The organism is Ideonella sp. WA131b, assembly GCA_023657425.1.
GTDB lineage: Bacteria > Pseudomonadota > Gammaproteobacteria > Burkholderiales > Burkholderiaceae_C > Rubrivivax.
In genome coordinates, this window is record JAGTJW010000002.1 from 852,291 (window position 1) to 965,241 (window position 112,951).

The following is a 112,951-nucleotide window of genomic DNA, read 5'->3' on the forward strand; positions in this document are numbered from 1 at the left end:
CGCCGTGGGCGTGGGCCACGTCGGCCACGGCCGCGATGTCCAGCACCACGAGGCTGGGATTGCCCAGGGTCTCGGCGAAGAAGGCGCGCGTGTGGGGCTTCACCGCGGCGGCCCAGGCCTCGGGCCGCGTGGCATCGACGAAGCTGGTCTCGATGCCGAACTTGGCCAGGTTCACCGACAGCATCGTCACGCTGCCGCCGTACAGCGCACCGGCCGCCACCACGTGGTCGCCGGCCTGCAGCAGCGTCATCAGCGCCATCGCTTCCGCCGCCATGCCGCTGGCGCAGGCCACGGCGGCGCGGCCGCCTTCCAGCGCGGCCACACGTTCCTCCAGCGCCGCCACCGTGGGGTTGGACAGGCGCGAGTAGACGTTGCCGAAGGTCTGCAGGTTAAAGAGCGCCGCCGCGTGCTCGGCGCTGTCGAACACGAAGCTGGTGGTCTGGTAGATCGGCAGCGCGCGGGCGCCGGTCTCGCGGTCGGGCACCTGGCCGGCGTGGATGGCCAGGGTCTCGGGGTGGAAGCGGCGCTGGCTCATGCAAGCCTCCTCTTCGATGAGATCACGCCCGTGTTCACGCCCGCCCAGTGCAGGCCACCGTACAGCCGAGCGTGCTCGATCTTCACGCAGCGGTCCATCACCGAATCCAGCCCCGCCGCACGTGCAGTGGCGTCGGCCTCGGCGTTCATCACGCCCAGTTGCTGCCACAGGCACTTGGCGCCGATGGCCACGGCGCTGGCGGCAATCGGCGGCACGTCGGCCGGCTTGCGGAACACGTCGACCATGTCCACCACGAACGGGATGTCCTCCAGCCGCGCGTAGCAGCGCTCACCGAGGATCGACTCGGCCTTGGGGTTGACCGGCACGATGCGGTAGCCCTTGCCCTGCAGGTAGCTGGCGGCGAAGCAGCTGGGCCGGTTCCAATCGGCCGAGAGCCCCACCACGGCGATGGTGCGGCAGTCGCGCAGGATGCGCCTCAGCGTGGCGTCGTCGGGCGCGGCCATGCTCACGCGCCCGGGCTGCGCCGCCAGCCGCGCTCGGCCAGGAGCGCCTCGATGTCGGCCGAGAACTCTGCAAAACGGTCGGGGTCGTACTTGAGCGGGCTCGTGTAGTACTGCGCGAGCGATGTGATGCTGTGCTCCTGCCAGCGCGCCGCCATCTGCGGGCTGAACGACAGGTAGCGCTCGCGGCCGCGCACCTCGCGCAGCGCGAAGTCGGCGTCGATGCGCTCGGGCGTGGGCGGCGTGTAGCGCTCGTCGTGGATCCAGGCGGTGGCCGGCAGGCGGTCGCGCTGGGCGGGCGCCTCGTCGGGCCAGCCCACCACCAGACTGGTGACGGGCAGCACGTTCTCGGGCAGCTCCAGGCAGCTCGGCGATGCCGCGCATCGAGAACAGCGTGGTGCCCATGTAGCAGATGCCCAGGCCGTGGCTCTCGAAGGCCAGCGCCGCGTTCTGCGACAGGATCATCGCGTCGAAAGCGGCGGTGTGCCAGCTCACCAGATCGGCAAAGCCCAGCCGCGCGCTGCGCTGCGCCAGCCAGGCGCGCGTGCGGTGGCTGTCGGCGCAGAAGGTCAGCACCAGCGGGGCCTGCAGGATCATGTCCTGCTCGCCATGCAGCGCCCACAGCGCGCGGCGGCGCTCGGCGTCCTGCGTCTTCACCACCGAGACGAGGTTGAGGTTGCCACTGGAACTGCCGCCCTGCAGAGCCTGTGCCAGCACCGTGTCGACCAGGCCCCCGGGCGGCGGGTCGGGCTTGTAGGCGCGGATGGAACGGTGGCGGTCCATCAGCCTGGCAAAGGCGACGGCGAGGTCGGGTTCGGCGGGGTGATCGGGCGTGTGATCGGGCATGCTCATGCCACGGATGATGCCAGCCGCTGATACACTGACTGGGTCAGGAGAGAGCCAAGGCACCAGCGGGTGAACGAGGCCGCCGAAGGCGCTGCACAACGCTCAGGCAAAAGGACTGGCTCCCACCTCACTGGAGAGAGGTTGCCCCCAGCGGCAGCCCACCGAAGGGGCAAGGCGCACCGGAACCGGCGGTGGCCGAATCTCTCAGGTAAAGCGGACAGCGAGGGCCACGGGTTCATCGATGGGCGTCACGGCCCGGCGGTGAGCACCCCTGCCCTCACCACCCCCTGGCCCGCATGCCCGACACCGCCCTGCTCCAGACCCCGCTGCACACACTGCACCTCGAACTCGGCGCCCGCATGGTGCCCTTTGCGGGCTACGCCATGCCCGTGCAGTACCCCGCCGGCCTGATGGCCGAGCACAAGCAGTGCCGCGAATCGGCGGCGCTGTTCGACGTCTCTCACATGGGCCAGCTGCGCCTGGAAGCTGCCGATGCGGCCGCGGCGCTGGAGACGCTGGTGCCGGTGGACGTGCAGGGCCTGGCGCCCGGCCGCCAGCGCTACGCCTTCTTCACCAACGAGGCCGGCGGCCTGCTCGACGACCTGATGATCGTCAGGCCGCAGCCGGCGGATGCGGCCGCGGGCTTCGGCGACCTCTTCCTCGTCGTCAACGCCGGCTGCAAGGCCGAGGACATCGCGCACCTGCAGCGCCATATCGGCAGCCGCTGCCGCGTCGTCCCCATGCCGGAGCGCGCGCTGCTGGCGCTGCAGGGCCCTATGGCGGTGAACGCGCTGGCGCGGCTCAACCCCGCGGTGGCGGATCTGGTGTTCATGAGCGGCGGGCGCTTCGCGCTGGCCGGCATCGAGTGCTTCGTCACCCGCAGCGGCTACACGGGCGAGGACGGCTTCGAGATCAGCGTGCCCGAGGCGCAGGCCGTGCCGCTGGCGCGCGCGCTGCTGGGCGAGCCCGAGGTCCAGCCCGCCGGCCTGGGCGCGCGCGACACGCTGCGCCTGGAAGCCGGCCTGTGCCTGTACGGCCACGACATCGACACCACCACCAGCCCCATCGAGGCCGGCCTGCAATGGGCCATCCAGAAGGTGCGCCGCGCCGGTGGTGCACGCGCGGGTGGCTACCCGGGTGCCGCGCTCATCGACCGCCATCTCGCCCTTGGCGCACCGCGCCTGCGCGTGGGCCTCGTGGGCTTGGAGCGAGTGCCGGTACGCGAAGGCACGCTGCTGTTCGACACCAACGGCACCCCCGCCGGCACGGTGTGCAGCGGCACGCTGGGCCCCAGCGTCAACCGCTGCATCGCCATGGCCTATGTGCCGGCTGCGCTGGCCGGCCCCGGCACGGCGCTGATGGCCGAGGTGCGCGGCAAGCGCGTGCCGATGGCCGTCGCCCCGATGCCCTTCCACCCGCACCGCTACAAGCGCTGAACCCCCTTCAACTCGCCCCTCAGGAGCCCCGCCATGACCACGATGTACACGCCCGACCACGAGTGGATCAACATCGAAGACCACCTCGCCGCCGTCGTCGGCATCACGCACCACGCGCAGGACGCGCTGGGCGATGTGGTCTTCGTCGACCTGCCCGAGGTCGGCAAGACGCTCCAGAAGGGCGAGGTCGCGGGCGTGGTCGAGAGCGTCAAGGCCGCAGCCGACCTCTACATGCCCGTCAGCGGCGAGGTCGTCGAGGTCAACACCGCACTGAGGGACGACCCGTCGCTGGCCAACGCCGACCCGCTGGGCAAGGGCTGGTTCTTCAAGGTCAAGGTCGCCGACATGGCCGAGTTCGACCAGCTGATGGACCCGCCGGCCTACGACGCGCTGCTGAAAACCCTCTGATCCCAACCCGTTCGAACCGAGCCCATCCCGCTCGGGCTGAGCCTGTCGAAGCCCACCCGCTCGTCCTGAGCCTGTCGAAGGATCGGGCTGAGCCTGTCGAAGCCCACCCGCCCATCCTGAGCCTGTCGAAGGATCGGGCTGAGCCTGTCGAAGTCCGGTCCCGACCCTCGGGCACTTAGGCCAACCCAGTGCGAACGGTGGTCGCCCACCCTCACCCACACAAGCCATGCTGATGTCCGCCCTCAAGCCCCTCGGCGAACTCGAGAACCCCAGCGAGTTCGTCGCCCGCCACATCGGCCCCTTTGAAGACGACGAGCGACACATGCTCAGCGTCATCGGTGCGGCCAGCCGCCGCGCCCTCATCGAGGCCGTCGTGCCGCGCAGCATCGCGCGTGCGCAGCCGATGCAGCTGCCGGCGCCGGTGGGCGAAGCTGCCGCGCTGGCCGAGCTCAAGGCCATCGCCGCCAAGAACCGCGTGCTCAAGAACTTCATCGGTCAGGGCTACCACGGCACGCACACGCCGGGCGTCATCCTGCGCAACATCCTCGAGAACCCGGCCTGGTACACCGCCTACACGCCCTACCAGGCCGAGATCAGCCAGGGCCGCATGGAGGCCCTCGTGAACTTCCAGACCATGGTCTGCGAGCTCACCGGCATGGCGATCGCCAACGCCAGCATGCTGGACGAGGCCACGGCCGCCGCCGAGGCCATGACCCTGGCCAGGCGCTCGGTGAAGAGCAAGAGCGACACGCTCATCGTGGCCGGCGACTGCCACCCGCAGACCATCGAGGTGGTGCAGACGCGTGCCGAGCCGCTGGGCTTGACGGTCAAGATCGCCAATTCGGCTGCTGAGTGGGAGCAACTCATCGCCGGGGGCGACTTCTTCGCCGTCATCGTGGGCTACCCCGCCACGCACGGCACGATCACCGACTGGCGCGCCGACGTGGCGCGCGCGCACGCGGTGGGCGCGGCCTTCATCACCTGCGCCGACCTGCTGGCGCTGACGCTGCTCACGCCGCCCGGTGAATGGGGCGCCGACATCGTGGTGGGCAACACGCAGCGCTTCGGCGTGCCGATGGGCGGTGGCGGCCCGCACGCCGCCTACATGGCCTGCCGCGACGAGTGGAAGCGCAGCCTGCCCGGCCGCCTGGTGGGCGTGAGCATCGACAGCCACGGCGCCCCGGCCTACCGCCTGGCGCTGCAGACGCGCGAGCAACACATCCGCCGCGAAAAGGCCACCAGCAACATCTGCACGGCGCAGGTGCTGCTGGCCGTGATCGCCAGCATGTACGCCGTCTACCACGGCCCCGAGGGCTTGAAGCGCATCGCGCGGCGTGTGGCCAGCTACACGGCCATCCTGGCCGAGGGCCTGGCGCAGCTGGGCTTCAAGCCGCATGGGGATTCGGCCTTCGACACCATCACGCTCAAGACCGAGGGCCGCTCTGGCGAGTTCGTTGACCGTGCGCTGGCCGCCGGCATGAACATCCGCCGCTACCGCGAGTGGGGCGCCGCCTGGCTCAGCATCACGCTCGACGAGACCACCACGCGCGACGACATCGCCGCGCTGTGGCGCGTGTTTGCCGCACCCGGCCAGGCGCTGCCCACCTTCGAGGCCTTCGAGAAGGGCATCGAGCCGCTGATCCCGGCCGCGCTGCGCCGCACCAGCGCCTTCCTCACGCACCCGGTGTTCAACACGCACCACTCCGAGACGCAGATGCTGCGCTACATCCGCAGCCTCTCCGACAAGGACCTGGCGCTCGACCGCAGCATGATTCCGCTGGGCTCGTGCACGATGAAGCTCAACGCCACGAGCGAGATGATCCCCGTGACCTGGCCCGAGTTCGCGAGCGTGCACCCGTTTGCACCGGCTGACCAGCTGGCGGGTTATGCCGAGCTCGACGCACAGCTGCGCGGCTGGCTCACGCAGGCCACGGGCTATGCGGGCATCAGCCTGCAGCCCAACGCCGGGAGTCAGGGTGAGTATGCGGGCCTCTTGGCCATTCGCGGCTGGCAACGCGCGCGAGGCCAGGGCCACCGGCATGTGTGCCTGATCCCCGAAAGCGCCCACGGCACCAACCCGGCCAGCGCGCAGATGGTGGGCATGAGCGTGGTGGTGGTGAAGTGCGACGCCACCGGCAACGTCGACCTCGCCGACCTCACCGCCAAGTGCGAGAAGCACACCAGCGACCTGGCCGCGGTGATGATCACCTACCCCAGCACCTACGGCGTGTTCGATCCGCAGGTGAAGGAGCTCTGCGCCACGGTGCACGCCCACGGCGGGCGTGTGTACGTGGACGGCGCCAACATGAACGCGCTGGTGGGCGTGGCCGCGCCGGGCGAGTTCGGCGGCGACGTGAGCCACCTCAACCTGCACAAGACCTTCTGCATCCCGCACGGCGGTGGCGGGCCGGGCGTGGGGCCGGTGTGCGTGGTCGAGGACCTCGTGCCCTTCCTGCCCGGCCATGCCACGGCCACGGGGGTGCAGACGCCGGTGGGCGCGGTGAGCGCCGCGCCGCTGGGCAACGCCGCGGTGCTGCCCATCAGCTGGATGTACGTGCGCATGATGGGCGCCGAGGGCCTGACCCACGCCACCGAGACGGCCATCCTCTCGGCCAACTACGTGGCCGCGCGCCTGGCCGACCACTACGAGATCCACTTCAGCGGCGGCGTGCCCGGCCTCAAGGGCGGCGGCGTGGCGCACGAGTGCATCCTGGATGTGCGCCCGCTGGCCAAGACCACGGGCGTGGGCGCCGAAGACGTGGCCAAGCGGCTCATCGACTACGGCTTCCACGCACCGACGCTGAGCTTTCCGGTGGCCGGCACGCTGATGGTGGAGCCCACCGAGAGCGAGCCGCTGGCCGAGCTGGACCGCTTCTGCGACGCCATGATCGCCATCCGCGGCGAGATCGCGAAGGTCGAGCAGGGTATCTGGCCGCAGGACGACAACCCGCTGAAGCAGGCGCCGCACACGGCCGCCAGCCTCATCAGCGGCGCGTGGGCACGCCCCTATTCACGCGAAGTGGCCGCCTACCCGGTGCCGGGCCTGAAGCGGCAGAAGTACTGGGCGCCCGTGGGCCGTGTCGACAACGTGCACGGCGACCGCAACCTGTTCTGCAGCTGCGTGCCGATGAGCGAGTACGGCGAGGCCTGAACGGCCGGTGCCCCGGTGAAGGGCCACCGGCTCGCATGATCTGCCCAAGGCGAGGCGCGCGGACTGAGCCATGCCCAGCCCGCGCGCGCGGGCTGCCGTCAGGAATCAGCGGTGAAGCCGATGGTCTTGACCAGCGGGCCCCAGCGATCGGTGTCGCGCTTGAGCAAGGCAGCCAGCTCCGCAGGGGATGATGGCGCAGGCACCAGCCCCATCTGACCCAGGCCGGCGATCACATCGGGCATCGCCAGCGCGGCGCGGACGGCCGCGTTGAGCCGGTTGACGATGTCCATCGGGGTCTTGCCCGGGACAAAAATGCCGAACCACTCATCCAGCACCAGGTCGCGGAAACCCTGTTCTGCAAACGTGGGCACGTTGGGCGTGAAGCGGCTGCGTGAGTTGCCCGATGTGGCCAGGATGCGCACCTTGCCGGTGGCCAGGTGGGGCAGGAACTCGCCCACCGGCCCGCACACCGAAGGCAACTGGCCGCCCAGCATGTCCAGGATGGCGGGCTGTGTGCCGCGGTAGGGGATGTGACGCAGCGGCACGCCACCCGCGCGGCCATAGAGTTCGCCCAGGAAGTGCGGGCCGGAGCCTGCCGCCGGCGAACCAAAGGCCTGCCCAGCAGGATTGGCCTTCGCCCAGGCGACAAACTCGGCCGGGGTCCTCACCGACTCGGGCACGGCGGGGCCCACGGCGATGGCGAAGTCGAACTGCACCGCTTGCGACACGGGCTGGAAGTCAGCCACCGGGTCATAGGGCAGCTTCTTGTAGGTGTGCGGGTAGATGCCCAGCATCGACATCGGGGTGACGATCAGGGTGCTGCCATCGGCCGGCGCGGTCTTCAGGGCCGTGAGCGCGATCTGACCACCTGCTCCGGTGCGGTTTTCCACCTGCACGGACCTTGCATACGGGCCTTGAAGCTTCTCGCCAATACGTCTGGCCGTCACATCCGCGGTGCCGCCGGGCGCGAAGCCGGCGTAGATGACCGCGCGTTCCAGCGGCGCAGCGGCCTGCGCCTGCGCATAGGCGCGGCCAGACAGAAGGGCCGAAACAGGCGCGGCAGCAGCCAGGCCCAGCAGGTGACGACGGTGTTTGAGCATGCGAGTCTCCGTTGGAAAGTGGTGTTGTGGGGTGCGGGTGGCGGTTGCAGTCTATGCCCATGGCCCGCCTGAGTTTGTCTAACGTTGGCCAGTGACTAGCCAGCAGTCAAGGCGACGCTGCACACCGCCACTTCAGTCAAACGCCGCTCACCATACAGCGCTTGGACAGCAGTGTCGCGATACGCCCCGGCGCCCATACGGCCAATGGGACGAATCGAACTCTAGGAGCGTGGGCGGCGCTTGGCGGCAGGGAACTGACCGCCTCCAGGAGCCTTACTTCAAGTGCTCGGCGAGAAACCTCTCCATGCGCCGGGCAAAGTCGGCTCTGGTTTCTGGCAGCCGCCAGGAGTGGCCCTCGTCGGGGTAGACCACCCACAGCGGGTCACGCCCGGCCTTTTGCAGAGCGTCGCGCAGGCGTTTGCCATGGGCCAGGGGCACACGCTGATCGGCTTGGCCAAAGGCCAGCAGCAAGGGGGCGAGGATCCGGTCTGCCTGGGCCACGGGCGACACACTGGTCAGCATGTCCGCATCGGCCCTGGGGTCACCGACCATCTGCGGCAACAAGTAGCGACGACCCGACCTGCTGATGTCGTCGCTGATCCACCAAGACCCTTCAAGGTAGAGAAAGGGATCGGTCACAGCCACCCAGGCGACACCGCAGCGGTACAGCTCCGGGTGGCGTACCAGACCCATCAGCGTGGAGTAGCCGCCATAGCTGGCGCCAGCGATGCACACCCGCTTGTCGGCCAAGCCCTGCGCCTGGGCCCAGAGCACGGCATCGGCCACGTCGTCCTGCATGGCGCGGCCCCACTGCTTCCACCCGGCTTCGAAGTGCGCCTGACCGTAGCCCTGGCTGCCTCTGAATTCCGGACTGATGACCAGATAGCCGCGCGAGGCCAGGAACTGCTCGGTTTCGCTCCACTTCCAGTGGCCCCCGCGAACCCAGGGCCCGCCGTGCACCAACACCACAGCCGGGCCCGGGCGCCCCGCTTGGCGGCCGATGGGCACGGTCAACCACACGGGCAGATCACGCCCATCACGCGCCTTGATGCGCTGAAGGTCGACGGAGGCCATCAGCCGCGGGTCGATGCCTGCATTGACCTGGGCCACGCCGAGCCACCGCTGGTCGGCCGCCGTGTAGACCCAGAGCTGCCCAGGGTGCCGGTCGGAGAACTGGTGCACCAGCGCCACCATGTTCGGTTCACCACAGCGCCGGCAGCTGATGCGGTTGACAGTGCCCGACAAGCGCTCGTCCACCAGCGCCTGGAAGGCCTTCATCTTCGGGTCGAACCACACCGTCTGCTCTGCGTCGGTCACGACGCGCACGCCGGCCGCAGAACCACCTCGCCTGGTGAGGAGAACCGTGCCGCTGTAGTCGAAACCGGGCGTGGATATCCAGGCGGCCTGTGCGGGCTCGTGGCGATCGAAGTCGTACTGGACCAGCTCGCCATAGCCCTCCGGACCCCGGCGCTGCGTCACGTACAGGTTGCCGGCGTCGTCCACATGGTGGGGGCTGAAGGGAGCACGCAACGAGTCCGCCTGGTTCAGCAATTGCCATGCCGTCTGGCCAGGGCCACGCCAATGAATCAATTGCTGTCCTTGCCGCCGCGCGACGGCAACGCGGGCCTCACCGGCACTGTCAAAGAGCCAGCCCACGGTGCCGCGCGGCGCATCCAGGTCCATCAGGCGCGTTCTGCCGTTGCGGGTGTTCAGCCGCAGTGGCAACACCTCGCTGATGTCGTTGTGGACGTCGAAGATCAACCTCCCGACAAGGACCTCGTCGGCTTCAATGCCAGACTCGGGCAGCGGCACCTTCAGCAGCACGTGGTTGTAGGGCAAGACGTCGCGCGTGATGCGTCCTTCCACCACGATCGGCTCCGAACCGCGCGCCACCAGCTGGCGCAGGTTCTTGCCGTCGGCATCGACGCCATACAGACCGGGCGCCGAGCGGCGGTCTTCGCCGCTGCCAGACTCCAGATCGGCCACGCTGAAGATCAGGCGGTTGCACTACTGTCCGGTTAAATGACTTGCACCGAGCCTGAGATCAAGCATTGGTGCGGGCTGTAGGCCGATTTTGTTTGGTGCCGATTTGAACTTCGTTTCTGTAAAACCGCGTACTTTCCCGGGCTTGACTGCCTCTGGGGAAGCGCGTGCATATCGGCAAGACCTTGTTTGCTCAGGTCATGGAGTTCGTTCCATGGACCAGCTTCGCGCGCATCGTGCAGCGCCATGGAGGCAACGCGGGCGTGCGCACGCTGTCGTGCGCCGAGCAGTTCCGCGCCATGGCCTTCGCGCAATTGACTTGGCGCGAAAGCTTGCGCGACATCGAGGCCAGTCTGTCGGCGAATGCCGGCAAGCTGTATGCGATGGGCTTTCGTTCGGCGGTCAAGCGCTCCACGCTGGCCGACGCCAACGAATCGCGCGACTGGCGCATCTGGTCGGACTTGGCCGCCTTGTTGATCCGGCGTGCACGCACGCTGTATGCGAACGATTCGCTCGGCGTCGATCTGGACAACACGGTGTATGCGCTGGACTCCAGCACCATCGATCTGTGCCTGAATTTGTTCGACTGGGCGCCGTTTCGCTCGACCAAGGCCGCCATCAAGCTGCACACGCTGCTGGACCTGCGCGGCGCGATTCCCGCGTTCATCCACATCAGCGACGGCAAGCTGCACGACGTGAACGTGCTGGACATGCTGGCCTTCGAGCCTGGCGCGTTCTACGTGATGGATCGCGGCTATGTCGACTTCGCACGGTTGTATGCGTTGCATCAGGCCGGCGCCTTCTTCGTCACGCGCGCCAAGTCGCCGATGGACGCCAGGCGTGTCTACTCGGCTGCGACCGATCGCAGCACCGGCATCATCAGCGACCAGCAGGTCATGCTCAACGGCCACTACTCGGCCAAAAAGTATCCCGAGCACCTGCGGCGTGTTCGATTCAAGGACCCCGAGACGGGCAAGACGCTGATCTTCCTGACCAACAACACGGCCTTGCCGGCGCTGACGATTGCCTCGTTGTACAAGAGTCGCTGGCAGGTCGAGTTGTTCTTCAAATGGATCAAGCAGCATCTGCGCATCAAGAAGTTTCTCGGCAACAGCGAGAACGCGGTGAAGACGCAGGTGTGGTGCGCCGTGGCCACCTACGTGCTCATCGCCATCGTCAAGAAGGAGCTTCAACTCGATGCCTCGCTCTACACATGTCTACAGATCTTGTCGGTGTCGGTCTTCGAGAAAACCGAGGTTTCATGCGCCTTGCAGGCCGATGCGTCCCAGACCGACATGCCCGACGCCGCTAACCAATTGAATTTGTTCGACTTTTAACCGGACAGTAGTGAGGCGGTTGTTGTTGACCCAACTGAACTCCACCACATCGACGTCGATGAAGTGGGCCACTCGGACCGCCTTGCCGCCAGGCGCCAGTTCGACGACCGCCAACGCCACTCGCTTGACGCCTGCCGCCGTGGTGAGCGCCAGTTGAGTTCCCGAAGGTGACAACTGCGCATCAAGCACGTCCCGGTTCTTGAAGAAGGCCTCGGCGGGCAAGTTCGCGGCGGCTGCTGCTGCAACTGTAGCAGGCGAACGGTCCAACACCGGCGTTTGGGCCCAAGCTGCCGAGCAAAGCAGACCCAAAAACACACCGAGGCCGTTGCGCAAGCGAAGACGTCTCGTCATTGTCGTTAGCCCCTTACTCGTTGGCCGCTGTGTTGTTGGCCCCTTTTTCGGCCGCGTGCTAGCGGAGATTGTGCCCAACACGCCAAAGCCGCACACCGGCCTCGCAGAGCCGCCGCGCGGCCCCTGTGCCGTGTTCAGTCCATGAATGGCGTCAGGTCGATCGCCGAGCGGCCCTGGAACACCCGCTCGGCCAGAGCCTCGCCCAAGGCGGCGGAGTGCTTGAAGCCGTGGCCTGAACAGGCCGACACCCACATCAGGCCGGGAACCGTCTCGCCGATGCGGAAGCGCCCATCTGCTGCCATGGTGTACAGGCAGGCCGAGCCGCGCAGCGCCTGGCTGCTCAGACCGGTCAGGCGCGGTCGCACGAGGCGCTCGACCAGCGCCGCCGTCTCTGCTGCGGACACGTCTCGCGCCACGGTCTCGGGCGTGGTGTCGTGCTCGAACTGCTCGGTGCCCACCTTCACGCCGCCCGAGCCGTCGACAAGTGGCATGCCGTAGAAGGTGTCTTCGTAGCGCTCGCCGCGCGTCACGATGAAGGTGGGGCAACGGGCGGCTTCGAAGTCGGCCTCGCAGCCGGGTTCGGGTTTCAGCCAATGCAGCACCTGCCGCAGCACGCGCAGCTCGCGCGCCCAAGGGAGCCCGTGCGCCGCGGCCAGACCTGGCAGCCAGGCGCCCGCCGTCACCAGCACCTGGGCCGCGTGGTGGGTGCCACGCGCCGCGGTCACGCGCCAGACGCCGCCTTCGCGCACGACGGCCTGCACCGGCTCGTCGGTGAGCAGTTGCGCGCCCGCACGCCGCGCCATCGCCAGTTGTGCGGCGATGCAGCGCTCGGGGTAGACCACACCCCCACCCGGCTCGAAGCAGCCGGCCTCGGCATCGTCGATGTGGAACTGCGGCCAGCGTCGGCGCAGCTCGGCCGCGGTGAGCGCCTCGTGCGGCACGTCGAAGGCCTGCGCGACGGCACGGGTGCGGGCCACGAAGGCGGTGTCGGAGCCGGCCGGGCCGATCACCAGCACGCCTGTGCGCGTCATCAGCGGACCTTCGAACGGCAGCGTCGGGTCGGCAGCCCGTGCGGCTTCGAGCTCGCGCCAGATCGCGTGCGAGCGCCGTACCAGCGGCGCGTAGGCCTCGCCCTCGCCCACCGCCTCTCGGGTGACGCGGGTCAGGCCGTGGCTGGAGCCGCGGTCGTGCGGCGGCGCGAAGCGATCGATGCCCAGCACGTGGGCGCCCCGCCGCGCCAGCTGCCACGCGGCGGCGCTGCCCATAGCGCCCAGGCCCACCACAATCACGTCCACCTGCATAGCGCATTCCTGACTGGAGACTGAGTCATGGCCGTGAGTGTCTTCGACCTCTTCAAGATCGGCATCGGACCGAGCAGCAGCCACACCGTGGGGCCGATGCGCGCGGCGCGCCTGTTCGTCCGCCACCTGCAGCACTCGGGCCTGCTGGCCACGGCGGCGCGCGTGCGCGTGCAGCTCTATGGCAGCTTGGGCCTCACCGGCCGCGGCCATGGCAGCGACAAGGCCGTGCTGCTGGGACTGGAGGGCCACGAGCCCGACACGGTGGAGGTCGATGCCGTGCCGGCGATGCTGCAGGCCATCCGCACGCAGGCGCAGCTGCGGCTGGGCGGCACACACCCCGTGACCTTTGCCGAAAAGGACGACCTGCGCTTCCACCGCCGCGAGACGCTGCCCTTCCACGCCAACGGCATGCGCTTCGAGGCCCTCGATGCCGGCGGGGCCATGCTTGCCGACAAGGTGTACTACTCGGTCGGCGGCGGCTTCGTGATCAGCGAGGAGGTGGCGGTCGACGGCGTGCGGCAGAAGGTGATTGCGCCCGAAGCTACGGTGCTGCCGCTGCCCTTTCGCAGCGGGGCCGAGCTGCTGCAGCGCTGCGCCGAGACCGGCGAGGGCATCGCCGCGGTGATGCGCGCGAACGAGCGCCACTGGCGCAACGACGCCGAGATCGACGCCGGCCTGGACCGCATATGGGCCGTGATGCAAGCCTGCGTGCAGCGCGGCATCGCCACCGAGGGCGTGCTGCCAGGCGGCTTCCAGGTGCGGCGGCGAGCAGCCAAGCTGCACCAGGATCTCACCGCCCACCCCGAGGCCGCGCTGACCGACCCGCTGCAGGTGCTCGACTGGGTCAATCTCTACGCCCTGGCCGTGAACGAGGAGAACGCCGCCGGAGGCCGCGTCGTCACGGCCCCCACCAACGGCGCCGCGGGCATCGTGCCGGCCGTGCTGCACTACTACACGCGTTTCGTGCGCGGCTCATCGGCGGAAGGCGTGCGCGACTTCCTGCTGACCGCCGCCGCCATCGGCATCCTCTACAAGGAAAACGCCAGCATCAGTGGCGCCGAGGTCGGCTGCCAGGGTGAGGTCGGCGTGGCCTGCAGCATGGCCGCCGGCGCGCTGTGCGCGGTGCTTGGCGGCACGCCCGAGCAGGTGGAGAACGCGGCCGAGATCGGCATGGAGCACCACCTCGGCCTCACCTGCGATCCGGTGGGCGGCCTCGTGCAGATTCCCTGCATCGAGCGCAATGCCATCGCCTCGGTGAAGGCGATCAACGCCGCGCGCATGGCTCTGCGCGGCGACGGCACCCACCACGTGAGCCTCGACCAGGTGATCAAGACCATGCGCGAGACCGGCGCCGACATGCTCACCAAGTACAAGGAGACGGCGCGAGGCGGCCTGGCGGTCAACATTGTGGAGTGCTGAGGGGGCCGCGCGCCGGACGAGCGCACGCGCCAGAACACGGCGATGGTGGACGAGTCGCGCTCCAGCGCCATCGCCCTGGTCGACCGCGCCGCCGCGCTGGCGCAGGCCGTCAGCTTGATCAAGCTGCGCCAGGTCAGCGCCGACGAGGCGCGGGCGCTCGTGGGGGGGGGGCGCTCGCGCTCATCCCAGAACGTGGGCGCCCGGGCGCAGCCGAAGAGCTGCACAGCAGCAAGGCCGGGCTCGTCGACCGCGACCTCTGCATCTTCTTCATCGATCGCCAGGGCCGCTATGTGCTGCACGGCGTCAAGCCAGCCATGGAAGGCCGGCGCGTGGACGACGTACCCGGCGTCGACGGCGACCGCTTCGTGCGCGACGCCTTCGCGGGCGCAGCAGCCGGTGGCGCCTGGATCGACTGCGTCATCGTCAACCCGGTCAACGCTCAGGTGCAGGCCAAGGCCTCGTGGGTGCAGGCCCTGGACGACGGGCTCGTCGTGGGCGGCGGCATCTACCGGGACAATACGGCAGGCCCGCTGCGTGGCGGGACAGCCAACGGAGGGGTGCGGGCCGATCAGTCGCGGTCGGCAGGCAGCGGCAAGAGGCCGTCGCCGGCCGGCGGACGTGCGCCTGCCATGGCCTGAGCGTCGCGCCCGCTGCGCCGCTCGCGAGCCAGGTAGCTGTACAGCACCGGCACCACCACCAGCGTGAGGATCGTGGAGGTGATGACGCCGCCGATGATGGCGCGGCCCATCGGCGCCTGGATTTCGCCGCCGTCATTGAGCGCCAGCGCCAGGGGCAGCATGCCGAAGACCATGGCCATGGTCGTCATGATGATCGGCCGCAGGCGCACCAGACCGGCCTGGCGAAGTGCATCGGCCACCGTGGCCCCGGCCTTGCGGGCGTGGTTGGCGAAGTCCACCAGCAGGATCGCGTTCTTCGTCACCAGGCCCATCAGCATCACCAGTCCGATCATGCTGAAGACGTTGAGCGTGCTGTTCCAGAACAGCAGCGCCAGCATCACTCCGATCAGCGCCAACGGCAGACTGGCCATGATGGCAAGAGGCTGCAGGAAGCTGCCGAACTGGCTGGCCAGCACGATGTAGATGAACACCACCGCCAGGCCCATGGCCGCGAGCAGCCCGCTGAAGGCCTCGGCCTGCTCCTGCATCTGGCCGCCGACGTCGAAACTGTAGCCCGGGGGCAGCTTGGTCTGCCCGATGAGCTTCTGCACGTCGGCGGCGACATCGCCCGGGCTGCGGTCCTTGACGCCGGCATACACCGCCTCACGGCGCTGCAGGTTCTGGCGACGGATGTTTTGCGGGTTGAACACCGGCACGATCTCGGCCACGCTGTCCAGTGCGATGGGCGTGCCTGCCGCTGAGCCACTCCCTGCAAAGGCCACCGGCAGCGCACGCAGTTGCTCGATGCGCTCGCGGCTGGCTTCGGGCAGGCGCAAGGTCACGTCAACCTGGTCGCCGTCCGGCGTCGTCCAGGTGGTCGCGGCGTCACCGCTGACGTAGGCGCGCAGGCTGGCCGAGACCTGCGCGGTCGTCAGGCCCAGCTCGCGCACGGCATCGGGCTTCAGGCGTACCGCGTAGGCTGGCATGCCGGCCTGCACGCTGGTCTCGACGTCCACCGCGCCGGGGATCTGCTTGACCTTCTCGGCAAAGTCGGTGGCGATCTTCGCCAGGCCTTCGGGGTCGTTGCCCAGGATGGCCACGTAGATCGGCCGGTTCCAGCCGACGCTGATGTCGGTGCCCGGCACCACGGCCACGGCCGTGCGGATGGCGTCTTCGACCTCCTTCTGCGAGCGCTTGCGATCCTTGCGGTCCACCAGGCGGATGTTGATCCAGGCCTGGTTGCGCTGCCCAGGGCCGCCGACCCAGGTGCTGATGTGCTGCACCTCGGGGAAGGTCCGCACGATGGCCTCGAGCTGCTGCACCTTGGCGTCGGTGCGCTCCAGGCTCGCGCCCACGGGCATCTTCACGGCGAGCTGCGTGTAGCCCTGGTCGGTCTGCGGAACGAACTCGGTGCCCACCAGTGGCGCCAGGCCCAGCGCGATGACGAAGCTGGCCACGCCCCCGGCCATGACTGCGCCGCGGGGGGTGAGGGTGGCGCTGCGCAGGCGGCGCTTGCTGCCCTTGTCGCGCGTGCCGTCGGCCTTGAAGCCACGGCCGTACGTGGGCAGCACCCACAGGCGCCAGCGGCGGGCGCTGAAGATCCAGCAGATGGCGCGCTCGTAGGCGCCGTGGAGTGCGTCCATGCCACGGTCGGTGGCGCGCAGGGCGTGGCCGAGCACCGGCAGCCGCTTCAGCCGCGTGCCGGGCGGGTCGTGCCAGACGCTGGAGAGCATGGGGTCGAGCGTGAAGCTCACGAACAGGCTCACCAGCACGGCGACGACGACCGTGATGCCAAAAGGGTAGAAGAACTTGCCGATGATGCCGCCCATGAAGGCCACCGGCGCGAACACCGCCACGATGGCAAAGGTGGTGGCCATCACCGCCAGACCGATCTCCTCGGTGCCCTCGCGCGCCGCCGTGACGTGGTCCTTGCCCATGTGCACGTGGCGCACGATGTTCTCGCGCACGACGATGGCGTCGTCGATCAAGAGGCCGATGCACAGGCTCAGCGCCATCATCGTCATGAAGTTCAGCGTGAAGCCAAAGAAGTGCACGGCGATGAAGCTGGAGATCACCGCGATCGGCAGCGTGAGCCCGGTGATGATGGTGCTGCGCCAGCTGTGCAGGAACAGGAACACGATGGCGACCGTGAGCAGCGCACCCTCGATGAGCGTGCTGCGCAGGCCGGCGAGGCTGCCCTTGACCCAGTCGGAGCTGGCGTTGATGAGCCGCAGTTCCACGTCGGGCGGCAGCGTCTCCTTCAGCTCGTCCATCGCGGCCTTGACCGCATCGCCGGTGGCCACGATGTTGGCGTCCTGCTGCTTGAAGACGTTGAAGTTGATGGCGCGCTGGCCGTTGACGCGCGCCAGCGAGTCGGGCTCCTTCTCGCGCTCGATCAAGCTGCCAAGATCGGCCAGGCGCAGCGGCAGGCCGTTGCGGTGGGCCACCACCACGTCGGCGAAGCGGCGCGGATCCTTCACGCGGCCTTCCACGCGCAGCAGCGCGTCCTGGGTGCCGTCGGAGACCAGCCCCACCGGCTGGTCGGTGTTGGCCTCGCGCAGCGCCTGCGCGATCTGGCCCGGCGTCACGCCGTAAGCGCGCAGCCGCGCGGGATCGAGATCGATGCGCACCTCGCGCTCGGTCAGGCCGTTGATCTCGACCCGCGCCACACCGGGCACGCGCTGCAGCCGCTTGCCGATCTGGCTCTCGCCGATCAGGCTGAGCTCGCGGTGGCCACGCGCGGTGCCCAGCAGGGCCATCTGCACCACGGGCTCGCTGTTGTCGTTGTTCCAGCGCGCCAGCTGCAGCGCCTTCACGTCGCGCGGGAAGCCCGCCTGCACGGCGGCAACGCGATCGCGAACGTCCTGCAGCGCGCGGCCCATGTCGGCGTCGAGCTTGAACTCGGCCGAGAGGTCTGCCCGGCCCTCGAAAGCCCGCGAGGTGATGCGCTTCACGCCGGCCACGCTGTTGATGGCTTCCTCCAGGGGCTTGAGCACCTCGCGCTCCAGCGCTTCGGGCGTGGCACCCGGGTACTCCACCGAGGCCCAGATGCCGGGCAGCGAGATGTCGGGCATCTGCTCCACGCCGAGCTTGCTGTAGCTGAAGACGCCCATCACGCACAGGGCCACCATGACCATGGCGGCGAAGACGGGGTTGCTGATCGAGATGCGCGTGATCCACATGGCCCGAGCTCCTCGGTGGACGCGCGTTCAGCGCAGGAGCGCGCTCGACGCCGCGGCGCTGGTGACTGGCGCAGTCCGGGGCGCCACGACACTGGCCTTGGCACCCTCGCGCAGATTGTCGAAGCGCGCGGCCAGCACGACGCTGGCGGGCGTCACCCCCTGCAGCACCTCGACAAGGCCCACGCGCTCGTCGCGCCGCCCCACCGTGACGGTGCGGCGCGCCAACTGGCCGTTCTCGATCAGCCAGACATGGTCCTGGCCGCTGGTGCTGCCGACGGCGGCGGTCGGCAGCGTCAGGCGTTCGGTGTCGTCCGCAAGCTCGGCGCTCACCAGCGCGTACTGCCCGGCGCGCAGCCGCTCCTTGGGGTTGGCAAGCTCCACGGTGACGCCGATCGAGCGCGTGCCGGGCTCGGCAGACGGCGCGATGCGGGCCACGCGGCCCGCCACGGGTGTGTCCAGGCCCTCCACGCGCAGCTGCACCGGCAGCCCGGGGCGGATGCGCGAGACCTCATGCGTGCCCACCTGGCCGGCCAGCTCCAGCCGGGCAAGGTCGACAATGGTGAGCACCGGCTGCTCGGGGCTCACCTTCTCGCCCGGCAGCGCGTGGCGCCGGGCCACGATGCCGGCGATCGGTGCCACCAGCGTCGCGTCGCGCAGGCCGACGCGGGTGGTGTCCAGCGCAGCCTGGGCCGCGGCGAGGTTGGCGCGCGCGGTGTCGAGGGCAGCACGCGAGCTCTCCAGCGCGTTGCTGCTGATGAACTGCTGCGCCGCCAGACGTTCGTTGCTGGCGTGCGTGCGCTCGGCTTGAACCAGCGCGGCGCGCGCCGACTCCAGCAGCGCGCCGCGTTCGGCGACTCGGCCACCCAGCTCGGCCAGCTCGATGCGGCCGATCACCTGGCCCGCAGCCACGCGGCTGCCTTCGGCGACGTTCAGCGCCAGCAGCGTGCCGCCAGCCTTGGCGCGCACAATCGCGGTCTGCGGGGCCACCAGCGGGCCGGAGAACTCCACCACTGCGGCCAGGCGCGCCAGCTTGGGCTGAACCACCTCGCGCGACGCAAACTCCAGGGTCGGTTCGGGATTGCGCCCGTCGGTGCCGCCGGACATCGCCTGCGCGATGCCCGATGCGCCCGTCTTGCCGCCCAGCCTGGCGCTCAACACCAGGCCCGTCACGACGGCGACTCCCGCCAGCACGACGAGGCCGGCCCTCCACGTTGTCTTCATCTCGTTTCCCTCGCCTGCGCGCCGTCAGGCTACCCTGAACCGGGCAGCTCGTCGGCTGCGTTTGCGCAGAGTGTGGAGGATCACCCGGCCCCCGGCGAGCGCGGCTGCGATGAAGCGCGGAATCGGGGCGACGAACTGCTGACGCCACCGATGGCCCGGCACGCTCAGGCCCGCCTTCTGGCGGCATTCGGGTTGAGGAGCGCGCGCTCGCAGGCGGCGGCACAGGCCCAGGCCAGCAGCGCACACAGGGCGGCGGCCCAGAACACGGCTGCAAAGCCCAGCCGCTCGATCAGCCAGCCACCACCGAGGCCACCCATGACCCCGGAGATGCCATAGCCCAGGGTCGTGTAAAGCGCCTGGCCGCGCCCGCGCAGGCGCCCGGGGAACAGCCGTTGCACGAGCGCGATGCAGGCGGCGTGATGGGCGGCAAAGGTCACCGCATGCAGCAGCTGCGCCAGCACCAGCACCGGCGCCCAGGCACCACCGCCTGCGGTCAGCGCGAAGCGCAGCGCCGTGGCGCCGGCCACCACCTGCAGCCAACGTTCCGCGACCAGCAGCGGGAACCAGCGGCCCTGAGTCCAGAAAAAGACGATCTCCACCGCCACGCTCACCGCCCACAAGGCGCCGACCGCCGTCTTCCCGTAGCCCAGGCTCACGAGATACAGCGAGAAAAACGCGTACAGGCTGGTGTGGGCCAGCACCGTGAAGAAAATGGACGCGAAGAACCAGGCCACGCAGGGCTTGCGCAGCAGCGGCAGCACGGGCGGCGCAGGCTCGTCGTGTGCCGGCTCTTCGTGCGTGCGCGGCAGCGCCAGCGCCGCGGCCAGCAACAGGCCGTTCATGAGGGCCACGAAGCCGGGAAAGACCGCAATGCCGAAGCGATCGAGCAAGGCTCCGAAGCTGGTGACGGCGGCCAGGAAGCCGACGGAGCCCCACACCCGCACGCGGCCGTAGCGTCGGGCATCGATGCCGCCGTCGGGCGTGGCCAGGGCGCGCGCCAGGATCGCCTCGTACAGCGGCACGACGCCGCTGTTGGCCACGAACAGCAACACCGTCACCAGGGCCACCGGCACGGCCGCCGTCACGCCCAGCAGGCCCAGCGCCGAACACAGTGCGCCTGCGGCGGCGATGCGGATGAGCTTGACGCGCTGGCCGCTGTGGTCGCCGGCCCAGCTCCAGGCGTAGGGCGCCAGCACGCGGGTCCAGCTCTGCAGGCTGACGATGCCGCCGATGACGAGCGTCGACAAGCCCAGGCTCTGGAACCACAAGGGCGCGTACGGGTTGAACAACCCGATCGCCGCGAAGTAGGTGAAGGTGAGCGCGCCGAAAGGCGCCAGGCTGCCGGTGGGCACGGCGCGGGGCTTGCCCGTCAAGCCTGGCCGGGGATCGGCGGTACCGGCAGCGCCACGTCGCCGCACTGCGCGCGATGGCGCAGCACGTGGTCCATCACCACCAACGCGAGCAGTGCCTCGGCGATGGGGGTGGCGCGGATGCCGACGCAGGGGTCGTGGCGGCCGAGTGTCTCGACCACCGTGGGCTCGCCGGTGCGCGTGATGCTGGGCTTGGGCGTGCGGATGCTGCTGGTGGGCTTGATGGCGATGCGCACCACCAGGTCCTGCCCGGTGCTGATGCCGCCCAGCACGCCGCCGGCATGGTTGCTGGCAAAGCCGGCCGGCGTGAGCGCATCGCCGTGATCGCTGCCGCGCTGCGCGACGACGCCGAAGCCATCGCCGATCTCCACGCCCTTGACCGCGTTCAGACCCATGAGGGCCCAGGCGATGTCGGCGTCGAGCTTGTCGAAAAGCGGCTCGCCCAGGCCCACGGGCACGCCGCGCGCCCGCACCTCGATGCGCGCACCGCAGCTGTCGCCTGCCTTGCGCAGCGCGTCCATGTGGGCTTCCAGCCGCGGCACGATGCCGGCGTTGGGCGCATAGAAGGGGTTGAGCGGGATCTGGGACTCGTCGTCGAAGGGGATCTCGATCTCGCCCAGGGCGCTCATCCAGCCCGTGAAGGTGGTGCCGTGGCGCAGGTGCAGCCACTTCTTGGCCACCGCGCCGGCCGCCACCATGGGGGCCGTCAGACGTGCGCTGCTGCGGCCGCCGCCGCGCGGGTCGCGCTCGCCGTACTTGCGCCAATAGGTGTAGTCGGCATGGCCGGGGCGGAAGGTGTCGAGCAGGTTGCCGTAGTCCTTGCTGCGCTGGTCGGTGTTGCGGATGAGCAGCGCGATCGGCGTGCCCGTGGTGCGGCCCTCGAACACGCCGGAGAGAATCTCCACCGCGTCGGGCTCGTTGCGCTGCGTCACGTGGCGGCTGGTGCCGGGGCGGCGGCGGTCTAGCTCGGGCTGGATGTCGGCCTCGGAGAGCTCGAGACCTGGCGGGCAGCCATCGATCACGCAGCCGATGGCGGGGCCGTGGCTTTCGCCGAAGTTCGTGACGCGGAAGAGGTCGCCGAAGGTGGAGCCGGGCATGGAGCCCGGGATTCTAGAAGCTAGGAGTCTGCGCACCGGGCGCGGCCTGCCGCTCGGGCCAGTCGCGGATGTAGGCCTTGAGCATGCGATTCTCGAAGTCCTGCGCGTCGACCACGGTCTTGGCGACGTCGTAGAACGAGATCACGCCCATCAGCGTGCGCTTGTCGAGCACCGGCATGTAGCGCGCATGGCGCAGCAACATCATGCGGCGCACCTCGTCGATCTCGGTCTCGGGCGTGCAGGTCAGTGGCGCGTCGTCCATCACCGAACGCACGAGCCGCGTGCCGACAGCACCCCCGTTGGCCACCACCGCCTGGATGACCTCGCGGAAGGTGAGCATGCCGACGAGATCGCCGTGCTCCATGACGACGAGAGAGCCGATGTCCATCTCGGCCATGGTGCACACTGCCTGCGCCAGGGGCTGGTCGGGCGTCACGGTGTAGAGCGTGTTGCCCTTGACGCGCAGGATGTCGGTGACTTTCATGGCGGTGCGTTCGAGGAGCGGAGGAAGGCGGGGCTCGAACCAATATAGCCCACAATGAGGTGCCCTCACGCTGCACGCGACTGCACAGCCGACGCCATGGCCTCCGTCATCGACCCCGGTTTCGACACCCTGGCGCTGCATGCCGGCGCTGCCCCGGACCCCGCCACCGGCGCGCGCGCCGTGCCGCTGCACCTGAGCACGGGCTTCGTCTTCCAGAACGCCGACCACGCAGCCAGCCTGTTCAACCTGGAACGCTCGGGCCACGTCTACAGCCGCATCAGCAACCCCACGAACGCGGTGCTCGAGGAGCGTATCGCCGCACTCGAAGGTGGCTCGGGCGCAGTGGCCACGGCCAGCGGGCAGGCGGCGCTGACGCTGGCCATCACCACGCTGGCCGGCGCCGGCAGCCACATCGTGGCCAGTTCGGCGCTCTACGGCGGCAGCCACAACCTGCTGCAGTACACGCTGGCGCGCTTCGGCATCGCCACCACCTTCGTGAAGCCGGGCGACATCGACGGCTGGCGCGCCGCCGTGCGCCCCGAGACCAGGCTGCTCTTCGGCGAGACGCTGGGCAACCCGGGCCTGGACGTGCTGGACGTGCCGACGGTGGCGCAGATCGCGCACGAGGCCGGCGTGCCGCTGCTGGTGGACAGCACCTTCACCACGCCCTGGCTGATGAAGCCTTTCGAACACGGCGCCGACCTCGTCTTCCACAGCGCCACCAAGTTCCTGTGTGGCCACGGCACGGTGGTGGGCGGGCTGCTGGTCGATTCGGGCCGCTTCGACTGGAGCCGCGCCGAGCGCTTCCCGGAACTCAACCAGCCCTACGCCGGCTTCCACGGCATGGTGTTCAGCGAGGAGAGCACCGACGGCGCCTTCCTGCTGCGCGCGCGCCGCGAGGGCCTGCGCGACTTCGGCGCCTGCATGAGCCCGCACACGGCCTGGCTCATCCTGCAGGGCATCGAGACGCTGCCGCTGCGCATGGCGAGGCACGTGGCCAACACGCGGCGTGTGGTGGAGTTCCTCAGCCGGCACGGCATGGTCTCGCGCGTGGGCTACCCCGAGCTCGACGGCCACCCCAGCCAGGCCCTGGCGGCCCGGCTGCTGCCGCGCGGCTGCGGCGCGGTGTTCAGCTTCGATCTGGCCGGCAGCCGCCAGCAGGGCCGCGCCTTCATCGAGAGCCTGAAGATCTTCAGCCACCTGGCCAACGTGGGCGACTGCCGCTCGCTGGTGATCCACCCCGCCAGCACCACGCACTTCCGCATGGACGACAAGGCGCTGGCCGCGGCCGGCATCGGGCCCGGCACGATCCGCCTGAGCATCGGCCTGGAAGACGCCGACGACCTGATCGACGACCTGAAGCGCGCCTTCAAGGCCGCCGAGAAGGCGCGCTGAGCATGCGCGCCGGGACCGGCGACACCCCGCACGATGCCGGGGCGCGCTCCGAGGAGGAACGGGCTGCATGAAACTCAGCGTGCAAGGGCGCACGGCCTACGCCTACACCGGCGGCAAGCTTTTCGACCCCACCCTGCCCTGCGTGGTGTTCGTGCACGGCGCCGTGGGCGACCACAGCGTGTGGACGCTGCTGGCGCGCTGGGCCGCGCACCACGGCCACGCCGTGCTGGCCGTCGACCTGCCCGGCCACCTGCGCAGCGATGGGCCCGCGCTGACGAGCGTGGAGGCGATGGCCGACTGGCTGCTGGCGCTGCTCGACGCCGCCGGCGTGCGGCGCGCGGTGCTGGCCGGCCACAGCATGGGCTCGCTGGTGGCGCTGCAGGCCGCGGCGCAGGCGCCGGAGCGCGCGGCCGGGCTGCTGATGTTCGGCAGCTGCGTGCCGATGCCGGTGCCGCAGGCGCTGCTGGACCTGTCGCTCACCGACGTGGGCGCGGCCATCGAGCGCGTGGTCGGCTTCTCGTTCTGTACGCTGGCTGCCAAGCCCTCGTACCCCGGCCCCGGCGTGTGGCTGCGCGGCGCGGCGCGCGGGCTCATGCACCAGGTGATGCGCGCCGGCGGCGACCCGCGCCTCTTCCACACCGACTTCAGCGCCTGCAACGCCTACGCGCAGGGCCTGGAGGCTGCCGCGCGCGTGCGCTGCCCGGCCGCACTGCTGCTGGGGGCATCCGACCAGATGACGCTGCCGCGCGCCGCGCAGCCCGTGGCCAACGCCCTGAACGCCCGCGTGCACACGGTGGCGGCGGGGCATTTCCTGATGCAGGAGGCCCCCGACGAGGTGTTGAATGCGCTGCGCCTGGAACTGGCGCGCTGCGCGACCCCCACCGAGGAAAGCCCCGCATGACGAGCTCCCTGCTCACCGCCGACAAGGTGGACCCGAAGTCCTTCCGCAGCTTCGCCGAGTTCTACCCCTTCTAGCTGGGCGAGCACTCGAACCGCACCTGCCGCCGCCTGCACTTCCTGGGCAGCTCGCTGGCGCTGGCCTGCCTGGCGCTGGTGTTCGCCACCGGCAGCCTGGCCTGGCTGCTGGCGGGCCTCTTGTGCGGCTATGGCTGCGCCTGGCTGGGCCACTTCGGCTTCGAGAAGAACAAGCCCGCCAGCTTCAGCCGCCCGCTGTACAGCTTCATGGGCGACTGGGTGATGTTCAAGGACCTGCTGACCGGGCGCATCCCGCTCTGAACGGGCAGCCCGTGCCGGGTGCCTGTGCCCGTCGCGGACCGGCCCCGACCGCCACCGTGTGGGCGGCCGTGCTGCGTCACGGCGCCAAGGCCTCGGCCAAGGTCATCCTCGCCAACACGCTGCGCCGGAAGAAGCCACCGCTGGCCGCGCCCGGCTGCAGCAGCGTTTCGCGCACCAGCGGCTCCAGCGGGGTCGCCGCAGGATCGACCAGCAACACGTGGCGAGGGGCATCACCCTCGTCCAGGCGTCGCACCCAGTCCAGCCGCGCCAGCAGATCGAGCAGCGGCTCGATCTGCAGCGCATCGGTGCGCAGGGTCTCGGCCAGGGCCGCCAGGCTCAGGCCGTGCCCGGGCCCGTCTCGGGCCGCCTGCAGACGCGCCAGCACGGCCAGGGCGAGCTCGAAGCGCCAGCCCGGCACGGCAGGCCGCAAACCCACCCGCATCGACAAGCTGGGCGCGTACGCCGCGATCACCGCCCCCAGCAGCACGATCACCCACACCAGGTAGACCCACAGCAGCAGGATCGGCACCGCCGCGAAGGTGCCGTACACCGCGCTGTAGCCGGGCACGCTGTCGAGGTACCAGGCGAGCAGCCGCTTGGCAACCTCGAAGGCCAGCGACACAAAGACACCCCCGGCCAGCGCGTGGCGCCAGCGCACCGCGGTGTTGGGCACGTAGTGATACAGCCCGGCCGCGGCCAGAGCCAGCACGCCGAACTGCAGCAGCTCCAGCAGCAGCGACACGCCGCCGGGGAGCGCCGCCACCCAGCCCCGAGAAGCCGAGACGGCCAGCGACGTGGCCGTCAGGCTCATGCCCAGCGCCAGAGGGCCCAGGGTGATGGCCGCCCAGTACACCAGCACGCGCTGCCCCAGCGACCGCGGCTTGCGAACGCGCCAGATGGCATTGAGCGTGCGGTCGATGGTGAGCAGCAGCGCCAGCGCCGTCACCACCAGCAGCGCCAGGCCCAGTGCACCCATGCCGCGGGCTTTGGCGGCGAAGTCGGTCAGGCCGCGCAGAACCGGCCGCGCGATGCCGTCGGGCACGAGGTTCTTGAGGAAGTAGTCCTGCAACGCGCGCTCGAAGCCGGCGAACATCGGGAACACCGTGAAGGCGGCGAGCATCACCGTCACCAGCGGCACCAGCGCGATCAGCGTCGTGAAGGTCAGGCTGCCGGCCGTCAGGCCCAGGCGGTCGTCCTTGAATCGGCGCGCCAGCACGCGCAGCGTCTCCTGCCAGGGCCAGCGGCGGAGGGTGTCGGGCAACTCCAGCGCAAGGTCGGCGGCCGTGGCCGCCACGCTGCCGCTGGGGCTCGGGGGGTTTGCCGGCGGGGGCATGGGCATGCTGACTATGATGCCGCATGACCCGTGCGCACCCCTCCGAAGACGCCGCCGACGGCAGCAGCACCGCGGCGCCGATGCCACCCGACCCGGCCGTCCGGCGGGCGCGCGACATCGCGCTGGCCTCCGTGCTGGGCCTGGTGGCCGTGGGCCTGGCCTGGGAGCTGTGGCTCGCGCCCACCGGCAGCGGCACCTGGGCCATCAAGGTGCTGCCACTCTTGTTCTGCCTGGGCGGGCTGCTGCGCCACCGGCTCTATACCTTTCGCTGGCTCAGCCTGCTCGTCTGGCTCTACGCCTTGGAGGCGATCACCCGCGGCGTCACCGAGAGCGGTGTCTCGCAGGCCCTGGCGCTGGTGCAGCTGGCGCTGTCCCTGGTGCTGTTCACGGCCTGCGCCATGTACGTGCGCTGGCGGCTGCGCAAGGGTCGCCGCCTCGAGCCCACTGCGGCGCCGTGACCCCGGACTCGGCCGCCGACGCCCTGCTGCCGGCGCTGCGCGCCGCCGTCGGCGAGACACAGGTGCTGGCGGCCGGCGATGGCACCGACCTCACCGCCTGGGAGCAGGACTGGCGCCGCCGCTGGCGAGGCCGCGCGCGGGCCGTCGTGCGCCCGGGCAGCACGGCCGAGGTGGCGGCCGTCGTGCGCGCCTGCGCCGCCCACGGCGCGGCCCTCGTGCCGCAGGGCGGCAACACCGGGCTGGTAGGGGGCGGCGTGCCCGACACCAGCGGCACACAGGTGCTGCTCAGCCTGCAGCGCCTGAACCGCCTGCGGGCACTCGACGTGACCAACCTCACGCTCACGGCAGAGGCGGGCTGCGTCTTGCAGGTGCTGCAGCAGGCGGCAGAGGCGCGCGGCCTGCTGCTGCCGCTGAGCCTGGCGGCCGAAGGCAGCTGCACGCTCGGTGGCAACCTCGCCACCAACGCCGGCGGCACGCAGGTGCTGCGCTGGGGCAATGCGCGCGAGCTCTGCCTGGGGCTGGAGGTCGTCACCGCCCAGGGCGAGGTCTGGGACGGGCTGTCGGGGCTGCGCAAGGACAACACCGGCTACGACCTGCGCGACCTCTTCGTGGGCAGCGAAGGCACCTTGGGCGTGATCACCGCCGCCACGGTGAAGCTGGCACCGCAGCCCGCCGCCGTGACCACTGCCCTGGCCGCCTGCGCGACGCTGGACGACTGCGTGGCGCTGCTGAACCTGGCGCGTGCGCGCCTGGGCCCGGGCCTCACGGGCTTCGAGGTGATGAGCCGCTTCGCGCTCGATCTGGTGGCCCGGCACTTTCCGGCCCTGCCGCGCCCGCTGCCGGGCGCCCCGTGGACGGTGCTGCTGGAGCAGAGCGACGTCGAGGGCGAGGCCCCGGCACGGGCGCGCTTCGCGCGGCTGCTGGAGGCCGCACTCGAGGCCGGCGTGGTCTCCAATGCCGCGGTGGCCGAGAGCCTGGCGCAAAGCCGCGCGCTGTGGCATCTGCGCGAGTCGATCCCGCTGGCGCAGGCCGAAGAAGGCCTCAACATCAAGCACGACATCGCCCTGCCGGTGTCGGCCATTCCCCGCTTCTGCGCGCGCACCGACGCGCTCTTGCAAGAGCGCTGGCCGGGGGTGCAGCTGGTCAACTTCGGCCACCTGGGCGACGGCAACCTGCACTACAACGTGCAGGCGCCGTCTGGCGACGACGGCCGGCGCTTCCTCGCCGAACACGAGCACGCCGTCAACCAGGTGGTGTTCGACAGCGTGGCGCGGGAGGGGGGCTCGTTCTCGGCCGAGCACGGCATCGGCGCGCTCAAGCGCGACGAGCTCGCGGTGCGCAAGCACCCCGTGGCCTTGGGCCTGATGCGCGCCATCAAGCAGGCGCTCGACCCGCAGGGGCTGATGAACCCGGGGCGCGTGCTCTGACGCCGCCCCGGCGCTATTGCACCGGCCCCTTCATCGCCGCCGGCACCGGGATCGCGACGGTCTCGATGCCCTCGTCGCGCAAGGCCTCCCGCTCCTCGGGCGTGGCGCGGCCGCGGATGCCGCGCTGGGCTGCTTCGCCGTAGTGGATGCGGCGTGCCTCCTCGGCAAAACGCTCGCCGACGTCCTCGGTGCGGTCAACCAGCTCCCGCACGGCCTGCAACCAGGCGCCCTGCAGGTCGGCCGGGCGCGTGACGGTGGTCTCGGCACTGGCCGCAGCCGGCGCGGGCGGCGCCGTGGCGCCCGACAGGTTCAAGCGTGGCGCCGAAGGCCGCCGGGTGATGGTGGTGTCATCGCACACGGGGCAGGCCACCAGTCCGCGCGCCAGCTGGGTCTGGAATTCGTCGTCGGAGCCGAACCAGCCTTCAAACGCATGGTCGTGGCGGCAGCACAGATCGAGGACCTTCATCGTGCCGTCATGCTACGTCGCGCGCCTCGGCTTCGCTCGCCCAGGACCATGCTCGATGCCCGGTCAATGCCGCCTGCAGCCAATGCAGCCCGACCAGGGTCTTGACGTCGGTGAGTTCGCCTCGCGCATCGAGCGCGGCCAGCGCCGACAGGGGCATCGTCACCGTTTCGACGAATTCGCCGGCATCGGGCTGCGCCGGCCCGGGCACGAGACCGCGGGCAAACCACAGCGCGATGCCCTCGCTGCTGTAGGCGGCGGCATTGTGGATCCAGCCGGCCCAGGCCCACTCACGGGCCGTGAAGCCGGTCTCCTCGAGCAGTTCGCGGCGGGCGCAGGCGATGGTGGCTTCCCCGGCATCGCGTTTGCCTGCCGGCCATTCGAGCAAGACACGGTCTATGGGGTAGCGGTGCTGACGCACCAGCACGACGGCAGGATCGGCGCCGTCGTCCAGCAGGGGAATCACCGCCACGGCGCCCGGATGCCGGATGTACTCCCGCGTGGCGGTGGATCCATCGGGCAGGCGCACGGTGTCTCGGCAAACCCTGAGAAACCCCCCGGACAGCAGCGTTTCGCCCGCGAGCCTGGCTTCGCGCAGATGCGCGTCGGCGGGCGCTGCCATCGGCCGCTCAGGCGTCGGCTGCGGCGCCCCGGTGGCCACGGCGCAGGTAGCGCCAGACGAAGCCCGGCGACGCGAAGGTGAGGAACAGCGCACCCATGGTGACGTAGAACTGCCAGCCCTGAACATGGCGCCGCCCGATGCGGTCCTCGACCAGCCAGCCCAGGCCCAGGACGACGCCGTAGAGCAGGAGCAGTTCGAGCAGCCGCCAGCCCAGCACCTTGGGATTGCGGCGCGGGCCGACGATGAACAGGCGCTCGTTGACGAAGGGCAGGTTCGCCAGGACCAAGGCCCCGAGGACGACGGCCCAGACTTCGGCGGCGTGGTTCACGAGGGCGCGGTCAGCTCAGCGTACGCTGGATGGCGTCGCGGCACAGCGCCATCAGCCCACCCGAAAACAGGCCGAACACCAGCACCGCGGCCCCGTTGAGCGCCAGCAGCGCCGTCACGCCCTGGCCCTGCGGGGGCACGGCGCCCAGGTTGGGGGGGTCAAACCACATGACCTTGACGACGCGCAGGTAGTAGAAGGCGCCGATCAGCGAGAACAGCACCGCCACCACCGCCAGCACGATGTAGAGCATGACGTTGGTGGTGACCAGGGCCTGGATGACGCTGAGCTTGGCGAAGAACCCGATCATCGGCGGCACGCCCGCCAACGAGAACATGAACACCGTCATCACCCCAGCCATCCAGGGCGAGCGCCTGGCCAGACCGGAGAGGTCGGCCACCTGCTCGCTCTCGAAGCCCTGGCGCGACAGCAGCATGATCAGGCCGAAGGTCCCCAGCGTGGTGAGCACGTAGCTCACGAGGTAGAACATGGCCGAGCTGTACGCGTTGGCCGCCGACAGCGTGTTGCCGCTCACCACGCCGGCACTCAGGCCCAGCACGATGAAGCCCATCTGCGCAATCGTGCTGTAGGCCAGCATGCGCTTCAGGTTGCTCTGCGCGATGGCCGCGATGTTGCCCACCGCCAGGCTGGCCACCGCGAGCACGATGAACATCTGCTGCCAGTCCACCGCCAGGCCCAGCATGCCCTCGACGAGCAGCCGGATGGTGATGGCGAAGGCCGCGAACTTGGGCGCGCCGCCGATCAGCAGCGTGACCGCCGTCGGGGCGCCCTGGTAGACGTCGGGCACCCACATGTGGAAGGGCGCGGCGCCCAGCTTGAACGCCAGCCCTGCCACCACGAAGACGGTGCCGAACACCAGCACCTCCTTGTTGATGCCGCCGGCAGCGATGCGCTCGAACACCTTCGGGATCTCGAGCGTGCCGGTGGCACCGTACATCATGCTCAGACCGTAGAGGAGGAAGCCGCTCGCGAGCGCGCCCAGCACGAAGTACTTCATCGCCGCTTCGGTGCTGAGGGCATGGTCGCGCCGCAGCGCCACCAACGCATACAGACTCAGGCTCATCAGCTCCAGGCCCAGGTACACGACGAGGAAGTTGTTCGCCGAGCACATGACGGCAATGCCCAGCAGCGCGAACAGCGTGAGGGTGAAGAACTCGCCCTTGAGCATGTCTCGCGCAGCCAGCGTGGGGCGTGCGTAGGCCAGCGTGATCATCACCGCGATGGCCGCGAAGAAGGCCAGCAGGTGGCCCATGGGATCGACCACCACCATCTGGCCCATGCCGTACTCGGTGCGGCCATCCTGCAGCGCCTCGAGGTGCAGCAGTGCAAAAGCCGCGATCGAGGCCTGAGTCAGCCAGAAGGTGGTGCCGCGGGTGGGATGCCGGGAGAAGAGGTCGACCAGCAGCACAGCGCAGGCGGCCACCAGCAGCACGATCTCGGGCAGGACGACGGTCCAGTTCATCGCGTTCATGTTCTCGTCAGCCCGGGATCTTGGAAACCGCCACGTGGCGCAGCAGCTCGGTGACCGCGGGGTTCATCGCATCGGTCAGGGGCTTGGGGTACAGGCCCATCCACAGCACGGCGACGGCGAGGATGGCGAGCATCAGGAACTCGCGGCCGTTGATGTCCTTCAGCACCTTGACGTCGTCGTTGGCGACGTCGCCGAAGTACACGCGCTTGACCATCCACAGCGTGTAGGCAGCACCGAACACCAGCGTCGTGGCGGCAGCCAGGCCGATCCAGAAGTTGTACTGCACGGCGCCCAGGATCACCATCCACTCTCCGACGAAGCCGGCGGTGCCCGGCAGGCCGCAGTTGGCCATGGCGAACAGCACCGCGAAGGCCGTGAACACGGGCATGGTGTTGGCCACGCCGCCGTAGCTGGCGATCTCGCGGCTGTGCACGCGGTCGTAGAGCACGCCGATGCACAGGAACATGGCGCCCGAGACGAAGCCGTGGCTGATCATCTGCACGATGCCGCCGGCCACGCCGAGCTCGTTGAACATGAAGAAGCCCAGGGTGACGAAGCCCATGTGTGCGATGGAGCTGTAGGCCACGAGCTTCTTCATGTCCTGCTGCACCAGCGCGACCAGCCCGATGTAGAGCACGGCCACGAGGCTGAGCGTGATGATGAACCAGTCCCACTCGCGCGCGGCGTCGGGCGCGATCGGCAGGCTGAAGCGCAGGAAGCCATAGGCGCCAAGCTTGAGCATGATGGCCGCCAGCACCACCGAGCCGCCGGTGGGCGCCTCGACGTGGGCGTCGGGCAGCCAGGTGTGCACCGGCCACATCGGCACCTTCACCGCGAAGGCCGCGAAGAAGGCAAAGAACAGCAGCGTCTGCGCATCCAGCGGCAGCGGCAGCTTGTACCAGCCAAGGATGTCGAAGCTGCCGCCGCTCTTGAAGTAAAGGTACACCAGCGCGATGAGCATCAGCAACGAGCCGAGCAGCGTATACAGGAAGAACTTGAAGGCCGCGTAGACGCGGTTGGGCCCACCCCAGACGCCAATGATGATGTACATCGGGATCAGCGTGGCCTCGAAGAAGACGTAGAACAGAAGGCCGTCGAGCGCCGAGAACACGCCGATCATCAGGCCGCTGAGGATGAGGAAGGCGCCCATGTAGGAGGCCACCCGCTCCTGAATCACTTCCCAGCCAGCGATGATCACGATCACGGTGATGAAGGCCGTGAGCGGCACGAACCACAGGCTCAGGCCGTCGACGCCGAGGTGGTAGTGCGCGTTGAAGCGCTCGATCCAAGGCAGCTTCTCGACGAACTGCATGCCGGCGCCGGTGGTGTCGAAGCCGGCGATCAGCGGCAACGTCACCACGAACGAGGCCACCGCGCCCACCAGCGCGATCGCCCTCACCACCCCCGCGTTCTCGTCGCGGCCGACGGCCAGCAGCAGGGCACCGAAGGCCACCGGCAGCCAGATCGCGATACTCAGCAAACCCATCTCGACGTCCTGTGGTTCTTGTTGTGGCCTGGCGGCTCAGCGCAGGTAGCCGCTGAAGAACGGCCAGAGCTGCCAGGTGAGCAGCGCGAAGATGCCCAGCAGCATCACCAGCGCATAGGTGTACAGGCGCCCCGTCTGCGCCTGGCGCAGCACGCCGGCCAGACCACCGATGCCTCGCGCCGAGCCGTTGATGGCGCCGTCGATCACGGCCTGGTCGCCGCCCTTCCAGAGGCCCGTCCCCAGTGCCCGCGCACCGGCGGCCAGCACGTTCTCGTTGAACCAGTCCATGTAGTACTTGTTCTCGAGCACGGTGCGCACGGGCTTCAGCGCGCGGTCGATGGCGGCCGGGATATGCGGTGCCTTCAGGTAGAAGACCCAGGCCGTGACGACACCGGCCAGCGCCAGCCAGAACGGCACCGTCACCACGCCGTGCAACGCCATGGCCACGGGGCCGTGGAACATCTTGGCCAGCTCGGCGATGGCCGGGTGGGCCTGCGTGTTGACGGTGATCGCGTCCTTGAGGAACTCGCCGAACAGCAGCGGCTGGATCGTCATGTAGCCGATCACCACCGAGGGCACGGCCAGCAGGATCAGCGGTGCCGTCACCACCCAGGGCGACTCGTGCGGCGTGTGGTCTGCGTGGTCGTCGTCGTGGCCGTGGGCGTGGTCGCTGTCCTCGTGTGACGGCGGCGGGAAGGGCTTGTGGTGGAAGCGCTCCTCGCCGTGGAAGACGAGGAAGTACATCCGGAACGAGTAGAAGGCCGTGACGAACACGCCGATGTAGACGGCCCACATCGCGAAGGTGGCTCCTGGCAGCGTGCTGTGGTGCGACGCGATCAGGATGCTGTCCTTGCTGTAGAAGCCAGCGAACAGCGGCGTGCCGATCAGCGCCAGGCTGCCCAGCAGCGCGGTGATCCACGTGATGGGCATGTGCTTGCGCAGGCCGCCCATGTTGCGGATGTCCTGATCGTGGTGCATGCCGATGATCACGCTGCCGGCGGCCAGGAACAGCAGCGCCTTGAAGAAGGCGTGCGTCATCAGGTGGAACACGGCCACGCTGTAGGCACTCAGGCCCAGCGCCACCGTCATGTAGCCCAGCTGGCTGAGCGTGGAGTAGGCGACGACGCGCTTGATGTCGTTCTGGATGATGCCCAGGAAGCCCATGAACAGCGCCGTGATCGCGCCGATGACGAGCACGAGGTTGAGCGCCGTGTCGGACAGCTCGAACAGCGGACTCATGCGCGCGACCATGAAGATGCCGGCCGTCACCATGGTGGCGGCGTGGATCAGCGCCGAGATCGGGGTCGGGCCCTCCATCGAATCGGGCAACCACACGTGCAGCGGAAACTGCGCGCTCTTGCCCATGGCGCCCACGAACAGGCAGATGCAGGCCACGGTGAGCAGCTGCCAATCGGTGCCGGGGAACTGCAGCTTGCTCAGCTCGCCGGCCTTGGCAAAGGCCTCGCCGTAGTTCAGGGTGCCGGCGTAGGCGGCGATCAGGCCGATGCCCAGGATGAAGCCAAAGTCGCCCACGCGGTTGACGAGAAAAGCCTTCATGTTGGCAAAAACCGCCGTGGGCTTCTTGAACCAGAAGCCGATCAGCAGGTAGCTCACCAGGCCCACGGCCTCCCAGCCGAAGAACAGCTGCAGGAAGTTGTTGCTCATCACCAGCATCAACATGCTGAAGGTGAACAGGCTGATGTAGCTGAAGAAGCGCTGGTAGCCCGGGTCGCCGTCCATGTAGCCGATGGTGTAGACATGCACCATCAGGCTCACGAAGGTCACCACCACCATCATCATGGCCGTCAGGCCGTCGACCAGGAAGCCGACCTCCATGACCAGCTTGCCCAACACCATCCACTCATAGAGCGTGGCATTGAAACGCGCGCCGTTCGCCACCTGCGCGAGCACCACGCACGAGCAGACGAAGGCGACGAACACGCCCAGGATGGTGAAGAAGTGGGCGCCTCGGCGGCCCACCCACTTGCCGGCCAGGCCGGAAATGATGGCGCCGGCCAGTGGCGCCAGCGGCACGGTGAGCAGCAGCCCTTGCGAGAGTGTTGAAGCCATCGCGTCAACCCTTCAGTTCGTCGAGTTCCTCGACGTTGATTGACGCGCGGTTGCGGAACAGCACGACCAGGATCGCCAGTCCGATGGCCGACTCGGCTGCGGCCACCGTGAGGATGAAGAAGACCATCACCTGCCCGGCCATGCGGTCGGCCTCCAGGGGCAGGAAGTGCGAGAAGGCGATGAAATTCAGATTGACGGCCAGCAGCATCAGCTCAATGGCCATCAGCAGCACGATCAGGTTGCGGCGATTCAGGAATATGCCCGCCACCGACAGCGCGAACAGGATGCCGCCGAGGCTGAGGAAGTGGCCCAGCGTGAGGCCGCCCAGTGTGGCCGTCATGTCGCGCTTCCTTCCTGCCTGGGCGCAGCATCGGGTGCTGAAGGCTGCTCGACCGTCGGCGCGATCTTGACCAGGCGCACGCGGTCGGCCTTCTTGGCCTTGACTTGTTCGCCCGGGTTCATGTGCTTGCTGTCCTTGCGCTCGCGCAGCGTCAGGGCAATCGCGGCGATGATGGCCACCAGCAGCAGCACAGCGGCCAGCTGCAGCGGATACAGGTAATCGGTGTAGATCTCGATGCCCAGAAGCCGGGTGTTGCCGATCTCGATCTCGCGCGCCGTCGGCGCCGGTGCGCCCCCCTGGAAGCCGCGCATGAGCACCAGCGCCATCTGCAGCGCGATCAGCGCGCCCACAAAGCCGGCCACCGGCAGGTGCTTGTAGAAGCCGTCTCGAAAGGCGTCGGAATTGATGTCGAGCATCATCACCACGAACAGGAAAAGCACCATCACCGCGCCCACGTACACCAGCACCAGGGCGATGGCCAGGAACTCGGCGCGCAACAGCATCCACAGGCAACTCGCGCTGAAGAAGGCCAGCACCAGGTACAGGGCCGCGTGCACGGTGCTGCGCGCGGTGATGACCCGCAAGCCCGCGAACAGCAGGACCGCCGAAAAGACGTAGAAGAGGGCAGTGATGGAGTTCATCGAGTCAGACACCCGTTCGCCCTGAGCCTGTCGAAGGGCTGTGTTCGAAGCGGGGCTTCGACAGGCTCAGCCCGAATGGATTGTTTCTAGTCACCGATTGGGATGGAAATCAACGGAACTTCGCGTCGGCGGCACGGGCGGCAGCGATGTCCTTCTCGTAGCGGTCGCCCACCGCGAGCAGCATGTCCTTCGTGAAGTAAAGGTCGCCGCGCTTTTCGCCGTGGTACTCGAAGTGGTGTGTCTCGACGATGCTGTCGACCGGGCAGCTTTCCTCGCAGAAGCCGCAGAAGATGCACTTCGTGAGGTCGATGTCGTAGCGCTTGGTGCGGCGGGTGCCGTCGGCGCGGACCTCGCTCTCGATGGTGATGGCCATCGCCGGGCACACGGCCTCGCAGAGCTTGCAGGCGATGCAGCGCTCCTCGCCGTTCTCGTAGCGGCGCAGCGCATGCAGGCCGCGGAAGCGCGGGCTTTGAGGCGTCTTTTCTTCGGGAAACTGCACGGTGATCGTCGGCGACAGGAAATGCTTGCCGGTGATCCTGAGGCCCTTGAACAGTTCGACCAGCATGAGGCTGGACAGCACATCCTTGACCGCGGTTAGGGTGCTCATCGCTGGGTCTCCATCAGAGGGGCTTGAACACGCTGAAAGGCGTCTGCATCCACAGGCCCACCACGACCAGCCAGATCAAGGTGATCGGAATGAAGACCTTCCAGCCCAGCCGCATGATCTGGTCGTAGCGGAAGCGCGGGAAGGTGGCGCGCACCCACAGGAACATGGTGACGACGACAAAGACCTTGGCCGCGAACCAGAACCAGCCCCAGGCTCCGGTATCCGGCAGAAAGCCCACCGGCGACGACCAGCCGCCCAGGAACAGCAGCACGGTCATCGTGCTGACGAGGATCATGTTCGCGTACTCGGCCAGGAAGAACATCGCGAAGCTCATGCCCGAGTACTCGATCATGTGGCCGGCGACGATCTCGCTTTCGCCCTCGACCACGTCGAAGGGGTGGCGGTTGGTCTCGGCCAGGCCGGCGATGAAGAAGATCACGAAGATCGGCAGCAGCGGCAGCCAGTTCCAGCTGAGAAAGGTGAGCCCCATGTCGGCAAAGTGGCCGCGCTGCTGCTGCGCCACGATGTCCGACAGGTTCATGCTCGCCGACACCATGAGCACGACGACGAGGCAAAAGCCCATGGCGATCTCGTAGCTCACCATCTGGGCCGACGCGCGCAGCGCGCCCAGGAAGGCGTACTTCGAGTTGCTGGCCCAGCCGGCAATGATGACGCCGTAGACCTCCAGGCTCGTGATGGCCATCAGAAACAGCAGGCCGGCGTTGATGTTGGCCAGCGCGAGATCAGGCCCGAACGGCACCACAGCCCACGCCGCCAGCGCGGGCATGATGGTCATGACGGGGCCGAGGAAGAACAGCGGCTTGTTGGCCGCCGTCGGGCGAACGATCTCCTTGAAGATCAGCTTCACGGCATCGGCGATGGGTGTGAGAAGGCCGTAGGGGCCCACGCGGTTGGGGCCCGGCCGGATCTGGCTCCAGCCGATGGCCTTGCGCTCCCACAGCGTGAGGTAGGCGACGCAGCCCATGAGCGGCAGCACGACGGCGACGATCTTGATGAGCGTCCAGATCACGAGCCACAGCGTGGGGCCCAGGGCCGCGTTGGCGGCGGCGTGCAGCGGCTCGAACATCAGGCCTTCTCCACGGTGAGGGTGCCGAACATGGCACCCAGGGCCGCCGTGACCGCGTGACCGGCAGCCACGCGCACGGCGGTGGCGGCAAGCGTGTCGTCGCAGCGTGCGGCGAGCACCGCCATGCCCTCACCTTGCGTGATGCGCACGCGGTCGCCCTCGACCAGGCCCAACCGGGCCCACAACGCAGGCGGGATGCCCGCCACCAGCTCGCGCGCGTCGGCCGTGAGCTGCAGCGAGCTCGCGCGGCGCACGATCATGTCCGTGGCGTAGATGGGAACGTCGGCGATGCGCTCCAGGCCTTCCGGGGCCGCACGCAGCGCAGCGGGCGAGGGCTCGACCACACTGCCGTTGTCCAGACGCCTGGCGAGCTCGGCCGTGTCGCCCAGCGCCTCGGCGCGCACCGCCTCGGAGCTTTCTTGCCCAAACCCCGACAGGCCCAGCAGGTTGCCCAGCACGCGCAGGATCTTCCACCCCGGGCGCGTTTCGCCCAGCGGCTTGATGACGCCGTGGAAGGCCTGCAGCCTGCCCTCGGCGTTGACGAAGCTGCCACCGGTCTCGGTGAACGGCGCCGTGGGCAGCAGCACGTCGGCTGCCTGGCCCAGGGCGCTTTCGGGTCCGTCGAAGAAGGGCGTCATCGCCACCACGAGGCCCGCCTGCGAGAGCGCGGCCTGCGTGGCGGTGGCGTCGGCGCCGTCGAGCAAGGGTTCGGTGTTCAGCAGCAGCAGCGCCTTCATGGGCTGCGTCAGCATCTGAGCGGCGTTCAGGCCCCCCGGGCCGGGCAGCGCGCCGACGAGTTGCGCGCCGACGGCGTTGGCGCCCTCGCCCAAGTAGCCCACGGTGGCCCCCGTCTGCGCGGCGATCCACTGCGCCACGGCCAGGATCTGCGCAGCCTGAGGGTGCTGCGCAGCGGCGTGGCCCAGGAGCAGCGCCTTGTGCGCGCCGCTGGCCAGCAGCTCGGCCACCGCTTGCGCATGGGGGCCGGGGGTGGCAGGCAGCGGCGCCGGCACGCCGGCCAGCCGCGCGACGGCCGCGGCCACGTCGGCCAACTGCTGCAGCCACTGCGACGGCGCGGCGGTGAGCGTGGCGGTCACCGGCAGCGCCCAGTCGTCATGCACCGCGTTCAGGCTGGCGATGCGCGCGCCGCGTTTCGCGGCCTGGCGCAGGCGTTGTGCGAACAGCGGGTGGTCCTTGCGCAGGAAGCTGCCGATGACGAAGGCACGGTCCAGCGTCGCCAGACTTGCTATCGAACGGCCCAGCCAGCGCGCCTTGCCCGGTGGCGCGGCGTTGCCGAAGTCAGCGTGGCGCAGGCGGTGGTCGATGTTTTCGCTGCCCAGGCTGCGCATCAGCTTGGCCAGCAGGTGCAGTTCTTCCACGGTGGCCATCGGGTGCGCCAGCGCGCCCATGTGCGCGCTGCCGAACTCGGACTTCACCCGCTTGAGGCCCTGGGCCACGTAGCGCAGCGCGGTGGTCCAGTCGACGGCCTGCCACTGCCCGCCCTGCTTGATCATCGGCTGCTGCAGCCGAGCGGGCCCGTTCAGCGCCTCGTAGCTGAAGCGATCGCGGTCGGCGATCCAGCACTCGTTGACGTCCTCGTTCTCCAGCGGCACCACGCGCATCACGGTGCCGGCCTTGACCTGCACAACGAGGTTGGCGCCGGTGCTGTCGTGCGGCGAGACCGACTTGCGACGGCTGAGCTCCCAGGTGCGCGCGCTGTAGCGGAAGGGCTTGCTCGTGAGGGCGCCGACCGGGCAGATGTCGATCATGTTGCCCGACAGCTCGCTGTCGACCGTGCGGTCTTCGACCGTGGTGATCTCGCTGTGCTCGCCGCGGTGGATCATGCCCAGCTCCATCACCCCGGCCACCTCCTGGCCGAAGCGCACGCAACGGGTGCAGTGGATGCAGCGGGACATCTCTTCCATGCTGATCAGCGGGCCGACGTCCTTGTGCTCGACGACGCGCTTTTCCTCGGCGTAGCGGCTGGCGCCGCCGCCGTAGCCCACCGCCAGATCCTGCAACTGGCACTCGCCGCCCTGGTCGCAGATGGGGCAGTCCAGGGGATGGTTGATGAGCAGGAACTCCATCACCGACTGCTGCGCCTTGACCGCCTTGTCGGACTTGGTGCGCACCACCATGCCGTTGGTGACCGGTGTGGCACAGGCCGGCATGGGCTTGGGCATCTTCTCGATGTCGACCAGGCACATGCGGCAATTGGCTGCGATGGACAGCTTCTTGTGGTAGCAGAAGTGCGGCACGTAGATGCCGGCGGCATCGGCCGCGTGCATGACCACGCTGCCGTCGGGAACCGTGACGGTCTTGCCGTCGATGTGGAGCTCGGCCATGGTGCTACGCGGTCTGCGGCACAGCGCAGGTCTTGTGCTCGATGTGGTGCGCGAACTCGTCGCGGAAATGCTTGAGCATGCCTTCAACCGGCATGGCGGCGGCGTCACCCAAGGCGCAGATCGTGCGACCCTTGATGTTGGCCGACACGCTGTCGAGCAGCGCCAGGTCGTCGGCCCGGCCCTGGCCGTGCTCGATGCGGTGGATCACCCGCCACAGCCAGCCCGTGCCCTCGCGGCAGGGCGTGCACTGGCCGCAGCTCTCGTGCTGGTAGAAGTACGACAGGCGCAGCAGGCTCTTCACCATGCAGCGGGTGTCGTTCATGACGATGACCGCGCCCGAGCCCAGCATGGAGCCTGCCTTGGCGATGGCGTCGTAGTCCATCGTCAGGTCCATCATGATGTTCGCGGGCAGCACCGGGGCCGACGAACCACCGGGGATCACGGCCTTGAGCGAGCCGCCCTTCACGCCGCCGGCCAGCTCCAGCAGCTTGGCAAACGGCGTGCCCAGCGGGATCTCGAAGTTGCCGGGCTTGTTGACGTCGCCCACCACGCTGAAGATCTTGGTGCCGCCGTTGTTGGGTTTGCCGCACTCGAGGTAGGCCTGGCCGCCGTGGTTGATGATCCACGGCACCGCGGCGAAGGTCTCGGTGTTGTTGATGGTGGTGGGCTTGCCGTAGAGGCCGAAGCTCGCCGGGAACGGCGGCTTGAAGCGCGGCTGGCCCTTCTTGCCCTCGAGGCTTTCGAGCAGCGCGGTCTCTTCGCCGCAGATGTAGGCGCCGAAGCCGTGGAAGGCGTGCAGCTGGAAGCAGAAGTCGCTGCCACCGATGCGGTCGCCCAGCATGCCGGCGGTGCGGGCCTCGTCCAGCGCCTGCTCAAAGCGCTCGTAGATCTCGAAGATCTCGCCGTGGATGTAGTTGTAGCCCGTCTTGATGCCCATCGCATAAGCGGCGATGGCCATGCCCTCGATGACGATGTGCGGGTTGTAGGCGAGGATGTCGCGGTCCTTGCAGGTGCCGGGCTCGCCCTCGTCGGAGTTGCACACCAGGTACTTCGCGCCCGGAAAGGCGCGCGGCATGAAGCTCCACTTCAGGCCCGTGGGGAAGCCTGCGCCCCCGCGGCCGCGCAGCGCGCTGGCCTTGACCTCGGCGATGACCTGATCCTGCGTCATCCCCGGGCCGCCGTCCAGGCCGAGGATCTTCTTCAGCGCCGAGTAGCCGCCACGCGCCACGTAATCGGCGTAGCGCCAGTTGCGACCATCCAGCCCCGCGTAGATCTGCGCGCCGATGTGGCGGTCGTGGAAGCAGCTCTCCGTGCCCTTGGCCTGGAACTTCGACAGGTCGAGCGTGGGGTTCATTGGGGCTGCGCCTTCAGGAAATCGAGCAGCTCGTCCAGGCGCTCGTTGGTCATGAAGCTGAGCATCTGGCGGTCGTTGACCAGCATCACCGGCGCGTCGGCGCAGGCGCCCAGGCACTCGCTGGGCTGCACGGTGAAGGTGCCGTCGGCCGTGGTGCCGTAGGGCTCGACGCCCAGCCGCTTGCACACGTGTTGCAGCGCCTGTTCGCCATCGCGCAGCGCGCACGGCAGGTTGGTGCAGACGTTGAGCTTGAAGCGCCCCACCGGCTGCTGGTTGTACATGTTGTAGAAGGTCGTCACCTCGTGCACCGCAATCGGTGGCATGCCCAGGTACGCGGCGATCGCGTCCTCGGCCTCGGTGCTGACCCAGCCCTGCTCCTGCTGCACGATGGCCAGACAGGCCATCACGGCCGAGACCTTTTGCTCGGGTGGGTACTTCGCCACCTCACGGTCGAACCGTGCTCTCGTGGCATCGCTCAAATGCATCATCGATCGATCTCGCCAAACACGACGTCCATCGTGCCAATGATTGCCACCGCGTCGGCGATCATGTGGCCGCGTGCCATCTCGTCGAGCGCGGCCAGGTGCACGAAGCCGGGCGGGCGGATCTTCAGCCGGTAGGGCTTGTTGGCCCCGTCGCTCACGATGTAGATGCCAAACTCACCCTTGGGGTGCTCCACCGCGGCGTAGGCTTCGCCCTCGGGCACGTGCATGCCCTCGGTGAACAGCTTGAAGTGGTGAATCAGCTCCTCCATGTTGGACTTCATGTCCACGCGCGAGGGCGGCGCCACCTTGTGGTTGTCGGTGATCACAGGGCCGGGGTTGGCGCGCAGCCAGTCCACGCACTGCCTGACGATGCGGTTGCTCTGCCGCATCTCCTCCACGCGCACGAGGTAGCGATCGTAGGTGTCGCCGTTCACGCCCACGGGCACATCGAAGTCCATGCGGTCGTAGACGTCGTAGGGCTGCTGCTTGCGGAGATCCCACGCAATGCCGCTGCCCCGCAGCATCGCGCCGGTGAAGCCGAGGTTCAGCGCGCGCTCCGGGCTCACGACGCCCACGCCCACCGTGCGCTGCTTCCAGATCCGGTTGTCGGTGAGCAGGGTCTCGTAGTCGTCGACGTTCTTCGGAAAGCGTTGGCAGAAATCGTCGATGAAGTCCAGCAGGCTGCCCTGGCGATTGGCGTTGAGCGCCTTGATGGCCTTCTCGTTCTTGATGCGGCTCACCTGGTACTGCGGCATGCGCTCGGGCAGGTCGCGGTAGACGCCGCCCGGGCGGAAGTAGGCCGCGTGCATGCGCGCGCCCGACACCGCCTCGTACATGTCGAAGATGTCCTCACGCTCGCGGAAGCAGTAGATGAGGATGTTCATGGCCCCGCAGTCGAGGCCATGGCAGCCCAGCCACAGCAGATGGTTGAGCAGCCTTGTCAGCTCGGCGTACATGACGCGGATGTACTGCGCGCGCTCGGGCACCTCGATGCCCAGCAGCTTTTCGATGGCCAGGCAGTAGGCGTGCTCGTTGGCCATCATCGACACGTAGTCGAGGCGGTCCATGTAGGGCAGGCTCTGGATGTAGGTCTTCTGCTCGGCCAGCTTCTCGGTGGCGCGGTGCAGCAGGCCGATGTGCGGGTCGGCGCGCTGGATGACCTCGCCGTCGAGCTCGAGCACCAAGCGCAGCACGCCGTGCGCGGCCGGGTGCTGGGGCCCGAAGTTCAGGGTGTAGTTCTTGATCTCAGCCATGGAAGCTCAGGCGCGGGTAGCGGCCATCAAGCAGAAGCCACGGATCCGGCTCTGCCGGGCCGTCGGCGAACGGCCCCCTCGGGGGGTAGCGAACGAAGTGAGCTTGGGGGCTCATGACAATCCGCCGTAGTTGTCTTCGCGCACCACGCGCGGCACGTTCTCGCGCGGCTCGATGGTCACGGGCTGGTAGATCACGCGCTTGGTCTCGGCGTCGTAGCGCATCTCGACGTGGCCGCTGACCGGGAAGTCCTTGCGCATCGGGTGGCCGATGAAGCCGTAGTCGGTGAGGATGCGGCGCAGGTCCTCGTGGCCCTCGAAGAGGATGCCGAAGAGATCGAAGGCCTCGCGCTCGAACCAGTTGGCGGCGTTCCAGACCTCGTTGATGGACGGCACGGCGGGCAGGTCGTCGTCGGGGCAGTGCACGTGCACGCGCAGGCGCCAGTTCAGGCTGACCGAGAGCAGGTGCGAGACCACGGAGTAGCGTGGGCCTTCGGTACCCTCGTTGCGGTACTCCGACCAGTCGACGCCGGCCAGGTCGATCAGCTGCTCGAAGCGAAGCTGCGGGTCATCGCGCAGCCTGCGCGCCACGTCGGGCCAGCGGGCCGCCGGCACGGTGATCGTGATCTCGCCGCGGTCGCGCTTCAGCGCAGTGACGGCATCGCCGAGCACGCTCGTGAGCGTCGCCTGCAGGGTGTCGAGCTTCAGGGTCATCGGGTACTTCCGGGCACCAGGGTCAGCGCGCGATGGTGTTCTCGCGGCGGATCTTGGCCTGCAGCTGCAGGATGCCATAGAGCAGCGCCTCGGCCGTGGGCGGGCAGCCGGGCACATAGACGTCCACCGGCACGATGCGGTCGCAGCCACGAACGACGCTGTAGCTGTAGTGGTAGTAGCCGCCGCCGTTGGCGCAGGAGCCCATGCTCAGCACCCAGCGCGGCTCGGCCATCTGGTCGTAGACCTTGCGCAGCGCCGGCGCCATCTTGTTGCACAGTGTGCCGGCGACGATCATCAGGTCGCTCTGGCGCGGGCTCGGGCGAAACAGCATGCCGAAGCGGTCGATGTCGTAACGCGCGGCACCGGCATGCATCATCTCCACGGCGCAGCACGCGAGGCCGAAGGTCATCGGCCACAGCGAACCCGTCTTGGACCAGTTGACGAGCTTGTCGACCGAGGTGGTGACGAAGCCTTCCTTCAGAACGCCTTCAATGCCCATGCTGCTGCTCCGACTGCTGACCGCCGACGTTCATTGCCCGTCACTCCCAATCGAGGGCACCCTTCTTCCACTCGTAGATGAAACCGACCACGAGGATGGCCAGGAAGATCATCATGGCCCAGAAGCCTGACGCCCCGATGTCGTGCAGCGACACCGCCCACGGGAAGAGGAAGGCGATCTCGAGATCGAACAGGATGAACAGGATGGCCACGAGGTAGTAGCGCACGTCGAACTTCATGCGCGCGTCTTCGAAGGCCTCGAAGCCGCACTCGTAGGGGCTGTTCTTGGCCGCGTCGGGCCGGTTGGGGCCGAAGATGAAGCCCAACACCTGCGGCGCCACGCCAACGCCGATGCCCACCAGGATGAACAGGATCACGGGCAGGTAGGCTTGGAGGTCCATCGCGGTGTCAATCCAACGTCAGCCAAAACACGGCCAAGAAAAAGCGCGCCTTCAGATTGACCTTGAAGGGCCCCCTTGAAGACTGCGAGAGGCTCAAGGCACTGGGCGCGCTGATGATGCGTAACCGGTGCTGCAACGGACCGTTCTGAGGACCTGGTGCCGACGGCGAGACTCGAACTCGCACAGCTTTCGCCACTACCCCCTCAAGATAGCGTGTCTACCAATTTCACCACGTCGGCACGGTGCCCTCGGGAGGGTCCGTCTAGCGTCTTTGCCGCCCGGTTTGCGTGAGGAACTGGCTCCCCGGACAGCCGCGCATTCTAGCCACAAACGAGGGGGTTTCCCCTCGTTCGCGACACCCCGTCACCGCGAGGCCGCGGGCGCGGCAGGCTGCGCCGGGACCGCCCCCGGTGCGGCCGGCGCGGCCGGGATCGCACCCGGGATGGCGCCCGGCACACTGGCTGCGGGCAGCGGCGCGTCGAGCACGCTGCCACCCGGTGTCGAGCGCGCGACCTTGCCGGTGGAGCTGAGGTAGGTGATGGCCAGCGTGCACACGAAGAACACGGTGGCGCAGGCGGCCGTCGAGCGCGACAGGAAGTTCGCGCTGCCGCTGGCGCCAAAGAGGCTGCCCGAAGCGCCGCTGCCGAACGAGGCGCCCATGTCGGCGCCCTTGCCGTGCTGCACCAGCACGAGGCCGATCATCACGATCGCCGTGATCACTTGCAGGGCCAGCAGGAGGGTCAACCAGATTTGCATGATGGATCGGAAGCGTTGGAACTCGAAGAAGGCAGCGGCGGCGTCAGCCGCCAGCGCGCACGATGGCGATGAAGTCGGCCGCCTTCAGCGAGGCACCGCCGATGAGGCCGCCATCGATGTCGGGCTGCGCGAAGAGCTCGGCCGCGTTGTCGGCCTTGACGCTGCCGCCGTAGAGGATGCGCATCGCGTCACCGCGGCCGGTGGCGGCCTGCAGCTGAGCGCGAAGCAGCGCGTGGACCTCCTGCGCCTGCGCTGGTGTGGCGGTGCGGCCGGTGCCGATGGCCCACACGGGCTCGTAGGCCACCACCATTTCGGCCGCGCAGTGCGCGAGCTGGTGGATGACGACGGAGAGCTGGCGCTTGACGACCTCGGCCGTGGCGCCCGCCTCGCGCTCGCCGAGTGTCTCGCCGACGCACACGATGGGCGTGACGCCGCGGCCCAGCGCGGCCTGGGCCTTGGCGGCCACCAGCGCGTCGCTCTCGGCGTGGTAGGCGCGGCGCTCGCTGTGGCCCACCAGCACGTAGCGGCAGCCCAGCTCCTGCAGCATCGCGGCCGACACCTCGCCGGTGTAGGCGCCCTGCGCGTGGGCCGACACATCCTGCGCGCCCCAGCGCAGGTCGCTCGCGGCCAGTGCGATGGCGGTGTCGGCCAGGTAGACGAAGGGCGTGCACACGGCCACGTCGCAGCCAAAGGGCCGGGCGGCCAGCACCTGCGCCAGCAGATCGGCATTGGTGGCGCGGCTGCCGTGCATCTTCCAGTTGCCGACGACGAGCTTGCGACGGAGGGGCATGGCGGCGGTTCCCGGGTTCGACACGGGGTCAGGCCCAGCTCAGCACGAGCTTGCCGATGTGCGTGCCGGACTCCATCAACGCGTGCGCGTCGGCCGCGGCGCCGGGCTCGGCGGCCTGGAACACACGATGGATCACGGGCCGCACGCGGCCGGCCTCGAGCCAGGGCCAGGCGTGCGTGCGCAGTTCGCGCGCGATGTGGGTCTTGTAGGCGATGCTGCGCGGGCGCAGCGTGGAACCGGTCACGGTGAGGCGCTTGCGCAGCACCAGGCCCGCGTCGAAGGCGCCGCCGTTGCCACCCTGCGTCGCGATGATGGCCAGCCGGCCGTCCTCGGCCAGGCACTTCAGCTCGCGCAGCACGTACTCGCCAGCCACCATGTCCAGCACCACGTCGGCGCCGCGGCCAGCGGTCACGCGCCGGGTTTCCTCGGCAAAGTCCTGGGTGCGGTAGTTGATGCCGTGGTCGGCGCCCAGCGCCACGCAGGCCGCCACCTTCTCGTCGCTGCCGGCGGTGACGATGACCCGTGCGCCCAGCGCCTTGGCCAGCTGGATGGCGGTGACGCCGATGCCACTGGAGCCGCCCTGCACCAGCAGCGTCTCGCCGGGCTGCAGGCGCGCGATCTGGAACACGTTCTGCCAGACGGTGAAGAAGGTCTCGGGCAGGCTCGCCGCCTCCACCATCGTCAGCCCCGTGGGCACCGGCAGGCACTGGCCCACCGGCGCGGTGCAGACCTCGGCGTAGCCACCGCCCGCCACCAGCGCGCAGACCGCATCGCCCACGGCCAGGCCGGCCGCGGCGAGCTCGGCCGCGTCACCGGCGATCACGGTGCCGGCCACTTCCAGGCCCGGCAGGTCGCTCACGCCGGGCGGCATGGGATACAGGCCCTTGCGCTGCAGAACATCAGGCCGGTTGATGCCGCTGGCCTGCACGGCGATCAGCAGCTCGCCGGCCTTCAGCTCGGGCCGCGGCCGCGTGCAGGCGCGCAGCACCTCCGGACCGCCCGGCTGGGCGATCTCGAAGGCGCGCATGCCGGCGCTGGCCGCTGCACCCATGAACCGTGTCACTCCGGCTGCTTCGGCGGCTCGGCAGCGGGCGCGGCGTCGGCGGCCGGGGCATCGCCCGGGCCACCTTGGCCGCCCTCGGCCGGCGCGGCATCGCGGCGCGGGCGATCGTCACGGTCGCTGCGCTCGCGGCGCGGGCGGTCCTCACGGTCCCGACGCGGCCGATCGTCGCGGTCGCGGCTGAAGCGCTCGCGCGGGGCCTCTTCCGGCATGCCCTCGGGCCGCTCGAGCAACGACTTCATGCTGAGCTTGATGCGGCCCTTCTCGTCGGTCTCGAGCACCTTGACCTGCACGACCTGGCCTTCCTTCAGGAAGTCCTCGACCTTTTCGACACGCTGGTGCGCGATCTGGCTGATGTGCAGCAGGCCGTCCTTGCCGGGGAGGATGTTCACGAGCGCGCCGAAGTCCAGGATCTTGGTGACCGGGCCTTCGTAGACCTTGCCGATCTCGGCCTCGGCCGTGATCTCGGCGATGCGCTTCTTGGCGTACTCGGCCTTCTCGGCCTCGGTGCTGGCGATGGTGATGGTGCCGTCCTCGCCGATGTCGATGGTGCAGCCCGTCTCCTCGGTCAGCGCGCGGATGGTGGCACCACCCTTGCCGATGACGTCGCGGATCTTCTCCGGGTTGATCTTCATCGTGTACAGGCGCGGGGCGAACTTGCTCACCTCTTCCTTGGCGCCGCCCACGGCCTCGACCATCTTGGAGAGGATGTGCAGGCGCGCTTCCTTGGCCTGCGCCAGCGCCACCTGCATGATCTCCTTGGTGATGCCCTGGATCTTGATGTCCATCTGCAGGGCCGTGATGCCGCCGTTGGTGCCGGCCACCTTGAAGTCCATGTCGCCCAGATGATCTTCGTCACCCAGGATGTCGGTCAGCACCGCAAAGCGGTTGCCTTCCTTGATCAGGCCCATGGCGATGCCGGCCACGTGCGCCTTCAGGGGCACACCGGCGTCCATCAGGCTCAGGCAGCCGCCGCAGACGCTGGCCATCGAGCTCGAGCCGTTGGACTCGGTGATCTCGCTGACCACGCGCAGGGTGTACGGGAACTCTTCCTTGCTCGGCAGCACCGCCACCAGCGCGCGCTTGGCCAGACGGCCGTGGCCGATCTCGCGGCGCTTCGGCGAACCCACGCGCCCGGTCTCGCCGGTGGCGAACGGGGGCATGTTGTAGTGCAGCATGAAGCGGTCTTCGAAGTCGCCCGCCAGCGCGTCGATGCGCTGCGCATCGCGCTCGGTGCCCAGCGTGGCGGCGACGAGCGCCTGCGTCTCGCCGCGCGTGAACAGCGCCGAGCCGTGGGTGCGCGGCAGCACCGAGGTACGGATCTCGATCTGGCGCACCGTGCGCGTGTCGCGGCCGTCGATGCGCGGCTCGCCGGCCAGGATCTGGCCGCGCACGATGGCGCTCTCGATGTTGAACAGCAGGCCCTCGACCTCGACCTTGTCGAACTCGATGCCCTCGGCCTTGAGCGCCGCGAAGACGTTGCTCGTGACCTCGCGGCAGGCCTGCGTGCGGGCCTGCTTGCTGCGGATCTGGTAGGCCGCGCGCAGCGGGCCCTCGGCCAGCTCGCTGACCTTGGCGATGAAGGGCTCGTTCTTGGCCGGGGCCTGCCACTGCCACTCGGGCTTGCCGGCGTCGCGCACCAGCTCGTTGATGGCGTTGATGGCGATCTTGCCCTGGTCGTGGCCAAAGACCACGGCGCCGAGCATCACTTCCTCGCTCAGCTGGTCGGCTTCCGACTCCACCATCAGCACGGCGGCCTCGGTGCCGGCGACGACGAGATCCATCTTGCTGTCGGCCAGTTGCGTCTGGCCGGGGTTCAGCACGTACTCGCCGTTGATGTAGCCCACGCGCGCGGCGCCGATGGGGCCGTTGAACGGGATGCCGCTGATCGCCAGCGCGGCACTGGTGCCGATCATGGCGGCGATGTCGGCCTGCACCTCGGGGTTGAGGCTCAGCACGTGCACGACGACCTGCACCTCGTTGAAGAAGCCGTCCGGGAACAGCGGGCGAATCGGGCGGTCGATCAGGCGGCTGGTCAGCGTCTCCAGCTCACTCGGGCGGCCTTCGCGCTTGAAGAAGCTGCCGGGGATCTTGCCGGCGGCGTAGGTCTTCTCGATGTAGTCGACGGTGAGCGGGAAGAAGTCCTGCCCGGCTTTGGCCTCGGACTTGGCGACGACGGTGGCCAGCACCACGGTGTCGTCCATGCTGACGAGCACGGCACCCGTGCTCTGGCGGGCGATCTCGCCGGTTTCCAGCGTGACGGTGTGCTGGCCCCACTGGAACGTCTTGGTGACCTTGTTGAACAGGCTCATGCGATGTCTTCCTGGTTAGGAGGTGGGCAGCGCAATGCCATTCCAGTGAGACCCCTCGTGGAGATGCCGTTGGAATGACACAGCTCTTGCGGCCCTGGGTTGGGTAAACGGTGACAGGGGGCGCCGAACCATCGGCAGCCCCCGTGGGAACTCTTACTTGCGCAGGCCGAGCTTGGCGATCAGCGCGGTGTAGCGGTCGGCGTCCTTGTCCTTCAGGTAGGACAGCAGGCGCTTGCGCTGGTTGACCATCTTCAGCAGGCCGCGGCGGCCATGGTGGTCCTTCAGGTGCTGCTTGAAGTGCGGCGTGAGCTCGTTGATGCGCGCGGTAAGCAGCGCGACCTGCACTTCGGGGCTGCCGGTATCGGAAGCGCCACGGGCGTGGACCTTGACGATGTCGGCGGTGGCGGTGGTGGTCAGGGGCATGTCGATTTCCTGTGTGGTGGCCGTGCTGGCTGGAAACCGCCCCAGGGGCGTGCCAGGCCGGCTCGCCACCGAGAGAGGTTTCCGTGGGTCTACTTGCGAACGCCAGTGAAACCGACCGGCGCCGTGCGCTTCCCGGCCGTGAGCCGGAAAGCCGTCGATTATGGCACGAGGGCTGCCTGAAGACGCGCCAGTCCGTCGTCCAGCCGGTCCGGGTCGCGAGAGGCGAAGCACCAGCGCAGCCAGCCTTCGCCTTCCGGTCCGAAGGCGGCGCCGGGGGCCAGGCCCAGGCCGTGGGCGGTCACCAGGTGCCGTGCCAGGGCCAGCGAATCGCCGGCCAGCGGGTGGCCTTCGGCGCGGAAGAAGGCGTACAGCCCGCCCGGTGCCGCGGCCACCCGCACGCCCGGCAGCACCTGCAGGCCGCCGACGAGCCGGTCGCGGCACAGCCGCAGGTGGGCCACGACGCGGGGCACCAGCGTGTGGGCCATCGCCAGCGCCGCCAGGCCGCCGCGCTGCACGAACACCGGCGCGCAAGAACTGTTGAACTCCAGCAGCCGCCCCATGGCCGGCATCGCCGCCTCGGGCAGCACCAGCCAGCCCAGGCGCCAGCCCGTCATCAGGAAGCTCTTGCTGAAACTGTGCACCACCACCACGCGGTCGTCGGGCCCGGCCAGGTCGAGGAAGCTCGGCGCGGCGCCACCGGCCGGCACGTCGAAGACCAGCCGCTCGTAGACCTCGTCGGCCACGATCCAGGTGCCGGTGCGCCGGCAGTGCTCGATCATCGCCTGCTGCTCGGCCGCACCGAGCGTCCACCCGGTCGGGTTGTTGGGCGCGTTCACCAGCAGCACGCGCGTGGCCGGCGTCACGCGCGCCAGCAGCGCGGGCAGGTCCAGCCGCCAGGCACCCTGGTCGTCGGGCGCCAGCGCCACGCGGGTGACCCGGGCACCCAGGATCGCCGGCTGCGCGGTGAGGTTGGGCCACACGGGCACCACGGCCACGACTTCGTCACCCGCGCCCAGCAGCATCTGCATGGCCAGCATCAGCGCGTTCACACCGGCCGAGGTGACGGCGATGCGCGAGGCCGCCACCGGCCGGTGCAACGCCGTGGCGTAGGCGGCGATGGCCTCGCGAAGCTCGGGCAGCCCGAGGTTGTGCGAGTAGAAGGTCTCGCCCCGCGCCAGCGACTCGGCCGCCGCTGCGCGGATGGGCTCGGGCGTGACCTCGTCGCTCTCGCCGAACCAGAAAGGCAGCACGTCGGTCCGGCCCAGGCCGGCGTTGGCCACCTCACGGATCAGGCTGGCGGGCAGTTGCTCGATGGCAGCGCGGATCATGCGGGCTCGTTTCTTGAGGGCCGTCAGCTTGTCAGTCGGGCCGCGGCATGCGGCAGGCGTTCGGCTGCGCCACGGCCTCGGCCTCGAAGCGGCGCAAGGTCCGCAAAGCCGAAGTCCGAGCCCTCGACCTCGAACGGCACGCCGGGCGAGCCAGCCCGCTCCATCACGCTGACCACCAGCGGCTGCTGCAGTTGGTGATCGGCGGCGCGCATGCGCCGGGTGCCAGGCGCGGTGAGGCACAGGCGCTGCACGCGGCGGTCGGCCAGCAGCGTCTCGACCCGCGCGGCCAGCCGCAGGTCGGCGGTGGCGTCGAAGCGGAAGTGCCAGAAGCTGCAGCGCTCGTCGGTGAGCGCCGGGTCCACGGCCGAGTGGTTCAGTAACGGCACGCGCCGCTGGAGGCTGCGCTCGTTGTGCTTGTCGATGGCATCCGACAGCACCGCGGCGGGGGCCGAGCTGTTGCCCTGCAGCACGACGCCGGCACCGTCGTCGAGCGCGGCGCGCAGTGCCAAAGGCAGCAGGGCCGCCCCGGCGAACAGGCTGCGTCGGGTTTGATGCACGTCAGAACGGAAGGTCTTGAAAACGCGGCGGCCGGCAGTCACCTGCGGGCCATGGATGCCGTGACCCGTGCCTGCAGGCCGGCCCGGCGATGTGTCTGCCACGCCATTCTAGGAGGCCCCATGTTCATCGTTCCCAGCTCCCGCGACACCCGTCACCTCTCCCGGCTCTTCGACGACGCCTTCGACCGCTTTTTCGGGCAGGTCGCCATGCCTGCGCCCGAGGGCATGGCCTCGCGCAGTCCCGCGCTCGACGTCGCCGAGAGCGACCGCGGCTACACCGTGAAGCTCGAAATGCCCGGCGTTGCCCGCGAAGACGTCAAGGTCTCGATCGACGGCCGCCAGGTCACTGTCCAGGCGCAGAACCCGCAACAGGAGGCGCGCAAGGACGGCGAGCGCGTGGTTTATCGCGAGCGCTCGGTGCCGAGTTACGCGCGCACCTTTGCGCTGCCGGTGGAGATCGACCAGGCCGAGGCCGGTGCAAAACTCGAGCACGGCGTGCTGACGCTGTACTGCCCCAAGCGCGGCGCGCGCCATGGGGCGGAGATCACGGTGTCGTGATCGACAGTTCGGCCAGCGGCCAGCGCGGCCGCACGTCGAAGGCGCCGTCGGTCTGCAGCAGGGCCAGGCCGTGCTGCAGCCGCAGCGCCGCGGCCAGCGCGATCATCGCGCCGTTGTCGGTGCACAAGGCCAGCGGCGGGTAGTGCACGGCGGCCCCGCGGCGCGCCACCGCGGTGTCGAGCCGCTGGCGCAGGCGGCGGTTGGCGCCCACGCCACCAGCCACCACCAGCGTGGTGGCGCCGGTGGTCTCGAGCGCGCGCAGCGACTTGGCCACCAACACGTCGACGATGGCCTCCTGGGTGGCCGCGGCCAGGTCCGCGAGGGCCTGGCCGCCGGGCTCGGCACCGAGCTTGCGGTGCTGCGTGAGCACGGCGGTCTTGAGGCCGGCGAAGGAGAAGTCCAGGTCGCCGCTGTGCAGCAAGGGACGCGGCAGCTTGAACGCGGCTGCGTCGCCCTGTTCGGCCAGCCGTGCCAGCGCCGGCCCGCCCGGGTAGCCCAGGCCCAGGAGCTTGGCGCTCTTGTCGAAGGCCTCGCCGGCGGCGTCGTCGATGGTCTCGCCCAGCAGCCCGTAGCGGCCCACGCCGGCCACGTGCATCAGCTGCGTGTGCCCGCCCGACACCAGCAGCGCCACGAACGGGAAGGCCGGTGCCGGCGAGGCCAGGAACGGCGACAGCAGGTGCCCCTCGAGGTGGTGCACGCCCAGCGCCGGCCGGCCCAGCGCCGTGGCCAGCGCCACCGCCACGCCCGCGCCCACCAGCAGCGCCCCGGCCAGGCCAGGGCCGCGGGTGTAGGCCACGAGGCCGATGTCAGAGCGCGCGGCGCCCGCATCGGCCAGCACGCGCTCCAGCAGCGGCAGCACGCGGCGGATGTGGTCGCGCGAGGCCAGCTCGGGCACGACGCCGCCATAGTCGGCGTGCATGGCCGCCTGCGTGTGCAGCGCCTCGGCCAGCAGGCGCGGCGGCTGGCCCGGCCCGGCCGGGGTCTCGACCAGCGCCACGCCGGTCTCGTCGCACGACGACTCGATGCCGAGCACCTTCATCGCCGGTTCGAGCCGCGCAGGGCCGGCGCGCGGCTTGCCAAGATCTGCCCGTGCACCGCCACGCTGCGCTCAGTGCTTCTCGCGGGCGTGGTTGATCGTGTACCTGGGGATCTCGATCGTCACGTCGCGTTGGGACAGGATCGCCTGGCAGCTCAGTCGCGAGGTCGGCGTCAGTCCCCAGGCGCGGTCGAGCAGGTCCTCCTCCGACTCGTCCATCTCGCCCAGCGAGTCGAAGCCCTCCTTCACGATGACGTGGCAGGTGGTGCAGGCGCAGCTCATCTCGCAGGCGTGCTCGATCTCGACGCCATGCTCCAGCATGGCCTCGCACAGCGAGGTGCCGGCGGGAGCCTCGATGGTGGTGCCCTGGGGCGCCAGCTCGGGGTGGGGAAGGATGCGGATGACGGGCATGGGGGCCTTCGGTCGGGGCCTTCAGATCTGGTCGAGCGAGCGGCCGGCCAGCGCGCGCCGGATGCCCTCGTTCATGCGTGCGGCGGCGAAGCCCTCGGTGCCCTCGGCCAGGGCCTCGACGGCGGCGTCGATGGCGTCGGCATCGGCGCCGCGCGCCTGCGCCTGGGCGGCCTGCAGCAGCGACTCGATGGCCTGGCGCTCGGCGGCGTCGAGCAGCGCAGCGTCGGCGACCAGCGCCGCGCGCGTGGCCAGCACCATGCGCTCCGCCTCCACCCGCGCCTCGCGCAGCTTGCGCGCCGCCATGTCGTCCTCGGCATGCGAGAAGCCGTCGCGCAGCATCTGCGCGATCTGCTCGTCGGCCAGGCCGTAGCTGGGCTTGACGGCCACCGAGGCCTCGACGCCCGAGCCCAGTTCGCGCGCCGACACGCTCAGCAGCCCGTCGGCGTCGACCTGGAAGGTGACGCGGATGCGCGCCGCGCCGGCGGCCATCGGCGGGATGCCGCGCAGCTCGAAGCGCGCCAGGCTGCGGCAGTCGGCCACCAGTTCACGCTCGCCCTGCACGACGTGGATGGCCATCGCCGTCAGGCCGTCCTTGAACGTGGTGAAGTCCTGCGCCTTGGCCACGGGGATGGTGCTGTTGCGCTCGATCACGCGCTCGACCAGCCCGCCCATGGTCTCCAGGCCCAGGCTGAGCGCGATCACGTCCAGCAGCAGCAGCTCGCCATCCCGGGCGTTGCCGGCCAGCGCATTGGCCTGGATCGCGGCGCCGAGGGCCACGACCTCGTCGGGGTTCACGTCGGTCAGCACCGGGCGGCCGAACTGCGCGCTCACGCGCTCGCGCACCAGCGGCATGCGCGTGCTGCCGCCCACCATGACCACGCCCTGCACCTCGTCGGCCGCCACGCGGGCATCGCGCAGCACCTTGCGCACGGCAGTCAGCGTGCGCTCCACGAGCGGCGCGGCGACGGCGTCGAGCTGCGCGCGGGACACGGCCACGCGGGCGTCGCGGCCGGCCACCCGGGCCTGCCACTCGGCGCACGCGGCCGTGCTCAGCGCCTCCTTGGTGGCGCGCGCGGCGATCAGCGCGTTGCGGCGGTCCTGCGCGCCCAGCGTCGCGGCGTCGACGTCGGCCTGGGTCAGCGCCCAGTCGGCCAGTGTGTGGTCGATGTCGTCGCCGCCCAGGGCCGCATCGCCGCCGGTGGCCACAACCTCGAACACGCCGCGCGTCAGGCGCAGCAGGCTGATGTCGAAGGTGCCGCCGCCCAGGTCGTAGACGGCATACAGGCCCTCGCTGCCGTGGTCCAGGCCGTAGGCCACGGCAGCCGCCGTGGGCTCGCTGATCAGGCGCAGCACGTTCAAGCCGGCCAGCTCCGCCGCGTCCTTCGTGGCCTGACGCTGCGCGTCGTCGAAATAGGCGGGCACGGTGATGACGGCGCCGTGCAGTTCACTGTCGAAGCTGTCTTCGGCGCGCTGGCGGAGCGTGGCGAGGATCTCGGCCGACAGCTCCACCGGCGTCTTCGAGCCCGCGCGCGTGGCCACGGCCACCATGCCGGGCTGGTCGACCAGCGCGTAGGGCAGGCGGTCAGGAGTGGTCACGTCGGCCAGACGGCGGCCCATCAGGCGCTTGAAGGACGCGACGGCGTTGGCGGCGTCGCTGGCCTGCGCCGCCAGCGCCTCGTGGCCGATGCGGCGGCCGCCACCCTCGGGGTAGTGCACCGCGCTGGGCAGCAGCAGCCGGCCCAGCTCGTCGGGCAGGCACTCGGGCACGCCGTGGCGCACGGCGGCCACCAGCGAGTTCGTGGTGCCCAGGTCGATGCCCACGGCGATGCGGCGCTGGTGCGGGTCCGGCGCCTGGCCGGGTTCGGAGATCTGCAGGAGGGCCATCGCGGGGCGGGGATCAGGCGGCGGCGAGCCGCTCAAGGCGCTGTGCCAGCGCCTCACGGAAACGGGTCACGAACATGAGCGCGCGCACCTGCGCGGCGGCGGCGGCCGTGTCTCCCTGCTCGTCGAGCAGCACCACCAGGCGCTGGTGCATCGCGCGCTCCTGCGCGGCCACGGCGTCGTCCAGCGCCTGTACCGCCGCTGCGTCGACCGTGTCGTCGAGCGCTTCGCGCCAGCCCATCTGCTGCTGCAGGAACTCGCGCGGCATGGCCGTGTTGCTCTCGGCCGCGATGGGCGCGCCGCGCTGCTCGCACAGGTAGGCGGCGCGGCTGAGCGGGTCCTTCAGGCGCTGCCAGGCCTCGTTCACGCGCACCGACCACTGCATGGCCACGCGCTGCGCCGCCGCGCCGTCGGCGGCAAAGCGGTCGGGGTGCGTGGCAGCCTGCAGATCGCGGCGGCGCGCGTCGAGCGCGGCGCGGTCGAGCAGCTGCCGCGGCGGCAGCCCGAAAAGGCTGAAGTCGTCGTCGGTGAGCTTCATCGCTCGGCCCCGGCTACAGCGCCTTGGCCATGAACAGCGACAGCCCATTGTCCGGGTAGCCGCCGAAAGGGCCGCGCAGCGCATAGCCGGCGCGCTCGTAGCGCTTGACGGCCTCGGTCTGGTCGCGGCCGGTCTCCAGCAGCGCCAGGCGATAGCCGTCGCGGCGCAGCTTGTCTTCCATGGCATCGAGCAGCCGCGCGCCCAGCCGGCGGCCGCGGCGCGATGGATCGACGTACATGCGCTTGACCTCGCCGTAGGCGTGGCCGCCGGTGGCGGGCTCGCCGGCCCTGCGGCGGCAGGCGGCGGTGCCGACAGCCTCCCCCTGCTCGCGCGCGACGAAGAAGCTGATGTCGGGCGCCAGCAATTCGTCGACCGAGAGGATGTGGTTGGCCTCGGGCGCGTACAGGCTGCCCAGGTAGCGGTCGAGCGCAGCGAGCAGCGCCACGACCTCGGGCTGGTCGGGGCGCTCCTCGGTGATCGTGAACGCGGGCTCCATCAGTCCATCAGACCCGGAAAGATTCGCCGCAGCCGCAGCGGTCCTTCTCGCGTGGGTTGTGGAACTTGAAGCCTTCGTTGAGCCCCTCGCGCACGAAGTCGAGCTCGGTGCCGTCGATGTAGGGCAGGCTCTTGGGGTCGATCAGCACCTTGACGCCGTGGTCCTCGAAGACGATGTCGTTCGGGGCCACCTCGTCGGCGTACTCCAGTTTGTAGGCCAGGCCCGAGCAGCCGGTGGTCTTGACGCCCAGGCGCACGCCGACACCCTTGCCCCGGCGGCCGAGGTAACGGGTGACATGCCGCGCCGCGGCCTCGGTGAGCGTGACGGCCATGGCGGGCTCAGTCCGCGGCAGCGGCAGTGGCGGCGGCGCCGTGCTTGTGCTTGTAGTCCTCGACCGCGGCCTTGATGGCGTCCTCGGCCAGGATGGAGCAGTGGATCTTCACCGGCGGCAGCGCCAGTTCCTCGGCGATCTGCGTGTTCTTGATCGTCAGCGCCTCGTCCAGGCTTCTGCCCTTGACCCACTCGGTGACGAGCGAGCTGCTGGCGATGGCCGAGCCGCAGCCGTAGGTCTTGAAGCGCGCGTCCTCGATCAGCCCGGTGGCGGGGTTGACCTTGATCTGCAGCTTCATCACGTCGCCGCAGGCCGGCGCTCCGACCATGCCGGTGCCGACGTCGGCATCGCCCTTGTCGAAGCTGCCGACGTTGCGCGGGTTCTCGTAGTGCTCGACGACCTTGTCGCTGTAAGCCATGTTCCGGTACTCCTGGTGACGTCGCGGCCGCGTGCGCTCAGTGCGCGGCCCATTGGATCGTGTTGAGGTCGATGCCGTCCTTGTGCATCTCCCACAGCGGCGAGAGCTCGCGCAGCCGGGCCACGCGGTCTTGCAGCAGCGCCACGGCGGTGTCGATGTCGTGCTCGGTGGTGAAGCGGCCGATGGTCATGCGCAGGCTGCTGTGCGCCAGCTCGTCGCTGCGGCCCAAAGCACGCAGCACGTAGCTGGGCTCCAGGCTGGCGCTGGTGCAGGCTGATCCAGAGCTGACGGCGATGCCCTTCACGCCCATGATCAGGCTCTCACCCTCGACGAAGTTGAAGCTCGCGTTCAGGTTGTGCGGCACGCGCTTCTCAAGGTGGCCGTTGATGAACACCTGCTCGATGCCCTGGATGCCGTCGAGCAGCCGCTTCTGCAGCATGCGCACGCGCTCGAGCTCGGTGCCCATCTCCTGGCGCGCGATCTCGAAGGCCAGCCCCATGCCCACGCACTGGTGCGTGGGCAGCGTGCCGCTGCGCATGCCGCGCTCGTGGCCACCGCCGTGCATCTGCGCCTCCAGGCGCACGCGCGGCTTGCGCCGCACGTACAGGGCACCGATGCCCTTGGGGCCATAGGTCTTGTGCGAGGCCAGGCTCATCAGGTCGACCGGCAGCGTCGCCATGTCGATGGCCACCTTGCCCGTGGCCTGCGCGGCGTCGACATGCAGGATGATCCCGCGCTCGCGGCACATCGCGCCGATGGCAGGGATGTCCTGGATCACGCCGATCTCGTTGTTCACGATCATGACGCTGGCCAAGATGGTGTCGGGCCGAAGTGCGTCATTGAAGCGGTCAAGGTCGAGCAGGCCGTCTTCCTGCACATCAAGGTAAGTCACCTCGAAGCCCTGGCGCTCGAGCTCGCGCGTCGTGTCGAGCACCGCCTTGTGCTCGGTCTTGACGGTGACGATGTGCCTGCCGCGGCTGGCGTAGAAGTGCGCCGCGCCCTTGATGGCGAGGTTGTTGCTCTCGGTGGCGCCGCTGGTCCAGACGATCTCGCGCGGGTCGGCGTTCAGCAGGGCGGCCACCTGGACTCGCGCCTTCTCGACGGCCTCCTCGGCCTCCCACCCCCAGGCGTGACTGCGGCTGGCCGGGTTGCCGAAGTGCTCGCGCAGCCAGGGGATCATTGCGTCGACGACGCGCGGGTCGCACGGCGTCGTGGCGCCGTAGTCCAGGTAGATGGGCAGGTGCGGGGTCATGTCTCGGAGGCGTGGTTTACTTGGTGAGCGAGGAGCCGAGCGCGAACACCGAGTTCGGCGCCGTCACCTTGATCGGCTTGACGACGGGCACCGACGAGATCGCGCGCTTGACCGGCGCCTCGTCGATGGAAACACCCTTGGCCAGCTGCTCGTCGACCAGCTTCTTGAGAGAGACGGAGTCCAGAAACTCGATCATGCGCTGGTTCAGGCCGGCCCAGAGGTCGTGCGTCATGCACTTGCCGCTGTCCTCGCCCATGCAGTTCTCGCTGCCAGCGCAGCCGGTGGCGTCGATGGGTTCGTCGACGGCGACGATGATGTCGGCCACGGTGATCTCGGTCGCCGGCCGCCCGAGCGAGTAGCCACCGCCGGGGCCGCGGGTGCTCTCCACCAGCTCGTGGCGGCGCAGCTTGCCGAAGAGCTGTTCGAGGTAGGACAGCGAGATCTGCTGCCGCTGGCTGATCGCTGCCAGGGCGACGGGGCCGTTGCTGGAGCGCAGGGCCAGGTCAATCATGGCGGTAACGGCAAAACGACCCTTGGTGGTCAGTCGCATGGCGGGGCTCCTGGGCGCAGGGAGGCGCCGGCCGGGGGAAGGCTCGTTCCCGAGCGAATCACTCAACTATACCGGAAGTCGAGTGAATCAGTCCGGCATTGAAGGGCTCGCCGCCATTCCGTCCATGACAAAGCCGCTTCAGCGGCTGGATTCAGCTGTGTCCAGCAGCGGCTGCTGCAGCGCGAGGCGCTCCAGGATGCCGTCGCAGTTGGCTTCCACGAGGTCCGGCACGTGCTCGAAGCCGGCCGGGCTGCCGTAGCGGGGTCGGGCACCTCGGCCTCATGGGCCCGGCGCAGGGCCAGCGCCATCAGCATACCCGCCTGCGCCGGCCCGGCGGGCGGCCTGCGCTCACGCAGCCCGGAGCGTGGGCGTCAGACATCCGGCTCCGCGTTGGGCCGATTTCGGGGCCCAGGCCAGGCGTCGCGCGCAGCGAGGGCTGTACGCCCGGGTCAGCGAGGCAGCGCCGCATGGGCCCCGAAATCGGCCCAAGCCGAAGGGACGGGGCCGGGGCTGGATTTCTGCCGCCCACGCTCCCAGCGGGCGGGCGCGCAGGCGAGAGAGATCGTAGCCACGAGCCGCGACTGGGCGGCCGCGGCCGGCAGATCGCCGGCCAGCCACTGCCTCAGGCGCTCGATCACCGCGCGCCCCCGGCCTGGCCACCGACGAAGGGCACGAGGTCGCCGGCACCGCCGGCCCCGAAGGCCTGCTCGCGCAGCAGCGCCAATTGGTCGCGCACGCGGGCGGCCTTCTCGAACTCCAGGTTGCGGGCGTGGTCGAGCATCTGCTTCTCGAGCAGCTTGATGCGCTTGCCAAGGTCCTTCTCGCTCATCGCCTCCACTTCGGCCGATGCCTTGGCAGCAGCCAGGTCGTCCTTGGCGGCCTTGTCGGAGACGACGCCGTCGATGAGGTCGCGCACGCGCTTGTTCAGCGCCTTGGGCACGATGCCGTGGGCCGCGTTGTGGGCGATCTGCCTGGCACGCCGGCGCTCTGTTTCGTCGATGGCCGCGCGCATGCTGTCGGTGATGCGCTCGGCGTACAGGATGGCGCGGCCGTTGAGGTTGCGCGCCGCGCGGCCGATGGTCTGGATGAGCGAGCGCTCGGCCCGCAGGAAGCCTTCCTTGTCGGCGTCGAGGATGGCCACCAGGCTCACCTCGGGCAGGTCCAGACCCTCACGCAGCAGGTTGATGCCGACCAGCACGTCGAAGGTGCCCAGGCGCAGGTCGCGCAGGATCTCCACGCGCTCCACTGTGTCGACATCGCTGTGCAGGTAGCGCACCTTGACGCCGTTGTCAGACAGGTACTCCGTCAACTGCTCGGCCATGCGCTTGGTGAGCGTGGTGATGAGCACGCGCTCGTTCACCTTCACCCGCTCGCGGATTTCCTGCAGCACGTCGTCCACCTGGGTGGAAGCCGGGCGCACCTCCACCTCGGGGTCGACCAGCCCGGTGGGCCGCACGAGCTGCTCAACCACCTGCCCGGCGTGCTCCTTCTCATAGGCCGCCGGGGTGGCGCTCACGAACACGGCCTGCTGCATCTTGGCCTCGTACTCCTCGAACTTCAGCGGCCGGTTGTCCAGCGCGCTCGGCAACCGGAAGCCGTACTCCACCAGCGTGGTCTTGCGCGCGCGGTCGCCGTTGAACATGCCGCCGAACTGGCCGATCAGCACGTGGCTCTCGTCAAGGAACATGATGGTGTCGGCCGGCAGGTAGTCGACCAGCGTCGGCGGCGGCTCGCCGGGACGCGCGCCGCTGAGGTGCCGCGTGTAGTTCTCGATACCCTTGCAGTGGCCCACCTCCTGAAGCATCTCGAGGTCGAAGCGCGTGCGCTGCTCCAGCCGTTGCGCCTCCACCAGCTTGCCGTTCTTCACGAAGAAGTCCAGCCTCTCGCGCAGCTCCTCCTTGATGGTGGCGATGGCGTCGACCACGCGCTCGCGGGGCGTCACGTAGTGGCTGCTCGGGTACACCGTGAAGCGCGGGATCTTCTGGCGCACACGGCCGGTGAGAGGGTCCAGCAGAGACAGGGCTTCGACCTCGTCGTCAAACAACTCGATGCGCAGCGCAAGCTCCGAGTGCTCGGCCGGAAAGATGTCGATGGTGTCGCCGCGCACGCGGAACGAGCCGCGGCCGAAGTCGATCTCGTTGCGCTTGTATTGCATGCGGATCAGCTGGGCGATGACATCGCGCTGGCCGGCCTTGTCGCCCACCCGCAACGTCATGATCATCTTGTGATAGTCGCTCGGGTTTCCGATGCCATAGATGGCACTGACAGAGGCCACGATGACCACGTCGCGCCGCTCCAGGAGGCTCTTGGTGGCACTGAGGCGCATCTGCTCGATGTGCTCATTGATCGCACTGTCCTTCTCGATGAACAGGTCGCGCTGCGGCACGTAGGCCTCGGGCTGGTAGTAGTCGTAGTAGCTCACGAAGTACTCCACCGCGTTGCGCGGGAAGAACTCGCGGAACTCGCTGTAGAGCTGCGCAGCCAGCGTCTTGTTGGGCGCGAACACGATCGCCGGCCGGCCTGTGCGGGCGATGACGTTGGCCATCGTGAAGGTCTTGCCCGAGCCAGTCACACCCAGGAGCGTCTGGAAGGTCAGGCCGTCTTCGATCCCCTCCACCAGCTTGCCGATCGCCTCGGGCTGGTCGCCGGCCGGCGGGTAGGGCTGGAACAGCTGGTAGGGCGAGCCCGGAAAGCTGACGAAGTCCCCCTGCGACGGGGCTTCGGGGGCCGCTTCGGCGAGGGCAGGCGTGGCGACGGTCATGCGGGGTTTCCCTGGGCCTTGCACCTAGAATCCTGGGGGTCACCCACCGCATCGGGTGGGGGCAACCGGCAAGGGTAACCCACCCTCCCCATCCCCCAGATCCCCGACTCCACATGCCTGCAGCTCCCGCTCTCTTCGCGGCCGTCGAGATGGCGCCCCGCGACCCCATCCTGGGCCTCAACGAACAGTTCAACGCCGATGCACGGCCGGGCAAGGTGAATCTGGGTGTCGGCGTCTACTTCGACGACCAGGGCAACTTGCCCGTGCTGAAGTGCGTGGCCGCTGCCGAGCGGCAGCTGCTTGAAGCGCCCAAGGCCAAGGGCTACCTCCCGATCGATGGCATCGCCGCATACGACAAGGCCGTGCAGGGCCTCGTGTTCGGCGCCGACAGCGCCGTGCTGGCCGAGGGCCGCGTGGCTACCGTGCAGGCCATCGGCGGCACCGGCGGCCTGAAGGTGGGCGCCGACCTGCTCTACCGCGTGAACCCTGAGGCCAAGGTGCTGATCTCCGACCCCAGCTGGGAGAACCACGGCGCCCTCTTCACCAACGCGGGCTTCGCGGTGGAGATCTATCCCTACTACGACACCGCCACGCGCGGCGTGCGCATCGCCGAGTTGCTGTCCACGCTGGACGCCGCCGCGCCGGGCACCATCGTCGTGCTGCATGCCTGCTGCCACAACCCTACGGGCTGCGATCTCACGCCGGCGCAGTGGCAGCAGGTGGCCGCCGCCTGCCAGGCGCGCGCGCTCGTGCCCTTCCTCGACATGGCCTACCAAGGCTTCGGACTCGGCATCGCCGAAGACGGCGCGGCGGTGCAGGTCTTCCTGGCCACCGGCCTGCCGTTCTTCGTGAGCACCTCGTTCAGCAAGAGCTTCTCACTCTACGGCGAGCGCGTGGGCGCGCTCAGTGTGGTCTGCGCCGGCAGGGACGAGGCGGCACGTGTGCTGAGCCAGCTGAAGATCGTGATCCGCACCAACTACAGCAACCCACCCACCTTCGGCGCCACGGTGGTGGCCACGGTGCTGAACACGCATGCGCTGCGCACGATGTGGGAAAACGAGCTCGCCGGTATGCGCCAGCGCATCGCCGCCACGCGTCGACAGCTGGTGGAGCGGCTGGCCGCCGCCGGTGTGGCAGGCAACCTGTCCTACATCACCCAGCAGATGGGCATGTTCAGCTACTCGGGCCTGAGCAAGGCACAGATGCAGCGTCTGCGCGACGAGTTCGGCGTGTATGGCCTGGACTCCGGCCGCATTTGCGTGGCCGCTGTCAACAGCCGCAACATCGAGGCCGTCGTGGCCGCGCTGACCGCCGTGATGAAGGGCTGAAGCCGGCCGTTCATCGGCGGATCTGGCGCGTGCCCAGGCGCCAAGATGGCGCGCCAGTGTCTGCCTGACGCAGTTGCTGCACCGCAGCATGAGACGGGTTACATTCGGTCGCGCAGGCCCAGCCGGGCCCGCGCCCAGCGTCGCAAGAGCGACAGCAAGGACAGCACCATGCTCTACCACCTGTACGAAACCCAGCGCGCGCTGATGGCACCGTTTTCGGAGTTCGCCAGCGCCACGGCCAAGCTGTACAACCACCCGCTGTCTCCCTATGCGCACACGCCCTGGGCGCAGCGTGTCTCTGCCGGCTTCGACCTGCTGCACCGTCTGGCCAAGGAGTACGAAAAGCCTGTCTTCGACATCACGGCCGCTGCCGTGGGTGGTTCCAATGTGGCGGTGCAGGAGCAGGTGGCACTGACCAAACCGTTCTGCCGGCTGCTGCGCTTCAAGCGCTTCTCGGACGACCCGGCCACGCTGGCGCTGATGAAGACGCAGCCCACCGTGCTGGTGGTGGCGCCGTTGTCGGGCCACCACAGCACCCTGCTGCGCGACACCGTCAAGAGCCTGCTGCAGGACCACAAGGTCTACATCACCGACTGGACCGACGCGCGCATGGTCCCGGCCGAGGCGGGTCCGTTCCATCTCGACGACTACGTGGCCTACGTGGAGGCGTTCATCCGTCACGTCGGTGGTGGCGACGCGCACGTCATCAGCGTCTGCCAGCCCACGGTGCCGGTGTTGGCCGCCGTCTCGCTGATGGCCAGCCGCGGTGAACCCACGCCGCTCACGATGACGATGATGGGCGGCCCCATCGACGCGCGGAAAAGCCCCACCGCCGTCAACAACCTGGCGATGAACAAGAGCCACAGCTGGTTCGAGAACAACGTCATCTTTCGCGTGCCGCAGAACTTCCCGGGCGCAGGCCGCCGCGTCTACCCCGGCTTCCTGCAGCACACGGGGTTCGTGGCGATGAACCCGGACCGTCACTTGAGCAGCCACTACGACTACTTCCTCGACCTGATCCGCGGTGACGATGACAACGCCGAGGCCCACCGCCAGTTCTACGACGAGTACAACGCCGTGCTCGACATGCCGGCCGAGTACTACCTGGACACCATCAAGACCGTGTTCCAGGATTTCGCGCTCGTCAACGGCACCTGGGCCGTCGCCGGCCAGGCGGTGAGGCCGCAGGACATCACGCGCACGGCGCTGCTCACGGTGGAAGGCGAACTCGACGACATCTCCGGCGCCGGCCAGACCGAGGCCGCGCACGGGCTGTGCATCGGCATCCCGAGGGCCCGCTCAGTGCACTACACGGCCGAGGGTGCGGGCCACTACGGCATCTTCTCAGGCCGGCGCTGGCGCGAGAAGGTGTACCCGGCGGTGCGCGATTTCATCAAGCGGTTCAATACCCCGCTCGACGCCGCACCGGTTGGCAAGGCGCCGCGCCGTGCGGCTGCGACAGCACCCGCAGTGCCCGAGCGCAAGTCCCGCGCCCGCAAGACCGCGGCTTAAAGCAGCCAAGGTGCGTTCGGCGCCGCGATAATCCGGCGTCGTGACCAACACTTCGTCCGCCTGCCTGGCCGACCGTATCGACGCAGCACTGCCGCAGACGCAATGCACGCGCTGTGGCGAGCCCGACTGCCGCCGCTACGCCGAGGCCATCGCCGAGGGCCGGGCGCCCATCAACCGCTGCCCGCCCGGCGGCGCCGAGGGCATCGTGCGGCTTGCCTCGATCAGCGGCCAGCCGGTGCAGCCGCTCGACCCGGCCCACGGCACCGAAGGCCCACGCGCCGTCGCCTTTGTCGACGAGGCCTGGTGCATTGGTTGCACGCTGTGCATCAAGGCCTGCCCTGTGGACTGCATCGTCGGCGCGCCCAAGCGCATGCACACCGTGATCGAGTCGCTGTGCACCGGCTGCGCGCTGTGCGTGCCGGCCTGCCCGGTGGACTGCATCGCGCTGGAGCCCGCCACGTCCGGCGCCAGCGGCTGGGCCGCCTGGAGCCCGGCGCGGGCCGATGAGGCGCGCGCGCGCCACCGCCTGCGCGGCCAGCGGCTGGCACAGGAGCGGCGCGACAACGACGAGCGCCTGGCCGCGAGGGCCGCACACAAGCTGGCCGACATCGCCGCCGCCAGCCGCCACACCGACCCCGCCGTGCTCGACGCCAAGCGCCCCATCGTCGAGGCCGCGCTGGCCCGCAGACGCGCTCGGCTGGCCTCGCCGACGCCGCCGCCCGCCGACGATGAAGCCTGAGGACATCGGCCCCTTCTTCGCCAGGCTCGCCGCGGCCAACCCGGAGCCGCGCACCGAGCTCGAATTCTCCAGCGTCTTTGAGCTGCTGGCCGCGGTGCTGCTGTCGGCCCAGGCCACCGACGTGGGTGTCAACAAGGCGACGAAGCGGCTGTTCGTTCTGGCGCCCAACCCACAACGCATGTTGGCGCTGGGCGAAGCACGCGTGACCGAGCTCGTGCGCACCATCGGCCTGTGCCGGACCAAGGCGAAGAATCTGCTCGCCACCTGCCGCATCCTTGTGGAAAGGCACGGCGGCAAAGTGCCGAGCGACCACGCCGCGCTCGTGGCGCTGCCCGGAGTGGGTCGCAAGACGGCCAACGTGGTGCTGAACGTGGCTTTCGGAGAGCCGACGATGGCGGTGGACACGCACGTGTTCCGCGTGAGCAACCGCACCGGGCTGGCGCGTGGCAAGACAGTCCAGCAGGTCGAGCAGCAGCTGCTCCAGCGCGTCCCGTTGCGCTGGGGCGAGCATGCCCACCACTGGCTCATCCTGCACGGCCGCTATGTGTGCACTGCGCGCGCTCCGCGCTGCGCAGCCTGCGGGGTGCGCGAGTGGTGCGATGAAGGCCGGCGCGCCCGCACGGTCGGCCGCCACAAGGCGGGCTGACGGCGCGACCACGAAATCGCGTCCCTACAATGTCTGCGAGGGGGATGCCGATGGCCCATACGTTCGATGAGCTCGCGGAACGGATCGACCGCTTGGTGCTGCGACACCAGGAGTTGCAGCGTGCCAATGCGCTGATCGGGGAACAACTGGCCGCGGTCGCGGCCGAGCGCGACAGCCTCCGTTCTCGGCTGGCCGCCGCACGCGGCCGCATCGACGGCCTTCTGGCCCGATTGCCAGCAGAGCCGGGCCCGATCCCGGCCGAACGAGATTCCGGCACATGAAGCAGATGGAGGTGACCATCCTCGGACAGGTGTACGTCCTGGCCTGCCCCGAAGGCGGCGAGGCGTTGCTCGCCAAGGCCGTGGCGGCCGTCGACCGCGAGATGGTCAACATCCGCGACGCCGGCAAAGTGCGCGCACGCGAGCGCATCGCCGTGCTGGCGGCGCTCAACCTCGCCTACCAGTCTGCCGAACAGAGCCCCGTACGCGCCGCCGAGCCTACAGCCGAGGTTGCCACCACAGGCGTCCTGCCCCAGGCGCAGCTGGACCTGCTGGTCGAACGACTGGACCAAGCCCTCGGCGCCGATGGGCAGTTGTTGTGACTATCGGCAGCACAGGACCTTGACCTCTGCCTAGAATGAATGCGTCCGTCGTGATCTCGTGGGCTCTATATTTCCTTGAACCGATGCTCATTGAGCCAGGGCTTGGAACATTGCCGGGCTGGTGTGATCGTCTCGCGTCAGATGAACCCGAAGCCAGGCTGACCTCGCCCACCTGAACTTCCCTGAGGGTTCAGGAATGCGGCTCACGGTTCACGACGGACACCCTTGCTGCCCACGCTCCCAGCCCCTACTTCGGCCCGAAGTCCACCCGCGAGGCACCGCGTTGGCTCAAGGTGGATGTGACGCTGGTGCGCAAGACGCGCCTGCTGTCGCTGGCCGACATGCGCCGGGCGCCCGAGTTGTCGACCCTGCATGTGCTGCGTCGGGGCAACCGGCTGTCGATCACGCCGGTGACGGCTGCGGAGTGGGCGGCGGTGCTCGGGCGGCTGGGCTGAGAGTGCCAGGCGCGCAGAGCGGCTGCGTCCCCTGGCTTCGGTCTTGCACGATCTGAATGCCCAGGTGCCCACTTCACGCCTATAATCGATGGCTTTGCCGTGACGGACCGCTGCTGGATGGCGACCGATTTCGGACTTTTCCCTGCAAACCCCGGGCCTTCGCGAAAGCAGCCCCAACCCGCAATGACCACGATCCGCGTCAAAGAGAACGAACCTTTCGATGTCGCCCTGCGCCGCTTCAAGCGCACCATCGAGAAGATCGGCCTGCTGACCGAGCTGCGCGCCCGCGAGTTCTACGAAAAGCCCACTTCCGAACGCAAGCGCAAGAAGGCGGCGGCGGTGAAGCGCCACTTCAAGCGCGTGCGCAGCATGCAGCTGCCCAAGAAGCTCTACTGACCGGAACGACGGCATCCCCCACATCGGGGACGCCTCGACGGTCGCCAAGGCAAGCCCGCGCGGATCCCCGTGGCGGGCTTTTGTCGTTGTTGATACCCCAGGCCGAGTGCCGAGAGACCCGCCGCCATGAGCACGCTGAAGGACCGCATCCAGGATGACATGAAGGCGGCCATGCGCGCCAAGGACAGCGAGCGCCTGTCCACCATCCGCATGCTGTTGGCCGCGATGAAGCAGCGCGAGGTCGACGAACGCATCGTGCTCGACGATGCCGCGGTCGTGGCCATCGTCGACAAGCTCATCAAGCAGCGCCGCGACAGCATTGCGGCTTTCCAGCAGGCCGGCCGCGACGACCTGGTGGCCAAGGAATCGGCCGAGGTGCCGGTGCTGCAGGCCTATCTGCCTGCGCGGCTCTCGGGCGACGAAGTGGCGACGGCGGTGGCGGCCATCGTGGCCGAACTCGGCGCCGCAGGCCCTGGCGACATGGGCAAGGTGATGGCCGCCGCCAAGGCCCGTCTGGCTGCCACGGCCGAGATGGCGCAGGTGTCTGCCGCGGTGAAGGCCGCGCTTGCACGATGAGTGCCGCGCCCGTTCTGCAGGCCGCGAACCTGCGTGCCGTGGCCCCTGACGTGTGTGTGGCCGGCCAGCTGACGCCCGCGGCGATGGCGGAAGCGGCTTCTGCGGGATTCCGCAGCATCGTCAACAACCGCCCGGACCACGAGCATGGCCCCGGACAGCCGACCAGTGCGGAGATCGAGGCCGCCGCTCACGCCGCCGGCCTGGTTTACCGCCACCTGCCCGTGGACGGCGGCTGGCAATCGGCCGAGGAAATCGCCGCCTTCGCCCAACTGCTGGCCGAACTGCCTCGACCGCTGCTGGCGTTCTGCCGCTCGGGCGCGCGATCGACGCGGCTGTTCGTTGCCTTGGGGGTACGCTGAGCCGTTCAGCGGGTTTTCAGGGCCTGTGCGCATCAGGCCCGATTCCTAGAATCGCGGCTCGGGCGCAAGCCGTTCGGCGGGCTGCCGACGGCTGAACACACGGAGACCCACGCATGGGCGGTTTGCTGAAGATCTCGGGGCTGATCGATGCATTCAATGAATGGATCGGCAAGCTCATCATGTGGCTGGTGCTGGCGGCGGTGCTCATCAGTGCCGGCAACGCCATCATCCGAAAGGCCTTCGACATGAGTTCGAACGCCTTTCTTGAGATCCAGTGGTACCTGTTCGCCGGGGTGTTCATGCTCGGCGCGGGCTACGTGTTCTTGCGCAACGCCCACGTGCGCATCGACTTCATCTCGAGCAAGCTGTCCAAGCGCACCAACGCGATCATCGACATCCTGGGCATCGTGTTCTTCACGATCCCGCTGTCGATCATCCTGATGGTCTTGTCATGGCCGTTGTTCCAGCAGGCCTACGCCTCGGGCGAGATGAGCGCCAACGCCGGCGGCCTGATCCGCTGGCCGGTGCTGCTGCTGATCCCGGTGGGCTTCGCCATCCTGGCGCTGCAGTCGATGTCCGAGCTCGTCAAGCGCATCGCATTCCTCACCGGCCACCGCAGCGAGCCGTTCACCGAGGTGTCCGGCAAGTCCGAAGAAGAGAAGCTGGCCGAGGAGCTGGCGCGGCAGGCCGCAGCCAAGGTCCAGGGAGCGCGCTGACATGGCTCAGTTCATTGCCCAGAACTTCGTCCCGCTGATGTTCGCGGGCCTGCTGTTCTTCCTGCTCACCGGCATCCCGGTGGCCTTTGGCCTGGCCGCAACCGGCCTGATGTTCGGCTACATCGGCATCGAGGTGGGCCTGTTCGGCGCGAACATGTTCCAGGCGCTGCCGCTGCGCGTGTTCGGCATCATGCAGAACGACACGCTGCTGGCGATCCCCTTCTTCACCTTCATGGGGATCATCCTCGAGCGCTCGGGCATGGCCGAGGATCTCCTTGAGACAGTCGGCCAGGTGTTCGGGCCCGTGCGCGGCGGCCTGGCCATCGCCGTCATCCTGGTGGGCGCGCTGTTGGCCGCCACCACCGGCGTCGTGGCCGCGGCGGTGATTTCGATGGGCCTGATTTCGCTGCCCATCATGCTGCGCTACGGCTACAACCGCACCATCGCCACCGGCACCATCACGGCCTCGGGCACGCTGGCGCAGGCGATCCCGCCGTCTCTGGTGCTGATCGTGCTGGCCGACCAGCTCGGCCGCTCCGTCGGCGACATGTATGCCGGCGCCCTGGTACCGGGCCTGCTGCTGGTGGGGCTTTACCTCGCCTTCGTGGCCGCGGTGGCCATCGTGCGGCCCAAGTGGGTGCCGGCGCTGCCGCTGGAGGCGCGCATCTACCGTGAAAGCAGCGGGGCCAGCGGTCACCGCTCCTTGCTGGTTCTGTTCGCGATCTGTGGCGCAGCGGGTTGGCTCTGGGCCCAGTACCACGAGGCCATCATCAACCCGATGGTCGGCCGCGACCGGCCGGCGCCGGGCGACGAAGTCTTCATCATGTCGATGACGGTGGCGTCTTTCCTGGCTCTGGGCCTGGCGCTGCTGGACAAACTGGCACGACTGGGCATGCTGTCACGCTTGGCGCAACAGGTCACCTTCGTGCTGATCCCGCCGCTGGTGCTGATCTTCCTCGTGCTGGGCACCATCTTCCTGGGTGTGGCCACGCCCACCGAGGGCGGCGCGATGGGCGCGGTGGGTGCGCTGATCATGGCGTTCGCGCGCAAGCGGCTGGACTTCAAGCTGATGCGCCAGGCGCTGGACAGCACCGCCAAGCTGGCCACCTTCGTGCTGTTCATCCTGATCGGCTCGACGGTGTTCAGCTTCACCTTCAACGCCGCCGACGGTCACATCTGGGTGGAGCACCTCTTCGAGGACCTGCCCGGTGGCGCGATGGGCTTCCTCATCGTCGTCAACGTGCTGGTGTTCATCCTCGGCATGTTCATCGACTTCTTCGAGATCGCGTTCATCGTGATCCCGATGCTGGCGCCGGTGGCCGCGAAGATCCTTCCCGAACTGCTGCCTGGCGCGCCGCTGGACGCCGTGATGGTGTGGTTCGGCGTCATCGTGGCGATGAACCTGCAGACCTCGTTCCTGACGCCGCCCTTCGGATTTGCACTGTTCTACCTGCGCAGCGTGGCGGCCAAGGTCGACTACAAAGACCGTGTCACCGGCGAGATGATCCCTGCCGTGCAGACCTCGCAGATCTACAAGGGCTCGATTGCCTTCATCATCCTTCAGCTCGTCATGGTGGTGGTGATCATCGCCTTCCCGTCGCTGGTGGCGGACAGCCTGGGCAAGGATGCGCAGAACATCGACGCCGATGCGGCGCTGGAGAAGCTGCAGAGCGGCCGCGACGCGCTGCAGCAGATGTCGCCCACCTCGACCGACCCCGTCAGTGCGGCCGGATCCGCGCCCGCCAACGACCCGATGCGCGATCTGCTCGACGCCGTCAAGCAAGACCAGCAGAAGAAGTAAGCTGCGACCCGCGGCCGGTAGGCGGCGGGCCGGAGTCTGCGGACGGAAAAAAGCCCCGCCATGGCGGTGCTCGATTCAGACCTGCGGCAGCCGCCGCAAGGTCGGCGGTCAGAGACGCTGCTTCTGCATGAAGTCGTCGAACGTGGCCTCGGAGAAGCGGAACCAGAGGTTCGAGTCACGGCGGAAGGCCATGTAGTCGTCGTGAATCTTCTTGAAGGCCGGGTTCTTGGCACCGATTTCGCTGTACAGCTCCTGCGAGGCCTTGAAGGCACCGTCCATCACGTCGCGCGGGAACTGGAACAGCTTGGTGCCGGCGGCCACCAGCTTCTTGAGCGCGGCGGGATTGCGCGCGTCATAGCGGGCCAGCATCTCGGTGGCCGCATGCGAGGCCGCGGCCTCGAGCACCGCCTTGTTCTCGGCAGAGAGTTCGTTGAAGGCCGCGCTGTTGATCCAGAACTCCAGGCCGGCGCCGCCTTCCCAGAAGCCGGGGTAGGCGTAGTTGGGGGCCACCTTGTTCAAGCCGAGCTTCTCGTCGTCATACGGGCCCACCCACTCGGCGGCGTCGATCGTGCCTTTCTCGAGAGCCTGGTAAATCTCGCCGCCGGGGATCATCTGCGGCACCAAGCCCAGACGCTCCATCACGCGGCCGCCGAACCCACCGATGCGCATCTTCTGGCCCCGTAGGTCGGCCAGGCTCTTGATTTCCTTGCGCCAGAAGCCGCCCATCTGCGAGCCGGTGTTGCCGCCGATGAAGTTGACGATGTTGTAGCTGGCGTAGAACTCACGCATCAGCTTCATGCCGTTGCCTTCCATCATCCAGCCGTTGATCTGGCGGGCGTTGAGGCCGAACGGGACGGCAGTGCCGAAAGCGAAGGCTTCGTTCTTGCCAACGAAGTAGTAGGGCGCCGTGTGGCACATCTCGACGGTGCGGTTGCGCACCGCGTCGTCGACGCCGAACGCCGGGACGATTTCGCCGGGCGCTGCCACGGTGATCTGGAAGCGACCACCGGTCATCGCGCCGACCTGCTTGGCGAAGATGTCGGCAGCTCCGAAGATCGTGTCCAGTGACTTCGGGAAACTCGAGGCCAGGCGCCAACGGATGTTGGCCTGCGCGTGCACGGCCGGCGCAACACCCGCGGCCAGCACACCGGCCAGACCCGCGTTGCGGACGAAGGAACGACGTTCCATGGTAATCATCTCCTCAAGATCGGAAAGGGAAGGGACAGCAGGCAGGCAGGACTGCCGAAGAAACCCGCAAATTCTAGGAGTCGGTGCCAGGGCTCCCGGGCGGGTTTTCCCGCTCGGAGACAGGAGGGCGACACGGGCTCTTGGCGGCGGCACGCAGCGTCAACGCCGCAGGCTGAAAGCGCCCTGAGTGTCGGCCGCGGAACCCACTCCTGCAGGAGACGCCGCTCAGGCCCCGGCGAGCTTGAGCCTGGGCACCAGCACCGAACCGACGGTCTTGCTGCCCTGGGTGTAGGCATCGGCGCCGATCGCGGCAATGTCGCGGAACATGGTCTTCAAGTTGCCGGCGATGGTGACCTCGTGCACGGGGTAAACGATCCGGCCACCCTCGACCCAGAATCCGGCAGCGCCCCTTGAGTAGTCGCCGGTCACGTAGTTCACGCCCTGCCCCATCAGCTCGGTGACGAACAGGCCACGATGGAGCTTCTTCAGCATGGCATCGAGGTCGTCCGCGGAGCGGGTGCGGCGGCTGCGCATGACGAGGTTCTGCGAGCCCCCGGCGTGGCCGGTGGTCTTCATCCCCAGCTTGCGTGCCGAGTAGCTGCTGAGGAAGTAGCCCTGCGTGACACCGCCTTCGACGACGCGCCGCGCGCGCGTGCGCACGCCCTCGTCGTCGAAGGGTGCGCTGCCTTTGCCCTTGCGCAGGTGCGGGTCTTCATCGATGTCGATGTGGGTCGCCAGCACGGCCTTGCCCAGACTGCCCTCCAGAAAGCTGGCCTTGCGGTAGAGCGCGCCGCCCGAGGTGGCCTGCACGTAGGCGCCCAGCAGCCCGGCAGCCACCGTGCTCTCGAACAGCACGGGCACCTCGCCGGTGGCCACGCGCCGGCTCTTCAGCCGGGCGAGGGCTCGCTCGGCGGCATAGCGGCCCACGGCTTCCGGGCTGGCGAGCTCGGCCGCGTCGCGCATGCTGCTGTACCAGCCGTCGCGCTGCATGTCGCGGCCCTTGCCCGCGATCGGACTCACCGAAAGATAGTGGCGCGAGCTCGCATAGCCGCCCCGAAAACCACGCGTGTTGCCGGCCCAGAAATGCGCCTGCTGGGCGGAGACGCCGGCTCCTTCGCTGTTGGTGATGCGGCGGTCGACAGCCATGGCCGCAGCCTCGCAGCGGCGCGCCAGCTCGGCCGCAGTGGCGGGGTCGATGACCCAGGGGTGGAACAAGTCCAGGTCTCGCGCGGCTTCGTCAACATCGGCCAGGTCATCAGATTCGGGCAGTCCGGCCGCGGGGTCCTCGGCCGTGAACCGGGCGATGTCGTAGGCAGCCTGCACCGTGCGGCGGATGGCCTGCGGCGAGAAATCGGACGTGCTGGCGTTGCCTCGCCGCTGGCCGAGATAGACGCTCACGCCCAGGCTCTTGTCGCGGTTGCGCTCGACGTTCTCGAGCTCACCCTTGCGCACACTCACCGAAAGGCCCACGCCCTCGCTGACTTCGGCACCGGCGTCGCTGGCGCCGAGCGTGCGTGCGATCTGCAGCGTGTCCTCGACCATTTGCTGGAACTGCGCCGGCTGGAAGGCGAATCCGGAAGGGTCGCGCGGGGAGGACGTCATGCGGGGCGGCGGCGGTGAGTCTCGGAAGGCAAGCTGCGCAACAATCATAGCCCTGTCGTTTACCAACACCCTCGCACGCCCGGCGAGCATCCCCCGATCCCATGCCCCGCAAAGCCGCGCCGCACCGTGGCCTCGACGTCCACTACGGCGACGTCGACCCCGACGACACCGATGGTCGGCCGAGCAAGTCGGCCCTGAAGCGCCAATCGCACGATTTGCAGGCGCTGGGACTTGAAGTGGCCGCATGGCCTGAGCAGCGGCTGGCCGCCGCACCGATGCCCGAGGCCTTGCGCGAGGCCATCCTTGAGTACCGCCGAACCAAGAGCCATGAGGGCCGCAGGCGACAGCTGCAGTACGTGGGCAAGCTGATGCGCGGCGCCGACGAAGCAGCGCTCCGCGAGGCCGTCGCCGCCGCGAAGCTGGGTTCGGCGCGCGAGACGCTGGCGCTGCACGAGGCAGAGCGCTGGCGCACCGAGCTGATCGCCGACGACGGCACTGTCGCCCGCTGGCTGCAGCAGCATCCCGGCACCGACACGCAGCAGCTGCGCAGCCTGGTTCGCGCCGCGCGCCGCGACGCCGTGGCGCCCGAGGCGCGGCAGCCCCGGAGCCACCGCGAGCTGTTCCAGTTCATCAAGGCCGCGATGGCCGGGGGCGACGCCGCTCCGACTGAACCCGCCGGGGATTTCGCGCCGTGAGCCTGCGCTCGGCCGCCCGCAGGGCTCATGCCGGAGTGCGGCGCACGAGGGCACTCCAGTGAGCAGCATCTTCGATTCCGTCCGCGTCGGCGTGGTCTCCATCAGTGACCGCGCCTCGGCCGGCGTCTACGAGGACAAGGGCCTGCCGGCCTTGAAGGCCTGGCTCGGCCGTGCGCTGAAGAACCCGATCGTGTGGGTCGAGCGGCTGATTCCCGACGAGCAGGACGGCATCTCGGCCACCCTGGTGGATCTGGTCGACGGCGAGCGCTGCGATCTTGTGCTCACCACCGGCGGCACGGGCCCTGCGCTGCGCGACGTCACGCCCGAGGCCACGCTGGCGGTGGCTCACAAGGTGATGCCAGGCTTTGGGGAGCAGATGCGGCAGATCTCGCTGGCCTTCGTGCCCACTGCGATCCTGTCGCGCCAGGTGGCGGTGATCCGCGGCCGTGCGCTGATCGTCAACCTGCCGGGCCAGCCCAAGGCCATCGCCGAGACGCTGGAAGGCCGGCCCGGTGCGACGCCCCCGGTGCCCGGAATCTTTGCAGCCGTGCCCTACTGCATCGACCTGATCGGCGGCCCTTACCTCGAAACCCACGAGGCCGTTTGCAGCGCCTTCCGGCCGAAGTCAGCGCTGCGGCCACCGCGCGCCTGAGGGCGCAGGCGGCAAAAACCGGGTCGGCTGCGCCTACTTGACAAGCTGGTTCAGGCGCTCGGCATCGAAGGCAGCTTCGGTTCTTGCCTCTTGTGGCACACAGTCGGCCACGGGCAGCTCGCGCGAGCGCGAAGAGAGCTTCTCGATGGCCTGCCACAGCAGCGCGATCTGTTGCTCCTGGCTGCCGGCGCTGTCGATCAGGCCCTTCAAGGCTTGCGCCAGCGGATCGTCGCCCTGGGTCAGCCCGTAAGCGGAAAAGCCCCTCTTGACAGCCAGGCTCTGGCGTTCGGCATCGCGTTCGGCGTCGGCAGGGCGGGCGACGATGCGCGCCGGGATGCCCACCGCCGTGGCGCCTGCCGGCACCGGCTGCAAAAGCACCGCGTTGGAACCGACGCGCGCGCCGTCGCCGACCGTGAAGCCACCCAGCACCTTGGCACCGGCGCTGACGATGACACCGCGACCCAGCGTCGGGTGCCGCTTGGCACCCTTGTCGAGCGACGTGCCTCCCAGCGTGACGCCGTGATACAGCGTGCACTCGTCGCCGACCTCGGCGGTCTCGCCGATGACCAAGCCCATGCCGTGGTCGATGAAGACGCGGCGGCCCATGGTTGCGCCGGGGTGGATCTCGATGCCGGTGAGCCAGCGCGAGATGTGCGACACGAAGCGCGCCGGCCAGCGCAGGCCACGCCGCCACAAGGCGTGCGCCCAGCGGTGCATCACCAGCGCATGCAGCCCTGGATAGCAGCTCAGCACCTCCCAGCTCGAACGCGCGGCGGGGTCGCGTTCGAGGATGCAGGCGATGTCTTCGCGAAGGCGTTCGAACATGCGGCCAGTGTAGCCAGCGGCGCTCAACCCTGCTTCGGCCGTCCGTCAGCGGGCCGTGGCAGGCCGTCGGCGGCGGCTTCGACGGCTCGTGCGATGCCGCGCAGCAGGTGCAGCTCGTCAGCCGTGGGCTGCGCGCGGTTGAGCAGCTGGTTCAGCCGCGGCAGCAGCTTCTTCGGTGCCGCGGGATCCAGGAAGCCGATGCGCACGAGCGCCCCCTGCCAGTGCGCGAGCGTGGCCTGCACGGCGGCCACGTCAGCCACCGCGCTGCGGCGCAACGCCGGCCGGGCCGGCACGACGGCGTAGCCGCCCAGGGCCTGGCGCCATTCGTAGGCCACCAGCTGCACGGCCTGCGCCAGGTTGAGTGAGCCGTAGGCCGGGTTGGCCGGGATGCTCAGGCAGACATGGCAACGCCAGACGTCGTCGTTGGCCAGACCGTGGCGCTCGCGACCGAACACGAAGCCCACGCGCAGGCCTGCCAGCTGCTGCGCCACCAGCGCCGCCAGGTGCTCGCGCGGCGCCACGGTCGGGGGGCCGAAGTCGCGCGGCGTCATCGCCGTGGCACAGGCGTGCGTCACTCCGTGGAGCGCCTCGGCCAGCGTGGGCACCTCGCGCACGGCGTCGAGCACGTCGGTGGCCCCACTGGCCAACGCCACGGCCTCATCAAGCCTGTGCAGTCCGGGCTGGCGTGGCGCCACCAGCACCAGTTCGGAAAAGCCCATCGTCTTGAGCGCACGGGCCGCCGCGCCGACGTTGCCGGCATGGCTGGGGCGCACGAGCACGAAGCGGGTGGAGTCGACGGCGGCGCTCATCGACCGCACGGCCGGGCTGGGAGTGGGCGCATAGAATCAAGGGTTTTCGCGGATCAGAACGGCCGATTATTCGGCCGTCTTGCGGGCCCCTGGCCCTGCCGCGCGATCTTTTCCAACCGTTGCCACCCCAGCCCGCCATGACGCAGTCACTGCACCCCATGCTCAACATCGCCGTCAAGGCGGCTCGCACCGCGGGTTCCATCATCAACCGCGCCGCGCTTGACCTGGAAGTGCTCAAGGTCGGCAGCAAGGGGCCCAACGACTTCGTCTCGGAGGTCGACCGCAACGCCGAGGCCGCCATCATCGAGACGCTGCTGGAGGCCTATCCGGGCCACGGCATCCTGGCCGAGGAGAGCGGCCGCGAGCACGGCGCGCGCGACAGCGAGTACGTCTGGATCATCGACCCGCTGGATGGCACGACCAACTTCCTGCACGGCTTCCCGGTCTATGCGGTCAGCATCGCGCTGGCCGTGCGCGGCCAGGTGCAGCAGGCGGTGGTGTACGACCCGACGCGAAATGATCTCTTCATCGCCAGCAAGGGCCGCGGCGCCTTCCTCAACGATCGGCGTCTGCGGGTGAGCAAGCGCACCCGCCTCTCGGACGCCCTCGTGGGCACGGGCTTCCCCTTCCGCCGTGGCGACAATTTCAAACGTTATGTGAAGATGTTCGAGGAGGTGATGCAGTCCTGCGCCGGGCTGCGCCGCCCGGGGGCTGCGGCACTGGACCTCTGCTATGTGGCCGCCGGCTGCTACGACGGCTTCTTCGAGATGGGACTGAACCCCTGGGACATGGCCGCGGGATCGCTGATGATCACGGAGGCTGGCGGCCTGATCGGCAACTTCACCGGCGAGAGCGACTACCTGCACCAACGCGAGGTGGTGGCCGGCAACCCCAAAGTCTTCGGTCAACTCGTCAGCATCCTGGCGCCTTACACGCGCGTGATCAAGGACGAGCCCGCCGTGCCGGGACGCAGACCTGCGCCCCCCAATGCCGATGCCGTGCTGCAGTCTGAGGCGGTGGCGCCCACCAGCAAGACCCCGGTGCGCGTCCGCCGTGCCGCGCCTGCCGGCGACGACGCCCCGATGTGAGCGTCGGCGGCTGCCTTCAACCGAACCCCATCCACCAAAGTCCGTGGAACACGTGGCCCCAGACCAGGATGTTGAAGCCCAGAAGCGCGAACACCCGTGAGGCGGCCCAGAACGCGCGCGCCCGCCGGTCGCAAGCCGGCTCGCCGGTGAGGACGTAGAGCACCCGGTCCAGGACAGCCGGCGCCAAGGTGCCGATGATCAGCGCGCCCATCACCCAGTAGAACACCGTCATTCGGCGATTGTGCGCAGCGGCCCCGGGTAGGCGGGGCCGCTGGCGGGCAGGCGCCTGCTTCGGTGCAGGGCCAAGGCGGAGAGCTTTCAGTCGATCGTGATGCCGCCTTGAAGCACGATGGTCGTCGGGAAGCGGCCCTCACCGGTGGCCACATTGCGGTTGGCGCCGCTGGTGCGCACGCCGTCCGACAGCTCGTTGTCGCCGCCCACGCCCTGGAACGAGATCTGCGAGATCGGCGAAGCCGCCAGCGCCTGCGCCACGGTGGTGGCCGCCCCGCCGCAGTCCTGCACCAGCGCAAACGAGCTCAGCGGGATCGCGTAGTCGGTGGCAGCCTGCGCGGTGGGCGTGACCACGCGGCGCAACTGCAGCCGGCAGGTGCCGCCACCGGCCGTGTAGCGCTTGCCCAGGTCCATCACGATCATGAAGTTCTTCGTCGTGCTGCCGAACCACTCCGGGTTCTGGCCCAGCTTGAAGCGCAGCGTGGTCTGCGAACCCACCTGCACGCCCGGGGTGTCCGCGGTGTTGCTGAAGCCGCCCGTCACTCCCGGCGCCTGCACGAAGATGCCCATGTACATGGCCGTGGCCGGGCTGGGCGTCGTGTAGTAGTAGAAGAAGAAGCTCTCGGCCGCGGTCTTGGTCGGTGAGAACTCGCCGCCGCCGCCGCAGTTGATGGGCTGCCCGTTGCAATTGAAGCCGTCGAAGTTGCTGCCGCTGAAGCCGCCGAACTCGCCGCCTTCGATCGTGCGGTTGCCGGTGGCGAAGCCTGTGGAGAAGGTCAACGGCCCGCCGCCGCTCGTCGGCGCTGCCAGGAGCGTGACCGCATCGAAGAAGTAGGACTGACCCGGGGGCGCGTCGACGGTGCCCAGGCGCGGCAGCAACACGATCTTGTTGAAGGTCAGCGCCGGGTCGACGCCGGAGAAGGTCCAGCTCAGGGTCTGCCAGCCCACCACGACCGCTTCGTTGGCCTGCACGTCGCCAGAGTTTGCGCCGTTCGGGCCTTCGATCTTCATCACCATCGGGATCCCCGCCAGGGGCGAGTGCACCTGGGCGGTGATGGTGCGGCGCGTCGCCGTCAGCGGCACCAAAGTCTCGATGATGCCCAGCGCATAGACCTGGCCACCCGAGCGCAACACCCTGAAGCTGTTGCCTGAGCCGCCGCCCGCCGGACCGGCCGTGACATTGCTGCCTTCGGCGCCCTCGAATCCCGCCACCGTCGGCAGGATGGTGTCGAAGTTGGCGAGCACGGTGCCGGCAGCCGCCGGTGGCGCTGGGTTCTCGATGAGCGAGATGGCATCAAAGAAATACGACTGCCCCGGCGGCGCATCGACCGTGCCCAGGCGCGGCAGCAGCACGACCTTGTTGAAGGTGAGCGCGGGGTTCACGCCGGAGAAGGTCCAGCTGAGCGTCTGCCAGCCCACGACGACGGTCTCGTTGGCCTGCACGTCGCCGGAATTGGCACCGTTCGGACCTTCGATCTTCATCACCATCGGAATGCCTGCCAAGGGCGAGTGCACCTGGGCGGTGATGGTCTTGCGCGACGCCGTCACCGGCACCAAAGTCTCGATGATGCCCAGCGCATACACCTGGCCGCCCGAGCGCAACACCCTGAAGCTGTTGCCCGAGCCGCCGCCCGCCGGGCCGGCTGTGACGGAGCTGCCCTCGGCGCCCTCGAAACCCACCGCGCTGGGGGACACTGTGTCGAAGTTCGCGAGCACCACGGTGCCACTGGTGGGCGGCGGCGGTGGCACGGTGTTGAAGGCCTTGCTCGCCGACACGGCGGCGTTGCCGGCCCCGGTGGCATCGCTGACATTGTTGGCCGCCACCGTGATCTGCACGGTGCCCGTGCTGGCCGCGTTGGGCGTCACCACCAGCGTGGCGCTCGTTCCCGACAGCCGCGTGAAGGCGCCCTTGGCGCCCCCGATGACAGCCACGTCGTCGGCCGTGAACGAGGTTCCCACGTCGCGGTTGAACGAAAACGTGAATGTGATCGGCCCGGTGGCCGTCTCGGCGCTCACGTTGTTGGTGATCGTCACCACGGGTGCGGCCGGTGTGACGACGCTGCCGGGCTGATCAGGCGGTGCCTCGCCGCCGCCGCCGCCGCAGGCGGCCAGCGAGAGCGCGAGCGCCACCGCCAGGGCGGCCAGAGGAGGGCGGGGCTGGGGGGTGGTCATGGCAGGCTGTCCTCGGGTGGTGGAGTCCGCGGACTCCGAGGCATGGATGAGCGAAGGCTCTGAAAGCGCTTTCATGAGTATGGTGATGAGGAGGCGTCGTTGACAAGGGTGTCGACCTCCTCGCTTTCCCGTAGGCCGGGCCGGGCGTCGGGGTCGGCACGGCTTCAGGGCAGGCTGATGCGGGCGAGTTGCCCCGGTGGCACGGTGAGCCGCTGGCCGTCGCTGAAGCGCACCTCCAGCGGCGCCTTGCGGGCGTTGAACGCCAGATAGGTGCGGCGGCCGTCGGCGCGCCGGAACACCGCGTGCAGCGGCGTGTCGGCGGTGATGCCGAAGTCCGGCAAGCCCTTGTCCTGCAGCCCGAGCATGAAGCTCAGCGCAAAGCTGCGCGACGCGCCGATCTCCACCGAGCCCCAGCGGTCCCAGGTCTTCAGCGCCTCCTCGGGGTCGGCCAGCGCCAGGTACTTGGCGAAGATGTCCTGCCAGATGTCGCGGGGCGGCGGCGGGTTGGGCTTCCTGGCGATGCGGTTCCACAGCGCGGTCTCGGCCGGCAGTGTGGCCTGGCTGCGCCTGACGAAGGCCGGGTCGCGCCCGAGGTAGGTGTGGGCCGTCGTCACCGGCAGCAGGTTGATGCCCTTGATCTGGCGCGGGTCGTCGGTCCACCAGGTGTTGTGCTGGTACATGCCGCCGAACAGCAGGCTGACCTCGGCGTTCCTGTACTCGGGCGCGAACACCAGGCCGTGGATGTCGAACCAGTAGTGGTTGATGGCCTCGATCTCGCTCGTGTAGAGGTAGACGCCCAGGTCGCGCAGCGCCTGGTTGCCGGTGATCTCGCCCCAGAGGATCAGGCCGATCCAGGCGTTGATCGACTCGGAGGACGACTCGTTGTTGTTGCCGAACTCGCCCACCCCAATGCCGTTGGCCCAGGTGTGGGACTCGTAGGGGTCCCAGTTGCGCAGGAACGGAAAGTCCGCGCGGCCGCGCTCGGCGGTGGCGATGTCGGCGATCAGCAGCTCGATCATCCCGCCCCAGCGGTCGCGCGCCATCCAGGCCGGGTCGCGCAGCGCCAGCTCTGCGGCGGTGCGGATCCAGTAGCCGTACCAGAAGTGGTGGTCGTTGATCTCGGCCACGGCGAAGAACTCGTCGGGGTAGATCGACACCAGGCCCATGGCCTCGTCGCGCTGCACGTAGCCGCGGCTGCTGTCGCCGCCGAGCCACTCTTCCATGCGCTTCTTCGTCATGTCGAGCAGCCGGTCGCGGCGGGCGAGGTCGCCCTGCTGCTCGAAACGCTCGGCCAGCTTCATCGTGCGCAGCAGGCCCTTGCCCGCCCAGTAGGCGCTGCGGCCCTGGCGCTGCAGCTCGCGGCCGGCGGTGGCGAAGTCCTTGTCCATCACGTCTTCGAGCTGCGCCTGGCGGGGTGATCCCGTGATCGCCGGCCAGAACGGCACGAAGCCGTTGTAGCGGGTGCTGACGGTGAACTGCGGCGCCGCCAGCAGGCGCAGCGGACCGCGCACGGTGTTGAACGCCAGCCCGAGCCGGCCCTCCACCGCGGCGTTGCGGAACCAGTGGTGCGGGTAAAGGCCCAGCAAAGGGCCGTTGTCGGCGCCTTCCATCACCTGCGTCGTGGCCGTGAAAGTGGTGTCGACGCGGCTGGCGGCCTCGTCGTAGCGCCACTCGACGCGCGTGCGCGTGATGAAGGCGTAGGCATGGCGCGTGAACAGCGCCAGCGTCTCGGCCTTGTTGTCGGGAAGTGCCGCCACCGACAGGTAGCCCTTGCCGGCCGGCAGCCGCGCCAGCCACTCGGTCGGCGACACCGCCTCCCAGGCCACGCCCGTGGGCCCGAACAGCGCATAGGTCTTGGTGCCCACCTGGAGTGCCAAAACGCGCGGGTCGGCGCCAGCATGCAGGCGCTGGCCGGCAGCCGGCAGCCGCACGCGCAGGTCGCCACGCGTGACGCGCAGCGACGCGAACGGGTGGCCGCGGGCCACCGTGGTGAGCAGATCGTCGGCGCCACGGGCCATCGAAATGTCGATCGACCAATCGTCGGCGTTGGCCAGCAGCGCCCGGCCGGGCTCGAAGGCCACCGGGCTGATGATCAACGGGTCGCGGTGGGGATAGCGGATCTCCACGTCCTGCCGCACGGTCGCGACCGCCTCCTTGGACGGCAGCGCGAACTCCAGCCCGGCCGGCGTGGCCTTGACGGTGATCGGCTGCACGAACACGGCCTCGGGCTTGTCGCTGAAAGCCAGCGTCGAGTACCACTGGTTGGTCGGCGCCGCCCGCTTCAGCATGGCCTCGGTGCGAAACGGCGCGCGGGGTACAGGCTTGTCACCCGGCTTGGGGGAGAGGAGATAAGCGCCCTCGCCCAGCTTCACAGGCTGGGCCTCGGCCGGCAGCGCCGCCATCGCGACGGCGGCGAGAACCAGCATCGCGCTCGCTGCCCGCCAGAACCGGAGGGCCCAGAGGGCCGAAGCCGCCGCTCGGGTGTCGAGGCGGGCGTTGCAAGCCGTCATATCAGCATCCCCTGTGGGCACAGACACGTTCTGCGCGACGATTGTTTGTGAAAGCGCTTTCATCCTGATCTCGCGTTTACCCGCACGCGTCAGGTGGGGCGTGGCCGATCCGGGCTGCGCGAGGGTAAACACGCAGCCACCGCGCGTTGACGCGGACGCGCCGCGGACCGTATTCTGTGAAAGCGCTTTCAACGCAACCCCACCCAGCCCCAGACGGCCCGAGCCATGCAGCACACCCCCTCTCGTCCATTGGGTCTCCAGGCCCACTCTGCTGAGCCACCGCGGCGATCGGCCCGCCGGCTGGTGTCGCTGGCGCTGTGCGTCTCCGGGCTGGTCTACGGCCAGGCCGCGCTGGCTCTGGAGTGGGGCCCCTTCAGCCTGACCGGCTTCGCCAAAGCCAGCGTCAGCCGCGTCAGCAACGGATGCGAAGGCTGCCAGCGCGAGCCCGACGCCAACCGCCACTTTCTTTGGGCCGACGACGTCGTCTTCGGCAAGCGCTATGGCGGGCTCACGACCGACAGCGTGCAGTTCCAGCCCACGCTGGGCCTGAAGTTCGATCTGCCCAAGGGCTTCAAGCTGTCGGCCGCGTACTCGCAACGCCTGCGCGACGGCGAGCCCGACCTGCCCGGTGTGGTCTACGAGCGCAGCGCGACGCTGTCGCACGAGTTCTACGGCACGCTCGCGATCGGCAACTTCCCGTCGCGCAGCTGGAACCGGGCGGACTTCCCCTATGCCTCTGACGTCGGGCAGACCGCCTTCAGCGACTCGGGCGCCGCCTACGGCATCCTCACCCATGCCGTGCGCTACACCTCGCGCGAGCTCTTCGTCGCCGAGGGCAACCTGGTGCTTGAACTCACCTACGACCAGGGCGATACGAACTTCAAGCGCAACAAGCCTGAGCTGTACGAACTCTGGGCGCTGTGGGGCCGCGGGCCCCTGCTGGTGGAGGCCGTCGCCCAGTCGGCCCGCAATGGCGCGGCCGGGGCCTTCGCCAAGGCAGGCTTCACCGGCCTGACACCCTTCCCCGAGCGCGACGATGGCCAGCTCGGCGGCAACAGCCAGGGCATCTTCATGCTGCTGGCGAAGTTCCAGATCGGCACCGCCTACGAGCTCTCCGGCGGCCTGCGTTTCAACCGCTGGAGCGGCGCCTACGCCGTGGCACTGACCGCGGGCTCGCAGGCGCAGTGGAGCAACGCCTTCAACGTCGACTGGAACGGCGTGGACGCGAAGGGCGTTCGCAACCCCGGCTACTCGGCAAGGTCCACAGACTTCATGCTCGGCTTGCGCAAGTACGTCAGCCCCAAGCTGGTGGCCTACAGCGGTCTCACACTCCTGGGCCGTGCGTCCACCGCCAATCCCAGCGAGCGCGGTCAAAGCAACTCGGCCACCTTTGCCAGCCTGGGCGCCAGGTACGACCTGGGCAGCGGGCTCAGCGTTTCGGGGTCATTGAACGGGGTGTGGTACCGCAGCAAGGGACTGGCCCCGCTGAGCATGCCCGCGCACGACGCCTTCTCGAACGTCGACTCCCGCGTTGCCAGCCGTGGCAACTGGTTGTCGCTCGAAGCGAACTACACGTTCTGAGACCGAGGTTCCCCATGATGTCCAACCGGCTCCCCAAGCTGCCCGGCAGCACCCGCCGAACCCTGGCCTGCGCCTTCGTGGTGGCCCTCGCCGCCGGGCTGTCGGCCTGCGGCGGCGGCGGCTATACGCCCAGCGCCGTATCGCAGAGCGCCGAACGGCGCGAGCTGCCCCAGGCGCTGCTGACACGCGCCGCGATCAATTACTCGCCGTACCGCACATCGAGCGGGCCCGCCGACCTCGCCAACGAGGTCATCACGCCGGCCCATGTGCTGGAGGACCTGCGCCTGATCCAGGCCACCGGCATCGGCACCATCCGGCTGTTCAGCAGCCGGGCCTTCGCAGAGACGGTGCTGAAGGTGATCCGCGACAACAACCTCGACCTGAAGGTGCAGCTCGGCGCATTCCCCAATCCGGCCAGCACCCCTGCCGCCGAGGCCGAGAACCAGGCCGAGCTCAACGCCTGCATCCAGCTGGCCAACGCGTACCCCCAGATCGTCGTGGCGGTCAGCGTCGGCAACGAGAAGCTGGTGGAGTGGTCGGCCAACCGCATGGAGCCGGCGGTCATCGCCTCGTACCTCCGCAAAGTGCGCGCCGCAGTCAGCCAGCCGGTCACGACCAACGACAACTGGCTGATGTGGTCGAAGGTTCCCCGCGAGGTGGCCGAGACCATCGACTTCGCGGCCGTGCACGTCTACCCTTTCCTCGACACCTTCTACGACCCCACCAAGTACGACTGGCGGCAGAAGTCCGTGCCCGAAGCACAACGTGCCAAGGCCATGATCGACGCCACCATGGCCGAGGCCAAGAAGCAGTTCGAGGACGCGCGCGCGGGCCTGGCCAAGCTGGGCCTGGGCAATATCCCGATGGTCATCGGCGAGACGGGCTGGGCCGCGGTCGACACCAACGGCGGCCCGAGCCTGGCTTTCCGCGCCCACCCGGTCAACCAGAAGATGTACTTTGACGCGCTGCAGGTGTGGGCGCAGCAAGGCCGGCTCGACAAGCAAGGGCCGAAGGCGATCTTCTTCTTCCAGGCCTTCGACGAGCCCTGGAAGCAGGGCGACGACGGCTGGGGCCTGTTCAACGCGCAGCGCCAGGCGCGTTACACCGTGCAGTCGCTGGGCACCTGCGGCGTGACCTGGGCCTGCGAGCCCGGCAGCTACACGCTCGCCGACGCGGTGAAGTGGGTGCCGCCGACACTGGCCGCGCCCGTGACGGCCAGCCGCTACACGCTGTTCGCCGACACCGCCGTGCCGGGCGAGGAGCGCGCCACCGGCTTGCGATGGGACCCGTTCGTGGCCACCGGCTACCGCGACAGCAGCGCCGGGCCGGCTTCGCCGGACGGCGGCGTGCACTTCGAGATCACGCCCAATCCGGCCAACTTCGGCTGGGGTCTGTTCCAGTACTCCGGCACCGGCGTGCTGGCCAACCTGAGCAACTTCGCGGGCGGACAGCTGAGCTTCCAGGTGCGCAGCGACGGCTACCCGGGCAAGATCGAGGTCGGCATCAGCACCGACACCGAGGACCGCGACATCCAGGAGGCCTTCCTGCAGATCGCGCCCGGCCAGTACGGCTACTGCAACAGCAACAGCTGGTGCGAGGTGTCGATCCCGATCTCGGCCTTCGTGGCGGCGAATCCCAAGCTCGACCTGCGCTACGTGAACTTCCGCTTCATCGTCGCCGACCGCTTCAGCTTCACCGACAAGCCGTTGAACCTCACCGGTCTGCCGCTGGTTCGCATCGACAACCTGCGCTGGACACGATGACCGGCAAGCCCGCCGCCGCACCAGCACCGCTGCACTGGGTGCTGAGCGCGCGCGACGCACGCCATGGCCAGACGCTGCGCCTGGCGCCGCAGGCGGCGCTGCCTCCGGCCGCCGAGCCGCCGGCCCACGCCAGCGCACCGGCGCGCCTGTGGGTCGACAGCACGCGCCGCTTCCAGCGCGTGCTGGGCTTCGGCGGCGCCTTCACCGAGGCCGCGGCCACCACCTGGCTGAAGCTGTCGCCGGCACAGCGCGAGCGGCTGCTGCGCGAGTACTTCTGCCCCCAGCACGGCCACGGCTACACGCTGTGCCGCGTGCACATGAACAGCTGCGACTTCGCCCTGGGCAACTACGCCCACGTCGAGCGCGACGGCGACTTCGCACTCGAGGGCTTCAGCATCGAGCGCGACCGCCAGGCCCTGCTGCCGATGATCCAGGCCGCGCAGCGCATGGCCGGCCGGCCGCTGCAGCTGCTGGTGTCGCCCTGGAGCCCGCCGGCCTGGATGAAGGACACCGGCCGCATGAACGAGGGCGGCACGCTGCGCCCGGCGTGCCGCGATGCCTGGGCGCAGTGCTTCGTGCGCTTCATCCGCGCCTACGAGTCCGAGGGCGTGCCCGTGTGGGGTGTGTCCGTGCAGAACGAGCCCGAGGCCACGCAGCGCTGGGACTCCTGCCGCTACAGCGCCGAGCAGGAGCGCGACTTCGTGCGCGACCACCTCGGCCCGGCGCTGCACGCAGCCGGCCTGGGCCACGTGCGCATCGTGGTGTGGGACCACAACCGCGACGCCATGGTCGAGCGCGCCAGCGTCATCTACGGCGACCCCGAGGCCGCCCGGTACGTGTGGGGCACCGGCTTCCACTGGTACCTGGAAGACCACTTCGACCACGTGCAGCTGGTGCACGACGCCTGGCCCGACAAGCAGCTGCTGTTCACCGAGGGCTGCCAGGAAGGCGGCCCGCACTGGGGGCGCTGGGAGCTGGCCGAGCGTTACGCGCGCTCCATGATCAACGACCTCAACCGTTGGACGGTGGGCTGGATCGACTGGAACCTGCTGCTCGACGAGCAGGGCGGCCCCAACCATGTGGGCAATTTCTGCAGCGCACCGATGCTGGCCGTGCCGGCCGAAGACGGCCTGCACGCGCAGAGCTCGTTCGCGGCGCTGGGCCACTTCGCGCGCTACGTGCGCCCGGGCGCCGAGCGCGTGCTGGCCGCGGCCACGCGCGAGGCGCTGGAGTGCACCGCCTTCGCCAACCCCGACGGCAGCCTGGCGCTGGTGGTGCTCAACCGCAGCGAGCACGACCTGGCCTTCTCGCTGGCGATCGACGGCGTGGCACATGCCGCCGACCTGCCGGCCCATGCCATCGCCACCTACTGGCGCGGCGCCGCGCGATGAACGGCTGGCCCGCCTCGGCGAGCCCGACCGACTGACCCCCACCGAAAGCCGTCCATGTCCACCACCGCCACGACGCACAAGGTTCCGTTCCGGCACAAGGTGGCCTTCGGGCTGGGCATGCTGGCCAACCAGATGTTCCCGGCCGCCCTGGGCATCTTCATGGTCGTGCTGGTGCAGGACATGGGCTTCCCCACCTGGATGTGGGGCATCCTCTTCTTCCTGCCCCGGGCCTACGACGCGGTGCTCGACCCGATCATGGGCTTCATCTCCGACAACACGCGCTCGCGCTGGGGGCGGCGGCGGCAGTACGTGTTCATCGGCGCCATCATGCTGGGCGTGGCCTTCGTGATGATGTGGCAGCTGTATCGCGAAGACGGGCTGGCCTACAACTTCGCCTACTTCCTGTTCTGGTCGCTGGTGTTCTTCACGGGCCTCACGGTCTTCAGCATCCCGTACGTGGCCATGGGCTACGAGATGAGCGACGACTTCCATGAACGCACCAGCATCATGGCCGTGGCGCAATGGATCGGCCAGTGGGCCTGGGTCATCGCGCCCTGGTTCTGGGTGGTGATGTACGACCCGGCCTGGTTCCCCAATGCCGACACCGCCACGCGCACGCTGTCGGTGTGGGTGGGCGTGGCCTGCATGCTGCTGGCCATGGTGCCGGCGATCTTCCTGCCCAGTCGTTCGACCCGGGATGACACCCACCTGGTGCCGCTGACCCTGGCCAACATCGGCCGCGGCTTCCAGGAGCTGCTGGATGGCTTCAAGGAGGCCTTTGCCTGCGCGCCCTTCCGCAAGCTCTGCGGCGCCACCTTCCTGATCTTCAACGCCTTCAACACGGTGGCAGCGTTTTCGTTCTTCATCGTCGTCTACCACCTGTTCAACGGCGACACGGCGGCAGCCGGCATCTGGCCGACGCTGTTCGGCAGCATCGGCGCGCTGATCACCACCTTCGCCGTCATTCCCACGGTGGCCTGGATGTCCAGGCGCTTCGGCAAGAAGACGGCCTTCATGCTGTCGCAGGGCGTCTCCATCCTGGGCTATGTGCTGCTGTGGTTGCTGATGGTGCCCGGCAAGCCCTGGATGTTCATGCTGGCGCTGCCCTTCTTCAGCTTCGGCATCGGCGGGCTGTTCACGATCATGATGAGCATGACGGCCGATGTGTGCGACCTCGACGAGCTCGCCACGGGCAAGCGACGCGAGGGCATCTTCGGCGCCATCTACTGGTGGATGGTGAAGCTGGGCTTTGCGGTGGCCGGGCTGCTCAGCGGTGCCATCATGGCCTTCGTCGCCTTCACGCCGGGCGCGCCCATGCAGCCCGCGGGCGCCGTGGATGGCCTGCGCCTCTTCTACAGCGGTGTGCCCATCTTCGGCACGCTGCTGGCGATGTGGATCATGCGCAGCTACGACCTCGACGAGGCCCGCGCCACCGAGGTGCATGCCGAGCTTGAGCGGCGCCGGCAGCGCGCGACGGCGGCTTCGTCGCAGGGCTCGGGCGCACGCACCTGGCTGGCCGACCATGGCTTGGAGCTGCCCGTCGCACAGCGCTCGGCCCTGGCCGGCCTCGGTGCCGCCGAGGTGCAAGCCCTCTTCAAGCAGCAGCGCGCCGAGCGCCTGTACGGCCTGTGCTACAGCGCCTACGGGCCGGGTCAGAAGGCCGGCGACGTGCTGGCACCTTCGCAGGTGCGCCGCCGCGTGGCGCTGGTGGCTCCGCACACGCGCTGGCTGCGCTCCTTTGCCTGCACCGAGGGCCACGAGCTCATCCCCGCGGTGGCGCGCGAGCACGGCCTGAAGACGATGGTCGGCGCCTGGATCAGCGCCGACCGCGAGCGCAACGAGCGCGAGATCCACGGCCTCGTCACGCTGGCCCAGGCAGGCCTCGTGGACGTGGCCGTGGTGGGCAACGAGGTGCTGCTGCGCGGCGATCTGCCCGAGGCCGAGCTGCTGGCGCTGATCGCCCGCGTGAAGGCGGCTGTGCCCGACGGCGTGCGCGTGGGCTGCGTCGACGCCTACCACCTGTTCCTCGAGCGCCCGGCGCTGGCCGAGGCCTGCGACGTGCTGCTGCCCAACTGCTACCCGTTCTGGGAGGGCGCCGACGTCGCCTGGGCGCCGCACTACCTGCGGCGCATGCTCGCGCTGGTGCAGGCCGCCGGTGGCGACAAGCCGGTGATCGTGGCCGAGACCGGCTGGCCCGACGGCGGCGAGGCCGTCGGCCCCGCCGTGCCCTCGCCCGAGAACGCCATGCGCTACTTCGTCGACGTGCAGCAGTGGGCGCGGCGTGAGGGCGTGAAGCTGTTCCACTTCGCGTCCTTCGACGAGCCCTGGAAGCGCCAGCAAGAGGGCGTGGTGGGCACGCAGTGGGGGCTGTGGGACCAGGACGAGCGGCCCAAGCACCTGGGCTGAATCCCCTGCCCCGCACAGCGTGCGGGAGCTGCCGCCGACAATCCTCGGCATGCAACGACTGCCTCCGCCGCTCAACGCCGTCCATGGCCGCCCAGCGCTTCCTGCCGCCGCCGGCCGTGCGCGCCGGTGCGCCGGCCGCGGCGTCGAGGGAGGGGAGCCACGATGGATCTGATGAACCTGGCCATCGGCGTCGCGGGCCTGCTGGTGTTCGTCAGCGTGCTCGCGGGGCTGTATTCGGCGCGTGCCGGGCTGTCCTTCCTGCTCGTGTTCCTGGTCATGGGCATGCTGGCCGGCGAGGATGGCCCGGGCGGCATCGTCTACAACGACGTGACGATCTCGCTGTGGGTGGGCAGCGCGGCGCTCGGCGTGATCCTGCTGGACGGCGGCCTGCGCACGCGCCTGTCCACCTTCCGCACCGGCCTGAAGCCAGCCTCCTGGCTGGCCACCGTGGGCGTGCTCGTCACCGCGGCGCTCACCGGGGTGGCCGTGTGCCTGGCCTTCGGGCTGCCGCCGCTGCTGGGGCTGCTGGCCGGTGCCATCGTCGGCTCCACCGACGCGGCGGCGGTGTTCGCACTGCTCAAGAGCTCGGGCCTGCGCGTGAGCGAACGCCTGTCGTCGACGCTGGAGATCGAGTCCGGCCTCAACGACCCGATGGCCGTGTTCCTGGTGCTCACGCTGTCGGCAGCGCTGATCCGACCCGAGGACGCCACGGCAGGCGCCATGCTGTGGACCTTCGGCCAGCAGGCCGTGCTGGGCACGCTCATCGGCCTGCTCGGGGGCATGGGTGCCGGCGCCCTGCTGAACCGCCTGCCGCTGGGCGGCGCGGCCGAGGGTCTGACCGCCCTGCTGCTGCTGGCCGCCGGGATCGGCGTGTTCGGGGGCGCGGGCTGGCTCGGCGGCTCGGGCTTCCTGGCGGTGTATCTCTTCGGTCTGGTGGTGGCGCACCGCGCCAGCGCGGTGGTGGAGCGCGCGCTGGCCGGCATGGACGGCTTCGCCTGGCTGGCGCAGGCGATGCTGTTCCTGCTGCTGGGCCTGCTGGTCACGCCCAGCCGGCTGCTCGACCACTGGCTGCCGATGCTGGCCGTGGCACTCGCACTGATGTTCGTGGCGCGGCCGCTGGCGGTGGCGCTGTGCCTGAAGCCCCTGCGCTTCTCGTGGCAGGAGATCGGCTTCATCTCCTGGGTGGGGCTGCGCGGCGCGGTGCCGGTGGTGCTGGCGCTCATCCCGATGATGCTGGCCGTGCCGCAGGCGCGGGTGCTGTTCGACGTGGCCTTCGTGGTGGTGCTGGCCTCGCTGGTGCTGCAGGGCTCGACGATGGTCTGGGCGGCGCGCCTGTTCAACGTCAACCTGCCCGACGCACAGGACGAACCCGCCGTGCGCGTGGTGTTCGGCGACTTCGCACTCGACGCCCGCGCACCCGTGCGCGACATCTGCAGCTTCTACGGCCTGCCCGACCCGGGCTACGACGGGGCGGTGGCCGACTGGATCGCGCGCGAACTCAAGCGCCCTGCCGTGGCCGGCGACGGCATCGACTGGGGCCACGCACACTTTGCCGTGCGCGACATGGACGGCAAGCGCGTGGCCCAAGTGGGCCTGCTGCTTTACCACGCCCCCGAACAAGATCCCGGTTGAGCCGGCGCTCGGTGGCGGCCTTCCGGCTCGGCGGGGCTCAGACCCTCAGGTGAATTTCGGCCGCGCGTCCTTGTCCCACAGGCCCCAGAAAGCGCCGACGTCGCCCTCGGCGCCCACCTTCCAGGCCTCGTCAAAGGCGGCGAAGTGGAACCATTCGATGCCTTCGCGCTCGGCCCAGGCGGCGGTGTCGACGAAGGTCTGCATGGCCGCCTCGTGGCCGGGCACGGCGCCGTGGAAAGCGCTGCCCTGGTCGGGCCAGCCGGTCTCGCTGATGAGCACGCGTTTGCCCGCTGCGGCCGCCCGTGTCGTGGCGAGCATCTGCTGCAGGTAGGGCAGCGCCTGCTCGCGCGGGCAGCCCTCCCAGAACGGGTAGCAGTTGGTCATCACCACGTCGCACACAGCGGTGACACGCGGGTGCTTCTCGAACAGGAAGTAGGCGTCGACATAGCCCACCGGCACGCCCGGCAGCGCGCGCTTGACGTGCTCGATGCGCTCGATCAGCTCGTCCTCGGTGAGGTCGCCGCGCAGCAGCACCTCGTTGCCCACGGCCACGATGTCGGCGTGGCCGGCACGCGCCACGGCGATCACGCCCTCGAGCTCGCGCGCGTTGATCTCGGCGTCGATGCCGAGCCAGGCGCCCACCAGCGTCTTCAGGCCCATCTCGTGGGCGATGCGCGGCGTCTGCTCGTGGCCGTCGGTGCACGAGAAACTCCGCACCCAGCGGGTGTGCGGGCGGCAGATGGCCAGCCGCTCGCGGATCTGCGCCTCGCTCACCTGCGAGCCCGGCTGCTGGCCCTCGAGGTAGGGACTGAAGCACAGGCCGTGGACGCCGCGCGCCAGCGTGGCGCGGAAGGCCTCGTCGAGCCGGGCGCGCTCGGCAGGCGGCAGCGGCGGCGGCGCCACCACGGCAGGCGGCGCGCCGGGCACGAAGGCCGCAACGCCGCTGCCGTGGGACGGTGCATCCGGGCGGTTCAAGGGCTTGCTCATGGCGTCTCCGGGGGGGTCGTCGGTGGCGAGGTGGCGCCCTACAGGCGCCGCTCGGCCAGGTGCCCGGGCTCCCAGGGCATCACGCCCGGGCCACGTGGGGCGGGCTCGCCGTAACCGCCGACCTTGTCGTACACACGCACCCAGTCCACCACCAGCTCGGCCGGGAAGCGGGTGTGCTCGCTGGGGTGGCCGGGGAAGTTGCCGCCCACGGCCACGTTCATCAGCAGGTAGAAGGGCTGGTCGAAGGGCGCCGGCCAGGGGTTGAGCTCGGCATCCGACGCCGCCTCGACGCCCTGCCCGCCGTCCAGGCGGCTGCAGCTCCACCAGTGGCGGTAGGTGCAGGTCTGCACCTCGTCGACGAAAAAGCGCACCTCGCCGGGCTCCCACTCCACGGCATAGGTGTGCCAGTCCGACACCGAACTGCCCCCGGGCAGCCGGTGCGTGGTGGTGATGAGCGAACGTCGCGGGTACGAGGAGCCGAAGTGCAGGCTGTTGAGCACCTCGTGCGGCTGCTCGCCGACGATCTCCATCAGGTCGATCTCGCCGCTGGCGGCCCAGCCGCCGTAGCGGTCGTCCACCGGCAGCATCCAGATCGCCGGCCACAGGCCCTTGCCCCAGGGCACACGGGCGCGCGCCTCGATGCGGCCGTACAGCTTGGCGAACAGCACGCGGCCGTCGCGCGCCTTGGTCTTGAGCCGGGCCGAGGTGTAGCCGCAGCCGTGCAGCGGCGCCTTCACGGCGCGGATGTGCAGGCAGCTGTCGCGCAGCTGCACGTTCTCGGGGTCGCCGGTGTAGTACTGCAGCTCCTCGTTGCCCCAGCCCGGCACCCACTGGTGCACGCGGTAGTCGTAGAAGCCGTTGCCGAGGTCGAAGTCCCACTTGCCGCGGTCGAGGGTGGGGCCGTCGAACTCGTCGTTCCACACGAGCGTCCAGCCAGGGCGTTGCGTGTCGTTCACGGTCGTCTCGCGGGGCGTTGAGGCGCAGTCGGCCAGCGCGGCGCTCAGGCCACGGCGGCCAGGGCCTCAGGCTCGCAATGGCGGCGGGCGTGCTGCTGGCGCAGGAAGTCGCGGTACCAGAGGTAGCTGTCCTTGGGCGTGCGCGCCAGCGTGGCGTAGTCGACGTGCACGATGCCGAAGCGCTTGGCGTAGCCACTGGCCCACTCGAAGTTGTCCATCAGGCTCCAGACCATGAAGCCGGCCATCGGCACGCCCTGGGCGGCAGCATCGCCTACGGCCGCGATGTGCCGCGCGATGTAGTCCCGCCGGTCGGCGTCGTGCACGCGCGGTCCCTCGGGCGTGGCGGTCAGCGTGTCCTGAAAGGCGGCGCCGTTTTCCATCACGTACAGCGGCGGCACCGTCCAGTCGCGGTGCAGGCGCAGCAGCAGCTCGGTCAGACCTTCGGGCACGATCTCCCAGCCCATGTCGGTGAGCGGCTTGCCGCTGTGCTGCGCGCTCCAGGCGCCGCTGGCGCTGACGACGCCGCGGGTGTAGTAGTTGATGCCCAGGAAGTCCATCGGCGTGGCGATGACGGCCAGGTCGCCGTCGTGCACGGCCGGCACGTCACCGCCCAGGTGCTGCCAGACGTCGGCCGGGTACTCGCCGCGGAACAGCGGGTCCATGTACCAGCGCACACTGCGGCCGTCTTCAAGCCGCGCGGCGGCCCTGTCCTCGGGGCTGTCCGTGGCCGGGCCGATGGGCGAGAGGTTGAGCACGATGCCCAGGCGGGCGCGGCAGCCGTCGGCGCGCAGCGCGCGCAGCGCCAGCCCGTGGCTGAGCAGCAGATGGTGCGCCACCTGCATCGCGGTGCCGCGGTGGCGGATGCCGGGCGCGAAGATGCCACTCTCGTGGCCCAACACGGCCATCACCCAGGGTTCGTTGTGGGTGGTGATGGCGACGACCCGGTCGCCCAGCCGTTCGGCCAGGTGGCGCGCATAGACCACGAAGCGGTGCACGGTGTCGCGGTCGGCCCAGCCGCCGCGCTCCTGCAGGGCCTGCGGCAGGTCCCAGTGGTTGAGCGTGAGGTAGGGCTTGATGCCGCGCGCCAGCAGGCCGTCGACCAGCCGCTCGTAGAAGGCCAGGCCCGCCTCGTTGAAGGCGCCCTGCCCGTCGGGCTGAACGCGCGGCCAGCTCACGGAAAAGCGGTAGGCGTCCACGCCGAGCCCGGCGATCAGCCCGAGGTCGGACTCCAGCCGGTGATAGTGGTCGCAGGCCACGTCGCCGCTGCTGCCATCGGCGATGGCGCCGACTTGGCGGCAGAAGCGGTCCCAGATCGACTCCCCCTTGCCGTCGGCCTGCGCCGCGCCCTCGATCTGGAACGAACTGGTGGCCACGCCCCAGACGAAATCGGAGACGAAAGGGTGGCTCGGGTGCAGCACGGGCGGTGGGTTCATGGCACAGACACGGCGGGAAGGCCGGGGCGGAAGCGGCGGCAAGCCGCCAACGCCCCTCCGCGCAGGGAGTTATGAAAGCGCTTTCAGAGTGTCGCGGCCGGCGTGCAGCCTGTCAACAGCGGGTTATCGCCAACGGCGAAGTGCCCGCATCACGCGCGGCCTCAGCGGCGGCGCTGCCCGCTGCACTCGCGGGTGCTCTCGCGCACAACCAGTCGGGGCGCAGGCAGTGCCAGCGTCGGCGTCTCCCCGGCCAGCAGCTGGAGCATGGCCTGCGCGGCGAGCTGGCCGAGCTCGTGCACAGGGTGGTGCACGGTGGTCAGGGGTGGCACCGAGTACAAGGAGCTCGACAGGTCGTCGAAGCCCACGAGCGAGACATCATCGGGCACGCGCAGCCGCCGCCGATACAGCGCCAGCGACGCACCGAAGGCCATCTGGTCGTTGGCGGCGAAGAGGGCCGTGAACGCCTCGCGGCTGTCGATCAGCCGCTCCACCGCCGCCAGGCCGCTGGCCTCGGTGAAGTTGCCCGGAAGCTCCATCGCCGGGTCCGGCCGAACACCGGCCGCCGACAGCGCTGAGCGGTAGCCGCGCAGCCGCTCCTTGCCGTCAGGGTGCTTCAGGTCGCCGGAGATGAAGGCAATGCGCCGGTGGCCCAGCGTCAGCAGATGGTGCGTGGCGAGCCGCGCACCCTCGAAGTTGTCGAAGTCCAGCGCCGCCAGACCCGGCGCCTTGAGGGTGCGCCCCGTGACGACCACCGGCAGCTCGCGCGCGGTGGCGGCCAGCGCGGCATCGGACAACCGGCCGGTCAGCACGATGATGCCGTCGACGCGACGCGAACGCAGGGTCTCGATGCAGCGCGCCTCGTTCGCGGCGCTCCATTTTCCACTGACGAACAGCGGGCTGTAGCCGACGGCGCTCAGTGTGTCCTCGATGCCGCGCAGCGCGCCGCCGTAGAAGGGACTGTCAATCGCCTGGGTGACGACGCCGATGCTCAGGGTGCGCCCTCCGGCCAGCCCGCGGGCGACGGGGTTGGGCACGAAACCCAGCCGCGCGATGGCCCCGTCGACCGCGGCGCGCTTGTCGTCGCTGACGATGGCCGTGCCGTTGAGGATGCGCGACACGGTGGCCGCCGACACACCCGCCGCAGCGGCCACCTGATCCAGCGTCACCTTGCCCGGCACGGCCACGGCCATGCGGCGCGGACGGCGCCGGGTGCTTGGGGGGTCTTTTGCGGCCACGGTGTCCAGCTCCTGTCGGCACGAAGTCTACGGGGCACCCGACGCCGGGCCCTGGGCCTTCCCGCCAGCGAGCGCAGGGCCCCGGGCGTGATACGCTGGCTCGACACGCCTCACCCCGCCACGAGCCCATGCCCCTGCCGGCCACCGCAGCACCCGCGGCGCCGCGGCGCCCCCTGGCGGGCCTGCCCGGCCCGCCGCGCCTGCCGCTGCTGGGCAACGTGCTGCAACTCGATACGCCGCGCATGCACCAGCAGCTCCAGGGCTGGTGCCAGACCTTCGGGCCGCTGTTCCGGCTGCGCCTGGGAGGCGACGACGTGCTGGTGTGCGGCGACCACGCGGCCACCGCCGGCTCGCTGCGCGACCGCCCCGAAGGCTTCCGCCGGACCACGCGCATGAGCGAGATCGCCGCCGAGATGGGCCTTCCGGGCGGCGTGTTCGGCGCCGACGGCGAGGCCTGGAGACGCCAGCGGCGCATGGTCATGGCCGGACTGGACCCCGCCCATGTACGCCGTTATCACCCAGCCTTGGTGGGCGTGGCGCGGCGCCTGGCCGAGCGCTGGCGCCGCAGCGCCGGGCAGCCGGTGGACCTGCAGGCCGACCTGATGCGCTACACGGTCGATGCCGTCGCCGGCCTGGCCTTCGGCAGCGCCGTCGACACCCTGTCGTCAGACGGCGACGTGATCCAGCAGCACCTCGACCGCGTGTTCCCGGCACTGTTCGACCGCATCATGTCGCCGCTGCCCACCTGGCGCTGGACCCCGCGCTGGGCACGCCCGCCTTCGGCGCGCCGGCTCGAGCGCAGCATCGCCGTGCTCAACCAGGCCGTCAGCGACTTCGTCGCGGCGGCCCGCGCCCGCCTGGACGCCAGCGCCGAGCGCCGCGCCGACCCGCCCAACCTGCTGGAAGCCATGATCGTGGCCGCCGACGAGCCTGGCAGCGGCATCAACGACGAGCAGGTGGCCGGCAACGTGTTCACCATGCTGCTGGCGGGCGAGGACACCACCGCCAACACGCTGGCCTGGGCGATCGAGTTGCTGTGGCGACACCCGGAGGAACTGCGTCGCGCCACCGAAGAGGTCCGCGCCGTCTGCGGCCGCGCCGAGGATCCGACGCTGGAGCAACTGGCCCGGCTGGAGCACGTCGAGGCCTGCCTGCACGAGACCCTGCGGCTGAAACCGGTCGCGCCGCTGCAGGCGCTGGAGGCGCTGCGCGACAGCGTCGTCGGCGATGTGTTCGTCCCACGCGGCACGGTGGTGCTGCACCTGATGCGGCACGACGCGGTGCGCGAGGCCCACGTGCCGCGCCCCGAGGCCTTCGAGCCCGCACGCTGGCGGCCCGAGGGCGAACCCGGCGCACTGCCGGCGGCAGCGCGGCGCACCTCCATGCCCTTCGGCGCCGGCCCCCGCATCTGCCCTGGCCGCTACCTGGCGCTGGTCGAGATGAAGCTGGCGCTGGCCACGCTGCTGGGCGGCTTCGAGATCGAGTGGGTCGGCACCGCGCACGGCGGCCCGGCTGCCGAGCGGCTGAGCTTCACGATGGCACCCGTGGGCCTGGCGATGCGGCTGCGCGAGCGCCCCTGAGGCCCAGGCCTCAGGGAGCGTCGCCATAGGTGCTGCGCAGAACCCCGAGACCGTCGACCTCCACCTCGACCTCGGAGCCCGGCTTCAGCGGCAGCACACCCAGCGAGGTGCCGCAGAGGATCACGTCGCCCGGGCGCAGCAGCAGGTCCTGCGACAGCCGCCACACCAGCTCGGCCGGCGCGAAGAACATGTCCGCCAGTGGGTAGCTCTGGCGCTCGCGCCCGCCCACGCGGGTGCGCAGCGTCGCCCTGGCGGGATCGAAGTCGGTGTCGATCCAGGGCCCCAGGTTGGCGAAGCCCGGCAGGCTCTTGGCGCGCGCCCACTGCGCGAAACTGGCGTCGCGGTGCAGCAGTTCGATCGCCGTGTAGTCGTTGGCCACCGTGTAGCCGAAGATGGCCCCGGCAGCTTGCTCGCGCGCCAGGCGGTGCGCGGTGCGGCCGATGACGACGGCGAGCTCGCCCTCGTAGACCACGCGGCCCACCTCGGGCGCGGCGGCCGGCACCAGCGCCCCGTGGCCGCTGGCCGCGGCCGGGGACTTGAGAAAGTACAAGGGTTCGGCCGGTTCGGCCCAACCGTTCTTGGCGGCAGCGGCGCGGAAGTTGTTCCACAGGCCGACGATCTGCCCCGGCTCGCAGGGTGGCAGCCAGCGCAGGCCGTCCAGCGCCAGCCGCTCGCCGGTGGGCCGGGGCGCCCCGAACGCATCGCCCTCGTGCAGCAGCACGGCATCTCCCTCCACCAGCCCCAGGCGGGGCCGGCCCTCGTGTTCGCATCGCATCCAGCGCATCCTGGGCTCCCCCAGCCGCCCACCGCGGCAGCGGGCGCGACGATAGCGCGGCAGCGGCCTTCGGGCAGGCTGGGGCGGCCAAAGCCGCTGGCGGGTGTTGCGCCGCTGGCGCGGGCGTCAAGCCCGCGCTGCGCGACGCGCCTACGCCAGTGGCTTTGGCCGCCCCGGCGCGGGGCTGGATTTCTGCCGCCCACGCTCCTAGCATCGCCCCCCGCTGATGAGCCCGGCACCGCAACCACCCGACCCACCCGCGGCCGATGCCCCGCCGCCGCGGCCGGGCACGGCGATCGAGGTGCTGGGCGTCTTCCTGCGGCTCGGCCTGACCTCCTTCGGCGGGCCGGTGGCGCACATGGGCTATTTCCGCACCGAGTTCGTCGAGCGGCGGCGCTGGCTCGCCGACGAGGCCTACACCGATCTCGTGGCGCTGTGCCAGTTCCTGCCCGGGCCGGCGAGCAGCCAGGTGGGCTTTGCGCTCGGCCTGCAGCGCGCCGGCTGGGCCGGTGCGCTGGCGGCCTGGGCCGGCTTCACGCTGCCGTCGGCGCTCGCGCTCATCCTCCTTGGGCTGGGCTTGGTGGCGGGGCTGGGCACGGCCGCTCCGGGCCTCGTGCAAGGGCTCAAGCTGGCGGCCGTGGCCGTGGTGGCGCAGGCGCTGTGGGGCATGGCGCGCAGCCTGTGCCCCGACCTGCCGCGCGCGGCCATCGCCGCGGCCGCCGCGGCGCTGGCGCTCGCCCTGCCCTCGACGCCCGGAGCGCTGGCCGGCATCGCGCTGGGGGCCCTGGCCGGCCGCACGATGCTGCCCGCGCCCACCGCGCCGGCCGCCAGGGGGGGGCGAGCCGAGCTTGACGCGCCGCACCGGCGCCTTGCTGCTGCTGCTGGCCGGCGCGCTGTTGCTGCTGTTGCCGTTGGCGGCGGCGATGAGCGCTTCACCCTGGCTGGATGCCGCAGCGGCCTTCTACCGGGCCGGTGCCTTGGTATTCGGCGGCGGGCACGTGGTGCTGCCGCTGTTGCATGCCGAGGTGGTGGCCCCAGGCGGGCTGAGCGAAGCGCTCTTCATGGCCGGCTACGGCGCGGCGCAGGCTGTGCCCGGGCCCCTGTTCGCCTTCGCCGCTTTCCTGGGTGCCGCGATGCCGGCCCCACTGGGCGGCTGGACGGGCGGCCTGGCCATGCTGCTGGCGCTGTTCCTGCCCGGGCTGCTGCTGGTGGCGGGGGCGCTGCCGTTCTGGCACACGCTGCGCGAGCGTCGGGACCTGCGGCGCGCCATGGCCGGTGCCCACGCCGCCGTGGTGGGCCTGCTCGGCGCTGCGCTGCTGAATCCGATGATCCCTGGCGCCATCCACGCGCCGGCCGACGCCGCACTGGCGCTGGCCGCACTTGCGGCGCTGCTGGCGCTGCGCTGGCCGCCACTGGCGGTGGTGCTGCTGCTGGCCGGCACGTCGTGGTGGCTGCGCGCCTGAGGCGCACGCCCCTCAGCTCACGGTGACCCGGTCGCGCCCGCCGATCTTGGCGAGGTACAGCGCGCCGTCGGCCGCCGCCAGGAGTTTCTGGGTGTCATCGCCGGGTTGCCACGCAGCCACACCGACACCGTGATCTGCAGACGCACCTGCTGCGTCAGTTTGTTGCGCAGCGCAGCCGGCAGCAAGCGCAGCACCTCGCCAATGCCGGCGATGACCTTGTCGCCGACCCAGTGACCGAGGGTGTCGTTGACGCGCTTGACCTGCAAGGCCCCCTGCAGGCCGGCCAACCCGACGCCAAGCAGGCCGGCGGCCTGCCCGGTGCGGGCGGCCGTGTCGGCGATGCGGTCCATCATGCTCTGCATGTCGCCGCGGATGCGCTCGGTCTCGTCGCTGCCCGGTGCAGCGATGTGCGCGCCGTACAGTCCCTGCATGTCGGCGTCGCCCAGGCGCGGCTGCGCAGCGATCTGCGTCTGAAGCCCCGTGCTGAGCCGGCCACTGTTGCCCGCCTGGTGTTCGACGAAGACGGCGAAGGTCAGCGGGTTCGGGCTGACATCGTTCAGGCCTATCCAGGCGAGCACCAGGCGCAACAGCACAACGGCTCGATCCTTGGGTTCGGCGTATCGCATCGGCCTCCAGTCGGCCATGTGGGTGCGGCCATTGCGTTGAGCCCATCGGCAGCGCCCAAGCGCACTGATGCTCTTCACACCGGCTCTTCACCTGAAGTTCCCCCACACCCGAGCCGAATTGCCCTTTTCCATCAACCACTTGCGATGGATTTCGGGTTTGGTTTTCTGACTACGGCTGGATGGCCTGTATCAGCGCCATGGCGCGCTGTTGGTGTGCCGTGGCGGTGGTGAGCACCTCGAAGGTTGGCGCATCTGCGCCAGCGCTCGGTGCGCGGCAGGTGTTGCGCACGAGGGTGGACATCTCTGCCATCAGGGTTGCGAAGCTATGCGCAGGCTGCTCGTCCTCGAGCACCTTCGATGCAGCCTTGGCGCTTGCCGAAGCCGAGCGCATGGCTGGCGCTACTGGATCGCGCGTGGCCTTGGCGGCCTGATCGGTGTCGGCGAACATCAGCTCGCGCCAGGCCTCGCGCATGTGCCACTCGACGTAGAACGCCAGCATGCACAGCAGGATGTGCGCGCGCACCCGGTCGGCCAACCGATGGTGGATGGGCCGCACCTTCAGGTCCACCGTCTTCAATGATCGGAACGCCCGCTCCACGTTGGACAGGGCCTTGTAGCTGCGCACGCAATCCGGTGCGTCCATGCGCTTGGCGTCCAGTGAGGTGCGAATGACATACAGCCCGTCCAGCGCCGCCTCGGCGTTGATGGCGTCTTGCCTTCTCGCCCAGTTCAACGCCGCATCTCCGATGCTCAGCTCGAAGTGCTTGGCCACCTTGTGGCGGTTGATGATCTTGCCCACCTGCACGCCGATCTTGTCCTGCCCGGTGAGCCGGCCCGCATCCACGCTGGCCTTGACCAGGCCCAGCAAGGCCTCGGTGGACTGCAGCAGGCTCTCACGCTTGTGCGCCCGCAGCCTGGCCAGGGCGTCGTTGCGGCAGGCTACCAGGCGCTCGCCGGGATAGTCGGGCGACGTGATCTCGGCCAGGTTGCGCTGATCGAACAAGCCCAGCTGCAGATGGCCCTGCTCGACCAGGGAGCGGATCGAGACGCTCTTGAGCGCTGTGATCCAGTCGATGCCGCCTTGGCCGCGAAGCTCGTCGATGGCCTTTTGCGACACCATGCCGCGGTCGCCCACCATCACCACCTGCGCCAGGCCGAAGCGCTCGCGCACACGCTGCACGGCGGGCAGGAAGGTCAGGCTGTCCGACGTATTGCCCTCGAACACCGAGACGGCCACAGGGCAGCCACGCGCATCGGTGAGCAGCCCGTAGTTGACCTGCAACGTGCCGGGCCGGCCATCGCGGCTGTAGCCCCGCTTGGCCAACGGGCAGGTGCTGCCCTCGAAGTAACTCGAAGACAAGTCGTACAGCACCAATGCACCCTCGCGCAGGTGACGTGCGGCGAGCTTCTTCTCGATGGCGTCCTGGCGCGTCAGCAGCCAATCCATGGCGACATACAGATCGTCCTCGGTGGCGTCAGCAACGCCGAAGTCCTCGGCCAGGGTCGAGCTGTGCCAGCGCCTGGAGGTGGCCAGCTTGGTGTCGGGTTGCACGATGCGCGAGGCCACCATGGCCAGCACCCGGTCGCGTTCACGGCTGGGCGTGGAGGCGATCACCCAGGCCAGCCCCAGACGCTGCATGGCCACAGCGACGGCCTGCACGTGGCCATGAGCGCGGGAGCGCAAAACCTCGAAGGCCTGGGAGGCGGGAACGAAGGTCTCGCCCTGTAGCGAGCGCCGGATGATGTCGATCAGCGCATCGGGCAGGTGGGACAGGTTGCCCAGGGTTTCGTTCTTGACCTTGCCGTCTTCGCGGTAGCTGCGGCGCAGCAGGTGGGTGAAGTAGACCTTGTCCTTGTACGCCCGCTTGGTGGTGACGACGTGAGCGGTTCCTGTGCGGGATGCCATGCTGGCAATTCTGCCTCAGAAGGCGCACAGAAGCAACACGTTTTAGTGACTACACAGTCAGGCACAAAAAAGGCCCGGAAGGGCCGAAATTGTGAGTCGTGACAGGTACTTGGCTCAGCCACGCCTTACGTTGGGGCGGGGAACTTCAGCTTCACACCGGCTCTTCACACCGGCTCTTCACACCGGATGCGGACTCGCTAAGCGCCCAAGAGTCAAAAAGTTCACAGCCAGCCGCGGCCGCGACAGCAGCTGACCGCCTCCCTGGGTGGCCTACCATCGCGCCCGCCATGGCACAGACCATCACCACCGCCGAGCTGCTCAAGGGCGACCTCTCGGCCCATACCCCGCTCATGGCGCAGTACCTGCGCATCAAGGCCGAACACCCTGACACGCTGGTGTTCTTCCGGATGGGCGATTTCTACGAGCTCTTCTACGACGACGCGCACAAGGCGCACCGGCTGCTCGACATCACCCTCACCTCTCGCGGCGCCAGCGCCGGCCATCCGGTGGTGATGGCCGGGGTGCCGGTGCACGCGGTGGAGGCCTACCTCGGCCGGCTCATCAAGCTCGGCGAGGCGGTGGCGGTGGCCGAGCAGGTGGGCGATGTCGCCACGGCCGGATCCCAAAAGGGGCCGGTCGAGCGCAAGGTCACCCGCGTCGTCACGCCCGGCACCGTCACCGACAGCGAGTTGATGGCCGAGCGTGCCGACACCTTGCTGCTGGCGCTGCACCGCGAACGGGGCCGTGAACGGGGCGCATGGGGTCTGGCTTGGCTGACCCTGTCCGGCGGCCAACTGGGCCTCACGGAGTGCAGTGAGCGCGAATTGCCCGGCTGGCTGGCCCGCCTGGCACCGGCCGAGCTCCTGCACGACGGCAGCCCGCTGCCCGATGCCGCCGCGGCACTGCGCGCGGCGAAATCCGCCCGCCCGGCCTGGCAGTTCGATGCCGCTCTGGGCCAGCGCAAGCTGTGCGGGCAGCTCAAGGTGGCCTCGCTGCAGAGCTTCGGCGCGCAGGAGCTGACGGCCGCGCAGGCTGCCGCCGCCGCGCTGCTGACCTACGCCGAACACACCCAGGGCCAAGCCCTGGCCCACGTGCAGACGCTGGCCGTGCCGCGCGGGCAGGAGCTCATGGAGCTTCCGCCGCAGACCCTGCGCAACCTGGAGCTGGTGCAGACGCTGCGCGGCGAAGACCAGCCTACGTTGCTGAGCCTGCTCGACACCTGCCGCACCGGCATGGGCAGCAGGCGGCTGCGCCACTGGCTCACGCACCCGGCGCGCGAACGCACAGCGGCGCGCGAGCGCCACGAGGCCATCGCGGCGCTGCACGCGGGCCAAGCCACCGAGCCGCTGCGCGGGGCGCTGCGCGGCGTGGCCGATGTCGAGCGCATCACCGCGCGCATCGCCTTGCGCCAGGTGCGCCCGCGCGAGCTGGCCGGCCTGCGCCAGACCCTGGCGCTGCTGCCCGAAATCGCCGCGCGCACACCGGCTTCGGGCAAGCAGGCCGGCACGCTGCTCGCCCGGCTGCATGCCGCGCTGGCCGCCGAGCCCGTGCTGGACGCGCCACTGGCCGCCATCGCCCCGGAACCCGCGGCGCTGCTGCGCGACGGCGGCGTCATCGCGGCGGGCTTCGACGCCGAGCTCGACGAGCTGCGCACCATCGCCCAGCACGGCGACGCCTTCCTGCTGGCGCTGGAAGCGCGGGAGCGCGCGCGCACCGGCATCCCCAACCTGCGCGTGCAGTTCAACAAGGTGCACGGCTACCACATCGAGGTGACCGGCTCTTACCTCGACAAGGTGCCGGTGGAGTACCGCCGCCGCCAGACGCTGAAGGGCGCCGAGCGCTACATCACGCCCGAGCTCAAGGCCTTCGAGGACAAGGCGCTGTCGGCACAGGAGCGTTCGCTGTCGCGCGAGAAGTGGCTGTACGAGCAGCTGCTGGACGCCCTGCAGCCGTTTCTCGCCACGCTGCAGGGCCTGGCCCTGGCGCTGGCGACGCTGGATGCGCTGGCCGCGCTGGCCGAACGCGCCGCCACGCTCGGGTGGTGCCGGCCGGTTTTCGTGCCTTACCCCTGCATCGACATCGAGGCCGGCCGCCACCCGGTGGTGGAGGCACGGCTCGCCGAAGCCGGCCTGAACGGAAAGGCCAGCCCCTTCATCGCCAACCACTGCCGGCTCGACGCGAAGACCCGCATGCTCGTCATCACCGGCCCCAACATGGGCGGCAAGAGCACCTACATGCGCCAGGTCGCGCTGACCGTGCTGCTGGCGAGCATGGGATCCTTCGTGCCGGCCACGGCCTGCCGGCTCGGGCCCATCGACGCCATCCACACGCGCATCGGCGCCAGCGACGACCTGGCCAACGCACAGAGCACCTTCATGGTCGAGATGACCGAGGGCGCCGCCATCCTGCACGGCGCCACGGAAGAGAGCCTGGTGCTGATGGACGAGATCGGGCGCGGCACCAGCACCTTCGACGGTCTGGCGCTGGCCGGTGCCATCGCGCAGCATCTGCACGACCGCAACCGCTCGTTCACCTTGTTCGCCACCCACTACTTCGAACTCACGGAGTTCCCCGCCCGGCACGAGCGCGCCATCAACCTGCACGTGGGCGCAGTGGAAAGCGGCCACGACATCGTCTTCCTCCACCAGCTGGAGCCCGGCCCCGCCAGCCGCAGCTACGGCGTGCAGGTGGCGCGGCTGGCGGGCATGCCGGCCGCGGTGGTGCGCCAGGCGCGCGCCACGCTCGAGGCGTTGGAGGCCAAGGCCGAGCAGGGCCGCGAGCAGGTGGACCTGTTCGCGCCCGCGCCGGCCGCGCCGGCCGCCGAGCCGAGCGCGGTCGAGGCCGAGCTGGCGCGCATCGATCCCGACGCGCTCACCCCGCGCGAGGCGCTGGAAGCGCTGTACCGGCTGCGCGGCCTGATGCCGCGTTGAAGCCCCCGCGCCGCGCGCTCAGAACCTGCGAGGTTTTCGGGCGTGCCCGGGCAGCGCGCCAGAACGTGGCCGATCCCGGCGCGTTCTGGGGTGATGAGCGGGCATGCGCGAAAGACTCAGGCTCTCAGGGCAGCACGCGGTCGATCACCAGGCGCACGCCCTCGGCGCCGACGCGCACACCCTCGAGCCGGCCTTCCAGATCGCCCGGCTGGGCGATCGGGTTGCCCGAGGCCGAGATGCGGGCCACGAGCACCACCTCGCGCTGGGACGACAGCAGGTGGCCCGCCATCATGGCCATGCTGTCGTCGAGCCTGAACGCCAGCGGCAGGGGCCCCAGCGGCACACGCGCCGCCGCCAGCGGCGGGCCTCCGGCGGCGGAGCGGGCCAGCACGAAGAGCGTGGCCTGGGCGCTGATGCGCGGCTTGAGGGCCTCGGCCACGTCGACCTGGCCGGAGACGCTGGCCGCGGGCCGGGCCGGCTGCACGCCGGCGGCGGCGGCCGTGGTGGCACCTGCAGCCGCAGGCGCGGTTGCACCCGGGGTCGCGCCCGCCGCGCCGCCACCGGCCAGCGCCAGCGCGCGGCGCTGGGCGTCGTCGCGCATGGCCTTCAACTCGCGCGCATAGTCCGAATCGGGCGGCGCCTGGCGGCCCAGGCGGTCGATGTAGGCGATGGCCTGGGTGTAGTTCTGCGTCTGGTAGGCGTGGATGACGGCGAGCTGGAGGCCCTTGGCGTGGCCCGGGTCCAGCTGCAGGGCCTGGTTGACCAGCTCGATGGGTCGGCCCGTGAGCACCTGGTTGGCCGACATCGCCAGCGACTCGGCGTAGCCCACCAGCACCGACGGCTTCTCGGGCAGCAGCTCGTGGGCCTTGGTGTAGGCCTGCACCGCCTCGGGCCAGCGCGCCGCCAGCACGTTGGCCATGGCCAGGGCTTCCCAGGCCGTGCCGTCGCTGGGGTGGCTGCGGGTTCGCGCCTCGATCGTCTGGATCATCCCGGCGATCTCTTCCGGGCTCGGCTCGGCCTGGGCCTGCGCGGCATCGGGCGCGTTGGCGATGGCGGTCAGCACGGCGGGGTTGCCGAGCCAGAAGTACAGGCTGAAGGCCGCCACCGGCAGCAGCGCCGCCAGCGCGATGCCCAGCTTGCGGCTGGGCGCCTGCGCCCTCGGCGTCGTGGGGGGCGGGCTGTCCTCGGGCAGCAGCGCGTCCTCGGCCGCGCGGATCTCGAGCTCGAGCTTGTTGGCCGCGTACTGCTCGGGCGACAGTCCCGCCGAGGACAGCTCGGCCTTGAGGTCCGTCATCTGGTCGCGGTAGAGCGCGATGTTCACGTCGCGGCGGGCCACAGCCTGGGGCTCGGCGCTGCGCTGGCGCATCAGGAAGGGCAACACAAAGGCCAGGGCCAGTGCCAGGCCCAGCACGGCCACGGCCAGGAAGAGGGCCACGGCCCAGAACTCGTTCATGGCTTGTCGTCCAGCAGGCGGGCCGCGGCGGCCAGCTGCGCAGGGTTCACGGGGGCGGCCTTCAGCGTGCGGCGCGCACGCAGGGCCACGAACCACACCAGCCCGCCCAGCGCGAGGAACACGAAGGGTCCGGCCCACAGCAGGTAGGTCAGCGGCTTGAAGGGCGGGCGGAAGAGCACGAAGTCGCCGTAGCGGGCGGTCAGGAAGTCGATCACTTCCTGGTCGGTCTTGCCGGCCTTCATCAGGTCGCGGATCTCCTGGCGCATGGCACCGGCCAGCTCGGCGGGAGAGTCCACCAGCGCCTCGTTCTGGCAGACCACGCAGCGCAGCTCGCGCGAGAGCGCGGTCAGGCGCGCCTCGATGGCCACGTCGGCGTACAGAGGCTGCGCCATCGGGGGTGATGCTGGCGCGGCGGCCACGGCGGCGGGGCCGGCCGCCTGGGCCAAGGGCGCCGTGCCCAGCAGCACGGCGAGCCCGAGCCGCACGAGGGCGATCCGCATCATGCGCCGAGCGCCTTGAGCTTGGGCACGAACTTGCGCTGCCACACCGCGGGATCGATCGGGCCCACGTGCTTGAGCCGCACGATGCCGTCGCGGTCGATGAGGTAGGTCTCGGGCGTGCCCGTGACGCCCCAGTCGATGCCGGCGCGGCCCGACGGGTCGTCGGGCACCGCCACGTAGGGGTTGCCCGTGCGCGCGAGCAAGCGCGCCGCGTCGCGGTTGCGGTCCTTCCAGTTGAGTCCGACCATGGGCGGCCCACTGCGGCTCTGCGCCAGCGCCATCAGGAACTTGTGCTCCTGCACACACGACACGCACCACGGCGCCCACACGTTGAGCAGCCAGACCTGGCCTTTCAAGTCGGCCGGGCTGAAGGCCCGCTGGGCGTCGCCCACCACGGGCAGGCTGAAGGCGGGCGCAGGCTGGCCGATCAGCGGCGAGGGCACCTCGCGCGGGTTGAGGAACAGGCCCTTGGAGAAGAAGCCGATGAGGACGAGGAAGATGCCCAGCGGCAGCCAGCGTTTCATGGCTCAGGCTCCTTGCGCGGCAGCAGCACGGGCGGGCACGCGCTCGCGGGTGCCCACCCGGTAGCGGCGGTCGAACGCGGCCAGGAAACCGCCCACCACCATGAGCAGCGCGCCCAGCCACAACCAGTTGACAAAGGGCTTGTGGTACAGGCGCACCGCCCAGGTCGTGAGCTCGGGGTTGAGCGGCTCGCCCAGCGACACGTACAGATCGCTGAAGGCACTGGGCCGCACGGCGGCCTCGGTCATCACCGATCCCGACGCGTTGTAGATGCGTTTCTCGGGGCGCAGCGTGAACTGCTTGTCGCCGTCCTCCTTGACGACCACGCTGCCGCGCGTGGCGCGGAAGTTGGGCCCCTCGACCTGCTCCACGCCCATGAACGTGAGCGTGTAGCCGGCCATCTGGGCCTGGTCGCCGACGTTCATGCGCACGTCGAGCTCCTGCTCGTAGTTCACCACCATGGTGATGCCGGCCACGCCCACGGCCAGACCCAGGTGGGCCAGGTGCATGCCCCAGAAAGCCCGCGGCAGGCTGGCCAGCTGGCGCAGCGACTTCACACGCTCGCGGAACGCGATCAGCACCGTGAGCGCGATCCAGATCGACAACGCCAGGCCCAGCGCAGCCCAGGGCTGGTAGCCGTCGAGCGTGAGCGGCAGCAGCAGGCCGGTGGCAAGCGCGACACCCAGCGCCCACTTCAGGCGCACGGCGATGTCGGGCAGGCTGTCGCCCTTCCAGCGCAAAAGCGGGCCCACGCCCATGAGGAACAGCGCCGGGGTGATGAGCGGCACGAACACGGCGTTGAAGTACGGCGGGCCCACCGACAGCTTGCCCAGGCCAAGCGCGTCGATGAACAGCGGGTACAAGGTGCCCAGCAGCACCGCCGCCACCGAGGCCATGAGCACCACGTTGTTGGCCAGCAGCAGCGACTCGCGCGAGAACCAGGTGAAGGCGCCGCCGGCAATCATGCGCGGCGAGCGCCAGGCGAACAGGGCCAGCGAGCCGCCCACCACCACCACCATGAAGCCCAGGATGTAGGCGCCACGCCCGGGATCGACCGCGAAGGCGTGCACCGACGACAGCACACCCGAGCGCACGAGGAAGGTGCCCAGCAGCGACAACGAGAAGGTCAGCAGCGCCAGCAGCACCGTCCAGGCCTTGAAGGCCCCGCGCTTCTCGGCCACCGCCAGCGAGTGCATCAGCGCCGTGCCGGCCAGCCAGGGCATGAAGGAGGCGTTCTCAACCGGGTCCCAGAACCACCAGCCGCCCCAGCCGAGTTCGCGGTAGGCCCACCAGCTGCCCAGCGCCACGCCGAAGGTCAGGAAGGCCCAGGCCACCGTCGTCCAGGGCCGCGACCAGCGGGCCCAGGCGGCGTCGAGCCGGCCCGACAGCAGCGCCGCCACCGCAAAGGCAAACGCCACCGCGAAGCCGACGTAACCCATGTAGAGCATGGGCGGGTGGATGATCATGCCCCAGTCCTGCAGCAGCGGGTTCAGATCGCTGCCCTCGGCGGGGCCCGGAAACTGGCGCAGGAAGGGGCTCGAGGTGAGCAGCAGCAGCGACAGGAAGCCGACCGAGATCAGCCCCAGGACCCCCAGCACACGCGCCACCATCTCCAGGGGCAGCGCCCGCGAGAACGCGGCCACCGCCACCGTCCAGCCGGCCAGGATGAGCGACCAGAACAGCAGCGAGCCCTCGTGCGAGCCCCAGGTGGCGGTGATCCGGTAGAAGGCCGGCAGCTCGGAGTAAGAGTTGCTCGCAACATTGATGACGGTGAAGTCGTTGCTCAGGAACGCATGAACCAGGCACCCGTAGGCGATCAGCGTGAAGCTGAACTGGCCCCAGGCCGCCGGCCGGGCCACCGCCATCCAGGCGAGCCTGCCGCGCTGCGCGCCGGCCAGCGGCAGCACGGCCTGGACGAGCGCCAGCAGCAGCGAGAGGATCAGCGCGAAAGTACCAATCTCCGGGATCATGGATGGGCTTCCTGTTTGGCCGGGCTGTCGGGCCGGGCGCGCGGTCAGTAGGACTTGAGCGTCTTGCCGGCCTCTTTGGCCTTTTCCAGCGCGTGGGCGGCTTCGGGCGGCATGTAGTTCTCGTCGTGCTTGGCCAGCACACGCTCGGCCTTGAACAGGCCGTCGCTGCCGAGCTTGCCGTCGGCCACCACGCCTTTGCCCTCCGCGAACAGGTCCGGCAGGATGCCGGTGTAGACGGCCGGGATGACGCGCGCCGTGTCGGTGACCACGAAACGCGTGGTCAGCCCGTCGGGCTCGCGCTGCACGCTGCCCGCCTGCACCAGGCCGCCGATGCGGAACACCCGGTCCACCGGCGCCTTGCCCTGGTGCACGTCAGAGGGCGAGAAGAAGAACACGAGGTTGGACTGGAAGGCGTTGAGCACCAGCGCGGTGGCACCGGCCAGGGCCGCCAGCGCCAGCGCGATGAGTGCCAGACGCGCGTGACGGGGCTTCATGGCTCCACGCCCTCGGGTGCAGCGTCCCAGCGCTGCAGGCGCTCCAGGCGGCGCCTTGATGAGCGGGCCGCGCGCCGCAGCACCACCAGCTCGGCTGCCACGCACACCGCCGTCACGCCGAACGCGCTCCACACGAAGAACCCGCGCCCGCCCATGTTCCAGAACTCAGACCAGCTTGCCCACTCCACCTCAGGCCTCCTGTGCCAGGATCTTCTGCACCCATTCCGTCTTGCGCTCGCGCTCCAGGATGATCCGGCGCGCCCGTGCCAGGGTCACGGCGATCGAGTAGATCCAGGCGGCTGCCGTCATCGTCAGCACGCCGGCCATCATCACGGCCGCCATGCGCGGCGCGTGCGTCACGCCGATCGACGAGCCCTGGTGCAGCGTGTTCCACCACACCACCGAGAACAGGATGATCGGCACGTTGACGACGCCGAACAGCGTGAGCAGCGCGCCCGCGCGGTCGCTGCGCCGGGTGTCCTCGATCGCCGACCACAGCGCCAGCGTGCCCAGGTACAGGAACAGCAGGATCAGCGTGGAGGTCAGGCGGGCGTCCCACACCCACCAGGTGCCCCACATCGGCTTGCCCCAGACGGCGCCCGTCCACAGGGCGACAAAGGTCAGCAGGGCGCCGGTGGGCGCCAGGGCCCGCATCATGATGAAGGCCAAGCGCGCGTTGAACGCCAGGCCGATGGCGCCCCAGAAAGCCATCACGACGTAGATCAGCATGCCCATCCAGGCCGCGGGCACGTGGATGAAGATGATGCGGTAGGCCTCGCCCTGCTGGAAGTCGGTGGGCGCGACGAAGAAGCCGATGTACAGGCCGCACACCGCCAGGATGCCGGCCGTCCACGCCAGCCAGGGCACGACGTGGCCCGCCAGGCGGTAGAAGGTCGTGGGCGAGGCGTAGTGATACAGGTTCATCCGAGCGAGACTTTCAGCGACGCGGCCGCGATCCACGGTGCGACGGTGAATGACACCAGAAAGAAGGCACCCAGCAAGGACAAGTGCGCTTCAGCCCCGGTGCCGGAAAGGATGCCGCCCACCGCGCCGGCACCAAAGATGAGGGCCGGCGTGTACAGCGGCAGCACCAGCAGCGTGATCAGCACGCCGCCGCCGCGCAGGCCCAGGGTCAGTGCCGCGCCGGCCGCGCCGAGCAAGGACAGGATCGGCGTGCCGATCAACAGCGACAGCACCAGCACCCCGATGGCCTCGGCGGGCAAGTTGAACTGAAGACCCAGAACCGGCGTGATCAGCAGCAGCGGCAGGCCGTACACCAGCCAGTGCGCCAGCACCTTGCCCAACACCAGCAGCACCAGGGGCGAAGGCGACAGCAGCATCTGCTCGAGACTGCCGTCGCGGTGGTCGTCCTCGAACAGCCGCGCCAGCGACAGCAGCGAAGCCAGCGTCGCCGCCACCCACAGCACGCCCGGTCCGATGCGCTGCAGCAGCTGCGGCTCGGGGCCCACACCCAGAGGGAACAGGCTGCTCACCAGGACGAAGAAGACCAGCGCCGTGAGCCAGTCGCCACGGCGACGGGCCGCGATGGTGAGATCCCGGCGCACCACGCTGAGCAGGAAGTGGCCCATGGTCAAGGGGTCTGCGCAGCGGCGCTGCGCATCGGCGCAGTGGGGCCAAGTTGCATGAGCTGCACATCAACACCGGCCAGGTTCAGCGCTTGGTGCGTCGTGGCCACCACCAGACCACCGGCCTGAAGGTGATCGAGGATCAGTCCTTCCACCTGGGCCACCGCGTGCACGTCCAGGCCGGTGAGCGGCTCGTCGAGGATCCACAGCCGCGCACCGGCCAGCAGCAGCGCCGCCAGCGCCACGCGGCGCCGCTGTCCGAATGACAGGGCGCGACAAGGCAGATCGAGGCAGCGTGAAAGACCCAGTCGCTTCAGGGTCTCCAGGGCGCGGTCGGCATCGAAGGCGCGGCCTTGCAGACCGTCGTTGAAGCGCAGGTTCTCCGCAGGTCCGAGTTCGTCCTTGATGCCGTTGGCGTGACCGAGATAGGCCATCTCGCGGTGGTAAAGGTCGCGACAGCGCCCGATCGGCTCGCCACGCCAGAGCACCTGGCCCGCATCCGGCCGCCCCAGCCCGGCCAGCAGCCGCAGCAGGCTCGTCTTGCCCTGACCGTTTCCGCCCTGCACCAGCAGCACCTGCCCCGGAGCCAGCCCGAAGCGGACGTGCCGGAACAGCAGCCGCTCGCCGCGTTCGCAGGCCAGCTCATCCGCCGCAAGCCAGGGCGCCGTTCGGGAATCCATCTTCGGAGAAGGGCTTGTTCACTGCAGGGGAAAGCGGCCCACATCCCCGCTGCAGCCACGGGCGAAGAACGTGCAAACGCGTTCCCGGTAGGTGGAGCCTCAAAATTCTAGGCGGCGCGCGGATGGCCAGGGCGCTTCGGCAGTGCTGGCGGCAGGGTTTACAACCACTTTGAAAGTACGGTCAGCGAGCAGGCCACGCACCCGCCGCAGGTTTTCTTCTTCCCTCAACGCATCGGCACCACCCGTGACGTCCGCCCCTTCCCCCACCCCGTCCCGCGCTCGGCCGAGGTTCGCCAAGTGGGCGATCCTGGCCCTCTTGGCCGGCTTGGTCAGCGCCCTCATCTGGAGCCAGTTGCCCCGCGGCCCCTACTCCACCGACCTCACGCGCATAGGACAGG

The 112,951-nt window shown here is 69.5% G+C and carries 102 protein-coding genes, 1 tRNA gene, 1 other RNA gene, 3 pseudogenes and 1 riboswitch (2 of these 108 only partly in view); of the genes and pseudogenes, 37 read left to right on the forward strand and 70 right to left on the reverse strand.

Annotated elements, in window-relative coordinates; translation table 11 throughout:
* Together KA711_13990 and KA711_13995 are read right to left on the reverse strand one after the other, a co-directional pair.
* Positions 1–535, reverse strand: partial view of an O-acetylhomoserine aminocarboxypropyltransferase/cysteine synthase gene (locus KA711_13990; protein ID MCM0610081.1) — the start only. The gene continues 749 nt to the left of window position 1, outside the view; the window shows 535 of its 1,284 coding nt (coding positions 1–535); its start codon is at positions 533–535; the stop codon falls past the left edge of the window.
* Entirely contained in the window at positions 532–1,848 is a 1,317-nt protein-coding gene (locus tag KA711_13995; protein MCM0610082.1) for a CoA-binding protein, read from the reverse strand. The genes KA711_13990 and KA711_13995 overlap by 4 nt, the downstream gene beginning before the upstream one ends.
* Positions 1,849–1,962: 114 nt before the next feature.
* Positions 1,963–2,073: riboswitch (glycine riboswitch) on the forward strand.
* Between the two features lie 65 nt (positions 2,074–2,138).
* Between KA711_13995 and gcvT the strand changes: the two genes are divergently transcribed.
* The 3 genes from gcvT to gcvP all read left to right on the forward strand — a co-directional run bounded on the left by gcvT (position 2,139) and on the right by gcvP (position 6,837).
* Positions 2,139–3,278, forward strand: coding sequence for a glycine cleavage system aminomethyltransferase GcvT (gene gcvT / locus KA711_14000; GenBank protein ID MCM0610083.1), 1,140 nt, complete (start codon positions 2,139–2,141; stop codon positions 3,276–3,278).
* 33 nt (positions 3,279–3,311) lie between these two features.
* Positions 3,312–3,686: a glycine cleavage system protein GcvH gene (gene gcvH / locus KA711_14005; GenBank protein ID MCM0610084.1), complete on the forward strand. Its 375-nt coding sequence runs from the start codon at positions 3,312–3,314 to the stop codon at positions 3,684–3,686.
* Between the two features lie 226 nt (positions 3,687–3,912).
* Positions 3,913–6,837 carry an aminomethyl-transferring glycine dehydrogenase gene (gcvP, locus tag KA711_14010; protein ID MCM0610085.1) on the forward strand — a complete coding sequence of 975 codons (2,925 nt, stop codon included), beginning with the start codon at positions 3,913–3,915 and terminating at the stop codon, positions 6,835–6,837.
* Between the two features lie 98 nt (positions 6,838–6,935).
* Here gcvP and KA711_14015 read toward each other — a convergent pair whose 3' ends face one another.
* Positions 6,936–7,937, reverse strand: a complete 1,002-nt coding sequence (locus tag KA711_14015) for a Bug family tripartite tricarboxylate transporter substrate binding protein (protein ID MCM0610086.1) — start codon at positions 7,935–7,937, stop codon at positions 6,936–6,938.
* Between the two features lie 273 nt (positions 7,938–8,210).
* The gene (locus tag KA711_14020; GenBank protein ID MCM0610087.1) at positions 8,211–9,923 is read right to left on the reverse strand and encodes a S9 family peptidase; all 1,713 of its coding nucleotides are present in this window, start codon (positions 9,921–9,923) and stop codon (positions 8,211–8,213) included.
* Between the two features lie 164 nt (positions 9,924–10,087).
* Between KA711_14020 and KA711_14025 the strand changes: the two genes are divergently transcribed.
* Positions 10,088–11,257, forward strand: coding sequence for an IS4 family transposase (locus tag KA711_14025; GenBank protein MCM0610088.1), 1,170 nt, complete (start codon positions 10,088–10,090; stop codon positions 11,255–11,257).
* On the opposite strand, the gene KA711_14030 is transcribed toward KA711_14025, so the two are convergent.
* Together KA711_14030 and solA are read right to left on the reverse strand one after the other, a co-directional pair.
* On the reverse strand, positions 11,180–11,590 hold the full coding sequence (locus tag KA711_14030; protein MCM0610089.1) for a hypothetical protein: 411 nt from the start codon (positions 11,588–11,590) through the stop codon (positions 11,180–11,182). The two genes, KA711_14025 and KA711_14030, sit on opposite strands and share 78 nt — an antisense overlap.
* 152 nt (positions 11,591–11,742) lie before the next feature.
* Positions 11,743–12,909 carry an N-methyl-L-tryptophan oxidase gene (solA, locus tag KA711_14035; protein ID MCM0610090.1) on the reverse strand — a complete coding sequence of 389 codons (1,167 nt, stop codon included), beginning with the start codon at positions 12,907–12,909 and terminating at the stop codon, positions 11,743–11,745.
* 27 nt (positions 12,910–12,936) lie between these two features.
* Between solA and KA711_14040 the strand changes: the two genes are divergently transcribed.
* The gene (locus tag KA711_14040; protein ID MCM0610091.1) at positions 12,937–14,328 is read left to right on the forward strand and encodes an L-serine ammonia-lyase; all 1,392 of its coding nucleotides are present in this window, start codon (positions 12,937–12,939) and stop codon (positions 14,326–14,328) included.
* Positions 14,329–14,618: 290 nt separating this feature from the next.
* Positions 14,619–14,966: a hypothetical protein gene (locus KA711_14045; protein ID MCM0610092.1), complete on the forward strand. Its 348-nt coding sequence runs from the start codon at positions 14,619–14,621 to the stop codon at positions 14,964–14,966.
* Here the strand turns inward: KA711_14045 and KA711_14050 are convergent.
* From KA711_14050 to KA711_14070, 5 genes are all read right to left on the reverse strand, one after another.
* On the reverse strand, positions 14,897–18,127 hold the full coding sequence (locus KA711_14050) for an efflux RND transporter permease subunit (protein MCM0610093.1): 3,231 nt from the start codon (positions 18,125–18,127) through the stop codon (positions 14,897–14,899). The two genes, KA711_14045 and KA711_14050, sit on opposite strands and share 70 nt — an antisense overlap.
* Positions 18,128–18,154: 27 nt before the next feature.
* Entirely contained in the window at positions 18,155–19,231 is a 1,077-nt protein-coding gene (locus KA711_14055) for an efflux RND transporter periplasmic adaptor subunit (protein ID MCM0610094.1), read from the reverse strand.
* 281 nt (positions 19,232–19,512) lie between these two features.
* Positions 19,513–20,721, reverse strand: a complete 1,209-nt coding sequence (locus KA711_14060) for an MFS transporter (protein MCM0610095.1) — start codon at positions 20,719–20,721, stop codon at positions 19,513–19,515.
* A complete protein-coding gene (aroC, locus tag KA711_14065) occupies positions 20,718–21,815 on the reverse strand; it encodes a chorismate synthase (protein ID MCM0610096.1) in 1,098 nt (365 codons plus the stop codon). Before aroC ends, KA711_14060 begins: the two co-directional genes overlap by 4 nt.
* 13 nt (positions 21,816–21,828) lie before the next feature.
* Entirely contained in the window at positions 21,829–22,299 is a 471-nt protein-coding gene (locus KA711_14070; GenBank protein ID MCM0610097.1) for a CBS domain-containing protein, read from the reverse strand.
* Positions 22,300–22,395: 96 nt separating this feature from the next.
* Between KA711_14070 and KA711_14075 the strand changes: the two genes are divergently transcribed.
* From KA711_14075 to KA711_14085, 3 genes and pseudogenes are all read left to right on the forward strand, one after another.
* Positions 22,396–23,694, forward strand: a complete 1,299-nt coding sequence (locus KA711_14075; protein ID MCM0610098.1) for an O-acetylhomoserine aminocarboxypropyltransferase — start codon at positions 22,396–22,398, stop codon at positions 23,692–23,694.
* 67 nt (positions 23,695–23,761) lie between these two features.
* A complete protein-coding gene (locus KA711_14080; protein ID MCM0610099.1) occupies positions 23,762–24,595 on the forward strand; it encodes an alpha/beta hydrolase in 834 nt (277 codons plus the stop codon).
* Positions 24,592–24,930, forward strand: a pseudogene (locus KA711_14085) (DUF962 domain-containing protein). Before KA711_14080 ends, KA711_14085 begins: the two are co-directional and overlap by 4 nt.
* Positions 24,931–25,006: 76 nt before the next feature.
* On the opposite strand, the gene KA711_14090 reads toward KA711_14085, so the two are convergent.
* On the reverse strand, positions 25,007–26,263 hold the full coding sequence (locus KA711_14090) for a YihY family inner membrane protein (GenBank protein ID MCM0610100.1): 1,257 nt from the start codon (positions 26,261–26,263) through the stop codon (positions 25,007–25,009).
* Positions 26,264–26,343: 80 nt separating this feature from the next.
* On the opposite strand from KA711_14090, the gene KA711_14095 reads away from it, so the two are divergent.
* Together KA711_14095 and KA711_14100 are read left to right on the forward strand one after the other, a co-directional pair.
* Positions 26,344–26,721, forward strand: a complete 378-nt coding sequence (locus tag KA711_14095) for a DUF2069 domain-containing protein (protein MCM0610101.1) — start codon at positions 26,344–26,346, stop codon at positions 26,719–26,721.
* Positions 26,718–28,148 carry an FAD-binding oxidoreductase gene (locus KA711_14100; protein MCM0610102.1) on the forward strand — a complete coding sequence of 477 codons (1,431 nt, stop codon included), beginning with the start codon at positions 26,718–26,720 and terminating at the stop codon, positions 28,146–28,148. Before KA711_14095 ends, KA711_14100 begins: the two co-directional genes overlap by 4 nt.
* A 13-nt stretch (positions 28,149–28,161) precedes the next feature.
* Here KA711_14100 and KA711_14105 read toward each other — a convergent pair whose 3' ends face one another.
* The 25 genes from KA711_14105 to KA711_14225 form a co-directional block, all read right to left on the reverse strand.
* A complete protein-coding gene (locus tag KA711_14105) occupies positions 28,162–28,614 on the reverse strand; it encodes a DUF1178 family protein (GenBank protein MCM0610103.1) in 453 nt (150 codons plus the stop codon).
* A gap of 7 nt (positions 28,615–28,621) precedes the next feature.
* Positions 28,622–29,233 carry an NUDIX hydrolase gene (locus KA711_14110; protein MCM0610104.1) on the reverse strand — a complete coding sequence of 204 codons (612 nt, stop codon included), beginning with the start codon at positions 29,231–29,233 and terminating at the stop codon, positions 28,622–28,624.
* A 7-nt stretch (positions 29,234–29,240) separates the two neighbouring features.
* A complete protein-coding gene (locus tag KA711_14115) occupies positions 29,241–29,561 on the reverse strand; it encodes a DUF2818 family protein (protein MCM0610105.1) in 321 nt (106 codons plus the stop codon).
* A gap of 10 nt (positions 29,562–29,571) precedes the next feature.
* The gene (gene nuoN / locus KA711_14120) at positions 29,572–31,050 is read right to left on the reverse strand and encodes an NADH-quinone oxidoreductase subunit NuoN (GenBank protein MCM0610106.1); all 1,479 of its coding nucleotides are present in this window, start codon (positions 31,048–31,050) and stop codon (positions 29,572–29,574) included.
* Between the two features lie 7 nt (positions 31,051–31,057).
* Entirely contained in the window at positions 31,058–32,536 is a 1,479-nt protein-coding gene (locus KA711_14125; protein ID MCM0610107.1) for an NADH-quinone oxidoreductase subunit M, read from the reverse strand.
* A gap of 36 nt (positions 32,537–32,572) precedes the next feature.
* Entirely contained in the window at positions 32,573–34,606 is a 2,034-nt protein-coding gene (gene nuoL / locus KA711_14130; GenBank protein ID MCM0610108.1) for an NADH-quinone oxidoreductase subunit L, read from the reverse strand.
* 4 nt (positions 34,607–34,610) lie between these two features.
* A complete protein-coding gene (gene nuoK, locus KA711_14135; GenBank protein ID MCM0610109.1) occupies positions 34,611–34,946 on the reverse strand; it encodes an NADH-quinone oxidoreductase subunit NuoK in 336 nt (111 codons plus the stop codon).
* Positions 34,943–35,587 carry an NADH-quinone oxidoreductase subunit J gene (locus KA711_14140; protein MCM0610110.1) on the reverse strand — a complete coding sequence of 215 codons (645 nt, stop codon included), beginning with the start codon at positions 35,585–35,587 and terminating at the stop codon, positions 34,943–34,945. Before KA711_14140 ends, nuoK begins: the two co-directional genes overlap by 4 nt.
* 109 nt (positions 35,588–35,696) lie before the next feature.
* Complete coding sequence (gene nuoI / locus KA711_14145; protein ID MCM0610111.1) at positions 35,697–36,194, reverse strand: NADH-quinone oxidoreductase subunit NuoI; 498 nt, start codon at positions 36,192–36,194, stop codon at positions 35,697–35,699.
* Positions 36,195–36,207: 13 nt separating this feature from the next.
* Complete coding sequence (nuoH, locus tag KA711_14150; protein ID MCM0610112.1) at positions 36,208–37,281, reverse strand: NADH-quinone oxidoreductase subunit NuoH; 1,074 nt, start codon at positions 37,279–37,281, stop codon at positions 36,208–36,210.
* Positions 37,281–39,623 carry an NADH-quinone oxidoreductase subunit G gene (locus tag KA711_14155; GenBank protein MCM0610113.1) on the reverse strand — a complete coding sequence of 781 codons (2,343 nt, stop codon included), beginning with the start codon at positions 39,621–39,623 and terminating at the stop codon, positions 37,281–37,283. Before KA711_14155 ends, nuoH begins: the two co-directional genes overlap by 1 nt.
* 4 nt (positions 39,624–39,627) lie before the next feature.
* Positions 39,628–40,977, reverse strand: coding sequence for an NADH-quinone oxidoreductase subunit NuoF (gene nuoF, locus KA711_14160; protein ID MCM0610114.1), 1,350 nt, complete (start codon positions 40,975–40,977; stop codon positions 39,628–39,630).
* A complete protein-coding gene (locus KA711_14165; protein MCM0610115.1) occupies positions 40,974–41,462 on the reverse strand; it encodes an NAD(P)H-dependent oxidoreductase subunit E in 489 nt (162 codons plus the stop codon). Before KA711_14165 ends, nuoF begins: the two co-directional genes overlap by 4 nt.
* Positions 41,462–42,715 (reverse strand): NADH-quinone oxidoreductase subunit D, encoded by a 1,254-nt coding sequence (locus KA711_14170; GenBank protein ID MCM0610116.1) that lies wholly within the window; start codon positions 42,713–42,715, stop codon positions 41,462–41,464. The genes KA711_14165 and KA711_14170 overlap by 1 nt, the downstream gene beginning before the upstream one ends.
* Before the next feature lie 111 nt (positions 42,716–42,826).
* On the reverse strand, positions 42,827–43,426 hold the full coding sequence (locus KA711_14175) for an NADH-quinone oxidoreductase subunit C (protein ID MCM0610117.1): 600 nt from the start codon (positions 43,424–43,426) through the stop codon (positions 42,827–42,829).
* 22 nt (positions 43,427–43,448) lie between these two features.
* On the reverse strand, positions 43,449–43,925 hold the full coding sequence (locus KA711_14180) for an NADH-quinone oxidoreductase subunit B (protein ID MCM0610118.1): 477 nt from the start codon (positions 43,923–43,925) through the stop codon (positions 43,449–43,451).
* 40 nt (positions 43,926–43,965) lie between these two features.
* Positions 43,966–44,325: an NADH-quinone oxidoreductase subunit A gene (locus tag KA711_14185; protein MCM0610119.1), complete on the reverse strand. Its 360-nt coding sequence runs from the start codon at positions 44,323–44,325 to the stop codon at positions 43,966–43,968.
* A gap of 154 nt (positions 44,326–44,479) precedes the next feature.
* Positions 44,480–44,564, reverse strand: a tRNA-Leu gene (locus tag KA711_14190).
* Positions 44,565–44,688: 124 nt separating this feature from the next.
* A complete protein-coding gene (gene secG, locus KA711_14195; GenBank protein ID MCM0610120.1) occupies positions 44,689–45,081 on the reverse strand; it encodes a preprotein translocase subunit SecG in 393 nt (130 codons plus the stop codon).
* Between the two features lie 43 nt (positions 45,082–45,124).
* Positions 45,125–45,871 carry a triose-phosphate isomerase gene (gene tpiA / locus KA711_14200; GenBank protein MCM0610121.1) on the reverse strand — a complete coding sequence of 249 codons (747 nt, stop codon included), beginning with the start codon at positions 45,869–45,871 and terminating at the stop codon, positions 45,125–45,127.
* Positions 45,872–45,899: 28 nt separating this feature from the next.
* Positions 45,900–46,898 (reverse strand): NAD(P)H-quinone oxidoreductase, encoded by a 999-nt coding sequence (locus tag KA711_14205; protein ID MCM0610122.1) that lies wholly within the window; start codon positions 46,896–46,898, stop codon positions 45,900–45,902.
* 32 nt (positions 46,899–46,930) lie between these two features.
* On the reverse strand, positions 46,931–49,243 hold the full coding sequence (gene pnp, locus KA711_14210) for a polyribonucleotide nucleotidyltransferase (GenBank protein ID MCM0610123.1): 2,313 nt from the start codon (positions 49,241–49,243) through the stop codon (positions 46,931–46,933).
* Positions 49,244–49,396: 153 nt separating this feature from the next.
* The gene (gene rpsO, locus KA711_14215; GenBank protein ID MCM0610124.1) at positions 49,397–49,666 is read right to left on the reverse strand and encodes a 30S ribosomal protein S15; all 270 of its coding nucleotides are present in this window, start codon (positions 49,664–49,666) and stop codon (positions 49,397–49,399) included.
* Between the two features lie 158 nt (positions 49,667–49,824).
* Positions 49,825–50,991 (reverse strand): pyridoxal phosphate-dependent aminotransferase, encoded by a 1,167-nt coding sequence (locus KA711_14220; GenBank protein MCM0610125.1) that lies wholly within the window; start codon positions 50,989–50,991, stop codon positions 49,825–49,827.
* A 26-nt stretch (positions 50,992–51,017) separates the two neighbouring features.
* Positions 51,018–51,551 carry a hypothetical protein gene (locus KA711_14225; protein MCM0610126.1) on the reverse strand — a complete coding sequence of 178 codons (534 nt, stop codon included), beginning with the start codon at positions 51,549–51,551 and terminating at the stop codon, positions 51,018–51,020.
* Positions 51,552–51,671: 120 nt separating this feature from the next.
* Between KA711_14225 and KA711_14230 the strand changes: the two genes are divergently transcribed.
* Positions 51,672–52,109, forward strand: a complete 438-nt coding sequence (locus KA711_14230; protein ID MCM0610127.1) for an Hsp20/alpha crystallin family protein — start codon at positions 51,672–51,674, stop codon at positions 52,107–52,109.
* Here KA711_14230 and tsaD read toward each other — a convergent pair.
* The 10 genes from tsaD to uvrB form a co-directional block, all read right to left on the reverse strand.
* Entirely contained in the window at positions 52,096–53,148 is a 1,053-nt protein-coding gene (gene tsaD / locus KA711_14235; protein ID MCM0610128.1) for a tRNA (adenosine(37)-N6)-threonylcarbamoyltransferase complex transferase subunit TsaD, read from the reverse strand. The two genes, KA711_14230 and tsaD, sit on opposite strands and share 14 nt — an antisense overlap.
* 69 nt (positions 53,149–53,217) lie before the next feature.
* Positions 53,218–53,556: an ISC system 2Fe-2S type ferredoxin gene (fdx, locus tag KA711_14240; protein MCM0610129.1), complete on the reverse strand. Its 339-nt coding sequence runs from the start codon at positions 53,554–53,556 to the stop codon at positions 53,218–53,220.
* Positions 53,557–53,577: 21 nt separating this feature from the next.
* A complete protein-coding gene (gene hscA / locus KA711_14245; GenBank protein MCM0610130.1) occupies positions 53,578–55,440 on the reverse strand; it encodes a Fe-S protein assembly chaperone HscA in 1,863 nt (620 codons plus the stop codon).
* A gap of 13 nt (positions 55,441–55,453) precedes the next feature.
* Entirely contained in the window at positions 55,454–55,975 is a 522-nt protein-coding gene (hscB, locus tag KA711_14250; protein ID MCM0610131.1) for a Fe-S protein assembly co-chaperone HscB, read from the reverse strand.
* Between the two features lie 13 nt (positions 55,976–55,988).
* The gene (locus KA711_14255; protein MCM0610132.1) at positions 55,989–56,471 is read right to left on the reverse strand and encodes a GNAT family N-acetyltransferase; all 483 of its coding nucleotides are present in this window, start codon (positions 56,469–56,471) and stop codon (positions 55,989–55,991) included.
* A 7-nt stretch (positions 56,472–56,478) separates the two neighbouring features.
* On the reverse strand, positions 56,479–56,802 hold the full coding sequence (gene iscA, locus KA711_14260; protein ID MCM0610133.1) for an iron-sulfur cluster assembly protein IscA: 324 nt from the start codon (positions 56,800–56,802) through the stop codon (positions 56,479–56,481).
* Between the two features lie 7 nt (positions 56,803–56,809).
* Positions 56,810–57,220 carry a Fe-S cluster assembly scaffold IscU gene (iscU, locus tag KA711_14265; protein MCM0610134.1) on the reverse strand — a complete coding sequence of 137 codons (411 nt, stop codon included), beginning with the start codon at positions 57,218–57,220 and terminating at the stop codon, positions 56,810–56,812.
* 37 nt (positions 57,221–57,257) lie between these two features.
* Positions 57,258–58,472, reverse strand: coding sequence for an IscS subfamily cysteine desulfurase (locus tag KA711_14270; GenBank protein MCM0610135.1), 1,215 nt, complete (start codon positions 58,470–58,472; stop codon positions 57,258–57,260).
* A 16-nt stretch (positions 58,473–58,488) separates the two neighbouring features.
* The gene (iscR, locus tag KA711_14275) at positions 58,489–59,022 is read right to left on the reverse strand and encodes a Fe-S cluster assembly transcriptional regulator IscR (GenBank protein MCM0610136.1); all 534 of its coding nucleotides are present in this window, start codon (positions 59,020–59,022) and stop codon (positions 58,489–58,491) included.
* Between the two features lie 634 nt (positions 59,023–59,656).
* Entirely contained in the window at positions 59,657–61,783 is a 2,127-nt protein-coding gene (uvrB, locus tag KA711_14280; GenBank protein MCM0610137.1) for an excinuclease ABC subunit UvrB, read from the reverse strand.
* Positions 61,784–61,896: 113 nt separating this feature from the next.
* On the opposite strand from uvrB, the gene KA711_14285 reads away from it, so the two are divergent.
* The 13 genes and pseudogenes from KA711_14285 to KA711_14345 all read left to right on the forward strand — a co-directional run bounded on the left by KA711_14285 (position 61,897) and on the right by KA711_14345 (position 70,912).
* Complete coding sequence (locus KA711_14285) at positions 61,897–63,111, forward strand: aspartate/tyrosine/aromatic aminotransferase (protein ID MCM0610138.1); 1,215 nt, start codon at positions 61,897–61,899, stop codon at positions 63,109–63,111.
* A 168-nt stretch (positions 63,112–63,279) separates the two neighbouring features.
* Positions 63,280–64,623 carry a polyhydroxyalkanoate depolymerase gene (locus KA711_14290; protein ID MCM0610139.1) on the forward strand — a complete coding sequence of 448 codons (1,344 nt, stop codon included), beginning with the start codon at positions 63,280–63,282 and terminating at the stop codon, positions 64,621–64,623.
* A gap of 40 nt (positions 64,624–64,663) precedes the next feature.
* Positions 64,664–65,362 carry an electron transport complex subunit RsxB gene (rsxB, locus tag KA711_14295; GenBank protein ID MCM0610140.1) on the forward strand — a complete coding sequence of 233 codons (699 nt, stop codon included), beginning with the start codon at positions 64,664–64,666 and terminating at the stop codon, positions 65,360–65,362.
* Positions 65,352–66,008 (forward strand): endonuclease III, encoded by a 657-nt coding sequence (gene nth / locus KA711_14300; GenBank protein MCM0610141.1) that lies wholly within the window; start codon positions 65,352–65,354, stop codon positions 66,006–66,008. The genes rsxB and nth overlap by 11 nt, the downstream gene beginning before the upstream one ends.
* Before the next feature lie 50 nt (positions 66,009–66,058).
* On the forward strand, positions 66,059–66,289 hold the full coding sequence (locus KA711_14305; protein MCM0610142.1) for a DUF904 domain-containing protein: 231 nt from the start codon (positions 66,059–66,061) through the stop codon (positions 66,287–66,289).
* Positions 66,286–66,609: a cell division protein ZapA gene (locus KA711_14310; protein MCM0610143.1), complete on the forward strand. Its 324-nt coding sequence runs from the start codon at positions 66,286–66,288 to the stop codon at positions 66,607–66,609. The genes KA711_14305 and KA711_14310 overlap by 4 nt, the downstream gene beginning before the upstream one ends.
* A 41-nt stretch (positions 66,610–66,650) precedes the next feature.
* Positions 66,651–66,833, forward strand: a non-coding RNA gene (gene ssrS, locus KA711_14315) — 6S RNA.
* An 18-nt stretch (positions 66,834–66,851) separates the two neighbouring features.
* A pseudogene (locus KA711_14320) lies at positions 66,852–67,064 on the forward strand (EVE domain-containing protein).
* Between the two features lie 183 nt (positions 67,065–67,247).
* On the forward strand, positions 67,248–67,460 hold the full coding sequence (gene rpsU, locus KA711_14325) for a 30S ribosomal protein S21 (GenBank protein ID MCM0610144.1): 213 nt from the start codon (positions 67,248–67,250) through the stop codon (positions 67,458–67,460).
* A gap of 126 nt (positions 67,461–67,586) precedes the next feature.
* The gene (locus KA711_14330; protein MCM0610145.1) at positions 67,587–68,036 is read left to right on the forward strand and encodes a GatB/YqeY domain-containing protein; all 450 of its coding nucleotides are present in this window, start codon (positions 67,587–67,589) and stop codon (positions 68,034–68,036) included.
* Entirely contained in the window at positions 68,033–68,395 is a 363-nt protein-coding gene (locus tag KA711_14335) for a TIGR01244 family phosphatase (GenBank protein ID MCM0610146.1), read from the forward strand. The genes KA711_14330 and KA711_14335 overlap by 4 nt, the downstream gene beginning before the upstream one ends.
* A gap of 113 nt (positions 68,396–68,508) precedes the next feature.
* Positions 68,509–69,111 (forward strand): TRAP transporter small permease subunit, encoded by a 603-nt coding sequence (locus tag KA711_14340; GenBank protein MCM0610147.1) that lies wholly within the window; start codon positions 68,509–68,511, stop codon positions 69,109–69,111.
* 1 nt (position 69,112) lies between these two features.
* Positions 69,113–70,912, forward strand: a complete 1,800-nt coding sequence (locus tag KA711_14345; protein ID MCM0610148.1) for a TRAP transporter large permease subunit — start codon at positions 69,113–69,115, stop codon at positions 70,910–70,912.
* 108 nt (positions 70,913–71,020) lie between these two features.
* Here the strand turns inward: KA711_14345 and KA711_14350 are convergent, their stop codons facing one another.
* Positions 71,021–72,100 (reverse strand): TRAP transporter substrate-binding protein, encoded by a 1,080-nt coding sequence (locus KA711_14350; GenBank protein ID MCM0610149.1) that lies wholly within the window; start codon positions 72,098–72,100, stop codon positions 71,021–71,023.
* 225 nt (positions 72,101–72,325) lie between these two features.
* Entirely contained in the window at positions 72,326–73,702 is a 1,377-nt protein-coding gene (pmbA, locus tag KA711_14355) for a metalloprotease PmbA (GenBank protein MCM0610150.1), read from the reverse strand.
* Positions 73,703–73,803: 101 nt separating this feature from the next.
* On the opposite strand from pmbA, the gene KA711_14360 reads away from it, so the two are divergent.
* Together KA711_14360 and mog are read left to right on the forward strand one after the other, a co-directional pair.
* Positions 73,804–74,397, forward strand: a complete 594-nt coding sequence (locus KA711_14360; GenBank protein MCM0610151.1) for a DUF615 domain-containing protein — start codon at positions 73,804–73,806, stop codon at positions 74,395–74,397.
* A gap of 58 nt (positions 74,398–74,455) precedes the next feature.
* A complete protein-coding gene (gene mog, locus KA711_14365) occupies positions 74,456–75,049 on the forward strand; it encodes a molybdopterin adenylyltransferase (protein ID MCM0610152.1) in 594 nt (197 codons plus the stop codon).
* Between the two features lie 33 nt (positions 75,050–75,082).
* Here mog and cysE read toward each other — a convergent pair whose 3' ends face one another.
* Both cysE and KA711_14375 read right to left on the reverse strand, forming a co-directional pair.
* Positions 75,083–75,874: a serine O-acetyltransferase gene (gene cysE / locus KA711_14370; protein ID MCM0610153.1), complete on the reverse strand. Its 792-nt coding sequence runs from the start codon at positions 75,872–75,874 to the stop codon at positions 75,083–75,085.
* Between the two features lie 23 nt (positions 75,875–75,897).
* A complete protein-coding gene (locus KA711_14375) occupies positions 75,898–76,683 on the reverse strand; it encodes an RNA methyltransferase (protein ID MCM0610154.1) in 786 nt (261 codons plus the stop codon).
* A 137-nt stretch (positions 76,684–76,820) separates the two neighbouring features.
* Here KA711_14375 and KA711_14380 point away from each other — a divergent pair, with 137 nt between their 5' ends.
* Positions 76,821–77,771, forward strand: coding sequence for an inositol monophosphatase (locus KA711_14380; GenBank protein MCM0610155.1), 951 nt, complete (start codon positions 76,821–76,823; stop codon positions 77,769–77,771).
* Between the two features lie 16 nt (positions 77,772–77,787).
* Here KA711_14380 and KA711_14385 read toward each other — a convergent pair whose 3' ends face one another.
* From KA711_14385 to KA711_14395, 3 genes are all read right to left on the reverse strand, one after another.
* Positions 77,788–78,003 (reverse strand): hypothetical protein, encoded by a 216-nt coding sequence (locus KA711_14385; protein ID MCM0610156.1) that lies wholly within the window; start codon positions 78,001–78,003, stop codon positions 77,788–77,790.
* Positions 78,004–78,089: 86 nt separating this feature from the next.
* Positions 78,090–80,174, reverse strand: a complete 2,085-nt coding sequence (locus tag KA711_14390) for a hypothetical protein (protein ID MCM0610157.1) — start codon at positions 80,172–80,174, stop codon at positions 78,090–78,092.
* Between the two features lie 164 nt (positions 80,175–80,338).
* Positions 80,339–82,600 carry a hypothetical protein gene (locus KA711_14395; GenBank protein MCM0610158.1) on the reverse strand — a complete coding sequence of 754 codons (2,262 nt, stop codon included), beginning with the start codon at positions 82,598–82,600 and terminating at the stop codon, positions 80,339–80,341.
* 309 nt (positions 82,601–82,909) lie between these two features.
* On the opposite strand from KA711_14395, the gene KA711_14400 reads away from it, so the two are divergent.
* The 5 genes from KA711_14400 to KA711_14420 all read left to right on the forward strand — a co-directional run bounded on the left by KA711_14400 (position 82,910) and on the right by KA711_14420 (position 91,457).
* On the forward strand, positions 82,910–84,265 hold the full coding sequence (locus tag KA711_14400) for a hypothetical protein (GenBank protein MCM0610159.1): 1,356 nt from the start codon (positions 82,910–82,912) through the stop codon (positions 84,263–84,265).
* 14 nt (positions 84,266–84,279) lie between these two features.
* A complete protein-coding gene (locus KA711_14405) occupies positions 84,280–86,028 on the forward strand; it encodes a hypothetical protein (GenBank protein ID MCM0610160.1) in 1,749 nt (582 codons plus the stop codon).
* Positions 86,025–87,419: a glycoside hydrolase family 30 protein gene (locus tag KA711_14410; protein MCM0610161.1), complete on the forward strand. Its 1,395-nt coding sequence runs from the start codon at positions 86,025–86,027 to the stop codon at positions 87,417–87,419. The genes KA711_14405 and KA711_14410 overlap by 4 nt, the downstream gene beginning before the upstream one ends.
* Before the next feature lie 54 nt (positions 87,420–87,473).
* Entirely contained in the window at positions 87,474–89,825 is a 2,352-nt protein-coding gene (locus tag KA711_14415) for an MFS transporter (GenBank protein ID MCM0610162.1), read from the forward strand.
* A gap of 162 nt (positions 89,826–89,987) precedes the next feature.
* Complete coding sequence (locus KA711_14420) at positions 89,988–91,457, forward strand: potassium/proton antiporter (protein ID MCM0610163.1); 1,470 nt, start codon at positions 89,988–89,990, stop codon at positions 91,455–91,457.
* Positions 91,458–91,502: 45 nt separating this feature from the next.
* On the opposite strand, the gene KA711_14425 is transcribed toward KA711_14420, so the two are convergent.
* The 4 genes from KA711_14425 to KA711_14440 all read right to left on the reverse strand — a co-directional run bounded on the left by KA711_14425 (position 91,503) and on the right by KA711_14440 (position 96,023).
* Positions 91,503–92,444 (reverse strand): glycosyl hydrolase, encoded by a 942-nt coding sequence (locus KA711_14425; GenBank protein ID MCM0610164.1) that lies wholly within the window; start codon positions 92,442–92,444, stop codon positions 91,503–91,505.
* Between the two features lie 38 nt (positions 92,445–92,482).
* Complete coding sequence (locus KA711_14430; GenBank protein ID MCM0610165.1) at positions 92,483–93,400, reverse strand: glycoside hydrolase family 16 protein; 918 nt, start codon at positions 93,398–93,400, stop codon at positions 92,483–92,485.
* A 44-nt stretch (positions 93,401–93,444) separates the two neighbouring features.
* Positions 93,445–94,833, reverse strand: a complete 1,389-nt coding sequence (locus KA711_14435) for a beta-glucosidase (GenBank protein ID MCM0610166.1) — start codon at positions 94,831–94,833, stop codon at positions 93,445–93,447.
* A gap of 161 nt (positions 94,834–94,994) precedes the next feature.
* On the reverse strand, positions 94,995–96,023 hold the full coding sequence (locus KA711_14440; protein ID MCM0610167.1) for a substrate-binding domain-containing protein: 1,029 nt from the start codon (positions 96,021–96,023) through the stop codon (positions 94,995–94,997).
* Positions 96,024–96,196: 173 nt separating this feature from the next.
* Here KA711_14440 and KA711_14445 point away from each other — a divergent pair, with 173 nt between their 5' ends.
* Entirely contained in the window at positions 96,197–97,648 is a 1,452-nt protein-coding gene (locus KA711_14445) for a cytochrome P450 (GenBank protein MCM0610168.1), read from the forward strand.
* 10 nt (positions 97,649–97,658) lie between these two features.
* Here KA711_14445 and KA711_14450 read toward each other — a convergent pair whose 3' ends face one another.
* Positions 97,659–98,432, reverse strand: coding sequence for a fumarylacetoacetate hydrolase family protein (locus tag KA711_14450; protein MCM0610169.1), 774 nt, complete (start codon positions 98,430–98,432; stop codon positions 97,659–97,661).
* Positions 98,433–98,649: 217 nt separating this feature from the next.
* Here KA711_14450 and chrA point away from each other — a divergent pair.
* A pseudogene (chrA, locus tag KA711_14455) lies at positions 98,650–99,886 on the forward strand (chromate efflux transporter).
* A 17-nt stretch (positions 99,887–99,903) separates the two neighbouring features.
* Here chrA and KA711_14460 read toward each other — a convergent pair.
* Both KA711_14460 and KA711_14465 read right to left on the reverse strand, forming a co-directional pair.
* Entirely contained in the window at positions 99,904–100,512 is a 609-nt protein-coding gene (locus tag KA711_14460; GenBank protein MCM0610170.1) for a hypothetical protein, read from the reverse strand.
* A gap of 169 nt (positions 100,513–100,681) precedes the next feature.
* Positions 100,682–102,418: an IS1634 family transposase gene (locus tag KA711_14465; protein ID MCM0610171.1), complete on the reverse strand. Its 1,737-nt coding sequence runs from the start codon at positions 102,416–102,418 to the stop codon at positions 100,682–100,684.
* 287 nt (positions 102,419–102,705) lie between these two features.
* Between KA711_14465 and mutS the strand changes: the two genes are divergently transcribed.
* The gene (mutS, locus tag KA711_14470; GenBank protein MCM0610172.1) at positions 102,706–105,348 is read left to right on the forward strand and encodes a DNA mismatch repair protein MutS; all 2,643 of its coding nucleotides are present in this window, start codon (positions 102,706–102,708) and stop codon (positions 105,346–105,348) included.
* A gap of 124 nt (positions 105,349–105,472) precedes the next feature.
* On the opposite strand, the gene ccmI is transcribed toward mutS, so the two are convergent.
* From ccmI to ccmA, 9 genes are read right to left on the reverse strand one after another with little or no spacing between them, the layout of a single operon-like run.
* Positions 105,473–106,801, reverse strand: a complete 1,329-nt coding sequence (ccmI, locus tag KA711_14475; protein ID MCM0610173.1) for a c-type cytochrome biogenesis protein CcmI — start codon at positions 106,799–106,801, stop codon at positions 105,473–105,475.
* The gene (locus KA711_14480) at positions 106,798–107,301 is read right to left on the reverse strand and encodes a cytochrome c-type biogenesis protein CcmH (protein MCM0610174.1); all 504 of its coding nucleotides are present in this window, start codon (positions 107,299–107,301) and stop codon (positions 106,798–106,800) included. The genes ccmI and KA711_14480 overlap by 4 nt, the downstream gene beginning before the upstream one ends.
* A complete protein-coding gene (locus KA711_14485) occupies positions 107,301–107,825 on the reverse strand; it encodes a DsbE family thiol:disulfide interchange protein (protein MCM0610175.1) in 525 nt (174 codons plus the stop codon). The genes KA711_14480 and KA711_14485 overlap by 1 nt, the downstream gene beginning before the upstream one ends.
* Before the next feature lie 3 nt (positions 107,826–107,828).
* Positions 107,829–109,793: a heme lyase CcmF/NrfE family subunit gene (locus tag KA711_14490; GenBank protein MCM0610176.1), complete on the reverse strand. Its 1,965-nt coding sequence runs from the start codon at positions 109,791–109,793 to the stop codon at positions 107,829–107,831.
* 44 nt (positions 109,794–109,837) lie between these two features.
* Positions 109,838–110,287, reverse strand: coding sequence for a cytochrome c maturation protein CcmE (gene ccmE, locus KA711_14495; GenBank protein ID MCM0610177.1), 450 nt, complete (start codon positions 110,285–110,287; stop codon positions 109,838–109,840).
* Positions 110,284–110,475 carry a heme exporter protein CcmD gene (gene ccmD / locus KA711_14500; protein ID MCM0610178.1) on the reverse strand — a complete coding sequence of 64 codons (192 nt, stop codon included), beginning with the start codon at positions 110,473–110,475 and terminating at the stop codon, positions 110,284–110,286. Before ccmD ends, ccmE begins: the two co-directional genes overlap by 4 nt.
* A 1-nt stretch (position 110,476) precedes the next feature.
* Positions 110,477–111,211 carry a heme ABC transporter permease CcmC gene (ccmC, locus tag KA711_14505; GenBank protein MCM0610179.1) on the reverse strand — a complete coding sequence of 245 codons (735 nt, stop codon included), beginning with the start codon at positions 111,209–111,211 and terminating at the stop codon, positions 110,477–110,479.
* Positions 111,208–111,876 carry a heme exporter protein CcmB gene (gene ccmB / locus KA711_14510; protein ID MCM0610180.1) on the reverse strand — a complete coding sequence of 223 codons (669 nt, stop codon included), beginning with the start codon at positions 111,874–111,876 and terminating at the stop codon, positions 111,208–111,210. The genes ccmC and ccmB overlap by 4 nt, the downstream gene beginning before the upstream one ends.
* 2 nt (positions 111,877–111,878) lie before the next feature.
* On the reverse strand, positions 111,879–112,553 hold the full coding sequence (ccmA, locus tag KA711_14515; GenBank protein MCM0610181.1) for a cytochrome c biogenesis heme-transporting ATPase CcmA: 675 nt from the start codon (positions 112,551–112,553) through the stop codon (positions 111,879–111,881).
* A gap of 316 nt (positions 112,554–112,869) precedes the next feature.
* Between ccmA and KA711_14520 the strand changes: the two genes are divergently transcribed.
* Positions 112,870–112,951 carry the beginning of a hypothetical protein gene (locus tag KA711_14520; GenBank protein MCM0610182.1) on the forward strand. It continues 308 nt past the right edge of the window, so only the first 82 of its 390 coding nucleotides appear in the window; its start codon is at positions 112,870–112,872; its stop codon lies beyond the right edge, outside the window.

Bases quoted from the DNA above. Each gene is read 5' to 3' on its own strand.
- fdx (MCM0610129.1), bottom strand. From the start codon at position 53,556: ATGCCCGTCATCCGCATCCTTCCCCACCCCGAGCTGGCGCCCCAGGGC.
- rpsO (MCM0610124.1), bottom strand. From the start codon at position 49,666: ATGCCCCTGACCACCACCGCCACCGCCGACATCGTCAAGGTCCACGCC.
- KA711_14090 (MCM0610100.1), bottom strand. From the start codon at position 26,263: ATGCCCCCGCCGGCAAACCCCCCGAGCCCCAGCGGCAGCGTGGCGGCC.
- nuoK (MCM0610109.1), bottom strand. From the start codon at position 34,946: ATGACGGCCACACTGGGCGGCCTCACGCTGGGCCACTTCCTCAGCCTC.
- pmbA (MCM0610150.1), bottom strand. From the start codon at position 73,702: ATGACGTCCTCCCCGCGCGACCCTTCCGGATTCGCCTTCCAGCCGGCG.
- KA711_14055 (MCM0610094.1), bottom strand. From the start codon at position 19,231: ATGTCCGGCGGCACCGACGGGCGCAATCCCGAACCGACCCTGGAGTTT.
- KA711_14110 (MCM0610104.1), bottom strand. From the start codon at position 29,233: ATGGCAGCGCCCGCCGACGCGCATCTGCGCGAAGCCAGGCTCGCGGGC.
- hscA (MCM0610130.1), bottom strand. From the start codon at position 55,440: ATGGCCCTCCTGCAGATCTCCGAACCCGGCCAGGCGCCGGACCCGCAC.
- KA711_14415 (MCM0610162.1), top strand. From the start codon at position 87,474: ATGTCCACCACCGCCACGACGCACAAGGTTCCGTTCCGGCACAAGGTG.
- KA711_14375 (MCM0610154.1), bottom strand. From the start codon at position 76,683: ATGAGCGCCGCCGTCGACTCCACCCGCTTCGTGCTCGTGCGCCCCAGC.
- KA711_14435 (MCM0610166.1), bottom strand. From the start codon at position 94,833: ATGAACCCACCGCCCGTGCTGCACCCGAGCCACCCTTTCGTCTCCGAT.
- KA711_14485 (MCM0610175.1), bottom strand. From the start codon at position 107,825: ATGAAACGCTGGCTGCCGCTGGGCATCTTCCTCGTCCTCATCGGCTTC.
- KA711_14140 (MCM0610110.1), bottom strand. From the start codon at position 35,587: ATGAACTCCATCACTGCCCTCTTCTACGTCTTTTCGGCGGTCCTGCTG.
- KA711_14340 (MCM0610147.1), top strand. From the start codon at position 68,509: ATGGGCGGTTTGCTGAAGATCTCGGGGCTGATCGATGCATTCAATGAA.
- KA711_14070 (MCM0610097.1), bottom strand. From the start codon at position 22,299: ATGAAAGTCACCGACATCCTGCGCGTCAAGGGCAACACGCTCTACACC.
- iscR (MCM0610136.1), bottom strand. From the start codon at position 59,022: ATGCGACTGACCACCAAGGGTCGTTTTGCCGTTACCGCCATGATTGAC.
- tpiA (MCM0610121.1), bottom strand. From the start codon at position 45,871: ATGCCCCTCCGTCGCAAGCTCGTCGTCGGCAACTGGAAGATGCACGGC.
- KA711_14205 (MCM0610122.1), bottom strand. From the start codon at position 46,898: ATGCGCGCCTTCGAGATCGCCCAGCCGGGCGGTCCGGAGGTGCTGCGC.
- KA711_13995 (MCM0610082.1), bottom strand. From the start codon at position 1,848: ATGAGCATGCCCGATCACACGCCCGATCACCCCGCCGAACCCGACCTC.
- KA711_14290 (MCM0610139.1), top strand. From the start codon at position 63,280: ATGCTCTACCACCTGTACGAAACCCAGCGCGCGCTGATGGCACCGTTT.
- KA711_14125 (MCM0610107.1), bottom strand. From the start codon at position 32,536: ATGGGTTTGCTGAGTATCGCGATCTGGCTGCCGGTGGCCTTCGGTGCC.
- KA711_14305 (MCM0610142.1), top strand. From the start codon at position 66,059: ATGGCCCATACGTTCGATGAGCTCGCGGAACGGATCGACCGCTTGGTG.
- KA711_14400 (MCM0610159.1), top strand. From the start codon at position 82,910: ATGCAGCACACCCCCTCTCGTCCATTGGGTCTCCAGGCCCACTCTGCT.
- iscA (MCM0610133.1), bottom strand. From the start codon at position 56,802: ATGGCCGTCACGCTCACCGAGGCCGCGGCGCGGCATGTCACCCGTTAC.
- mutS (MCM0610172.1), top strand. From the start codon at position 102,706: ATGGCACAGACCATCACCACCGCCGAGCTGCTCAAGGGCGACCTCTCG.
- KA711_14175 (MCM0610117.1), bottom strand. From the start codon at position 43,426: ATGACCCTGAAGCTCGACACCCTGCAGGCGACGCTCACGAGCGTGCTC.
- cysE (MCM0610153.1), bottom strand. From the start codon at position 75,874: ATGTTCGAACGCCTTCGCGAAGACATCGCCTGCATCCTCGAACGCGAC.
- KA711_14170 (MCM0610116.1), bottom strand. From the start codon at position 42,715: ATGGCTGAGATCAAGAACTACACCCTGAACTTCGGGCCCCAGCACCCG.
- KA711_14420 (MCM0610163.1), top strand. From the start codon at position 89,988: ATGGATCTGATGAACCTGGCCATCGGCGTCGCGGGCCTGCTGGTGTTC.
- KA711_14080 (MCM0610099.1), top strand. From the start codon at position 23,762: ATGAAACTCAGCGTGCAAGGGCGCACGGCCTACGCCTACACCGGCGGC.
- KA711_14015 (MCM0610086.1), bottom strand. From the start codon at position 7,937: ATGCTCAAACACCGTCGTCACCTGCTGGGCCTGGCTGCTGCCGCGCCT.
- KA711_14450 (MCM0610169.1), bottom strand. From the start codon at position 98,432: ATGCGCTGGATGCGATGCGAACACGAGGGCCGGCCCCGCCTGGGGCTG.
- rpsU (MCM0610144.1), top strand. From the start codon at position 67,248: ATGACCACGATCCGCGTCAAAGAGAACGAACCTTTCGATGTCGCCCTG.
- nth (MCM0610141.1), top strand. From the start codon at position 65,352: ATGAAGCCTGAGGACATCGGCCCCTTCTTCGCCAGGCTCGCCGCGGCC.
- KA711_14155 (MCM0610113.1), bottom strand. From the start codon at position 39,623: ATGGCCGAGCTCCACATCGACGGCAAGACCGTCACGGTTCCCGACGGC.
- nuoN (MCM0610106.1), bottom strand. From the start codon at position 31,050: ATGAACGCGATGAACTGGACCGTCGTCCTGCCCGAGATCGTGCTGCTG.
- KA711_14050 (MCM0610093.1), bottom strand. From the start codon at position 18,127: ATGTGGATCACGCGCATCTCGATCAGCAACCCCGTCTTCGCCGCCATG.
- pnp (MCM0610123.1), bottom strand. From the start codon at position 49,243: ATGAGCCTGTTCAACAAGGTCACCAAGACGTTCCAGTGGGGCCAGCAC.
- KA711_14425 (MCM0610164.1), bottom strand. From the start codon at position 92,444: ATGAGCAAGCCCTTGAACCGCCCGGATGCACCGTCCCACGGCAGCGGC.
- KA711_14490 (MCM0610176.1), bottom strand. From the start codon at position 109,793: ATGATCCCGGAGATTGGTACTTTCGCGCTGATCCTCTCGCTGCTGCTG.
- KA711_14095 (MCM0610101.1), top strand. From the start codon at position 26,344: ATGCCACCCGACCCGGCCGTCCGGCGGGCGCGCGACATCGCGCTGGCC.
- KA711_14445 (MCM0610168.1), top strand. From the start codon at position 96,197: ATGCCCCTGCCGGCCACCGCAGCACCCGCGGCGCCGCGGCGCCCCCTG.
- iscU (MCM0610134.1), bottom strand. From the start codon at position 57,220: ATGGCTTACAGCGACAAGGTCGTCGAGCACTACGAGAACCCGCGCAAC.
- nuoI (MCM0610111.1), bottom strand. From the start codon at position 36,194: ATGAGCACCCTAACCGCGGTCAAGGATGTGCTGTCCAGCCTCATGCTG.
- KA711_14385 (MCM0610156.1), bottom strand. From the start codon at position 78,003: ATGACGGTGTTCTACTGGGTGATGGGCGCGCTGATCATCGGCACCTTG.
- ccmI (MCM0610173.1), bottom strand. From the start codon at position 106,801: ATGAACGAGTTCTGGGCCGTGGCCCTCTTCCTGGCCGTGGCCGTGCTG.
- KA711_14360 (MCM0610151.1), top strand. From the start codon at position 73,804: ATGCCCCGCAAAGCCGCGCCGCACCGTGGCCTCGACGTCCACTACGGC.
- KA711_14180 (MCM0610118.1), bottom strand. From the start codon at position 43,925: ATGGGCATTGAAGGCGTTCTGAAGGAAGGCTTCGTCACCACCTCGGTC.
- gcvH (MCM0610084.1), top strand. From the start codon at position 3,312: ATGACCACGATGTACACGCCCGACCACGAGTGGATCAACATCGAAGAC.
- KA711_14330 (MCM0610145.1), top strand. From the start codon at position 67,587: ATGAGCACGCTGAAGGACCGCATCCAGGATGACATGAAGGCGGCCATG.
- ccmB (MCM0610180.1), bottom strand. From the start codon at position 111,876: ATGGGCCACTTCCTGCTCAGCGTGGTGCGCCGGGATCTCACCATCGCG.
- KA711_14390 (MCM0610157.1), bottom strand. From the start codon at position 80,174: ATGACCACCCCCCAGCCCCGCCCTCCTCTGGCCGCCCTGGCGGTGGCG.
- KA711_14350 (MCM0610149.1), bottom strand. From the start codon at position 72,100: ATGGAACGTCGTTCCTTCGTCCGCAACGCGGGTCTGGCCGGTGTGCTG.
- nuoF (MCM0610114.1), bottom strand. From the start codon at position 40,977: ATGAACCCCACGCTCGACCTGTCGAAGTTCCAGGCCAAGGGCACGGAG.
- tsaD (MCM0610128.1), bottom strand. From the start codon at position 53,148: ATGAAGGTGCTCGGCATCGAGTCGTCGTGCGACGAGACCGGCGTGGCG.
- KA711_14460 (MCM0610170.1), bottom strand. From the start codon at position 100,512: ATGCGATACGCCGAACCCAAGGATCGAGCCGTTGTGCTGTTGCGCCTG.
- KA711_14410 (MCM0610161.1), top strand. From the start codon at position 86,025: ATGACCGGCAAGCCCGCCGCCGCACCAGCACCGCTGCACTGGGTGCTG.
- gcvT (MCM0610083.1), top strand. From the start codon at position 2,139: ATGCCCGACACCGCCCTGCTCCAGACCCCGCTGCACACACTGCACCTC.
- KA711_14465 (MCM0610171.1), bottom strand. From the start codon at position 102,418: ATGGCATCCCGCACAGGAACCGCTCACGTCGTCACCACCAAGCGGGCG.
- ccmE (MCM0610177.1), bottom strand. From the start codon at position 110,287: ATGAAGCCCCGTCACGCGCGTCTGGCACTCATCGCGCTGGCGCTGGCG.
- KA711_14440 (MCM0610167.1), bottom strand. From the start codon at position 96,023: ATGGCCGTGGCCGTGCCGGGCAAGGTGACGCTGGATCAGGTGGCCGCT.
- KA711_14380 (MCM0610155.1), top strand. From the start codon at position 76,821: ATGACGCAGTCACTGCACCCCATGCTCAACATCGCCGTCAAGGCGGCT.
- uvrB (MCM0610137.1), bottom strand. From the start codon at position 61,783: ATGACCGTCGCCACGCCTGCCCTCGCCGAAGCGGCCCCCGAAGCCCCG.
- secG (MCM0610120.1), bottom strand. From the start codon at position 45,081: ATGCAAATCTGGTTGACCCTCCTGCTGGCCCTGCAAGTGATCACGGCG.
- KA711_14345 (MCM0610148.1), top strand. From the start codon at position 69,113: ATGGCTCAGTTCATTGCCCAGAACTTCGTCCCGCTGATGTTCGCGGGC.
- KA711_14395 (MCM0610158.1), bottom strand. From the start codon at position 82,600: ATGCTGGTTCTCGCCGCCGTCGCGATGGCGGCGCTGCCGGCCGAGGCC.
- KA711_14480 (MCM0610174.1), bottom strand. From the start codon at position 107,301: ATGCGGATCGCCCTCGTGCGGCTCGGGCTCGCCGTGCTGCTGGGCACG.
- KA711_14255 (MCM0610132.1), bottom strand. From the start codon at position 56,471: ATGGAGCCCGCGTTCACGATCACCGAGGAGCGCCCCGACCAGCCCGAG.
- KA711_14165 (MCM0610115.1), bottom strand. From the start codon at position 41,462: ATGCATTTGAGCGATGCCACGAGAGCACGGTTCGACCGTGAGGTGGCG.
- KA711_14285 (MCM0610138.1), top strand. From the start codon at position 61,897: ATGCCTGCAGCTCCCGCTCTCTTCGCGGCCGTCGAGATGGCGCCCCGC.
- KA711_14310 (MCM0610143.1), top strand. From the start codon at position 66,286: ATGAAGCAGATGGAGGTGACCATCCTCGGACAGGTGTACGTCCTGGCC.
- KA711_14075 (MCM0610098.1), top strand. From the start codon at position 22,396: ATGGCCTCCGTCATCGACCCCGGTTTCGACACCCTGGCGCTGCATGCC.
- solA (MCM0610090.1), bottom strand. From the start codon at position 12,909: ATGCAGGTGGACGTGATTGTGGTGGGCCTGGGCGCTATGGGCAGCGCC.
- KA711_14040 (MCM0610091.1), top strand. From the start codon at position 12,937: ATGGCCGTGAGTGTCTTCGACCTCTTCAAGATCGGCATCGGACCGAGC.
- ccmA (MCM0610181.1), bottom strand. From the start codon at position 112,553: ATGGATTCCCGAACGGCGCCCTGGCTTGCGGCGGATGAGCTGGCCTGC.
- KA711_14185 (MCM0610119.1), bottom strand. From the start codon at position 44,325: ATGGACCTCCAAGCCTACCTGCCCGTGATCCTGTTCATCCTGGTGGGC.
- gcvP (MCM0610085.1), top strand. From the start codon at position 3,913: ATGCTGATGTCCGCCCTCAAGCCCCTCGGCGAACTCGAGAACCCCAGC.
- KA711_14270 (MCM0610135.1), bottom strand. From the start codon at position 58,472: ATGACCCCGCACCTGCCCATCTACCTGGACTACGGCGCCACGACGCCG.
- KA711_14335 (MCM0610146.1), top strand. From the start codon at position 68,033: ATGAGTGCCGCGCCCGTTCTGCAGGCCGCGAACCTGCGTGCCGTGGCC.
- hscB (MCM0610131.1), bottom strand. From the start codon at position 55,975: ATGAAGCTCACCGACGACGACTTCAGCCTTTTCGGGCTGCCGCCGCGG.
- nuoL (MCM0610108.1), bottom strand. From the start codon at position 34,606: ATGGCTTCAACACTCTCGCAAGGGCTGCTGCTCACCGTGCCGCTGGCG.
- nuoH (MCM0610112.1), bottom strand. From the start codon at position 37,281: ATGTTCGAGCCGCTGCACGCCGCCGCCAACGCGGCCCTGGGCCCCACG.
- KA711_14230 (MCM0610127.1), top strand. From the start codon at position 51,672: ATGTTCATCGTTCCCAGCTCCCGCGACACCCGTCACCTCTCCCGGCTC.
- KA711_14105 (MCM0610103.1), bottom strand. From the start codon at position 28,614: ATGAAGGTCCTCGATCTGTGCTGCCGCCACGACCATGCGTTTGAAGGC.
- ccmC (MCM0610179.1), bottom strand. From the start codon at position 111,211: ATGAACCTGTATCACTACGCCTCGCCCACGACCTTCTACCGCCTGGCG.
- aroC (MCM0610096.1), bottom strand. From the start codon at position 21,815: ATGCCCGGCTCCACCTTCGGCGACCTCTTCCGCGTCACGAACTTCGGC.
- KA711_14405 (MCM0610160.1), top strand. From the start codon at position 84,280: ATGATGTCCAACCGGCTCCCCAAGCTGCCCGGCAGCACCCGCCGAACC.